Raw genomic sequence first — 115,343 nt, 5'->3', positions numbered from 1 at the left:
AATATCTTTTGATATAATACTAAGAAAAATATCATAGTAAATAATTATTTTTACCTTATAATTCCACCGAAACCTTCCAATACATTTTTAACAGATTTAAAAGTAGATTTATCAAATGCAACAATCTCAAATGTAAAACTAATATTTCCTTCAGATATTTGATGCCCAGTATAAATATCCGTAACTTTTATACTAATTATGTCATCTACACAATTCTTTATGGTGTTTTTTATAACCTCTGCATTGGAATTTTTTGGAAATATACAGCTAATAGAGTTTGTTTTAGTAGTTTGGGTTTTAATTTTCCAATCTAGAAAATCATACTTATCTAAGATTTTAATATTAGCTATTTTAAGTTTTTTCTGATTTTTTCCAGTATCTAATATTATAAAATCAGGATTAACTTGATTTAGAACACCTATATGGACTTCTTCAGAATATATATGTTGCAGAGCTATCTCTTTACCAATTGAATTTTTAAGAATAGTTAGCTCATGATTTTGAGAATCAATAGCTTTATCACTTCTTCCAAGTGCAGATTGTATGTCATCTAAGTTTTTTGTAGCTTCGATTGCTATTTTTACAAAGTTATCTTTATCATGATTAGTAAGGACTTTTTTCAGCTCTAATACTGAATCAGCAAAGGTTTGCCTTACTTTTTCCCCATTTTGATTTTCTAATTGTATTGAATAAGTAAGAAATGGATTTTGTGAAACTATTCTTGATATCATATCAACCATAAGATTGTAAATAGGACTTGCAAACTTTCTTGTATCTTTTATATTAATTCCAAGTTTTTTAATTGCTGAAGCTGTTGAAATATATGAAAAATGAGTTAAAACTTGAACAACAGCCATCATATTATCGTGTTCTTCTGGGCTTGCTTCAATTATCCTAACTTTTCTATCCTTTAAAAACTTTAAAACTTTCGGATACCATTTTTCTTCTTTTTGTTTTTGAGATATAGGTGTTAAAACAACTACTTGTCCCTCTAAATTAGTTGTTCTCGGTCCAAAAACAGGATGTGTTGGTATGAATTCAACATCATTATTTAAAAGATTTTTCATTAAATTACTAGGTTCAACTTTAACAGAAGTCACATCAACAACTAAAGACCCAGGAGTAACTGATTTAGCTATTTCTTTAATCACTTTGCTCGTTGTTGATATTGGTACCGATATTATAATAATATCTGATGAAGATGCTACTTTTTTATTATCATTTGAGTATTCAACTTTTAGATCTTCACTAACTTGATTTCCAGTAACAGTATCTCGTCCTGTGATTGTTATATCAAACCCTTCTTTGCTTAATATACTTGCAAGGGTCTTTCCAAGACCTCTTGTTCCTCCAATAATTCCAATTTTCATTTTATCTAATATTCATAATTTTATTTAATATTAATAAATATTCATATTTTATTAACAAATAGATTTTCAGTATTCTTGATATTTTTCAATGTTTATTCTTTTATATGCTTTTTCTGCTATAAATCCTCCTAGGAATCCTAATATTCCTGCGAGGATACATGTTACTAAAAATCCTATTATAAAGTTTGGAAAATCAAATCCAATATTTTCAGCTATATAAGATGGGATATTTGGAACTAAGATTAATCCTCCAAAAAAATTCAATATTGCAAATATTAATGCAGCTATAACTCCTATAATATAACTTTTGCTTTCTTTTTTAACCATATATGTTGATATAAATCCTATAAAAGCTATTACGAATATATTGTCGAATAGTAATGTTAATATTCCTCCAAGAATTAAACTAATAATTATTGAGCTTGTTTCTCCAAATTCCATATATAATAGCTCCTTTATAAAGTATTATTTCTATATAAATTATTTTCTTATAATTTATTTTTATATAATTTATGAATTCATTGTAAGGTTAATATCTCTTTAAAATTTATTGATTATTAAACTATTGTTTTTATGTTATTTTAATTTTTATTAATTATTTTACTATACTTAAATCTTAATATAATAATATTATATATTATTTAAATAAGTAATGTTAATTTAAATAAGTAATATTATTAGTAATATTACAAATAATAACATTGGTAATAATAAAACTAATGATATTATAAATTAAAAATACTATAATTAAAATTTAAAGATTTTTATTAAAAATACTAAGATTATTAGCTAAAGACTGTTAGCATTACATATTTTTATTAATATTTAGACATATAATATAATTATTATAAATTATTAAATATTTTAATATTTATCAAGTATTTTAATATTATTTATTAGGTATTTTAACTATTATTTAGTTATTTTAAATATTTATTAAATATTTTAATATTATTGAATTATTAAGGGGCTAAAATGAGAATAACATACCAAGATACAAAAAAAGGAGTTATTGACTTAGTTCCAGAAACTCTTGATGATCTTTGGCATATTTCACATATAATAGAAGTTGGAGATATTGTTTCTTCTAAAACAACTCGTAGAATACAAGATACTACTGGAGATAAATTGAGAAGTGATAGAGGAATCAAAAAAACATTTTTCATTGGAATTGAGGTAGAATCAGTTAGTTTTCACTTATTCACTGGCAAATTAAGAACTACTGGTTCTATAGTTATGGGGCCAGAGGATTTTGTTCCTCTTGGTTCTCATCATACTATAGAAGTTAAACTAAATCATCCAATTAAGATAAAAAAAGATCATTGGTCTAAATATATTTTGAATAGGATAAAACAATCTATTGAAGCATCTAAAAAACTTTCAGCAATAATAATTTCTATTGAAGATGACACAGCTGATTTTGGTTTAGTTCGTCAATTTGGAATTGAATATTATGGTCCTATTATAGGAAACATTTCTGGAAAGAGAGTCATTGATAAGAATAGGGGTAAAAATCTTGATGATTTTTATAAAAGAATATGTGACTCTTTATTAAAATTTGATAATATTCAAAATATAATTATTTCAGGTCCTGGTTTTACAAAAAATAGTTTTTATGATTTTTTAGAAAATAAATATCCTGATTTAGCTAAAATTTCGATTGTTGAGAATACTGGTTCAGGTGGAAGAGTAGGAATCCATGAAATCTTGAAAAAAGGTTTGGTTGAAAAATTAAATTCTGAAAATAGAGTTGCTAAAGAAATTGCTGCTATAAACAGTTTATTGGAGGAAATAGCTAAATCTAGAGGTAATGTTGCTTATGGTAAGCGAGAAACTATTGATGCTGTTAATGCTGGAGCTGTTAAAGATTTGTTAGTTCTAGATAAATTTGTTAGGATTGAAGAGTTAGAAAGAGTAATGGAATTAGTTGAAAATATGGGAGGTAATGTTATGGTAGTAAGTAGTGAACATGACGGTGGAAAACAGCTAGAATCACTAGGTGGAATTGCTGCATTATTAAGATACCCTATAAAATGACCTTATTTTTAATTCTTTTTGCTATATTTATTATTCTATCTCATATTATTTTTATTCTTATTTTTTATTCTTATTCTTGAATCATTTTTCTATTATTAGTTTTATTATTAGTTTTATTCTTATTTTTTATTATTTTCCTATTTTTTCATTCTTAGACTTATTATTAATTTTTAATATATTATTAATATTAGTCTTAATATTTGATTTATTAAATTTAATAAATTCAATATATTAATTATTAATTAAAAAAAGTTATATATTAGTAAAATCTTATTTAAATCTGGATTATAAGTTATAACTATTATACTTATTTCGATGGTATATCTATTTGGATTGATAAGCCTATAAATCTATAATTTATTGAGAAATTAATAAAAAGTTGGATAATATTATTTTTTTCTTATAAAATTAGGCTTTTTCATGTATAAAAATTATAAGGATTAATAAAATGAATTATCAATATATTTTAATACCATTTTTACTGTCTTTAATCTTAACTTTTGTTTTAACAATTGTTTTTAGATTTGTAGGTAAGAGAGGTTATTTGGGAAATCTTTATGTGAATAATGTTCGCGGAGGAACTCCTCGTGCTTTAGGAATAGTACCATTTATAATACTTAGCTTTTATTTTCCTTCTGGATTCAATAATTTAATTCTTATAATAGGTATATTCGCTTTTCTAGATGATTTAATCGGAAGAAGGAAAATAGGAAATTTTAACATAGAATGGGGACAATTATCTCGAGGCATTGGGATGTTGGCTGTTATGATTGTTGGTTTTCCTCTTGTAGGATTTTCATCTATTTTAATCGCATTGATGGTTCAACCAATTAATATTTCAGATATGCAACCAGGTTCTACTTCTATTGTTGTAATTATAATGAGCATATTTACAATTTTAGCCATGGTGCTATTAGATATTGGTTCAATAGTTTCAATACCAGGATATTATGCTTTTTATGCTCCATTACTATTACTTGTTGTATGTATTGGTTACTCACCATTAGATTTCGCTGGAAAAATAATGTTAGGAGAAGTTGGAAATCATTCTTTTGCTGTAGCTCTTGGAATATGTTTTTATATGTTAGGAGGCTTTATATGGACTCTTATATTATTTATTGCTACTACAATCTTAATTGCATTAATCAGGAAAAATAATCTAAAGAAATTCTTTGCAAGAAAGTTGAATATTAAAAATCCAACTTTTGGAGATTATTTTATGGATGTTTTAACTGGAGGAGGATTGGGAGATTCTTTAAGAAGGTTAATTTTAGGTAAAAAACAATATAACATCAAAAATCCTTTTTTCATAATGCTAGGATTTAGAAGACTTTTTTACAATCCATCTGCCCATAAAACTCTTGATAGCTATAATAAATACTATTCTCCTAGTGATTTAGAAAGAAAATAACCTTAAAAACATATTTTTAATATTTTTATCAATATTCTATATTGTATCAATAAATTTATTAGTTTTTATTTATAAACATCATATATAAAAATGATTTTAAAATAAAATGATTTTAAAAGGTTCTATACAATATATTTCCATATATAGTAAAAAATCATATAAAAATTAAGAAAAATTATTTTATAATAACCTATCGTTAGCTATTAACTAAATATTTATATTTATTATTCATATGAAGGTGAATTTCATGAAGGATGTTTTTGATGTAATTAATGGTCGTAGAAGTGTAAGATCTTATAAAAAAGAGCAATTAAAAGATGAAGAAATTGAAAAAATAATTAATGCAGGACTTATGGCTCCTACTGCAAGAGGTGAAGAACCTTGGCATTTTACAGTTATTCAAGATCAGAAACTCCTTAAAGAGATGAATGATATTGGGATTAAGAATATGGCTTCGTCTGGTGACAAGTTTTTAGAATCAATAGCTAATAGCGGAAAAAATATACTTCATAATGCTCCCACAGTTATCATAATCTCAGGAAACGAATCTGCTAGTGATATTAAGGCAGATTGTAGTGCAGCTATTGAAAATATTCTTCTTGCAGCTGAAGGATTAGATATTGGATCTTGCTGGATAGGTTTAATTAAAGCATATTTCCAAGACCCAGAAAGTTCAACTAAACTTAAAATTCCTAATGGATATGTTCCATTGTATGGTGTTACTTTAGGATATAAAAATGCAGAAAAACAAGGAAATCCAAATAGAAATGAAAATGTTGTAAATTGGATTAGATAATAAATACTTCTTATTTAATAAAAAGAAAATTAATTGGAATATACTGCCTAATTAAATTTATGTTAGTTTAATGATTTAATAGTTTAATTTTTTAGTTTTTAATATTTTGAGTGAATGATACTATGAAAGCTTTATTGGTTATAACTGGTAGAGGAATGGGAGGGGATGCAGTTAATGCATTAAATATCGCTCGTTCTTTAGAAAAAAAAGGTATTCAATGTGAACTTGCACTTGATAAAAATGCTCCAGGTTTACTTTTTAAAAATAATGGTTATACTTGGCATAAAGTTAGTGTTCCACAGGCTGGAGGTCATGCTGCTACAAAGATGGCTACAACTAAGGCGGGTTTTAGAACAATAAAAGCAGCTTTTGAAACAAGAAATTTAATAAAAAAACTTAAAGTCGATGTAGTGGTAGGTATTATTGGTGGAGGAGCTGTTGTGGGATGTATAGCAGCTAAATTAGCTAATATTCCTGCAGTTGGTATTATTGATACTCCAACTGATACGAAAGTTTGTACAAAATTAAATACTTGTATAGTTCTTCCTGAAGCCCAATTATTTAGGTCAAATAATATTCCTGAAAATGTATTTAAATCATTTTTTCCATTAACCCCTGGTTTAACAAAGGGAGATAAGGATAAAGCATTAGATGAAATAAAAAAATCTATAAGAAAATCTATTGAAGGAAAAAATCTGAAATTAGAAGATCTTTTTGATGAAAATAAGCCTAGTATACTATTTTCTTCTGGATCTTCTTTATTTGAAATGATGGCTAAAGCAGTAGCTAATGCAAGTAATTTAGAATTATCTGATTTATCTGAAAGATATAATTTATTATTAGTTGGAATTCCTTTAAAAGAAGATTATTTAGATTTAATCAACAATAAAAAGGTTATTAATTTAGGTTATATTAATTGGATAAGAGATCTTTATGAGTTAATTGATTTGGCTGTTTTAACAGATGATGGTGTCATGATTCAAGAAGCTATGGCTTGTGAACTTCCTGCAATAGCTTTAACAAGGGTTAAATATGGAAGATACCATAATATGGCAGGGATTTTCCCTGGAGCTGTAATTGAAGCTGATGTTGATAATTTAAATAATAAAATCGAAGAAGCCTTGCTTGATTTAGATGAAATTAAGTCTAAATCAAAAAAATATAGTAAGGAAGTACTTTCATCTGGTGAAAAAATAGCCGAAATAGTTATTAATGAAGCTAATAAATAATAATAAATGAATTAAAAAAGAACTAACAAAAAAAAAATAATAAAAGAACTGATAATGAATAAAATAAATTGAATAAGAGTGATTATAAATAATTTTTATAAATAAACTTTTAAATAATCCTTTAAAATAATTTTTTAATAATTTCTTAATTTTTCCTATCTTTTTAAATTTTTATAACAAGGGATACATAAATTTTTTTTATCATAATCTTTTATTCTATGTCTACTAGTCATCTCTCCACATTCATCACAGGCTAATGTTTCATAAATATTAGCTTTTTCAGGAATATCTATCTCAACTTCCTCTATAGAAAATATATCTTCATCAGGCATATTTATTATATAATCACATATTTCAGATGTCAATTTTTGGAGTAAATTCTTTTCTTCATTTGTTATATTTTGATTTCTTTCCTTTTCTTTTAATTCTGTAAATTTGGGATTTAGTTTCATTGGATTAAATGATTTTTTCATTGATAATCTAATAGATTTATTTGTTTTTCTATCAATTATAGTGTAAACTCCTTTACCATAATCTTTAAATATTAAATTTCCCTTACCAAAGGTACAACTTAAAACTACTTGAATTGAGTCTACAGCACAACTATCATTTTCGACAATAGCTAATATTTCTTCATCTTTGGATAAACCAATATTCAACTTTTCAGCAGCTATTTTTGCAGCTTTATATCCAATAGCTGACCCCGGACATATATGTCCATGAAAATCTGTAACATCTTCAAATTTTTTTATCATTATAACATCTCTTTTATTCTAAAATCTTTTATAATTTATATAATATTCCATAATTTGAAAAATATTTACATATATTTCATGATTTGGAAAAATACATCAGTCGAAGGATGTATTTCAATAAATTCATCAAAATTTTCTATGTTTTCATTTATTCTCATTAAATAGGATAAATATGCTATATCATTTACAGATGAGGGAGAAATTGCAGTAATTGATTCTAATAATTCTTTTGAATTAAAAGAAGCTTTTGTCATTCCAGTTTCGTTTGTTAAAACTTTCCAAAATGCTCTAGGGCCCGCTGAACCTGGAACTGAAACCTCATTGAGTTTTTCATTGTTATTAACATTAACATTATCCGTACTATTATTAATATCATTTTTATCGTTATTAATATTGTTAGTATTATTATAATTAATATTATCAATATTATCAGTATTATTTTTTGTGTTGATTGCACTGTTTTTATGTTCTATGTTTTTTACAAAACTAACATCCATTTCTAAACGTATAGATTGGGGAATACATTTATATTCTATTTTGTTAAAATAACCAGCCATATTTCTGGCTGCTAAAATTCCCTGCATTCTAGCTACTGGTGTTAAATTAAGTCCTCCGATAACATCCCCTGCTGCATAAATATTTTTTACATTGGTTTGCATCATTTCATTAACTTTTATCGCTCCTTTTTTGTCAAATTGATTTGGTTCTAGAATATTTTCCAATATTTTTGAATTTGGGGATCTTCCAGTAGCTGAAAATGTCAAACCTTCCATTTCTATTACTTTTTCATCTTTATTTTTTACAATAGTTTTATTTTTTTGAATTTCTAGAGGTTCTGTTTTTTCATGAATTTTAACATTTTTAAGTAATTTTTTAACTATATATTCTTTTATTTCTGGATCTAATTCTTTTAAAAATTCAGATCGAGCTATTACATTAACTTCACTTCCCAATGAAGAATAAATATTTGAAATTTCAGCAGCTATTATGCTTCCACCTATAATATTTAATTTTTCAGGAACTTTTTTGAGTTTAAGTATATCCTTATTATTAATACTATATTCAACCCCTTTAATATTAGGAGTATGAGGATTTGCACCAGTTGCAATTAGTAAATTTTTATAATTAAAACTCTCTCCATTTACTTTAACTTCATTATCATTAATTTTAGCTTCTCCATATATGATTTTGTTATTGTTTGAAGTGTTTTCAGCATGATCAATTTTATGGATTATCTCTTGAGTTTTCTTAATTTTTTTTACAATTTCTTCATATGAGAACTCAATATCTCCTTTCATTAAATTTAAACTTTTATAATGGGATGCATCGTTTAAAAATCTAGCTATATCTGTTAATGCACAAACAACCATGCATCCTTCATTTAAACATGTTCCTCCTAATTTTTCCTTTTCAATAAGAATAACTTCTTCACCTAATCTTCCTAATTCTAATCCTGCTAGTCTTCCTGCAGGTCCCGCTCCGATTATAATATTTTTCATTATATTCAGCTCTTATATTGTTTTTTGGTTTATTATTTTTAGTTTATTACTTTATTTTATTATTTTATTTTATTATTTTAGTTTTTTATTTTAGTTTATTATTCTAATTTTTTTTATTTTAAATTATTTTAAATTATTTTTAACTTTATTTTGTTTTTATACCTTTGATTTAAATATTATATATTTTATATCCTATATTTTTTATAAAGAATTATATAAAGTAATTTATATGCTATTTATGAGTTTTTGTAACTAATTTTTTTATAAATAAATATAATTTTAATAATATAAGTCTTTTTTATATAATTATTTTTTTATATTTTATTAATAATAATTTATTTATAGTAAATTACATAATTTTATATAACTTGAAATTCAAATTTTTATTAAAATATTTATAATTCTTATTTCTAATACTATACTTGTAATATGTTACTAAGTATTATTTACTAAGACTAAGTATTATCTACTAAGTATTTTTTATTAAGTTACTTTAATTTATGAATATTTATTTTTAAGTTTTTGCATGTTATTATTTAATCATTAAAAGAGAGGGATACTATGTGTATTGCAGCACCAGCACAAATTGTTGAGATTAATCAAGAAGAAAAAATAGGATTTGTTGATTTTGGTGGAGTTAAACAACAAGTAAAGTTGGATCTTGTTGATGAAATTGAAGAAGGAAAATATGTTCTTGTTCATGCAGGTTATGCTATTGAAGTTTTGGATGATCAAGCAGCTAAAGAATCTTTAGAAGCGTGGGATGAACTTTTAGAAATTCTTGATGAAGAAGATAAGGAACTTCAAGCCTTAACAGATAAATAGAATATCTTATCTTCTTTTTTATTTTTATATATTTTATTTTTCATTATTTTATTTTAGTTCATTATTTTAATTTTTTATTTTAAATTATTTTGCTTTATTTTTAACTTTATTTTGTTTTTAGATTTTTGATTTAAATATTATATATTTTATATCCTATATTTTTTATCTTATTTTTATTATTTTCACTATTTTTATAATTTTTTTACATTATTTTCATTATTTTTATAATAATTTTTATTATTTTTACAGTATTTTATATTTCTTATTTAATAATTGTATTTTAAAAGAATTTAAATAAAATAAAATACATATTATTATAAAGTTATAGGTTAATAGATGGGAAAATACTTTTTAAAGAAGGGATAAGATGTTTAAGTATCGATGTAAAGTATGTAACTATTTTTTCGATGAATTAAAAGAAAATATAGCATTTGAAAAACTTCCTCAATCTTGGAAATGTCCTGTTTGCAATGCTAGTAAAGATATGTTTATTGAAATAAAAGAAAAGGATATTAAAAACAAGAACGTGGATTTTGATAAAAATAATAAAATTGTTGAAAATGATATGACTGATGAAGATTCATTTAAAACGGCTCCAGATTTGATGATTGAACAGATGGCAGCATGGGGAATTAAATACGTTTTTGGAATTCCTGGAACTTCTTCTCTTGGTGTTGTTGAGTCAGTTCGTAAAAATAAAGATATTGAATATTTTCAAGTTCGTCATGAACAGACTGCTGCTATGATGGCTTCAGCTTATGGAAAATTAACTGGTAACATTGCAGCTTGTCTTACAATCGCTGGCCCTGGTGCAACTAACTTAGCTACTGGACTTTATGATGCAACTCTTGATAAGTCTCCTGTACTTGTAATTACTGGGCATGTTCAAAGAAAACTTATTGGTACAAAGGCATTTCAGGAAATCAATCAGCATGAATTTTTTGAAACCTTTGCTGTTTTTAATAAGACTATAAATCATTCTGATGAGGTCACTCGTTTAACTACTCTAGCTATTCGTCATGCATTAATAGAAAAAGGAGTTTCTCATCTTTCAATTTCTGTTGATATTCAAAAAGAAAAGTGTGATGATGATATTATTCCTATTGAAGGTAAAATAGCTACTATATCAGCCACTGCCACCGAAAATATAATTGATCAGGCAGTTAGTATGATAAATAATTCAAAACGTCCAGTTATTGTTGCAGGTGCTGGTGCTCTTGAAAATAAGGAAGACATTAAAGAACTTTCTCAAAAGATATCTGCACCAATTGTAACTTCATTTAGAGGTAAAGGAATTGTTGATGATGATTATTTTCTTCATGTTGGAGGCCATGGGGGAATTGGATCTTTAACAGCTGGAAAACTTACTGATAGCTCTGATTTACTTATAATAATTGGCTGTTCATGTTCAAATAATACAAATCTTCCAAATAGACCAGCCATACAAATTGATATTGATCCTCTTGTAATTGGTAAAAAACATCCTATTGATTTAAATATTATGGGTAATAGTGGGGAAGTTGTCCCAAAAATATTAAAAAAAGTTAAAAAATCAAATAAAGAAGAATATTTAGATGAAATTGCTAAATTAAAGAAACAATGGAATGAAATATTGGAAAATGAAGAAGATCCTACTAAAGTTCCTCTTAAATTCCCATTTATATTGAAAGAGTTGTCTAATTATGTTGCTGATGATGCTATAATAGCTATTGATGTTGGAGAGAATGGTTGGAGAGTTGGAAGAAACTTTCCAATGAAAAATACTCAAAAAATTGTCATGTCTGGGTATTTAGCTACCATGGGATTCGGACTCCCTGCAGCCCTTGTTAGTCAGATAATTAACCCTGGAAAAGAGGTTATATGTATATCTGGAGATGGTGGTTTTGCAATGGTTATGGGTGATTTTTTAACAGCTGTTAAATATAAATTACCTATAAAAGTATTTATTTTTAATAATCATGAGCTTGGAATGATAATGGCTGAGCAAGAAAATGAAGATTATCCTAATTGGAATACTAATTTACATAATTGTGATTTTGCAGAATTTGCAGAGAGCTGTGGAGGTATTGGTCTTAAAGCAAACACTTCTCAAGAACTTAAAATGGCTATAGAAACTGCATTTGCTGTTGATGAACCGGTCATTGTTGATATTGAAACAGATCCTAATACTTATGATTGATTTAAAATATATTTTTCAAAATATAGTATTTTTTAATTCTAATTATAACTAACTCAAAAAATTAAAAATTAGTCAAAAATTTATTCAAAAACTTTATCAAAAACTTTATCAAAAATTTAATTAAAAATTTAATTAAAAATAACCAAAAATTACCCAAAAAACTTAATATTAAGCTAATGGAATTAATATTATGAAAGTGATATGTTCTAGTGAAGAATCTTTATATCGCCCAGAAGTTTATAGATGGCGAGAAAGAATGGAATTAATGAATCCTATTGGTGAGGTAGTTGTCATTCTTCCTTGTAGTATGAAAAAACCTTATTCAAACTCTAAATCTCATCAAAAATTTAGAAGAGCTACAAAAGGATATCAGGAAGTTATTTTAACATCTCCATTCGGTATTTGTCCTCGTGAGATGGAAAATACATTCCCTATAAATTCTTATGATGTTACAGTTTCTGGAGATTGGAGTTTTGAAGAGAAAAAATTAGCTGGTGAGCTTCTTAAAGATTATGTTAAGGATAAAAATGTAATTGCTAATGTTTCTGGAGGTTATGAAGAAGTATGTATTGAATATTTAGATGATGTTATTTATACTGCAAAAGAAGGTAGACCAACTTCCAATGATTCGATTTACAATTTAAGAACTGAATTAAAAAATTATAAAAAAGTTAAAGGTCGTGATAGGCTTATTAATGAGCTTCGTTCAATAGCTATTTATCAATTTGGAGTTGATGGGAAAAATTTTATTTCTGATAATACTATAGCTAAGGGGATGTACCATAGGAGAATTTTCACTGAAAGTAAACAAATAGCTCTTCTAAATAAGGACACTGGATTTTATTCTTTAAGACTTCCTGGAGGAGAACTATTGTATGATTTAGGTATTAATATTATAGAAATCGACTTTGAATTAAAAACAAACACTTTATTTTCTCCAGGCATTGAAAAAGCAGATAATAATATTATTCCTAATGATGAAGTTGTAATTGTTAGGGATGATGAAGTTGTTGGTGTTGGAAAGGCTGTTTTAACTGGTAAAGAAATGGAAAAATCTGGTAATGGTGTTGCTGTTAAAGTTAAAGATAGAAAAAAATAATTTTATTTATTACTAATAATTTTTATTAATAATTTTGGTATTTGTTATTATTTTTTTCGGTTACTTTTTCAATTACCTTTTTACTTATTATTTTATAATTTATTTTTATTATTTATTTTTTATTAGTTATTTTATATTTATTTCAAATTATTTTAATTTAACAGTTGATCGTGTTATTTTATTCTTTTAATATCTTCCATTTTTTGTTTTAGATATAAATCAATATTTATGTATTATTGGGATTTATATGATTATTTTTCCTTTTTTATATTATTTTAATGGATTTTATATTTTATTAAATTTAGTTTTATATTAGAATAAAATAGCTATCTATAAATATAACTAAAACAAAAAGTTGATATGATTATTTTTGTATAAAATTTAAAAACAAAAATAACTTAAATATAAAAATAACTAAAATTATTATAATTAATTCAATTAAATTAAAATGGATTATTATAAACTCATTAGTGAGTATAATACTTAAATATATAAGAGTGAGGAATAATATGTCAGAAGATTTAACAAATAAAGTAAGAGAGGCTGTTTCTAAAGTAAATGATCCACATATGGGAGTAAGTATTGTAGAAATGGGCATTGTACAAAACATTGATATTGATGGTTCAACTGCTAAAATTACAATAAAACCTACTAATCCTGGATGCATGAGTGTAGCTCGTATGGCTGCAGATGCAAAAGCTCAAGCTTTATCTGTTGATGGAATTGATGATACTGAAATTATTGTCGAAGGCCATGCTATGGCTGATTCCATTAATGAAATGATAAATAAGAAAAAAGATAGCTAATTTTTTATTTCCTAAATCTGTTTGATTGTTTACTTTATTTTTATGCAATTTTACTTTTTTAGGTTTAAATTTATTTTTTATTAGGTATTTTTTATAATATTATTTTTATAATATCAGTTTTTAGACTTTTCATAATATATTTAGATTAATAAATTAGATATAATATTTAGTATTTTATATAATAGTTAGTATTTTAAAAATTTAATAATTATAATATTTCTAATTACTTATAATATTTTTAACATTTTTCTAAATTGAAATCGAAAATATTATATATGATGAAATCTAAATGTTGTGTCTAGCTCTAATTTTATTACATAATTTATTATGATTATATAGGTTTATGTATAATTAGAGTATATTGATATAAGAAATATAGGCCAGTGGCTCAGCTTGGTTAGAGCGCACGGCTGATAACCGTGAGGTCCTGGGTTCGAATCCCAGCTGGCCTATTTTTTATTTTTAACTATTAAAATTTTTATCTTTATTTTTAATCTTCACTAAATTTTATATTTATTTTATAATAGATATCTATTTTTTTATTTAGTATATACTCTTTAAATTTAGTATATAATCTCTAAATTTTATTTTAAATTATTTTAAATTTTATTTTTCTCTAAATTATATTTTAGTTTTTGAAAGAGGTGTTTCTATTAGAATTATAATCCTATAATTTTCTAATTTCATAGTTTTTTAATTAAAAATATTTATTTTTAAGTTGTTATATTCTTACTAATTAATGTGCTTTTAAATATGATTATTTTAAATAATTATATTATTTAATGAATTATTATAGTATCCAATGATTAATCATCATAATATATTAAGATGTTTTTCCAAATATTATTATAATATTTGAAACATATTATATAATTGAAAATGTAATTAAAAGCAAGGTATATCTAAATATAACAACTTAAAAATAAATATTTTTAATTTAACTAATCTGTGGTTTATAAAATGTGGGAATCATTGAAGTATAAATTTGAGAAGTATCCTGCACGTATGAATGTTGCAAGTAAGATGATAGAATTAGGTCTTAGAGTAGGTAAAGATCATAAGATCTATTGTGGAGATCTTAAGATAAGCGACGTAGCTTTAGCTAAAGTGGCAAATGTAGATAGAAAAGCTATAAAATTAACTGTCGATTTTATTTTAAATGATGAAAAACTTTCAAATATTTTTGAAAATATTCTTCCTGCTGGAACACTACTTAAGAACATAGCTAAAAATCTTGGACTAGGGGTCATAGAAATAGAAGTTGGTGAGGAAAATATAGGAATACTTGCTAATGCTAGCAAGATAATATCAGAAGAAGGTATAAGTATAAGACAAGCTTATGCTTCGGATACCCAACTAGAAGAAATTCCAAGATTAACAATCATTACTGAAGAAAATGTATCTGGAGAAATTATAAAAAAATTTTTAAAAATTAATGGTGTAATAAGGGTTTCAATTTATTAATATTTGTTTTTAAGTTATTATTAATTTAATTATTTTTATATTGTATTGATAATTGGTATTATTTTTATGTCTATACTTTAATTGAGTTTATTTTTAAATTATTATTAATTTATATTATTTTGTAATATTATTAATATTATTATAATTATTATTAGTATTATTATTTTTCAAAACGAGTTATTAGTTCTTCATGAACTTTTTTTAATCTATCGATTGATTCTTCTAAATTATTTATTTGATAATTTTTCCATTTATTAACTATAAACTCAATATCTACTTCTTCAATACCATGGATAAGATTATCTGCATGTGAAATTATCTTTTCTTCAACAGTACTAGGAATATAATCTTTTTCTGGAAGACCCAATTCAATAGCTTCTTTTTTTGATATTCCTGAACCAACATGTTTTTCAATTATAGAAGCTACTTCATTAGAAAATCCTTTTTCAATAGCTAAGTTGGCCCCAATGATTGCATGATCAATATCATTTGTTTTGGATCTACCAATATCATGAAGTAAAGCTGCTTCTTCTATTAACTCTTGGCTAACGTCAAAATTTTTGGATATCTCTTTAGCTTTATTACAGACTGCTAAAGAATGTTCAATAACCCAATCTGGACATCCTTCCTCTTTTAAAAGTTTTATTACCATAACAACACTCCACTATTGATAATAATAAAATATAATAAAATACTTTTAATATTAAAAGAAAAATTCAATATGTTTAGTATTGCTTTTAATATTAAAAATAATAACGATAAATTATATATGAATAATATAAAAAATAATATAAATTAATAATAATTTAAAAATAAACTCAATTAAAATATAAATAGAAAAATTTCGCTAATTGTGTTTATTAGCAATTTTTCATTAATTATTTTGCATTTTCTGTTATACCAATGGAGTATGCTTTTTCATAATTTGCAATTTCTTCTTTTATTCTACTAATTATCCCATCATTTTCTTGGAAACTGATATCATTTCCACATTCTGGGCATATGAATCCCATTTCTGAAGCTTGATCAAATGCAAATCTTGAATGTCCTTCTGGACAGACAAAAAACATATTGTTCTCTTCAATCTCTAGGATTTCTCTTAAATTATTTATTTCATCAGCTGATTTTTCTTGAATTTGCGTATTTACTCCATTGGAATCAAATTTCCATGAATATGTATACCATTGTGTTTCAGGATCTTTACTTCTTTTGTAACTAGCTAATCCTGAATCATATAACTTATATAGAACTTTTCGCACGATATTTAATTTAATTTCAGTTTTTTCAGCTATTTCTTCATCAGTATTAGTTCCATCTATTAAACATTCAACAATGGATATATTTTCTTCATCCTGTACAACTTCATTTAATAATTCTTGGACCAATGGATCATTTAACATTTACTCAACCCTCTCCACAAAAACAATTGTATATATTACTTTATCATAGTAAATAAAGCTTATAAAATTATTTGATAAAATGCATCAGCACTATATGGCGTTCAAAGGAGATTAAACACCTTAAAAAATAATTAGATATTTATTAATACCAGTAACATATATGTAGTGCATACAATATAAAATTAATTATCGTAATATTTTTCTAAAAATATTGTCTTTAAAGTATTGTTAAAAAATATATTATTGTGTTTTAAAACTGATTCTATAATAATTAAAATTCTTCATTCTTATTATTTATAAAAATATGATATTTTTTATGAGTAAAAACACGTAAATAACATTCTTATACCTAGAAACAGTATGTATCTATTTTATTATATAAAGAACATATATTTTATAAATTATTACTCTATCTTATCAAACTATTTTAATACTATTAATTATATAATACTTGTATTAATTGTTATACTGTGCATAAACTATTATCTTAATAGCATTATATATTATGTTATAAGTTATATTTATTCTTTTCTCTTACTATAACTGCTGGGGTATGAACAATAGAATCAAGGGATTCAACAGTAGTACCATCTATATTGCTGCCTAAAATATTTTTAACACTATGTATAGTTTCCATATTTGTTGAAAGAGTTTTTTGATAGTTTTCAGCTATATTGGCCATTTTTATTCCTTCTTTGACAGTGATATTTTTTGAACTTCCAAGAGGGGTAGAGCCAACATTTTCAGATAATTGTCCTAAAACATATCCAAAAACACCTTTATTGGAATTAATTCCATTTATAGCTATTGGAAGCCCTGTAAAATATTTTTTACCTCTTTTATAGGTAGCATCAGTATCTATTATTAAGACATGTGCTGTTTTAGTTGTTTTTTCTTCTATTTTTTTTGCTATGTCTTTAGCTACCTTTTCAGGATTTTCCGGCAGTAATGATACAAAAGTTCCAGGAGCATTACTTAAATCTATTCCTGCTTCTGATGCAGGTTTTAAAGCGTGTTTCCATCCATATAACTGTAAAACCACTTCTTTATGCCTTTTTGATTCTGGAGGTAATCTTCTCAAGTTTTTAATCGTTCTATCTTTTATTCCAAAAATTGGTCCAAGTAAATATCCCCAAATATATTTGCTCCAAATGATAGCTAAGAATTTAGCTGATATTCCTGGTTCATATTTCATTTCATCAACTAATCTTCCTTGTGATATAGCAACAGGAGTTTCAGCTATTATTAAATAATCATCATTCTCTATTAGTTTAATTACAGGATCAATGATCTTATTTAAGTTTTCATTTGCATTTATATAACTTGTTTCAATGGGGATAATGATAAAGTCATCATCTTCGACATATTTATAGTTTATTCCTTTTTTTGTTTTTCCTTGTATGTAATTTGGTTTTATAGTCTTTTTTTTCATGTAATCATGCTTTTTTACATTTTTTAAGGATTAAATTCTTCTAATATTAAATTCCATTAATTATTTATATTAGTTTGCATTTTATATCATTTTATATTATCCTATATCATTTTTTTATATTTCTTATAATTTTATATAGATTTATTTTATTTTATTTATTGTATCTCCTCTAAGCCCTCTTCTAATAGTTTCAAGAGAAGTTATATCATCTGTTGAGATATTTCCAAGATTTGTTTCTTTGCCAAGCTTAAGTATGAAGTAAACTTGTTGATCTTTATTTGGAGCTTCCCATATAATTTTTTCTCCAGGAATATGTTTTAGAAGATAGTCAACTTCTTCTTCTTTCGCGTTTCCTTTTTCATCATATATTCCAATGTTTTTTCCACCTTCTCGTGCTTCTATGATTACCATATCTGATCCTGCTTTCAATTCTGCATTTACTAATTCTATTCTTTTTTCCATAGTAATGGATGCATCTGCTTCAGGATCTTTTTTACCTACTTCAGATAAAACATAAAAACCTTTTTCTTTGGCTTCTGATATGAAATTAAGCTTTTCACTTTCTGTCATATCAGTTGATCCATCAGATATTTCGATAGCTTCAAAACCTAATTTTCTCGCTTCTTTAAAAAATTCAGGAACTTTATTGTTTATATAAGCTATTTCAAAAAGTGTTCCTCCAGTGTAAGGAGTTATTTCAAATGATTTATACATTTCTATTTTTCTTTTAATTATTTCCTTATCATGAACAATTATTGTTCCCCATCCAAATTTTAAAAAATCAATGTATTCTCCGGATATCTCCATTAAACTTTTTGCAGTTTTTAAACCAAGTCCTTTATCTAAGACCATTGTAAATCCTTTTTTTCTAGGTTTTTTTTCTCTTGATGGAAGTAAAAATTCAAAACATTTCATATAATCACTTTTTACAAATTTATAATATCCTATTTTTGTTCTTTATAATTTTTATTTTTTTTGGAATCATCTAGTTTCATATATTATATTAATTTAAAATTATATTAATTTAAAATTTATATTATTAAATAGGTTATTAATTTAAATATATTATTAAATATAAATTAATATAATCAATATTATAGTTAACATAATAATCACTATGGTAATGCAATTTTATAATCAATAGTATAATCAATAATTATTTAAAAATGAATTTATTTAATAGTTTATTTAGTTATTTAAAAATTTTTTGAAAAATTTTGATAAAATAGCTTGGAATGGATTTTTATGGATAAATTAATAAGATATTTTGAAAAACCAGGTAATGAGAATACAGATGATTTAATTCAGCTTGTTAAAGAAAGGTTGCTAGATTCAGATATTAAATATGTTGCTATAGCTTCTGTTTCTGGTGAAACTGCACTTAAACTTTTTAAAGCTCTTGAAGATGCAGGAATCAATGATAAAATTACTATTGTTAATGTAACTCATCATGCAGGTTTTAAAGAGAAGAATAAATTAGAAATAAGTTTTAAAACTAGGAAAAAATTGGAAGAAAAAGGAATAATTACATTTGCAGGGTCTCATGCTTTTAGTGGTGTTGGAAGAGGAATTTCAAATAAATTTGGCGGAGTAACTCCTGTTGAAATCATAGCTGAAACATTTAGAATGTTTTCACAAGGAATAAAAGTTTGTGGAGAGATAAGTATCATGTTAGCTGATGCTGGTCTTATCCCAGTTGAAGAAAAAATATTAGCTATTGGTGGAAGAGCTATTGGCGCAGATTCTGCTGCTATTATTACTCCTGCTAATATGACCAATGTTTTTGATATGAGAATCCATGAAATAATAGCTATGCCAATAGATTAATTCATTTAGAATGTTTTTATATAATATATTTGGATTATATATTCTTTTTAAGAACATATTTCCTTTTTTAATTCTTTTAATATTGATTATATATTATTTTTATTTTTGACTTATTTTTATATTTACAATTCTTATCTTATAATTTATTTGTCTTTTTGTTTCTATTATTTTTATTATTTTTATAACTTTTATTCTTATATTTTTATTATATTTTTATTTATTTTTATTAATTTTAGTCTTATAAATTTAATATGATTATTAATTAGTTTAATAAAAGTTTTTTATAGATATTTTTTATTACTAAACATATACTTACTAATAGTAATAATTTCATTTTGATTTCTCATTTGATTTTATGATTAAATTACAATTAAAATTTTTATCTAATTATAGTCTTATAAATATTTGAATTTTAGATTTTTATGTTAAATTACTATCTAATTTTCAGATTTCTGAGATTTTTACCGTTGCATTTAAATATAACTTATTACAAATCAATTAACATAAAATAAATTAAAATTATAATTTATAAATTATATGTTTTAATTTTTGTTAATGTGGGGTTAGTAAGTGAAATTTTTAAATGATGCAATCAAAGATTCTGAAAAGAGAATGGAAAAACAGATTCCAACAAGAATTTCAGCAGACCTAGACGATGAATTACTTGACATGATTGATAAAAGTCGTGCTAGAATTTTCGTAATTGGTGCAGGTGGTGCTGGTAATAATACTGTATCTAGATTAAATGAAATCGGTATTGATGGAGCAGAGACAGTAACTGTTAATACTGATGCTCAAGATCTATTTTATAGTCAATCTACCAAAAAACTCCTTTTAGGTAAGAAAACTTGTCATGGTTTAGGTGCTGGTGGAGATCCTGATGTTGGAGAAGAATGTGCTGAAGAAAGCGAAGATGAAATAAGAGATGAACTCGAAGGATCTGACATGGTTTTTGTTACATGTGGTCTTGGTGGAGGAACTGGTACTGGTTCTGCTCCAGTTATCTCAAAATTAGCTAAAAAAGCAGGTGCTTTAACTGTTGCTGTAGCTACTATGCCATTTTCAGCAGAAGGTATTAAAAGAAGAGAAAATGCTGAAAAAGGTTTAGAAAAACTTAAAAATAATGCAGATACTGTTATAATAATTCCTAATGATAAATTATTAGAAGTAGCTCCTAATCTTCCTCTAAACAAAGCATTTATGGTTTCTGATGAAATTTTAGGTCGAGCTGTAAAAGGTATTACTGAGTTAATTACTAAGAAAAGTTTGGTTAACCTTGATTTTGCTGATATTAGAAGTATTATGCAAGGTTCTGGTATGGCTATGATTGGCATGGGTGAATCTGAATCTGGAGATAGAGCATTAGAATCTGTCCATGAAGCTTTAAATAGTCCTTTACTTGATTTAGATATTTCAGATGCTAAAGGTGCATTAATTAATATATCTGGTAGTTCAGACTTAACTTTACATGAATCTGAGAAGATTGTTCAAATTGTTGCTGATAAATTAGATCCAGAAGCAAATGTTATTTGGGGTGTTCAGATTGATGAAGACCTACAAAATATGGTTAGAACAACAATTGTTGTTTCTGGAGTCAAAACTCAAGATGAATATAGTGAAAGAGCTATCGAAAAAATTGATGTAGCTGATATGGAGAATATGTCTTCTGAAGTTGAATCTGATCCTTTAGATGATTTTATTGATGGAACTTTCTAAATATCAATTTTCATTTTGAGACTTAATATTTATTTATCTCAAACTATTCAATCTTTATTTATCAAATTATTTAATCTTTATTTATATTAAATTAAAATTTTTAGATAGTTTTTTCAATTATATAGCTAATCCCATCGTTTATTTTCTTTGATGAATTATCTTTATGAATTTTGATGAATTCTGATGATTTATGATGAATATTTTTACTTCATCAGAATCTATTTATATTTTTATTAGTGCATTTAATTTTTTAGGCTATTCTATTATTTTTATTTTATATTATATTTTAGATTATAATTTAATATTGTAATTAATCTAATATTGTAACACAAACTTAATATCAAAATTTTTATACATTCATACCAAAAGTTTATAAATATAGAATTATAATTATAATATTATTATAAATACTTAACAATTAAGTATTGATTAATACAATAACTGATATTAATTGTAATATTAATTATAATATTAGTTATAATATTAGTTATCATAATATTTATCGTATCATAGCTTTTATCATATATACTATTATTTAAATAGTTAATTAATAATATTTTATCTAATACTACTCATAATCATGTTTATTCTATGATTAAAGTATAATTATAAATTATTTATTATAAATTATTTTTAATTATCAATTGGATAAAATAATATGAATAAGATATTAAGAATGAATAGTTATATTATCAATTAAATTATCAGTAAATTGATCATTAACATAACAATTTTAAAAATATTAAGCTTATTTAAGTTTATTATAAGGTTTTTATATTTATTAGTATTAAGTCATAACCTTATTTAAAGAATAGGGGATTTCAATGAGTTTTCAAGGATCAGTGAATCGTTTTTTCAAAGAATGTAAAAGAGTATTGAAGGTATCTAAAAAACCAACTAAAGAGGAATATATCAATTTCTCAAAAGTAACAGCTATAGGTATACTTATTATTGGAGTTATTGGTTTTATAATAGTCTTAATTTTCCAATTAATAGGAATATAAGATTATATGGACTGGTAATTATTCAATGTTTATCTGTAATTTTTATTTAATAATCTTTATTTAATGATTCTTATTTAATAATTCTTATTCTTAATTGATAATTTAATGCAATTTAATTAATTATTTATAATATTAAATTATTGATATTATAATTAGTTATATTATTAATACTGATTTTATATTAACATTATTAACATTATTAACATTATTAACGTTATTAATATTATTAATATTATTAGTATTATTAACTTTATTAATTTATCAATTAATTTTAATCAAGTGAATTAATCTTAATACATAATTTTAATAATAATTTTCAAATATTTGTTTTAATTTTGAAAACTTTAAATACTTGAATAATATAAATATAGAATTAATATGAATAATATAATCTAATTTTAATATTATTATAGAATTTTAAAAAATTTGTTTATATGTTATTATAAATCATTATATAATTGATTAAATGTTTTTTAACTTTAATTAGATAATATTAATATTGTATTATTTATATTAATTTTATCTTTAATCTTAATAGATAAATAGACGAAATTTTAATTTGTATAGGTGTATTTTAAAATGGAAGATCATAAAAATTCCATATATGCTCTTAAGACAGCAACAGGTCAAGAGAGAAATGTGGCTAGGATGTTAGCTAGAAAATCAAAAGACAGTGGTATTGGTTTAGGAGCTATTCTCGTACCTGAATCTTTGAAAGGTTATATATTAGTAGAATCTTCGACTAAGATTGATATGCAAAATCCTGCATTTAAAATACCTCATTTAAGAGGTATTGTTGAAAGCAGCTCAAGAAGTGCAGCTAATGCTAATATGGTATCTTTTGAAGAAGTTAAAAAATTCCTAAATCCTGAGCCTATTATATCTTCTATTCAAAAAGGAAGTATTGTAGAGCTTATATCTGGTCCTTTCAAAGGAGAAAGGGCTAAAGTGGTTCGTATTGATGAATCTCGTGAAGAAGTTGTTCTTGAGCTAATCGAAGCTGCGGTTCCAATTCCTGTAACTGTTAAAGGAGATCAAATTAGAATTATACAAAAGGAGGCTGACTAATGGCTAAAGATACTGTTGAAATTCTTATAGAAGGGGGAAGTGCAACTCCAGGACCACCTCTTGGTCCAGCTATAGGTCCTTTCGGAATTAATATGATGCAAGTTGTTGAGGAAATTAACAAAAAAAGTGCTGATTTTGAAGGGATGAAAGTACCAGTTAAAGTAATCATTGATAGTGATACTAAAGATTTTGAAATAGAAATTGGTACTCCGCCAACTACAGCCCTTATTATGGATGAGTTAAAACTTGAAAAAGCTTCTCAAGACCCAGGTTTAGACAAAGTTGCTGATTTATCAGTTGAACAAGCTTTAAAAATAGCTAGAATGAAGTTCGATACAATTTTAGCTAATGATTATAAACATGGTGCTAAAGAAGTAATGGGGACTTGTGTAAGTATGGGAATTACTGTAGATGGTAAAGACCCAAGAGAAGCACAAAAAGCTGTTGATGCTGGGGAATATGATAGTATTCTTGCAGAATAATCAATTAGTTTTTTAATTTATTAAGCTTTTAAATTAGGTTTTAAATTAGCTTTTAAATTATATTTTTAAAATTATTAAATGTAGATGATATTACTATATAATTTTAATTTTTAATATTTTTAGTGATTGATACATTAAGTTCATACAATTGATTAAATCAATATATGATGTATTTAATTATATTTAGGTTAATTACTAGAATTTTATTGATTTTCAGTTGATCATGAAGCCAAAAAATATCCAATAATGGACTTAAGTTCATGGAGGATTTATATGACACAAGAGATTATGGAAGCGGTGAAGAAGGCAAAAGATGAGTCTAAGCCGAGAAACTTCACACAATCTATTGATGTTATTATTAACATCAAAGATTTGGATGTCAAAAAACCAGAAAATCGGTTTGATGAAGAAGTTGCTCTCCCTAATGGACGTGGTAAAGATGTTAAAATAGGCTTTATCGCAGATGGGGAATTAGCAGTTCAAGCTAAAAATGCTGGTATCGATCTTGTTGTGACTAAAGCAGATTTAGAAGAGTATGGAAAAGACAGAAAACAAGCTAAAAAAGTAGCTAATGCACATGACTTTTTCGTAGCTCAAGCTGATATGATGCCACTTGTTGGTAGATTCTTAGGACCAGTTTTAGGTCCGAGGAAAAAAATGCCTAAACCAGTTCCTGCTAATGCTAAAGCAGAACCTTTAATTCAAAGGTTACAAAGTACTGTTAAAATAGGTGTTAAAGACCAACCAAGTATTCAAACTTTAGTCGGAACTCAAGATATGAGTGACGAGCAAATAGCTGAAAATATCGAGGCAATTCTCACAGTCTTAGACCGCAATTTAGAGAAAGGAAGAAACCAAGTTAAATCCATGTTTGTTAAAACAACAATGGGTTCAGTAGTGAGGGTGATTTAAGATGGCTCACGTTGCTGAATGGAAAAAAGAAGAGGTTAAAGAACTTAAGGGTTTGATTGATTCTTATGAAGTAATAGGTATAGTTAATTTGCTTAATATACCTGCAAGACAGCTTCAAAAGATGAGACAATCTTTAAAAGGCAAAGCTATTATCAGAATGTCTAAAAAGAATTTAATTGATTTAGCCTTTAAAGACTGTAATGACAAAAAAGAAAATATTATTGGTCTTTCTAATTACATGGATGGTCAACCTGCAATTGTATTCACTGATATGAACCCTTTCAAGCTGTTCAAAATATTAGAAGATAGTAAAACTTCTGCTCCTGCTAAGGAAGGAAATATTCCTGATTCTGATATTGTTGTACCTGAAGGGGATACTGGATTTGAACCAGGCCCATTACTCGGTGAATTGCAACAAGTGGGAATACCTGCTAAGATTGATAAAGGTAAAATTATAGTTTCTAAAGATCATGTTGTTGTTGAAGCTGGTGAAGTTGTTTCTAAACAAGTTGCTAGTATGTTAACAAGACTTGATATTCAACCTATGGAAGTAGGAATCGATTTACAAGCAGCTTATGAAGAAGAGTCTGTTTATACTTCTGATTTGTTAACTATTGATGAAGAGAAAACTTTGGCCGATGTTCAAAGTGCGTTCTCACAAGCATTTAACCTTTCTGTTAATGCTGGAATACCTACTAAAGAAACTATTGTTGCTATTATCCAAAATGCAAATAGCAAGTCAGTTAACTTAGCTATGAATGCATCAATACTTACATCTGAAACAACCGAACCTTTAATTGCTCTTGCAAATGCTAAAATGTTGTCTTTAGCTAGTGCAATAGCTGATGAAGAAGGTGCGCTTGATGAGGAACTCATTGAAAAGTTATCTAATGTTTCTGTTGCTGCAGCTGTAGTTGAAGAAACTAACCAAGCAGATGATGAAGATGAGGATGAAGAAGAAGAGAAAGAGGAAGAAGCTGAAGAAGAAGAAGCAGCTGCTGGCCTTGGAGCTCTCTTTGGTTAATAGATGATAATTTTCAAATCAAAATTTTATAGTTTTTAATTAATTCAACCAATTTGTTAGATTTAATCTACTAAAAATTTAAATAAAAAATTTAAATTAAAATTTAAATATAATTAAATATAAGGTGAAAACATGGAATATATATACGCAGCAATGATTTTGCACAGCGCAGATAAAGATATTAATGAAGAAAATGTTAAAAGTATTATTGAAGCAGCAGGAATTGAAGCAGACGATGCTAGAGTCAAAGCATTAATTGCAGCTTTAGAAGATGTGGATATTGAAGAAGCTATTGCAACTACTGCTATGGCAGCAGCTCCTGCAGCAGCTACCGAAGCAGCTCCTGCAGCTGAAGAAGAAGCTGAAGAAGAGGAAGAAGAAGAGGAAGAAGAAGCTGCTGAAGAAGAAGCAGCCGCTGGATTAGGTGCTTTATTCGGATAATAAGATAAGCATTTATCCTTATTTTTTCTTTTTTACTTTATTTTTTATTTTATTTTTTTTATAGCTTATTTTACTCTATTATTTTAATTTAGCAATGTTCATTTTTTATGTTTTAAATAGATTTATATAATATTAATTTTATAATTAGTAATATAATAATTTGAAATATAATATTCGTATAAAATGTCAATTAATTATCTATAAAAAATATATGATTATATGAACACTAAAAAACAAAGAAATGATAAAAAAGGAGTATTATTTTTTACTTTACTAAGTTTCTTCTTATTATTTTTAATGTTTTCTTTTTCTATAGACAATGTATATGGATTTAGTAATGATATTATTACAAATAGCGATAATATTTCTTTTTCTAATGATTTAAATCAAAGCAATATTTCTTTGAAGAATAATTTAAATTTTTCTAATGATTCTATCCAAAATTCGAATGAAACTAACAATTCTGAAAGTTCTAATGATACAAGTGATGTAATAAATTTAGCAGATAGTTCTAACATTAATCAGTTAAATCATAATAAAGCTAAAAGTTCAGCTTCAAATGCTACACTTGCTGGTTATTTAAATGATGAATCTGATTATTACGCAGATAATCATCTCAATAACAATTATAAAAATAAAAACAATCATGATCTGTTGAATAAGTCAGAAAATATAGATAATATAGATAAAACAGACGAATTAAAGGGTTCTACTAATTTGAGTAATATTGATTTTAATAATTCTTATTTTATTTTTCAAAATTATGATCCTAATTTTAATTATTATGATTATTTTAATGCTATCATAAATAATGTAAGTTATAATGATGTATTTTTAATTTCAAGCTCACATTTCAATGGAAATGGTTTTAATAGTTTTAATAATATTATAAAAGAATTATCCAATATTAATTTCATTAAGATTGATAATAATGATAATTCAGTTATTTTTGATTTTCAGTCGGACGAAAGACCAACTTTAACTATTCTATTCTTCATAAAAATTTTCATGAAAAATCATGATAATTGCAAAGAACACTTAAACTCTTTTTAAAACAGTGTGTTAATAGCTAAATATTATTACTTAGTGTGAACTTTGTATTAATTAGCTATTTACTTCTTTTATTATTTTATGGTTCTATTTATTAATTTTGAACTATTTATTATATTATAAATAAAAGAAAGTGTAAATAATGCGGATTTTTTCAAATCAAAAAAATTACACTTTCATTTAAAAATGAGGGATTTTAAGTGTTTAAAAATAAATTAATGAAAATAGTTGGAGCATCTATTCTTCTATTTATATTAACCTTTGGCTTAATGAGTGGGGTATGTGCTAATAATTCAACAGATAGTAATGATAGTATTAAAGATTTAACTTTAACTAAATTTTTATATTTTGAAGAAGATATTGAACATGATTTAGATGATTCAGATAATTTAGATGATTTTGAGGATTGGGATGATTCTGATTATTTGGATGATTTTGAGGATTGGGATGATTCTGATTATTTGGATGATTTTGAGGATTGGGATGATTCTGATTATTTGGATGATTTTGAGGATTGGGATGATTCTGATTATTTGGATGATTTTGAGGATTGGGATGATTCTGATTATTTGGATGATTTTGAGGATTGGGATGATTCTGATTATTTGGATGATTTTGAGGATTGGGATGATTCTGATTATTTGGATGATTTTGAGGATTGGGATGATTCTGATTATTTGGATGATTTTGAGGATTGGGATGATTATTCCAATTATTATGAGTGGGAATGGAATGGAGTTACATATTTTATAGATTTAGATCAATTTAACTTAACTGATGAAGAGCTAACAGAACTATTTACAAAACGCGATGCTTTAATGGAAGAAATAGATAATCTTGATATATTGATTCAAGAAATGGAATTATCAAGAAACAACAATACATTATTATCTATATCCACTCTTTATGACGCTATAAATAATATTACTAATAAAACGGAATTCAATAAATTGTTATTGAGTTTAAATGATGTTAATATTAATAATGTTAATGTAACTTTAATTGAATTGAAGAAATTATTAGAATCTATTAAATCAGAATATCCTTCTGAGAATTTCACTGATGTAGATTATTTTATATCTCTTCTTGAAGATAATTTATTTATAGAATTAGAAAAATACATGAATTTAACTTCAGAAAGAGATACTAGGCTAGCTGAATTAGCTGACCTTTTTGATAACTATCCATTTTTAATGCAAAATACAAAATATGCCTCTTATTTAGCTGCTACTTCTAAAATGGGTATTACTTCTTTTAGTGATTCTAAAAATGATTCTAAAAATCATTCTAAAAGTGTTAGTGATAGTTTAAATCAAGTGAAAACTACAAGTTTTGCTGAAATGAAAACTACTGGAATTCCTTACTTTCCATTGGTTACTTTAATAGTATTACTTGGATTGTTTGGATTTAATATTAAAAGGAAATTTTAATTTTTTAATTTTTCTTTAAAAACTTAATTTTTTTGATTTTATTTAAAATTATTATTTAGTTAATTCTATTATATTTTAGATAAATTTTATTAACTCAATTGAACATAATATTTTATTATTATAGAATTAGCTAAATTATTTATTATTTTATTGTATAATTTATTTATTATTTTATTAAAAATTTTTTTAACTGATATTTATGACTGAAATATTTAAAGAATTAGGATTTACTAAACAAAAGTGTGAAACATGTGGAAATGAGTTTTGGTCTATTCCAGAACGTTCTACTTGTGGAGATGCTCCTTGTGATGAGTATGAGTTTATTGGAAACCCTGCAACTGAAAAGGGTTATGATCTTTTTGAAATTCAAAAATCTTTTAGAGAATTTTTTGAAAAAAATGGACACACTCAAGTTTCCCGCTATCCAGTTTTAGCTAAAAGATGGAGGGATGATGTATTCTTAGTTGGAGCTTCTATTTATGACTTCCAACCATGGGTAACTTCAGGTTTAGTTGAACCTCCAGCCAATCCGCTTGTAATTGCTCAACCATCTATTCGTTTAAATGATGTTGATAATGTTGGAAGAACTGGTAGGCATATGACTTGTTTTACAATGGGAGCTCATCATGCGTTTAATAGTTTGGATAATAAAATTTATTGGAAAGATAATACTGTTAAACTTTGTCATGATTTTATAGCAAGTATTGGAATCGATCCAGCTGAAATTACATTCATTGAATCTTGGTGGGAAGGCGGTGGAAATGCTGGACCTTGTTATGAGGTGTGTGTTCGTGGTGTAGAGTTAGCTACTCTTGTTTTCATGCAATATAAAATTCTTCCAAATGGGGATAAAGAAGAAATTCCTATTAAAACAGTTGATACTGGTTATGGATTAGAACGTTTTGCATGGATTAGCCAAGGAACTCCTACTGCTTATGATGCTTGTTTTACTCCTGTTATAGATAAACTTAAAAGTATTACTAATATTGATGTTGACGAGAATATTTTAGCTGAAAATGCTCAAATAGCTGGTATGATGGATATAGAAACTTTTGCTGATATCCGTTCACTTCGTGAAAAAGTAGCTAATAAGCTTAATATATCTATTGATGAGCTTCTTAAATCTACTGAACCTATGGAAGCCATTTATGTCATAGCTGATCATACTAGATGCCTTGCTTTTATGTTGGCTGATGGAATTATTCCTTCTAATGTTAAAGAAGGTTATCTTGCAAGACTTGTGTTGCGTCGAACAATTAGATTTATGAAAGAGCTTGAAATGAAAGAATCTCTTTCTTATATTATGGAAATTCAGCTTGACTTTTTATCAAAGTTTTATCCTGAAATTAAGGATAGTCATGATCATATTATGAATATTATTTCTCTTGAAGAAGAGAGATATGCTAAAACTATTGATAAAGGTAATAGGATAGTCAAAAGAACAATTAAAAATTTAAAGAAGCAAAATAAGGATTTAATGCCTGTTGAAACTTTAATTGATCTTTATGATGCTCATGGAATGCCTCCTGAAACTGTTAAAGAAATAGCAGAGAGTATTTATGATGAAAATGAATTTAAAGTAAATATTCCTGATAACTTCTTTACTTTAGTAGCTAATCAACACAGTGAGGAAGGAATTATTAGTGGTTCAGAATTAAAACTTGATTATCCTCCAACAGACCTATTGTTCTATGATGATTTTCATATTTCTAATTTTGAAGCTGAAATATTGGATATCGTCGAAAAAAATTATAATAAGAATTATAATAATGAAGACAAGAAAGAAAATAACCAAGAAGATAACCAAGAAGATAACAAAGAAGATAATAGTTCAAATATTGATAAAAAAAATCAATTTTCTATTATATTGGATCAAACTGCATTTTATCCTGAAGGAGGAGGTCAACCTTCTGATATTGGCTATTTAACAATTAAAGGAAAAAAAATTGAAGTAATACATGCTGAAAAAATTGGAGATGTGGTTTTACATAATGTTCTTGTAGATGAAGACATAGATTACTTTAAAAATGATTTAGATATTATTGGGGAAAAGATAAATGGCAAAATTGATTGGGAAAGGAGAATATCTCTTGCAAGGAACCATACAGCTACTCATTTGATAATAGCTGCTGCTAAAAAAGTTTTAGGCAATCATATATGGCAAGCTGGTGCTCAAAAAGGTTTGAAAAGATCCAGACTTGATTTATCTCATTATAAACGTATCACTCAAGATGAAATCAATGAAATTGAAAAAATAGCTAATGATTTAGTTATGGATAATATAATCTTAGATATTAATTGGATGAATAGAGATGAAGCTGAAAAAAAATATGGTTTTACTCTTTATCAAGGGGGAGTAGTACCAGGTTCTCTAATAAGAGTTATTAATATTCCTAATGTTGATGTTCAGGCTTGTGCAGGGACTCATGTTCCTCAAACTGGTGAAATTGGCTTAATAAAAATTAATAAAACAGAAAGAGTTCAAGATGGAGTTGAAAGAATCGATTTTTCAGCAGGAATGGCTGCAGTTGAATCTATGCAATCTAATGATGAATTTTTAAGAAACAGTAGTGATGTTTTTAAAGTTACTTCTAAACAGCTTCCTAAAACTTGTGAAAGGTTCTTTACTGAGTGGAAGTCTTATAAAAATGAATTGAACAAATTAAAATCAGAAATTGCTAACCTTAAAATTAATAGTTTAGAAGATAATTTAGAAGAATTTAATGGTTTAAGAATTTTGAAGCAAGTAATTGATGGGGATATTAAGGAACTTCAAAAAATTTCCACTGACTTTACTGATAATAATAAAGCAGATGTTGTTATCATTGGAAATAATAATGGTAAAATTGTTGGAGCAGCATCTAAAATAGCAATTGATAAAAATATAAATATCAATGAGATAATTAAAGAATCTGCAGTTATTCTTGGTGGTGGTGGTGGTGGAAGACCTACACTTGCTCAAGGTGCTGGTCCAAAAACTGATAAAATCACAGAAGCTGTTGATTTTGCTATTGAAATTATAAAAAATATTTAAAAAACATTTAAATAATATTTAGAAGTTAGTTAAGGAATATTAAAAGAAAACATTTAAAAAAACATTTAAAAGAAAATTTAAAGGTTATTTAAAGGTTATTTAAAGAATGTTTAAAGTATATTTGATCAAATATGTTATTCTAGAGATGATATTTTGAAATCAAGAACTCTTGATGAGATTAATGATAAAATTGAAAATAGAACAGCTAATGTTTTTACAGCTCAAGAACTGAAAGATTTAATTAGAAATGAAAATGCTCCTAAATTTGAGGATGTTGATGTTGTAACAACTGGTACATGTGGAATTATGTCTGGAACTGCAGCCATATTTCATTTAGATATTTTTGAACCTGGAATTTTTAAAAGAGCTAAAAATATTTATTTAAATGGTGTTCCAGGTTTTACAGGGCCTTGTCCTAATGAATGGTTAGGATCTATTGATACAATTGTTTATGGAACTAGCCATAGTAAGCTTAATCCAGATTATGGTGGAGGTTTTTTATTTAAGGATATTATAGAAGGTAATGAAATTGATGTTGAAGTAGAATCTAATGATGGTAAAAAATTCTCTTCTCATATCACTATTGATAATATTCCTCGAGCTGAAATGATTGGAACAAGAATGGCGTTTAAAAATTATACTGCCTTTATTAATCCTTCAAATAATCAAGTTTCATCAATTTTTAATGCAATTCCTATGGAAGGAAATTTCAAATCTTTTTCTTTTTCTGGATGTGGTGATATTAATCCTCTTCAAAATGATCCTAATATGAATGTTATAAAAAAAGGATCAAAAGTTTTACTTAATGGATCTGAAGGACTTGTTATTGGAAATGGAACAAGAAGCAGTATTAATAAGCCTAATTTGATGTTATCTGCAGATATGCGTCAGATGAGTACTGATTACTTTGGAGGTTTTAAAACTGCTGAAGGTCCTGAAATATTTGATTCAGTAGCATTAGCTATTCCAGTTCTTAATGAAAATATATTGAATAATTTAATGGTTATAAATAAAGATATCAATCTACCTATTGCTGATATTCAAGGTAGACATTTGCCTCTTTCTGAAACAAATTATTCTAATGTATGGGATGGTTATGATGAGAGACCACAATTTAATGAAAATAAATGTGTTAATTGTAATGATTGTTTAGTTGAAGAACGTTGTCCTACATTTGCTTATAGTAATGAGAAAGGAAATAAAAAGTTAGATACTGAAAAGTGTTTTGGTTGTGGGATGTGTTCTTATTCTTGTATTAGTGGTGCATTTGAAATGAATACTGGTTTGGTATCTATTCGTATTGATGAAAATGATCATGATATTCCAATTGCATGTAGACAATCGGATATAAGAAGAGCAAAATCATTAACTAATAAACTGAAAAAAATGATTGAAAATAGAGAATTTAAAATTTAATTAATATTGATTAAAATTCACATGATAAATATATTGATAATTTTAAATATACTTAAATTCTAAATATATAAATTCATTAATTTTTAATAATAAATAGGTATTTTAAAGAGGTATTTAATGGAACATAGTTTAATAATCGCAAGGTATGGTGAATTAGGACTTAAAAGTCCTAAAGTTAGGGGTCGATTTGAAAGAAAACTTTCTTCTAATATTAAAGCTGCTTTTAATTGTGAAATAGATATAAATCAGGCACGTATATTTATATTTCCTGAAAATTTTGATGAGGCATTATCTAAACTCCATAAAATATTTGGTATTGTATCTTTTTCTCCAGCAATATCTACTTATAGTAATTTTGATGATATCGAAAAAACAATGTCTAAATATCTTGATAAATTAATCGATGAAGGATTGATATGTTCAGATACTCCTTTTGCAATTAGATGTAGAAGAGTAGGAAAACATGATTTTTCTTCTCAGGAATTAGCTGCTTTTGCTGGATCTGTTGTTGTTAAAAAGCTTGGATGTCCTGTTGATTTAACTAACCCTAGATTTGAAATTTTTATTGAAGTTCGTGATAATGAAACTTATATATTTCATGAAAAAATTAAAGGTCCGGGAGGTTTGCCTCTTGGAACTCAAGGGAAATTAATTTCACTTGTATCTAGTGGTATTGATTCTCCTGTAGCAACTTATCTTATGATGAAAAGAGGTTGTGAGATAATAGCTCTTCATTTTGATAATGATCCTTATACAAAACCAAAATCTGAAGAAAAATTTGAATCTATTGTTGAACAACTAAAGTCTTATTCAAGTGGTGTTTCTTTCAGATCTAGAGTTGTTAAATATGGAGATTATCTTAAAAAATGTAAGGAAGATGCTCCAGAAAAGATGGCTTGTATTCTTTGTAAGTCTGGAATGTATAAAATAGCTGGAATGTTAGCTGAGGATATGAATGCACTTGGTGTTGTTGATGGTAGTAGTGTAGGTCAAGTAGCTTCCCAAACTCTTCCAAATATTCTTGCTACTCGTGATGATGTCGAAGTTCCTATTTTAAGCCCTTTGATTGGTTTGGATAAGGTTGAAATCGAAAAAATAGCTAAAAAAATTGGGACTTATGATATTTCAAAAGAATATGATGGGGGTTGTAGTGCTGTACCTAGATATCCTGAAACAAAAGCAGATGTTGAAAGAGTTAGAAATGCTAAAGAAGATATTAATCAAGAAGAATTGGTTAATAAGGCTTTTGGGTCAATAATTTTTAAAAATTCTATTTAATAAGTTGATAATGAGAAAATAAATTGTGAATGTGAAATAAATTCAGAAATTAAGAAGGTTTATAATAATGAAAATTACATTTGTTAATCCACCACAAACAGCTTCTAAATACAAGTTTATGGGAGTTATTGCACCACCATTAGGGCTTGCTTATATGGCTGCTGTTTTAGAAGAAAATCATTTTTCAGTTAATATAATTGATGCTTCTGCATCTGACATGACTTGGGACGAATTTGAAGAGAGCTTGAAAAATTCTAATCCTGATATTATTGCTATTACAGCATTAACACCAACTATTGAAAAAGCTTTAAAAACTGCTAAAAAATCCAAGAATCTTTTCCCAGATAGTATAATTGTAATGGGAGGATATCATCCTACCTTTAATTTTGAAGAATTATTAAATTATGAGTTTATTGATATTGTTATTCGTGGAGAAGGTGAATACACTATTTTAGACTTGGTTCAAACTATTGAAAATCATGGTGATCTTAGTAAAGTCAAAGGAATAGCTTTTAATGATATTGTGACTCCTGAAAGAGAATTGATCATGGATTTAGATTCATTACCTTTCCCTGCTAGGCATTTACTCCCTATGGATGATTATAAACTTCTTAATATGGACACAAAGATGTCTACTATGATTACTAGTAGGGGTTGTCCTATGCAATGCTCTTTTTGTTCTTCTGCTTCTTTACATGGGTCTAAACTTCGTTTAAGGTCTGTTAAAGACATTGTTGATGAAATGGAAGATCTGATTGAAAATTTCAATATAGAAACTATTGCTTTTATGGATGATACTTTTACAATAAATAAAAAAAGAGTTATTGAAATCTGTGATGAAATAATAAAAAGAAATATTAAAGTTTTATGGGGATGTACTGCAAGAGTTGATACTTTAAATGCAGATGTATTGAAAAAAATGAGGGAAGCAGGATGTATTACTCTTTTTATGGGTGTCGAATCAGCTGAACAACAAATTTTAGATGATGTAAATAAAAAAACTACCATTGAAAAAATTCAAGAGGCATTTAAAGTTTGTAGAGAAGAAAAAATCAGAACTATTGCTTCTGTTGTACTTGGAATGCCTGGAGATACTCATGAAAGTATAAAAAAGACTGTTGATTTTGTGAAGGACTTAAAACCATCTTATGCTATTTTTTCTCTAGCAACACCTTACCCTGGAACTAAATTTTATCAACAAGTTTTTGAAAAAAACATGATAAAGGTTAAAGATTGGTCAAAATACACACTCATTTCTCCTATAATTGACACAATAGAATGTTCTTTAGATGATTTGAGAAAATATCAGACTATAGCTTTTTGTAAATTTTATTTAAGACCAAGTTATTTGCTTCGTCAGTTAATTACTGATGGACCAATCTTGCTTAAGACAATTTGGGGTGTTTTTAGACATGTTTTAAGTTAATTATTTGTAAGTTAATTATTAGTGACTGATTCTTAATAATTTTATTATTAATAAACTAATCATTGGTAATTTTATTTTTTAGTAAATTAATTATGTAATTTTATTATTAAAAGCTAATTATTAGTAATTTTATTTTTATATTTTAATTTATAATAAGAACTATATAATTAAAAATAAGATAATAGAAACTGTTTTAATTTAAATTTACATAAACGGAAATCAGAATAATAAAAATTAGAATAATAAATATATATAATAGGTATGTTAAATAAATAATATATCTATAGATTTATAGATAAATTATAGTACAATTAAATGGTTTATTAATCATTTATTAATCATTAGATAATTATTGTTAAAATTATCTAGAATATCATATTCTTGTATTAAATTAATTAAAATCAATTTTTGAGGTAATATAATGAAAACAACTATTAGTGTAATTAAAGCAGATGTTGGAAGTATTTCTGGTCATTTAGTAGCTCACCCAGCTTTACTTGAAACTTGTGATGAAGTTTTAGGAAAAGCTCTTGAAGATGGCTTATTAGAAGATTATTATATAACTCGTTGTGGAGACGATATTGATATGATAATGACTCACAGAAATGGTGAAGAAAATGAAGAAGTTCATGAAACTGCTTTCAATGCTTTTATGAAAGCTACTGAGTTAGCTAGAGAATTAAAATTATATGGTGCTGGTCAAGATTTATTATCCGATACTTTTTCAGGTAACATTAAAGGTATGGGTCCTGGTGTAGCTGAAATGGAATTTAAAGAAAGACCAAGTGATCCTGTTATTGTTTTCTGTTGTGATAAAACTGAGCCTGGTGCATTTAACTTACCTTTGTATAGATTGTTTGCTGACCCATTTAATACAGCTGGACTTACTATTGATCCTAGTATGCATGATGGATTTAAATTTGAAGTATTCGATGTTATAGAACATAGAAAAGTAATGCTTAGTTGTCCTGAAGAATCATACGATTTACTTGCTCTTTTAGGTTCCACTGGAAGGTATGTTATTAAAAGAATCTTTAAAAAGAATGGTGAAATTGCAGCTAGTATGAGTACTGAAAGATTGAACTTAATGGCGGGTTCTTATGTTGGTAAAGATGATCCTGCAGCTATTGTAAGAGCACAATCTGGTTTTCCATCAGCTGGTGAAGTTGTTGAACCATTTGCATTCCCTCACTTAGTTAGTGGATGGATGAGAGGTTCTCATAATGGTCCTTTAATGCCAACTGCTCAATATGACGCTAATCCTATTAGATTTGACGGACCTCCAAGAGTTATTGGTTTAGGTTTCTCTATAGCTGATGCAAAATTAGGATTACCTGTAGATTTATTTGACGACCCTGCATTTGATAGAACCAGACAACAAGCTTCTGATATAGCTGATTATATGAGAAGACATGGTCCTTTCGAACCACATAGATTACCAAGTGAAGAAATGGAATATACTTCTTTACCTGGTGTTTTAGAAAAATTAGAATCAAGATTTGAAAAGATGGAATAATTTAATCAATAATTCCATTGATTTTTCTTGTTTTATTACTTTATTTTTTTTTCATTGATGTTTTATTAATATTTTATTAATAATTTATTGATGTTTTATTATATTTTATTTAAGTAAATAATATAAAACAAGATTTTTTTATAGATAATTAACATAGAGAATGCTCTTTATAATTTTTATTAAACAAATTTAAAAAATCTTTTAAGAAGGTATTTTTATGGATATAGGGATTTATAAAAATTTAAGACCAAAATATTTGATATTTGTTATTATTAATGGGATGAGAAGATACTTCACTAATATCCAATTTAGAAGAGGGGGGGGGGTAATTAGTGGAATTTTATTTATCCTTGGCTTAAAAAAAGAAATTAAAATTGATATTAAAAGATTAGGAGAAGTAAATTTTTGTAATACTAATAATCAAAGAAAACTTTGCAGTTTTATTTTTAATAAACCTCTAAAAAATATATCATCACAGGGTATTGAAAATATTAAACAATTGATTGAATGTATTGATGAAGATATAATTACAATTAATGGTGTTAGTTTTAATAACTCAGGAGGAGTGTTTATACAGCTTCTTTTTGAAGTATTTATCTGGGAAGAATATTATTTAGATGAATGCTTAGAAAGTGAAAAAACTGTCATTGATGTTGGTGCAAACATTGGTGATTCTTCACTATATTTCGCAAATAAAGGTTATACTGTTTTTGGATTCGAACCAATTTCAGAAGTTTATAGTATAGCTACTGAAAATATTAATCTAAATCCTGAATTAAAAGATAATGTAACATTAATAAATAAAGCTGTTTCATGTAAAAAAGGAAAAATTAAAATATATAAAAATCCTGAAAATTCCGGAGGACATTCAGGTTATGGATCTAATAATGAGTATAATTATGATGAGTTTGATCTTGTAGAAACAACTACATTAGGAAATATAATTAATGAGTATAATATTGATCCATATGCACTTAAAATTGATTGTGAAGGATGTGAAGTTGATATTATAATGAATTCTGATCTTTCAGATTTTAAAATAATTTATTTTGAACACCATAATTTTTTAACTGGCATTAACCATGAAATTTTGGTAAATAAGTTAAAATCTGAAGGATTTATGATAGTTGGTGAAAATAAGTTTAATAAACAAGTTGATACTATTTTAATGAGAAATAACTTTAAATAAAAATTATTATCATTCTTATTATCATTTTTATTAATATTCTATTTCTATTTTTATTATTTTGATTTATATTAATTTTTATTAATATTTTATTAATTATTTATATTATAGTATTACTATATATAATAATGTTTAATATATTATGTATAATTGAAATTATTAAAAATAGTAAATTTGGCAAAAGTCATGGAGGTAACACTTCATGAGCATATATCTAAAATTTTTCTTAATTAGGATTTAATAAGGATTTTGTTCTTTAAAAAATAATAAAAAATCTTTATCATCTAAAATTAAGCTCATAAGAGTTTACAATCCGATGAATCATAAAAATAAATTAGTCCTAATTAACTACTTTCAAATATATAAACATGAATTAGTATTTAAAGTTTTTTCATGAATATTTATTATAAACTTCACAAATCCTTAATTTAAATGTTTAAGAATTTATTTGAAAATTAAATAGGTTTTATAGCTTTATAGTTAAATAAATTCATGAATAATTCTTAAAGTATCAATTAAACCATGACTGTAGCTAATACATTCAAAGGAAGTTATTTCATCTCCTTTTTCAAGGTAATATTTGCAATCTTCTCTATAATCTTTTGCTCTTGAAATTGCTTCTTTTTCTTTTTTAGAAAAATTAATACCTTCAATTTCTTTAAGATTAGCTTCTAATTTATCAATATCCTTTAATATTTTTTCTTTCCATTCAAGATGGTCTATCATTTATACACTCCTTTTTTACTATTGCCTATTTTTCTCTAGTTTTTCAATTTTTCCTAATTTTTATATATTTTTATAAATTTCACAGATTTTTTACTTTTCATATCTTTTATTCAATTTTTTTTTACTTTTCAATGACTTTGTAAGAGTATTCTTATTAATTTATATGGTGATTGAGAAGTATTGCATCAACTAGTCCATGTGCATAGGTTATACATCCAAATGATGTTAGTTCATCTCCTTTTTCAAGGTAATATTTGCAATCTTCTTTATAGTTTTCTGCCCTTCTTATTATCTCTTTTTCCTCTTGGCTTAATTTTATGGATTCTACTTTTTCAAAACTTTCATCAAGTTTTTCAATATCAATTAAAATTCTCTCATTACAATCCATTATTCAACCTTCTATCCTTGATTATATATCTATTTCTTATTACAGTCCTATTCTCTCATAACTTGTTTTTTTCCAAACATGATGTATTCTTTGAGCTACAGTTATATATGAGAGTATGATAAGTATTATAATAGTCCAGTTCATAAAGATACTTCCGAATAGCCATGCAATAAATGCACCTACCATTAGGATAATGAGTCTAGTAGCTCTTTCAGCTATTCCTACATTACACTCAATTCCCTTTGCTTCAGCTCTTGCTCTAACATAGCTAACTGTAATTGCTGAATGAATAGCTAAAATTCCAAGCAACCATGAAGTATAACCTCCCCAAATTATCCCGATGATTATTATAGCATCTGAGAATCTATCCATTGTAGAATCAAGAAAAGCTCCGAAATCAGATGTTTTATTATGATATCTAGCTATTGCTCCATCAAAAACATCAAAAACTCCGCTTATAAGGATAAAAATCCCTCCTAATAATAAATTCCCAGTTCCAAAGAATATTGCAGATATAATGGCAATTAAAGGGGAGATTAGTGTTAATATATTTGGATTTATATTTATTCTTTTGGCAAAAGGTTCAAGGATTTTTTTTAATAGTGGTCTAAATCTTTCTAACATTGCTATAATATATGAAAACAAATATTTATATAAGTTTTTATATATGAATACTCATATATCAGACTCATTTATAATGAATATTTTTTATAATGAATATTTTTTTATAATAAATGTTTTTTAATCAATATGTATTTTAATTTTATAAGTTATGTGATTTAGATGAAAATAGTTCAAATGGATCAAAATAATCCTGATTTAGATTTAATTGATGAAGCTACCGAAGTTTTAACCTCTGGAGGAGTTGTACTTTATCCTACTGATACTGTTTATGGATTGGGTGCTAATGTTTTCAATGAAAAAGCTGTTGAAAAGGTTTATAATATTAAAAATAGAGATTATTTTAAACCATTATCTGTTTGTGTTTCTTCAATTGATGAAATATTGTTAATAGCTGATGTAGGTAATAATAAAACTCATCAAATTCTTAAAAACAATTTACCAGGCCCCTTTACTTTTATTTTTTATAAAAAAGAACCAATTCATAACTATGCTACTAAAAATCATAAAGTAGGAATTAGAATTCCTGAAAACATTATTTCTAGAAAATTAACACAAAGTTTCCCTATCACTACTACTAGTGCAAATTTATCTGGAAAAAAAACATTGAATAATCCAGATGAGATCATTAATCAGCTAAATGAAGGCATTGATTTTGTAATTGATGTAGGTCGTTTAAAGCAATCTGAACCTTCAACCATTGTGGATTTGACTAGAAAAGAACCAAAGATATTAAGAAAAGGTTCAGGTATTCTTAAATCCTTTTAATAATGTTTCATTGTAATCCTAATGATATTTTTATAGTAATTTAATAATAAGTTTAATAATAATTTTAATTATAATTTTAATTTTAATTATAGTATTATGTATTATTGGTATAGTATTAATAATAGTATTAACAATATTAATATAATAAATTCACATATTTTTAGTTTTATTTATAATAAATTTAACTTATATATAATATATAACTTATATATAATACAAAAATTATGCTTTAAAAAGTTAAAATTTATAAGAAATATTATTTATAGAAAAATTTATAGAAAACTTCTAAACATTTAGTTAAAATATTATTAAAAGATATTCAAATATAGTTTAAATATAGTTTAAATATAATTTAAAGATAGATTAGAAATAATTTAAATTGTTTAAATAGCTTTAGATAGTTTCAAAGCTTTTAAATAGTTTAAAATAGTTCAAAAAATAATTTAAAGATAATTTAAGGGAGATAATATGAAATCATTAGCAAATATTAGTAATCCTTCAAAAATTCAGACCAATTCTTCTTTGGATCTTATATTGGGTGGAGGGATTGAAAAAAGAAATATAACTCAATTTTATGGACCTCCTGGATCTGGTAAAACCAACATATCTCTTGATTTAGCTGTACAAGTAGCAAAAAATGGGAAAAAAGTAGCTTATATAGATACTGAAGGTGGAATATCGATTGATAGGGTTAAACAATTAGCTAAAAATGATTTTGAGGTTATATCTAATAATATAATTGTATTTGAACCAAATTCTTTTCAGGAACAATCGAATAATTTAAAAACAATTGAATCATGGATCAATTCTAATGAAGATGATATCGATTTAATTATTATAGATTCTGCAGTTGCATTATATAGATTAAAAGAAGGTAAAAAATCTAATCTTTTAAATAGGGAATTAGGAACTCAAATGGGTTCATTATCTCGGATGGCTCGTAAATATGATATTGCAGTTGTAATAACTAATCAGATTTATTCTACATTTGAAGATGAAAGGTCAAGTACTATTATACCTGTTGGTGGAACTATACTTAGGTATTGGAGTAAAATAATTGTTGAATTATCTAAATCTGGTATAAATGGTCAACGTATAGCTACTCTTAAAAGACATAAATCAATAGCTGAAGGCACAAGTATTAAATTTTCTATTACTAATAATGGTATTGAATAAATATTATGATATCTATTATGTGTTTTATTTCTATTTTTTATTCTTTTATTTACTTTTTTCTTATATATTAAATTTTAACCATTAGTTTTATAAATCATTTCAAACATAAATATTTTTGTTATAAAATTAGTTTAAAATTATTATAATACACATAAATTAGTTTAAAATTACTATATTATTTTAAAATTTTTATTCTTATTAAAAATTTCTTAAATATTAACATTTTATTAAATAACATTTTGTGATAATATGATCCAACCAAAAAAATATGCAAAAGCTGCCAAAACACCTCCAAAAGGATTCAAATCAGCTAATGAATTTTTTGAACATGTTTTTAATGATAAAGATATTATATGGATGGGTCAAAATACTAATCATCTTCATAATAAGAATTATATAATGGATGCAATGGTTAATTGTGTTGAAAGTAAGGAATATTGTAAATATCCTCCTCCTGAAGGATTTCCTGAGTTAAAAAAATTGATTTTAAAAGATCTTAATTTAGAAGATATGGATATCTTAGTAACTGCTGGGGGAACTGAGTCCTTATATCTCTGTATGAATGATATTTTGGAACCAGAAGATAATGTTATAACTTGTGACCCAGGCTATTTAATTATTGACAATTTTGCAAGTAGATTTTCTAATAAAGTCATATCTGTTCCTATTTATAGTGGTGATAATGATTATAAATTAACTCCTGAAATTGTAAAAGAATATATGGATGATAACACAAAAATTATCGTTCTTATAGATCCTTTGAATCCTTTAGGTAGTTGTTATACAGAAGAAGAGATTAAAGAGTTTGCTAAAATTGCTGAAGAAAATGATTTATACTTATTACATGATATCACTTATAGGGATTTTGCTCGTGAACATTTTTTAGCTGCTCATTATGCACCAAATCATACTATAACTATTTATAGCTTTTCAAAAATTTTTGGAATGGCAGGTCTTAGGATTGGTTCAATTATAGGAATAAAAGAAACAATAAATTCGGTTAGAACTATTCTTATCAATGATTTAGGTACTAATTTGATTGCACAAGCAGGAGCTATTGCAGCTTTAAAGTCAAAAGATAGTTGGATTGATGAGATTACGAATATTACTCGAAATAATCAAATTTTAATTAAAGAATGTGTTGATGAAATAAAAGGAGTTTTTATTCCAGTTTATCCCTCAGATGGTAATATGTTAGCTATTGATCTGAAAGCTACTGGAATTAGTCCTAAAGAAATGGCAAACTATCTTTTGGATAAAAAAATATTTACAAGAGAAGGTAATTATACAAGTAAATTATTTGGAGATAATTATCTTAGAGTTAGTTTTTCAATTCCTGAAGAAAAAGTTAAAATATTTGTTAGAGAATTTAAAATTGCTGTTGAAGAATTAAGAAAATGATTCAAAAAAGAATCATTCCTAACATCTTTTGTAAAATTTTTTAGTTTATATGATCTATAATTATATAATTTTTATTATTATAAAATATTTTTATTATATTTTTATTATTAGATTTTTTTATTATTATAAGATTAAGATTTGTAATATTAAGAAATCTTTAATTTTTTAATAATTTTAAAAACGTTTTTATATTTTTTCTACTATTTCTTTGAGAATATTGTCGTTTATTATATTTCCATTTTCACTAGTTTCTTTTACTATTTTAAGGATTTCTGGGATTTTATTTTCTTTTATCTTAATTCCAAATTGATTTAATTTTGATTTAATTGCTTTTGATCCAGAATGCTTTCCCAATACTAAGTTTCTTTCTTGTCCTACTATTTTTGGTGAAAATGGTTCATATGTAAAAGGATTTTTTATTACTCCATCTACATGTATTCCAGATTCATGCTTGAAGATATTTTTTCCAACTATTGGCTTGTTAAAAGGTATTTCTATTTTTGTATACATTTCAACTGTTTTTGATATTTTTTTTATTAGTTCTGTGTTAAATTCAAGATCTATTCCATATAAAACTTTTAAAGACATGATTAATTCTTCAAGAGGAGTATTACCTGCTCTTTCACCAATCCCATTTATTGTTGTTTCAACAATATTTGCTCCAGCTAATAATCCAGAAATAGCATTTTGCTGAGCCATACCAAAATCATTATGGCAATGGAGATTTATGTCAATTTTTATGTCTTTTCTCAATTCTTTTACTAGATATTCCATTCCTTGTGGTGTTATAGCTCCAACTGTATCTGCAATATGAACTCTATCTACTTTTCTTTCTTGTGCTTCACTGTAAATCTTTTTTAAGAAATTTAAATCAGTTCTAGTTGCATCTTCAGCTGAAAATCCTACATATAAACCATGTTCTTTTGCATAATCTATAATATCCATACTTTTAATTATAACTTCTTCTTGGCTTAATTTTTTACATCCTAATTGAATTTCTGAAGTACCAATAAATATTATTGTTCCATCAACTCCACATTCCAAACTTGCGTCTATATCCTCCTTTTTTGCACGAGATAAAGTAATAGTTTTTGAGTTTAGACCTTCATTAACAATATTTTTAATAGATTTTTTTTCTTTTTCTGAAACTGGTGGAAATCCTGCTTCAATTTGAGGTATTTTTAATTTATCAAGTAAGATAGCTATATCTAACTTTTCATTTTCACTTAAACTAACTCCCGGGGTCTGCTCTCCATCTCGAAGTGTTGTATCACATATTGTTATATTTTTTGGAAAGTTGCACTTTGCTTTCTTATTGTATGGACTTATATAATCTTCCAAGTTTTCACCTTTTTTTATTATTAAATTTTTAACTATTTTTGAACAGTTGAACAATATATTTGTTCAAATATTAAACTTTATTATAATATATTTTGATTTATCTTTGCATTGTTAGCACAATATTTATATATGATGAACTACAATATAAAGTTGTCGGAATACGGAAACCGTTTTCCTACTGTTAGGTAATTAAAATATTAAATTTAAAATTCTAAATTTAAAATTCTAAAAATCTAAAATTTGAAATGTTAAAGTATTAAAATATTAAAAATTTTTAAAAAGTAATAGTATTAAAAATAGTATTATAAATCATACTAGAATTAAGGAAAATTAAGATGCTAAAAATTAAGATGGTAAGATAAGATGGTAAGAAAAATTGCAATCTATGGAAAAGGTGGAATTGGAAAATCAACTACAACTCAAAATACTGCAGCTGCAATGGCTCATTTTCATGATGAAAAAGTAATGATTCATGGCTGTGATCCAAAAGCAGATAGTACTCGTATGATTCTTAGAGGTAAAATGCAAAAAACTCTTATGGATACTCTTAGAGATGAAGGTGAGGAAGCATGTATGGATCTTGATAATGTTATGAGTGTAGGTTTTGGTGATATTAAATGTGTTGAATCTGGTGGTCCCGAACCTGGTGTAGGTTGTGCTGGTAGAGGTGTTATTACAGCTATAAACATGATGGAAATGCTTAAAGTTTATGAAGATAATTTAGACTTTGTTTTCTATGATGTTCTTGGAGATGTTGTTTGTGGTGGTTTTGCAATGCCTATTCGTGATGGTAAAGCCGAAGAAATTTATGTTGTTGCTTCTGGTGAAATGATGGCATTGTATGCAGCTAACAACCTTTGTAAAGGTATGGTTAAATATGCTAATCAGAGTGGTGTTCGTTTAGGTGGAATTATATGTAATAGTCGTAATGTTGATGGTGAAAAAGAGCTTATTGAAGAATTTTGTAAAAGAATTGGAACTCAGATGATTCATTTTGTACCAAGAGATAATATTGTCCAAAAGGCAGAATTCAATAAAAAAACTGTTACAGATTTTGACCCTGAGTGTAATCAAGCTTCTGAATATAAAGCTTTAGCAGATAAAATTATTCATAATGATAATTTTGTAATTCCTGAACCTTTAAAAATGGAGGAATTAGAAGAATTAGTTGTAGAATTTGGAATTTTAGATTAATAAAACTATTAATAAACTAAATAATATTAATAAGATTAATTAAATCTTAAAAAATTAAATAAATTAAAATAAATTAGATAAACAGATGAATTGATTAAATAATTAAATATTAAATTATTAAAATTAATTTAAGGTTGGAATTGTTAAAAGGTTTATTATAAGAAATTATCTTTAAAATAAGATTATTTCTAAGGTAGGATTGTCTTTAAAGTAGGATTATTTTTTAGATTATTTTAAAAATAGGTTATTTTAAAGTAGAATATTTATTTTTTTTTAATTTAGAATTGGGAGAGTATTAAATGAAAATGATTCGAGCCATTATAAGGCCTGAAAGAATTGAGCACACAGTAGATGATTTAGATGAGGCAGGATTTTTTGCTCTTACAAAAATTGATGTCATAGGTAGAGGTAAGCAAAAAGGAATTCATCAAGATAATATTAGCTATGATGAGCTACCTAAGAGACTAATAATGTTGGTTGTAGAAGATGAATCTGTAGATCAAGCTATAGATGTAATAACAGAATCTGCATTCACTGGAAATTTTGGGGATGGTAAAATCTTTGTAAGTCCTGTTGAAAAAACTTATACAGTAAGAACCAGATCTGAAGGCATATAGATCAAATTTCATTAATTTTACTTTATTAAATTTTTCTTGATTAGAAATTATTAATTCAAGAATTTAATTCATTATTGAAGTTATGCCATAAAGTCATATTATTTTTATAAATTATTATTAAAAAATTGTTGAATTCATAAATTATTAAATTAACATTATTAAATTCATATTAATTGTAAGGTTATTCATATGAAAGAAATATTAGCTATTATTAGGCCAGGAATGATTTCTAAGACAAAACAAGTCTTAGATGCATTAGGTTATCCCTCTATAACAGCTACAAGTGTTGTTGGCAGAGGAAAACAAAAATCATTTATTGATGAGGTTAAAGTTATTAAAAACAATGAAGAATTGTATTCCTACAATGATCAGATGAGATATGTTCCAAAAAGATTGGTAATGCTTGTAGTTCCAGATGAAGACGTAAATTTAGTCGTAGAAGCACTAATGAAAGTTAATCATACTGGAAACTACGGAGACGGTAAAATCTTTATTTGTCCAATTGAAAATTCTGTAAGAGTAAGAAACAAGGAGGAAGGATTAGAAGCAATACTCTAATCACCAAAACTTATCTATACGAAAATATTTGGATATAGCTATATGAATATTAGGAAATAAATATTGGAAAAATGAGCATTGGGAGTTTATAAAAGATATTAGGAGATTATTAATGCCACATAAGCTATTTGAAATAGATAAAGAGATACCTGAAAGAGAAAAACATATTTACATAAAACATTGCTCTGATGAGGATAATGAGATAGATTGTAATAAAAGCACAATACCAGGTTGTATGACTGAACGTGGGTGTGCTCTTGCTGGAGGTAGGGGAGTTATTACTGGAGCTATAAAAGATGTAATAGGTCTTGTACACAGTCCAGTAGGTTGTCAATACTACACTACAGGAGTAAAAAGGTATCCATCAAAACCACAACTTCCAAATGGGAAAACATTCCCAATTGATAACTTTAATTTAAAATATAGTTTTGGAACAGATTTGAAAGAGGCGAATGTTGTTTTTGGAGGAACAAAAAAATTAAAAGAAGCTATTATTGAGTCTAATAAAGAATATCCTTTTGCTTCAGCTATTTATGTTAATAGTACATGTACTACAGGATTAATTGGTGATGATGTTGATGCTGTTTGTAAAGAAATGACTGAAGAATTAGGTAAAGATGTTGTAGCTTTCAACACACCTGGTTTTTCTGGTGTTTCTCAATCAAAAGGCCATCACATAACAAATGATGCTGTTTTTGATCGTTTAGTTGGTACAAAAGAACCACCTAAGACTACAGGCTATGATATTTGTTTAATTGGAGAATATAATATAGATGGTGACTTATGGGTTCTTGAGAAGTATCTAACTGAAATGGGATTAAATATTTTGTCACGATTTAGTGGTGATGCAAGTCATGATGAATTATGCTGGATGCATAGATCTAAATTGAATCTTGTTAGATGTCAGAGATCTGCAACTTATATAGCTGATTTAATAGAGGAAAAATATGGAGTTCCTTATAAAAAAGTTGATTTCTTTAGTACTGAGTATTGTGATGATAATTTGCGTATGTTAGGTAGATATTTCGGTTTAGAAGAAGAAGCAGAAGTTGTTATTGAAAAATATCATGGAGAAGTTAAAGAAGAATTAAAATGGTATAAGGAACAGTTATCTGGTAAAAAAGTTTATATTTTTTCAGGAGGACCAAAAAGCTGGCATTTATCTATTCCTTTAGAAAAAGAATTAGGTTTGGATATTATTGCTGTTGCATCACAGTTTGAACATTTAGATGGGTATGATAAAATGAAAGCAAGAGTTAAAGAGGGAACAACTATTTTAGATGATCCTAACAGTTTAGAGTTAGAAGAATTAATTTTAACTAATAAACCTGATTTGATTCTTGCGGGTATTAAAGAGAAATATTTGGCTTATAAACATGGAATACCTGCAATACAAATACATAGTTATGAAAATGGACCTTATATCGGTTATGAAGGATTTCTTAATTTAGCTAAAGATATATATAATAATATTAATGCTCCAGTATGGGAATTAATGGATTTTGAAAGTGAGTGAATTGGAAATGAATAAATGTATTTGGAAGTGAATAAAAATGAGTGTTAATGTATACAAAAGGGATAGACAAGTAACAATAGACCCACTTGTAACATGCATGCCCTTAGGGGCAATGTGGGCTGTTCTTGGAATAAATCATGGAGTGCCACTAGTACAAGGATCCCAAGGTTGTAGTACTTTTGCAAGGTATCACCTTGCAAGACATTTTCGTGAACCAATTGAAATAGCTGTTAGTAGCTTTCATGAATCAACAGCTGTCTTTGGAGGTAAGAAAAACTTAAATATAAGTCTTAAAACTCTTATACAAAGACAAAATCCTGAACTTATAGGAGTTATAACAACATGTAGTTCAGAGATTATTGGGGATGATGTTTATGGATTTGTAGATTCAAACAAACAAGAATTAAAAGAGTTAGGATATGATAACACTGAAATTATACCTATAAATACTCCTTCTTTTGCAGGAAGTCATTTTGCTGGTTATGATAATGCTATTGATGCATTAATTAAAAATTTAGCTACTCCTAATGAGAATATTGAAGATGACAACAATATTAACATTATACCTGGTTTATTGAATCCTGGTGATGTTAATGAAATAAAACATATGTTGGATTCAATGTTTGTTCCTTACACAATGTTAACTGACATTTCAGAAACATTTGATTCTCCTTTAAATCCAAAAAAACAAGGAACTCCATATTTTGGAAAAGGAGGAACTACAGTTAATGACATAAAGAATATATCAGCAAGCAAAGGAACTATAAGTATAGCTAAGTATGCTAAAACAGGAGCTGAAACATTAAAACAAACACATAAAGTCCCTGCTGTAACAGATAATTTACCTCCAATTGGTATTAAAGGAACTGATGAATTTCTTAAGACTGTGAATAAATTATCTGGATATGATATTATTGATACTTTAATGACAGAAAGGGGTTTAACATTAGATTTAATGGCTGATGTAAGTGCAAGATATTTAGCAGGAAGAAAAGTAGTAATATTCGGTGATCCTACACTTGTAACTGGATTAACATCTCTTGTAATAGAGTTAGGAATGGAAGTTGTAATGGTAACCACAGGATCAGAGGAAAAAACATTCCCTACAGATATTGAAAGTATAAGTAAAAATCAAAGCATAGATGTATTCTCAGAAGGAGATTTGAAAGTAGTAGAAGATTATGTAAAAGATAAGGATAATGGGGTAGAATTAATATTAGGTTCAAGTGAAGCTAGATTCATAAATTATGATACAGGAATTCCATTAGTACGTTTTGGATTTCCAGTTTATGATAGGGTGGGATACCATTCACAACCAATTGTAGGATATCGTGGTGCTAAACGTGTTGTTGAAATGGTAACTAATGAAGTTTTAGCAAAATATTATGAAGAAAAACACTGGAAGTTACAACAATAATAAGATAAAAATTGTAAATTAATATAAAAATTACAAATTATAAAAATTAAAATAATAATGGAGATTTTGTATTTATGGAAAGACATGATAGTGTGAAACCTATAATTGAAACATTTGAGGAACGTCAAAGCCATATGTGTATTAAAGGTGGAGGACTTTCTCTTCCTGAATGTGATAAGCCAGGAATTCCTGGAACAGTTACACAAAGAACTTGTGTATTTGGAGGAGCAAGAATTGTGCTCATGCCAATCACAGATTCAATACATCTTGTACATGGTCCAATAGGATGTGCATCATGTACTTGGGATATTAGAGGAAGTAAATCTTCAGATTCAAAATTATATAAGAAAGGATGTTCAACTGATTTAAAAGAAAAAGATATTGTTTTTGGAGGTGAAAGAAAGTTATATGACTCAATAATTGAACTTAATAAATTACATAATCCTGGAGCTATTTTTGTATATGCAACTTGTGTTTCTGGTGTTATTGGAGATGATATAAATAGTGTATGTAAAGAAGCTCAAAAAATTACTGGATGTAGAGTCATTCCTGTACAATCTGAAGGTTTTAAAGATCATAATAAAACAAAAGGGCATTGGATTGGATGTGATTCATTAATTGATAATGTTATAGGAACATCAGAACCTGATCAAGATTCAATTACTCCATTTGATATTAATATAATTGGAGAATTTAATGTAGCTGGTGATTTATGGGGTATTAAACCACTATTAGAATATTTAGGCTTAAATATTATAAGTACTGTCACTGGAGACTCAAAAATTGAGGATATAGCTAAATCCCATAGAGCAAAATTAAATATAGTGCAATGCCAAAAATCTTCAAATTATTTAGCTAAGAAAATGAAGAAAAAATATGGAATTCCATCAATTAAAGTTAATTTTTTTGGAATTGAAAGTACTATAACTTCTATAACTGAAATTGCTGAATTTTTTGATGATGAAGAAATGAAAAATAGGGCAAATAACTTAATTGAAAATGGACTAAAACATTTAGATAATAAATTAGAAGAATATAGAAAAAGATTAAATGGAAAAACTGTTGCTTTATATGTTGGAGGAAATAAAGCTTGGTCTTTAGTTAGGGCATTTGAAGAATTGGGAATGGAAGTTATAATGTCTGGAACAAAGAATGGAATAAAAGAGGATTATGAAAATATCAAGAATATAGTTAAAGAGGGAACATTAATCGTCGATGATGCTAATTCTAATGAGTTAAGAAAGCTATTAAAGAAATTAAAACCAGATTTGCTTATTTCAGGAGCTAAAGAGAAATATATAGCTTTAAAATTAGGTGTTGGATTTTGTGATTTTAATCATGATAGAATTTCTGCTTTTGCAGGATTTAAAGGCTTTTTAGAGTTTGCAAAAGAAGTTGATGGTGCTGTTTCAACATCTGTTTGGAATGTTGTATCTAAAAGTATATATGATGAATAATCTTATGTCAAAGACCTATATTTTGTGAAGAGTTATACTTTATGAAAAATTGTATTTTATGAATTATAATTATTAAGAATTATATTTGAGGAAAGATTATAGAATTGATAATAATTAGTATGATAATATTAATTTTAATAAATAAAATAGTTTTAAGATATAGGCTAGTTTTAAAAGTGAAATTATGGAGATATTGGAGTTATATTAATGGAAAAAAATCAAGATTGTTGTGAATTTGAAGAAAATAGATATATTAGTGATAAAAAGTTTGCAGTGGAAAATCCTGCAAGAATGTGTCAACCTATGGGTGCTTTACAGGCAATAATGGGATTGAAAAATGCCATGCCTCTTATACATGGTTCTCAGGGTTGTGCTACATACATGAGATTTCAGTTGATTAGACACTTCAGAGAACCTATAGAAGTATCATCATCAGCACTTAATGAGAAAACAGTTATTTATGGTGGAGAAAACAATTTATTGAATGCACTTAAAAATGTTTCTGAGAAGCAGAATCCTGATATTGTTTGTGTAATGAGTAGTTGTTTAACAGAAACTATCGGTGATGATATTGAAGGTATTATAAGTAAATTTGAGGATGCAAATATTGGTATGAAATTGCCTAAAATGGTTTCTGTTTCAACTCCCAGCTTTTCTGGATCTCATATTGAAGGTTATGATAAGGCAGTTCTTGAACTTGTTAAAGATTTAGGTAGATTAAATATTCCAAATGATAAAATCAATCTTATAATGGGGAATTTATCTCCTGGAGATATTAATGAGGTTAAAAAATTAATAAATGACTTAAATGTTTCCAGTATAATTTTAACTGATACCTCTTTAAATCTTGATGCTCCATTAGATGAAGATACATTAGAACTGCATAAATATGGAACCTCATTAAATGAAATTGAAGATACTCCTAATTCTAAAGGAACAATATCATTATCTAAACATGTTGATTCAGCTGGAAAATATCTTGAAAAAAATTTTGATGTTAAATGTTTTTCAGAGAATTTACCATTAGGTATCAAAAATACTGATAGATTTGTAAAAAATGTATGTGAATTAATGAATATTAAAATTCCAAAAAAAGTAGAAAGAGATAGAGGAAGACTTTGTGATATTTTAGTTGATTCTCATGCTTATAATTACAGAAAAAAGGTAGCTATTTTCGGTGACCCTGATATGGTTATTGGAATAGCTAATATAGTTAGTGAAATGGGAATGATTCCTGAAGTTTTATGTATTGGTATGGAAAGTGAAAGATTTATTAATGATGTTGGCAATATTAAAGAATTTTCAAATGAAATTGATTATAATCCTATTATTTTAGAAAATAGTGATTTATTTGATTTAGAAAATATTTTAGATAATCATGATGTTGATATTTTATTTGGAAATGCTTATGGTGCATCAATAGCTGATAAAAACAATATTCCTTTATACAGGATAGGATTTCCTATTTTTGATAGAGTTGGTGCTCAAAGAATTTCCTGCCTTGGATATACTGGTGGAATAAAATTTGTTGATGAAGTAACTAATATGATAATTGATTATTATTATGATTTTGAAGGTTACAAGTTAGATGAAGAAGAAGAGATTGTTTTTGGTGATATTGCTACTGAAGAAAAACACATTGAGGAGAAATTTTAGTTTTAAGGTGTTTAATTTTATGATATGTATTTTTATATAATAGTTATATTGATTGTGAATTGTGATTTATGAATTAGTAATTATGATTATGTATTAAAAAAATAGTATTATTGTAGGTATATGGTGATATTATGATGGTAGCAGTTGCTTCTACTGATGGGAAAAATATTGATCTTCATTTTGGAGATGCTGAACAATTTTTCATCTTTGATGTTAAGAATAGTGAATTTTTAGAACTAAGAAAAAAATCAAACATTCGATTAGAGGATCATACAGACAGGTGGAAAGAATCAACAGACCTTATAAATGATTGTAAAGTAGTATTATGCAAAAAAATAGGCAAAGAACCTCATATTGAACTTAGAAAGATGGGAATTAAGGTTATAATGCTTGATTGTAATGTAGATGATGCATTAAAAGAATGTCATAATCATTTAAACCTTTCTTAAGTCTAATATCTATTTAACGATTAAATATTTTTATTTATTATTACTATTTATTGTTAATATAATATTTTTTAAAACATTTGAATTGATTTTATTTTGATTATCTAGTTTTATTCTTTTAAACATTATTTAAAAAGATTAAAATATTTTAAATTTAACTATAATTCGTATTATTTATCTTTTAAATAGTAATATTCCCCATTTTCTTTTTGTTCTCTATCAAGATAGCTGTCTAGCTTGTTTACTCTTGGCCTTTTTGTTTCTTTGTCTCTTCTGAATGTGATTTTTAGGTCTTTTAAGAATTTATTCATTGATGTTCTTAGATCCATTGGTTTGCTCGCTTTTCCTTTGATTCCTGGATCTCCTTGGAAAACCATTGCCCGATCACTTATATAGTCTATAAATACAATATCATGGTCTACAATAAGTGAAGCTGCATTTTTACTTTCTATAATTTTTCTAATAGCTTTTCCAGCTACTAATCTTTGTTCTACATCAAGAAAAGCTGTTGGTTCATCAAAAAGATATATGTCTGCCTCTTTTGATAAAGTAGTAGCTACAGCAAGTCTTTGCAGTTCTCCACCACTTAATTCATTTACTTGTTTATCTAAAATATCTTCAAGTGAAAATGGCTTCATAATTTCTGTTTTAAAAATATTTGAACCATAGCTTGGAGCATTCATATATAAAAAATCTTCTACTCTGCCTTCAAAGTCAGAAACAATATATTGTGGTTTATAAGCTATTTTTATATCTTCTTCAACTTTTCCCTCATCTGGTTTTACTTCATTAGCTAATATTTTTGCAAAAGTTGTTTTTCCAATACCATTTGAACCAAATGCAGTTACTATTTCATCATGAAATATCTCTCCTGATTCTGCAGTTAATGAAAATCCCTCATATGATTTTTTTAAGTTAGTATATGATACTATGGATTCTCCTTCATCTTCAGGTGTTGGAGGTCTAATACTAAATTCGATTGGCTGTTTTCGGATTCTTACATTTTCTTCTTTTAAAAAACCATTAATATATGCATTTATTCCGACTCTAACTCCTTTCATCTGAGAAACTACTCCATATGCTCCAGTTTGACCATATAAAATATTAACATAGTCAGATATAGCATCTAAAGTAGCTAAATCATGTTCAATTACCATAACTGATTTTCCATCTTCTGCAAGGGATCTTATGACTTTAACAGCATTTAAACGTTGACGAACATCTAACCAGGAGGTGGGTTCATCGAAATAGTAAAAGTCTCCTTCTCTTACATATGATGCAGCTATTGCAACTCTTTGGAGTTCTCCTCCACTTAAATTAGCTATTTCTCGATTAAGAACATTTTTAAGGTCTAATGTTTCTATAACTTCTTCAAATTTATTCCTTTCATCTGCATTTGATAAAAGTTCTGAAACATTTCCTTTTACAAATTTAGGAAGTTGATCAACCATTTGTGGTTTGTGTATAACTTTTATTTTCCCTTCTGATAGGTTTTTAAAGTAACTTTGAAGTTGTGAACCTTTATAATGATCTATTATTTCATCCCAATTGTTTGCAGGATTTTCCCAATTTCCAAGGTTTGGAATCATTTCTCCTGAGAGAATTCTCATTATTGTTGATTTTCCAATTCCATTTGGTCCAAGGATACCGATAACTGATCCTTCACTAAGAGTAGGAAGTCCAAACAATTCAAACATATTTTGCCCAAACCTGTGAATAGGATTATCAAGAGCCTCAGGAAGATTAATAACACTTATAGCATTAAATGGACAACGGTTTGTACATATACCGCACCCAGAACATAATTCTTCTGATATTAATGGTTTTTTTGTTTTTTCATCAATTATTATTGTGTCTTCTTCCATACGGACTCCAGGACAGTATTCAATACATGTGTAATTACATTTTTTTGGTTGGCATCGATCATGGTCTAATATGGAAATTCTACTCAATTTATCACCTATAAATAAAAAATATATTAAAAATTATTAGAAATTATATTATATAATGTATTATTAAATATACTGTTAGATAATTTATTAAATAATCCTTAGATTTATTAAATATATTATTAAAATAACTTTATTTTTAAATAAACCATATAAATAAACCTTATAAATAAATCTTATAAGTAAAACTTATAAATCTTATAATCTATTATAATAATTATAATTAAAAATAATTTTATTAACTAAAAATAATCATTCTTAAACTAACTATTATATATTTATTGCAAATATTTATTATTCTTAGTATTATTCTTATTATTTTTATTATTATATTTTCACTATAATAAATTTCACTAATATAAGTTATTATTGATATAAATCTTTATTTATAAATTATCATAAATTATATTATTATAAAATATATCATTATAATTTATATTATTATAAATTTATATTGTTAGTTTAATAAATATACTTTAATAAATATATTATTCGTAATTTATCATGATTTTAATTTAACAATTAAAATATAGATATTAAATTTATATTGATTCTAGACTTATTAAAAAAGATTTTTATTAAAAATAGATTTATTAAAAACGTTTATCAAAAATATACATTAAAAATATACATTAAAAATATATATTAAAAATAATATTATAGGTGTAATTTAATGAAACAGGTTATTGTAGTAAGGAATGATTTGAAGATGTCTAAAGGTAAAACTGCTGCTCAAGCTTGTCATGCTTGTTTAGGAGCATATAAAAAAGCAGACTCTGATAAAATTAGATTTTGGGAACAAGAAGGTCAAAAAAAGGTTATAGTAAAAGTAAATAGCTTAGAAGAGCTATTTGAAATAAAAGAAATAGCTAAAAAAAATAATGTTCCTAATTTTATTGTAAAAGATGCTGGTAGAACTGAGTTACCTACATCCACTATAACTTGTTTAGGTGTTGGTCCTGATACTGATGAAATAATTGATAAAGTGACTCAAGATTTGAAATTGTTAAGTTGAATATATAATTTAATTTATTGGATCTTTAATTTAAATTGTATTAAATTTAGTATAGTATTCATAATGTTTATTGTATTCATAGTACTTTATTATAAATATTTTATTATATTCAATTAGTATTTATATTCTGTTTAGTATTTATATTCAGTTTAGTCTTTATATTAAATTTAATCTTTATATTTAGCCTTAGTATTTAGATTTATCTTCTTAGATTATTAGTTTACATATTAGAGGTGTAATAATCATTGAATGGGTAATTAAAATTGGAGGAAGTCTTTTTCCAAAAAAAGCTATAAAATTAGTAGAATCATTAAAAGAAACAAATTGTATAATAATAGCTGGTGGAGGAGAATTTGCAAACCTTATTCGTAAGTATGATTTTGAAACTGAATTTTCCAATGATATAACTCATGAAACAGCTATTAATGCTATGGATATAATAGCTAAACTCCTAAATGATAAATTAAATTTTACAAAACTTGTTTATTCTCTTGAAGAAGCTGAAAAAGTTGTTGATTCTGGAAAAATTCCCATATTATTATGTTCAGATTTTTTAAAGGATAATAATTCTATTCCTCATTCTTGGAATATAACCTCAGATTCAATTTCTGCCTATGTTTCAAATATCTTAAAATCGAAACTTTTAATAGCTACAAATGTAGATGGTATATATAGCCGAGAACCAAATAGTGTTGGGTCAAAATTTTTTGATGAAATTGATGCTAAAAAACTACTAACTTTTAATGAAACATCAGTTGACTTAATGCTTGGTGAGTTATTACTTGAATTCGGTACTAATTGTTTTGTTGTTAATGGAAATTTCCCTGAGAGAGTTTTATCTCTTATTGAAGTTGAAAATAGTGACAGAATAAGTGATAATAATTATAAAGATAATTATAATTTTAAATATACATTAATTAGAGGTGAATAAAATGAAAAAAGTAGAATGTAAATCTTGTAAACAAGAAATTCCATTGATTGATACTTATGTTGAATTTCCATGTCCTGAATGTGGTGAATTAATAGCAAGATGTGATAAATGTCGTACTTTTGGTCACACTTATGTCTGTGATTGTGGTTTTGAAGGACCATAAAAATATTTACTTCAATATTTCTTATTCTAATATTTTCTGGTATTTTTTCTTTTTATCTTAATACCTGAGAGTATATACTAATTAATAATTATATTATTGGTTATATTAAATTTAATAATATATAATAAATATGATCATAGATTTATAAATTGATTTTTGTATGTAAAACTGTTTTTGATCATTATTATTTATTTAAAACGGTTAAAATTATCTTTTTAAGATAATAATCGATTTATTAGTAATATTTACTTAATATAAACCAAAATAATTAAATATTAATAGAGATATATTTTAGCTTGCATTTATTTAAGTATTATATTCAAATAATCTATAAATGTGGCCTAAAAAGTTAGCTATATTTTTATTATATAAATCAATAGATTATGCACCACATAATTTTATATGGGTTTTAAATAAATTAGTTTATTATTGTTTAATTTTTTAAAATTTGAATAAATTAAAAGACTAATGACTCAAGATATAGATATATATACTAAAATAATAAAATCATATTATATATACTAAAATGATAAAATTATATTATATATGCTAAAATGATAAAATTATATCATGTATTTATAATATAAATTTCAAAATTTCTAAAATAATTTTATTCGGAGGATTTAAAAATGGGAGAAGTAGTAGCAACTGTAAAATTAATGCCTGAAAGCCCTGATGTTGACCTAGAACAAATGAAAATTGATGCTCAAAATGTTGTTAGTGAAGATGCTGAGTTACATAAAATAGATGAAGAACCTATTGCTTTTGGTTTAGTAGCTTTAAATGTGATGTTTATCATTGATGATGGGGAAGGTGGAACCGAAATAGTAGAGGAAAAATTAGCAAAACTTCCTAATGTCAATAGTGTAGAGGTTCTTGATGTTAGAAGACTGATGTAGTTTTCATTTTAATTTTAACTTACTAAATTAGTACTATTAATTAATTTAACTTTATTTAATATTATCAATTTAGTTTTAATTTAATACTATTAAATTAATTTTAGTTTATTATTAATTTAACTTTAATTTAATACTATTAATTGTTTTATTTTTCATTTTATTTTATTTTTTTCAATTGATAGGTATAGAATTATTAATATAATTATTACTAATTCATTTATAAATATTAAAATGCAGGTGTGATAGGATGTTTGATCTTATTTTCGCTTGCTTTTTAGGTGTTATATGTGGTGCAATTACTGGATTAATTCCAGGAATTCATGTTAATACAGCAGGAGCTATAATTTTCACATCTTCTGCTTTTTTATTGGGAATTTTTTCACCAGAATTTTTATGTGTATTTTTGGTAGCTATGTCAATTGCACATGCGCTGATAGAATTTATACCTTCTATCTTTTTGGGAGTACCTGATGAAGCAACTGCAGTATCTGTACTGCCTGGTCATCGAATGGTTTTAGAAGGAAGATCTAAAGAAGCTATTAGAATAGTTGCTATTGGAGGGTTTGGAGCAATAATTGTTATTATATTAATACTTCCAATACTTATAATTTTTTTACCTACTATACAAGGAGTTATAAAGCCTTATACATTTTTAATACTTCTTTTAGTTTCATTATATATGATTTGGAGATTAAGTAATGGTAAAAGAGCCTTTTTTTGGTCATTAATATTATTTATTTTTTCAGGTTTTTTAGGTTGGACTATCTTTCAAACACCTATATCATCAGGACTCTCTATGATGTGTATATTTTCAGGTCTCTTTGGAATAAGTACTATTTTATTTAGTTTAAATGATAAATCTTTTATGCCCCATCAAAACAAATTTTATGACCTTGAATTGAATAGTAATATGCTAAGGGGAATTTTTGCAGGTGGTGTATCTGGAGCTATTCTTGGGTTTTTACCAGGATTTGGTCCTGCTCAGGGAAGTATAATAGCTCAAACAGTAGCGGGTGGAGATGGTGAGGACAATACTGAGAATTTTTTAACATCAATTAGTGGTTTAAATACTTCAGATACTTTATTTTCTCTTATATGTATTTATCTGATTGGAAATCCTCGAAGTGGAATAGCTGTTTATATGAGTTACTTAATAAGCACATTTAGTATTTCGCATTTGTTAATATTCATATTTACTGCACTTGTAGCAGTATCTGTATCATTAATGTTATGTTTAAAATTAGGAGATAGTTTTTCTAAGATAATGCAAAACATAAATTATAAAAAGTTGTCTTTTATAGTTATAATTTTAATGGTGTTAATTTTATATATATTTACAATAATTTATAAAGCCAACATTATCTATATTACCCTTGCTCTTATTACTTCAACTGCTATGGGGTTGCTTCCACATTATTTAGGTGTTTCTAAATCTCATTTAATGGGGGTTTTAATAATTCCTGCAATGATAATCTATTTTGAAATGTTTATATAGTGTATTTAGCTTTATATATTGTTTTGGTTTTATTATCATTCTTTTTTTAGATATATATTGTTCTTTTTTAGATATTATTTTTTCTTTTTTATTTTTCATTTTTTTATAAAAATTTTCTATTTTTATAAAGCTAAAAATGAAGCTTTTATTATTTATTGATTATATAATTTCAAAAAATTATTTTAACTATGTTTTATATATTATATATATCATTATTTGATTAATTAGTTACCAAATTTTTAACTTTTAAAATTTTTATAATTTTTATTATTATTTTTGGTTTCTAAACTATTAAAGATAAAGGTGATAATATGACTGATAACTCTATTAAAACTACAGTAGATGAATTAAAAAAGCTTTTAAATGTTAGAAATTTTGTTGGAGATCCAATAGAAACTGAAGATAAGATATTGATTCCTTTTATGAAATGGGGATTTGGTTTTGGTGCTGGACAAGTAAATAGTTCTGATTCTGATAATGGATTTGGCTCAGGTGCTGGTGCTGGGATAGAACCTATTTCCATAGTGGTTGTTGATAAAAAATTAGAGGGTATGGATGGTGTTAGAGTATTAAATCTAACAAAGGCTACTGAAACTAGTAAAGCAATATCTGAATTAGGCATAGTTGCAACTGATTTAATAAAAGAAATTATTTCTAATTATAATGAACAAACAGATAAATCCAATTCTGAATTTGCAAATAATCTTAATGAAGATTATACTGAAGTAAAAGATTCTGAATAGACTTTAGCTATATATTATAAATTAACTTGCTTGAATCTTTGGAATAAGCCATTGTATTTTAATATCTATCTAATGATTTAATATTTATTTAATAATTTATTTAATTTTAATATCTATTTAATAGTTTAATACCTATTTAATATTTTAGTATCTAAATCTAATATAGTAATATCTATTTAATACTTAATATTTATTTAATATTTTAATGTCTATCTAACTAAAGGGGATAATTTGGGCCTATTAACTTTAATTTTAGAAATAATTTTATTTTTAATTATTTTTATCATAATAATACTATTGATTTTTTTATATGTTGGGTTAGATATAAATATATTTCTAAATAAAAAGGAAAATGATTTTAAAGGGCATATTGAGGTTAAATGGTCTTTTATTAAAATTTTTTCTAAAAATTTTCCAGATACTGAAGAAAATAATAAAAATTCTAAAAATAATAAGGATTCTAAAAATAATAAGGTTAACAATAAAATTAATACTAAAGATACTGATTATGAATCTTCAAATGATGAAAAGAAAGAAAAGAATGATAAAAAAAGTAAAAAAGATAAAAAATCTAAAGATAAATGGAATGAATTTAAAACATTATTTCCTCTTATCAAAATCAATTTTTGGGATATAGTAGATTTGATTAAATCTATTTTATCTTCTATAAAATTAAAAAGTTTTAAAACTCATTTGATATTGGGATTTTCGAGTCCTGTGGATACTGCAACTATTTTAGGCTATATATGGGCCTTTTCATCGACTCCTAATATGCATAAATCTTTCAATCTCTCAGCAGAACCAGTTTTCAATAGAGAGGCTATAAATTTTAAAAGTGAAATTTCATTTAAAATAAATCTTTTAAAGCCAGCATTAAAAATTTTTAAACTTTTAACTAAAAAAAGCATGATTAAACTTATATTAAAATCAAGGAAGCTGCTTAAAAATGATTAAAGAATATTTGGCAGAGATTTTAAAGCTTAAACTTCATAAAGAAAGTTTTTTCACAAAAGCTTTTAGTTTAGGCAAATTTAAGATTTATCCGTTCTATGATTTATCTATTATGATTTCAAATTCAGATGAATCTGGAGTTTGTTCTATAAGTCCCATAGCTATAGTTGTTTTAGAATTTAAAAGTAATGATGAAGTTGAATATTATTTATATTATTTTGATGAGTCTAAAAAAAGTGAAGAATATAATAAGATTATAATAGAAAAATTCTGTGAGGATGTATTGGATTTAAACAATTAAAACATCTATGGCTATTTTTTCAGCTATTTTTTGGATTGGTCTTGTGTTTGTTTCAGGAAAACAATCTAATATGCATATATCGAATTCTTTATCTTTATTTTCTTTATTAAATTCGTAATTTTTTAGTTTTGAGTATAATTTTTCTATAGATAGGTTATATATTCTGAAATTTTCACCAAATGACATTTCAAAGTTTTCATAGTTATATCCTTCTATTTTTCTAGTTTTTTCTTTTGTTATTTTTGTCTTTGGTAGTAGTCTTTCATCACTTTTAAGTTCAAATATATTTTTATTAAATCTTTCTTTGATCATCTTAAACCCATTAGCTTCAAGATTTACTAATGTCATTATTGTTGCAGGTTTCCATATATCATTAAAAACTACTTCTTTAACACCTAATTTTAATAAAAATATACCTAGAGTTCCATTACCACAGGTTCCATCTAAAACTTTTAATTTGGAAATTTCTTCTCTGGAATAATTCTTTGATTTTAGATAATTACATAAATTAATTATTTTGTTTTCTGAAGAGTTTGGAAACTCTATGTAACTTAGATGTTGAACTTTATTTATAGCTATTTTTCCAAGTGGACTTTGAATTATATCACATCTTATGTCATTTCCCTTTAAAATTTTGTATGATGTCTCTTCACAATTTGAATCAATTTTTCCAACTGTTTCTCTTGAATTTCCTTTCAACACTCCTTTAATTTCACTAACTTCATCTAATATTATCTCTGCAATATGTTTTGTTAAATCTGTATGTAAAATTATCAAAGAATTTTTTTTTAGATATATGTGGGGATGGTTTGTTAGAGGAGTTATGAGTGGAACTGGTCCATTTCGGAGATTGTAGTTTCTTAATTTAATTTTTTCATCTTTCATTATTTTTAAAACATGTGTCATTATTATATCTAGATGTCTTTTTCCACAGCTACATCTACCAAATTCATTATCAATATCACATAAATTTACTTGCTCATCTATATTTTTAAATTTTTTAATCTTAATTGGAAGATTAATTTCACATTCTGGACATTGTTGTGTTTTTTTTAAAGAATTATGGATATTTTCAGTATTAATTATTTCTTTTGATAGATTATAGCTTATTCTATCAAGATTAAGCCGACTATAATTTTTTGAAAATATTTTTTTTCCCATGTTATCATTTTTGTTTTAGTTATCTTTATATCTTACTTTTAATAATAATATTATTATAGTAATAATAAATAATATTATTTTATTATTAATTATAATGATTATTATTTTAATTTATATTGTATATTTATTAGTATATATCTATTATTATGTATTTATTATTTATTGTTACTAATCTGATCAAAGGTGAAAATATGCCTATTAATAAAGAAAATGAAGATTTAAATTATAATTTTAGAGACAGTGGTAATAGTACAATACCAAAATATGAGTTATTAAAAACAGATTTTTCAGAAACAGAAAAATTTTTATTAGAAGATTTAAGAGATAATCTTGTTGATAAAGCCGTATCTTCAGGTAAAAATTTTAGGATTAATGAAAAAGAATTATTAAATCATATTAAAGATTTTTTAACAGGTAGCATTATTAAAAATAAAGAGAATGTAGATGATTACTTAAGTTATGATATCTCATCTAATCAGATGAATCACAATGATATTAAATTAAATTCTAAAAATAATATTTTTAAAAATGTTTCAGATAAAAGCTTTTCCAACGAAGGAATTGATAAATTAGCTAATAAGTTTTTTAAAGAAATTATTGGATATGGTGAACTTGATTCATTAATAAGTGATGATGAACTCGAAGAGATAATGATAATAGGTATTAATAAGCCTGTTTTTGTTTATCATAGGGATTATGGTATGATGGAGTCAAATCTAATATATAAAACAGATGAAGAAATTCTTTCAGTAATCGACTCGATAGCTCGTCAAGTTAATCGAAGAATAGATCAAGAATCTCCAATAATGGATGCAAGACTTGAAAATGGTTCAAGAGTTAATGCAACAATTCCTCCAATTTCTGCTGATGGTCCTTCCCTTACTATTAGAAAGTTTAAAAAAGATCCTTTAACTATTATAGATATCATTAATGAAAATACACTGAGTTCTGATTTAGCTGCATTTTTATGGTTATGTGTAGATGGTTTAGGAGTAAAACCTGCTAATACTATTATTTCTGGTGGAACAAGCTCGGGGAAAACAACAACTTTAAATTCTCTAACTGCATTTATAAATCCTAGGGAACGGATAATAACTATTGAAGACACACTTGAACTTCAAATACCTCATCAACATGTTTTAAGAATGGAAACAAGAAATTCTAACATTGAAAATAGGGGTGAGCTAACAATGGATGATTTAGTTAAAAATTCTTTAAGACAAAGGCCTGACAGAATAATAGTAGGTGAGGTTAGAGGAAAAGAAGCAGTAACTCTATTTACAGCACTTAATACTGGGCATTCTGGATTTGGAACACTTCATTCTAACAGTTCACGTGAAACCATAACTAGACTTACGAATGCTCCTATGAATGTTCCAAAAGTAATGATTTCAGCTATTGACTTTATTATAATGCAAAATAGAATATATCGCTCTGATGGTGTTTCTGTTCGAAGAGTAACTGAGGTTGTTGAAGTTGTTGGTATTGAGGAAGGTACTATTCAATTGAATAAAATTTTCAATTGGAATTCAAAAAGTGATGAAATAGAAAATGTTTCTATCTCCTGTAATACATTACAGACAATTGCAAATATTAAAGGAATCAAAGTTAAAGATCTTTTTGATGAAATAGATAAAAGAAAACGAGTTTTAAATTTTTTATCTGATAATAACATTAGAAATATTCATGAATTAAATAAATTTATAGGTAATTACTATTTAAACCCTTTCAATGTCCTTGATTACATATCAAATGCTTAAATTATGAAGCTTAGATTATGGGTTTACTAATGTTATAATTCAAGATTAGGAGTAGATATTATTTTAAAAAGCTTTTTCATTTCTTTAACAGGCAAATGTATAATATTATTTAATTTAACTTTTAAAATTTTTATAATTTTTAGAAATATTCTTTTTTTATTTTTTACATTTACAAAAAGAATTTGTGATGAAATTAATAAAAAAGTTCTTAATCGTAATTCAAAGAATAAAAACTTTAATAATAGCTATTTAAATAATGAGGATGGTGATGGATTAAACAATAATTTAACTGATATAAATAGACATAATAACATAGATAAATATTCTAAAATAAATAAATATAATAATGAATATTTAGATGAAAAAAACTTAGATAAAGAAGATTTAGATAAAGAAAACTTAAATAAAAAATATTTAGATAAAAAATATTTAGTTAAAGAAGACTTAAATAAAAAATATTTAAATAAAAAAGATTCATATAAAAAAAATATTAATAACACTCTCTTTGAAAATATTAGAAATTCTATAATAAAAAGAAACTCAAGAACTGAAAATATAAAACTTAATTTTATAGATGGAAATTTAAATAAATTCTTTTATAATAAAAAAATTGGTTTTATCTCTATACCATTTATTAATATAAAACTATTTTTATTGATTCTAGTCTCAATTTCATTGGTTTGTATAATTTTTAGTTATATGTTTTTGGGTTTTGAGGTAGCTTTAGCTATCTTGATTTTATTAATTATAGTAATATTTTGGATTATTAGTTTTCCAAAGAGGAATAAAGATAAAAATAAGGCTGAAATATCTAATGAATTACCTTATGCAGTTCGACAGATGGTTACTGAGTTAAGATCAGGTAAAGGTTTACATGATGTCATAAATTCAATAGCTAACTCTAATTATGGGTTGTTATCTCATGAATTTTCAATAGTTATTGAAGAAATCAAGTATGGGGAAACTACTGAAAGAGCATTGACTAATTTAGCTGATAGAACTTCTTCTGATGGTCTAAATAGAATAATTCAACAGATTATTGGAACTATGAATACTGGGGGAAATCTTTCTTCAAATCTTAATATAATTGCTGAAGATATTTCCTATGATATTAGAATAAAATTAAAAGATTATTCTCAAAAACTGAATGCTTTTATAATGATATACACATTCATAGCTATATTAGGTCCTGTAATCCTTTTGATAATGCTAATGGCAGCTTCTACTGTAATGGGGGATCTAGTTCCAGTTAACATTATTCTTATTATTTATATTTTCTTTTTCCCTATATTAGTCATATTTATGGGTTTATTGATGAAAAAAATGGAACCTGTATTATGAATATTGGGATTAAGATGAGTATTAAGTTAAATGTTTTTATTTTTAAATATTATTTTGATTTTTTAATATTTTGATTATTATCTTTATTTATTGATTATTATTTTGAATTTAAAATTTTTTTGATCTTAAATATTGTTTTGATTTTTAATCTTTGCTTTTAGTATTTCATCACAAGCATCTTTTGTTGTTAGCTTCATATCAACATTTAAACCTTTTTTTTTCAATCTATGTAATATTTCTGATGATTTTGGAGGTCTTAAATGAGCTTCTATTAAAAGTTTGTGATTTGCAAAGACTTCTTCAGTACTTCCTTGATTTATAATTTTTCCATGATGTAATACAAATATTTTATCTGCAAATTCCGTTATCATTTCTACATCATGTGAAGATATAACAATACTCATTCCATTTTTATTTAGATCATTTAAAATCTTTAAAACTTGTTCTACACCTTGTGGGTCAAGACCTGCTGTCGGTTCGTCAAGTATCATAATTTCAGGACGCATTGCTATTACTCCTGCTATGGATACTCTTTTTTGTTGTCCGCCACTTAAATGGTGGGGAGGTTTATTTTCAAAACCTGTCATTCCAACCATTTCTAAAGATTCTTTAACTCTCTTATCCACTTCTTCTAAAGATAATCCTAAGTTCATTGGTCCAAAAGCCACATCTTCTATAACACTAGGTGCAAAAAGTTGATCATCAGGTTTTTGAAAAACGACTCCTACTTTTTGTCTAACTTTCATCAATTCTTTCTTTTTATAAACAATTGGCTGTTCGTTAATTTTTATTATACCTTCTGTAGGCTCACTAAGTCCATTAAAGTGTGAAAATAATGTTGATTTTCCAGCTCCATTAGATCCAATAACTGCTACTTTATCTCCTTTTTCAATTGAGATATTAATGTTTTTTATTGCTTCTGTACCATCGGGATATGTGAATCCTAAATTTTCAGTTGATAAAACTGTTTCTTTCATTTTATAATCTTCCTTCTTTATCTATCTGTACAAAACAACACCTAAATATCCTAAATAGTCTGGATAAAAAGTTACTAAAATTTGTAAAATAATTATAATACTAATGATTATTGATATATAAATATAATCTGATTTATTTATTTTTTTTCTTACGTGATACAAATCAGAACTATCAGAAAAACATCTACTGACCATACTTGAGTATGTTGTTTCTCCTTTTTCATATGCTTTTAAAAACATCATTGCTATTGAATATCCTACCTGCTTTACTCTCCATTTATATGGTGTTAGTTTACTATGAATATCAAAATTTCTTGATTTTTGAGCTTTACGAATGGATTGAAGTTCATCAACAAAAATAAATAAGAATCTAACCATAATACTTAAAATCATAGCTAAATCTCTAGGCATACCTAACTTTCTAAGAGATTGAACAATTTCTTGCATAGGGCTTGTTGAAGATAGTAATACAATACTAGTTAAGCACACAATTAATCTAGAAGCTAGGAGTATAGCCCAATTCAGTCCTGATTGGGTAATATGAATCCATGAAATAGGACTTTGCCATATTATATCTCCAGGGTGGATAAATGGTTGAAATAATATAATAAATCCACCAAATGGTAAAAGTAGAGCTATTCTCATAAATGAATTCTTAAAAGATAGTTTAGCTAGAAATATCATTATTAATAAAAATATTTCTAGAACTAATGGAACTAATAATTGAGTAGAAAAAACTGTGTATACAATAATAATTAAAACTGCAATAAGCTTTATTCTACCTTCTAAATCATGGACAATAGAATGTTGAGATGATAAAGACTCTAAATCTAAAGTTTCATTAATATTCATTAAATTTTCTCCGGATAATCAAAATAAAATATTTTTTTCTGTAAAAAAAGTTATCTCAACTTAAAATTGTCTTATAAAATTTATTTTTATAAAGCTTCTTTTCTCTTTGATATATTTAAAATTTTTCTATTTTTAATAGTATTAAAAAATTTTAATTGTACTTTTAATAAACTTTTAGTTAAATTTTTAATTAAAATTTCTTTTAAATATTTAAAAAATTATTATATAAAAAATCTATAAAAAATCTAATAAAAAGTTTAACTAAAAATCTAGAATTTAAGTTTTTTAAAATAAAAAATAAGTTAGTATAAAACTAACTTGATCTATGTTTTGTTTTTTCTAACGATATATGCCACTCCAAATGCTAATAGTAGTGTTATTACAATACCCAGGACTAAAGCAAATATTTCACCAGTAACACTATCTCCCATGGTATAATCAGGGAATGGTGATTCTACAAAAGCATATGCAACATCTTCACCAACGTTTGCATCTTCTGCAGATTTTTCAAGTCCATCAGGGTCTCCAGATGCAATAAATGGTGATAAACCAGCAACTACAATACATATAATAATTCCGACTATAATTAGATATTTATCTTTTTTTTCCATCTAATCAGCTCCACCATTTGAATAATCTCTTTTATTCCATGCTAATAAGTCTGGTCTGAATTTTTCAAGTGCCATTATTACAATAATTGTTAAAACAGCTTCAATTATGCCAATAAATGCGTGATATATTCCCATTGATGTTAAACCTAAAACAAGTGGGAATGTTCCAGCAAGCGCCATTTCAACAGCACATGCTAATGCAGATATAAATGTTGCAAGCCATGCTGCAACTCCAATTGCAGGATATTTTCCAATGTAATTTTTTAACCCTTTAAATGTGAATAATCCTACTGAACCCCCGATTACTCCCATATTTAAAACATTTGCACCAAGAGTTGTAATTCCTCCATCTCCAAAGAGTAATGCCTGAAGAATTAGTACAACTGTAAATACAAGTACAGCTGCTTCTGGTGCCATAAATACTATCGCTACTAAAGCACCTCCAACCATATGCCCACTAGTACCAAATGGAATTGGCATGTTCATAGACATTATAGCGAAGATACCTGCTGCTAAAACTGCCATCAATGGAATACGCTTTTCATCAAGGTTATTTTTCGCCCATTTACTAGCGAAATATAATGCTATAATTAAGATCACATAATATATAGCACACTGCCACAATGGTATAAAACCGTCAGGTATATGCATACTTTCATTTCCTCCTAAGTAATACTTTTACTCTAATTTTCCCATGTAAAGTATTACTTCATATTCCTCTAAACTATTTTTTTTAAAATTTCAAGTTTCATATAGCATTCTTTGCTTTTTATATTAACTTGATAACAATGTTTATATGATATTTCTAATATAAAGCTTTTGATAGTAATATTTTTTTTGAAATTTCAATATTAAAGGTATTACTTTTTAAATATATTTTAGAGAATAATGATTATAATTTTAAAGTTTGTTTTAATAAAAATCAAAAATATTTTAATTAATTTTAATTAGTTAAATATATTTTAAAGTAATCTTCAATAAATTAAAGATATTTTAAGCTAATTTTAATTAATCAAAGATATTTTGAGTTAATCTCAATTTATCTTACTTTAATTTTTAATATTAATAAAATTACTAATAAAATTTAAAAAATAGGTTAGATTTAAATAGTTTTTTAATTATCAATTATTTAATTTTCAATTTAAAAATTAGATCTTCATAATTTTTTCATAATTTTATAATACCATTTTTTCTCCATTTTTTTATTTTTTAAATTTTCTGCTTTTTTGAAAGATTCTTCTGCTTCTTTTTCTTTTCCTAATTTTTTTAAGAGATCACCTTTCATTTCCCAAGGAATATTATTATTTGGATTTTTAGAAATAGCAGAATCATAAAGTTGGAGTGCTTCTTTTGGCTTTTCCATTGCTTCAAATATTTCAGCTTTTTTAATAATAGCATAAATATAATTGGGATCTTTTCTTAGAACCTTTTTACAATATTTTAAAGCTTTTTCATATTTTCCTTTCTTAATCATTCTATCTGCAAGTGTTATATTTATTTCTTTTGAGAAAAATGAAATTATGATTGCTATTAAAAGCAAACAAGCGATGCTCATGATAATGTCTTTTAAAATAATGATGCATATTAAAAATGCGATTAATAATATAGCTATGAGTATTGTATCATACCATTTCCATCCTTGATATCTTTCCATTAATTACACTTCCATTTTCATTTTTAATATTTAATAACTATTAATATTAATAATACTGTATCTATTAAAAATATTGTTCTTATTAACATTAGTAATAATAATATGTGCATTAATAAGATCATTTCTGTTATTATATTATTAGTAATATAAATATTTCTGTTTTTATTACTATTCCTATTAGTATTACTCTTACTATTACTAATAATATTATTACCAATATTATTAATACTAATAATACTAATATTAATACTTATGGTAATGTAATAATAAATATAAATAAAATTAGCTATGAAGAAAATTTGTTATCTTAGCAACATTATAGAAAATTACTTATATTATTAATGATATATATTTAATTAACATTATATTTGTATAATATTTTATTTAAAGAATTTATTCAAATTACAGTATATTATGTTAGTATCTTAGTTAATGATTGTATTTTATCTGGAAGACAATTATTTAAATTTTATCTTACTTAAAATAATATTATATTGATTATATCTTATTTTAAGTTGTTTAAAATAATTTTAATCGGTTAATTCCCTTGGTTAATTTTTTTACAATTTCTATTTTTTTATATTGAAATCAAAAAGCATATAAAACTTTAAAACTTACACTTTATAACTTATATTTTATTATTTTATAAAAATATACATATTCAAAGCTTTTTATACATCATTGAATTATTTTTAGTATAAAATTTATATATTGTGTAAAAAAATATAATTCTCAAATTTGATTTAATCAATTGAAAAAATAATAATTCTCTTTAAAAAATGAATACTTTCTTTATTTATAATATTATTAAACCAGAGGATTTTATTTTTAATTTATATTAATTTTATTATAGTAGGAATTATTTGCGATTTGTTAATACAAAAAATATATATACTTTAAATTTAAAATAAAATATCATTATAAATCATTATTAATTGCAACTGTAAAATCAATATAATAAAATTTTAATATTCTAAAACTTCAATATTATAAAATTTTAATACTGTAAGATTTCAGTATTGTAACATTTTATATAAAATTTTGATTATATTTGGAATTATTAAAAATAAAAATTATCATGTTTTTAAATTATGTTTTTGATAATGTGCTTATGTAATACAAGTTATAGCAAGAATAATAAATATAGTAATAAAAACTATACTAAATATAATAAACTAACTATAAACTAAATATAATAAAAAATATAATAAAAATAATACTAAATATAGTATAAAAAATAATATTAAGGGCTGTGATAATTTGACACCTAATTCAACTAAACCTAAAGAGTTTAAAGATGATTTTTGGAAAGCTAAAGATATAAAATTTTCTTTTGGTGAAATTATAGAAGATGATTCTCCTGTTTCTGAAGATAAAGAAACTTTTGTTGGTCCAACTTTAAAACCATCAGCTACGGATTTAAGATCATGGGATATGAAACTATTAGAAAGATATCCTCCTTTTTATGCTCCGTTTTGTGATATGTGTTGTTTATGTACTTATGGAAAATGTGATCTTACTGGTAAAAAAGGTGCTTGTGGTATTGATATTGAGGCTCAGCAGGGAAGATTTGCACTTTTAACATGTTGTATAGGTGCTGCTGCCCATTCTGCTCATAGTAGGCACTTACTTGAATATTTAATTCACAAGGTAGGCCCAGATCATCCAGTAGATTTTGGAAATAATATTGATATTGAAGCACCAATTATAAGAACTTTAATTGGTAAAGCTCCTAGAACATTAGGTGATATTAGAGAAGCAATGTCCTACATGGAAGAAGAAAACCTTCATTTACTTTCTGCTTGTCATACTGGCCAAGAGGGTAACCATCTTGATTTTGAATCTAAAGCTTTGCACGCTGGTTTAATGGATCATATTGGAATGGAAATAGGAGATATTTCACAAATAACTGCTTTGAATTTACCAAAAGGTGATCCAGATACTTCTCTTATAGAGCTAGGTATTGGATCAATTGATAGGGATAAACCAGTCATACTTTGTATAGGTCATAATGTTGCCCCTGGTTCTGGAATTGTTGATTATTTAGAAGATAATGATCTTGAAGATGATGTTGAGATTTGTGGTATATGTTGTGCTGCTATTGATATAACTAGATATAATAATAGGGCTAAAGTTGTTGGACCTATTTCTAAACAGTTAAAATTCCTTAGAAGCGGTGTTGCTGATGTTGTTGTTGTTGATGAACAATGTATAAGATCTGATGTTCTTGAAGAAGCTCAAAAAACTGGAACTGCATTAATAGCTACAACCGATAAAATGTGTTTAGGATTACCTGATAGAACAAATGATGAGGTTGACTCAATTTTAGCAGATATATTAAATAAACAAATTGAAGGAGCCCTTATTCTTGATCCTGAAAAGGTCGGTGAAGTAGCAACTAAACTTTCATTAAGTTTATCTAAATCCAGAAAATCTCTTAAAACTTTACCTGACATGGATGAAATTCAAGAAGAAGCTAGTAATTGTACACAATGTGAATGGTGTGTAAGAGTTTGTCCTAATAATCTTCCTATAATGGATGCAGTATCTTCTGCAGGTAAAGGGGATTTTGATGTAGTAGAATCATTATATAATAATGATATTTGTTATACTTGTGGTCGTTGTGAACAAGAATGTCCTGAAGATATAAAAATTATGGATTTAATGTCTAAAGTTGGTGAAAACAACCTTAAAAATCAAAAATTCAATATTCGTGCAGGAAGAGGTCCAATACAAGATGTTGAAGTTAGACGTGTAGGTGCCCCAATTGTTTTAGGTGATATACCTGGTGTTATAGCATTTGTAGGATGTACTAATTATCCTAATGGTGGGGAAGAAGTTGCTAAAATGGCTGAAGAATTCTTAAAGAGGAATTATATTGTGGTTACTAGTGGATGTGGAGCAATGTCTATTGGTGAGTATAAAGATGAAGAAGGAAAAACTCTATATGAAAAATATAGTGGGGAATTTGATGCAAGAGGTCTTGTTAATGTAGGTTCCTGTGTATCTAATTCTCATATATCTGGAGTTGCTATTAAGATAGCTAACATCTTTGCTAAAAAACCCCTTGAAGGAAATTTTGAAGTTATAGCTGATTATATATTGAACAGAGTAGGTGCTTGTGGAGTTGCATGGGGACCTTATTCACAAAAAGCAGCAGCTATTGCATCTGGTGTTAATAGGTGGGGCATTCCTGTAGTTTTAGGTCCTCATGGTTCTAAATATAGAAGGCTCTATTTAGGTAGACCTGATAAAGAAGATGTTTGGAATTTAAATGATATGAGAACTGGAAAAGTTATTAAAGGCGAACCTGCTCCAGAACATCTATTATTCGCTGCTGAAAATAGAGAAGAAGCTACAGTAGCTATTGCTAAAAATTGTCTTAGACCTACTGATACTAATAAAGGAAGACAAATTAAATTGAACCATTATATAGACTTAAACAAAAAATATTTTGGTGTGATTCCTGAAGATGTTTATAAATATGTTCGTACTGATAAAGATATTCCAATAACTTATAAAAATGATGTTAAAGAAATTTTAGAAAGAAATAATTGGGAACCTCGTGAATTAGTTATGGAACCATCAATTCTTGATTTTCCTGAAGAAGAATGAATGGAATATAGAATAATTGACCAATTATGAGCAATTATAATTATGATTAATTATTAAAATATAGGAATAAAATAAGAATGTGGGAATAAATGGTGATTAAATGAATGACAGAGTTATTCCATGGCAACCAACAGTTATTGCTGGACCAAAACAAGCTTTACTTGCAACTCCTGAAACTGCAAAGTTAATGCTTCGTAAATCTAAACGTCCTCTGTTTGTTGTTGGGCCTTATGCAAAGAATGAACCTTTAATGGGTTTTATTAAAGATATAGCTGAAACTTGGGATTTACCTATTGTTACAACAGCTGATACTTTTAAATCTTTTAATGAAAATGGAATTGAAAGTAATTATTATGGTATTGTTGAAATAACTAATTTACTTAAAGATCCTGAGTGGAAAGGTATTAGGGGTGAAGGACCTCATGATTTAGTGATGTTTGTAGGGTGTATTTATTATATAGCCTCTCAGGGGCTTTCTACTTTAAAACATTTTGCACCTCACCTTAAAACTTTGACAATATGTAAATATTTCCATTCAAATGCTGATGCATCTTTTCCTAATATGAAAGATGAAGAATGGGAGAAGTATTTAGAAAAAATGAGTGAAAAATAGAATACTATTAAATATTGATAATTTCCAGTTGGAATATTATTAAAATTGGAATATTATTAATAATATTTATAATATTTGTTTAGTAATGTTTGCTAATAATAATTATAATACAATTTATTTTTAATATTAATATTATATTGAATATCATTTTATTGAATATCATTTTAATATTATTGATATTAATGTTATTACTATTAGTTTTAATATTTAATAAAATGATTAAATATAATTCTTAGTATACTGCTCTTAATAAATGCTAATAAAGTGTTTAAATATTTAAAAATCATAAATAAAACTTAATATACATATCATAAATAAAAATTAATATAGTAATCATAAAATCATACATAAAATATAAACTCAAATTATTATTAATCATAAAATCATATAATATTAAAATCATATATTAATGTTTAATTGATAGAGGAGGAATTAAATGTTTAGTGATATCCCTGTTGATGTAAGTCCTATGCATGAAGGTGAAAGAATACGTGCAGCTAATATGTTTGTAGAATTAGCAGGCCCCAAATCTATTGGTGCAGAACTTGTTCAAGTCGATGATTCTATAAAGGATGGTAAATTTGAAGTCATTGGTCCAGAACTTTCTGAAATGACCAAAGGTGAAGTTTACCCATTTGGTATAAAAATAGATATTAAAGGTGAAAAGCTTGAAAAAGAGCTTGAAGGTGTTATTGAAAGAAGAACTCATGATTTATGTAACTATGTTCAAGGGTTCATGCATCTGAACCAGAGAGATCAGATTTGGTGTAGAGTGAGTATTGAAGCTTTAGATTCTGGATTTAAACTTTTAGACTTAGCTAAAGCTCTTGGAATATTATTTAAAGAAGAATTTCCAATTATTGAAGAAATTTCAGTTACAATTTTAACTAATGAAGAAGATGTTAAAGAATTTGTAGATGGTGCTCATGATATTTACGCTGCAAGAGATGAAAGAGCAAGAGAATTATCTGATGAAGATGTTGATGTGTTTTATGGGTGTTTAATGTGTCAATCGTTTGCTCCTACTCATATGTGTGTTGTGACTCCTGATAGAACTGCTTTATGTGGGGCTATTAATTGGTTTGATTGTAGAGCTTCTGCTAAAATGGACCCAGATGGATCAATTTTTGAAATAGAAAAGGGTGAAGTTTTAGACGATGTTAAAGGCGAATATTCTAATGTTAATGAAGTGATAGCTCAAAAAACACAGGGTGAAACTGATAAAGTATATCTTCACAGTGTTTTTGAATATCCTCATACTTCTTGTGGTTGTTTTGAAGCTGTAGCTTTTTATATTCCTGAATTGGATGGTATTGGTATTGTTGATAGGGATTTTTCTGGTGAAACTCCTTTAGGAATTCCATTTTCATCAATGGCGGGACAATGTTCTGGTGGAAAGCAAGTTGAAGGGTTCACTGGATTGAGTTTAGAATATATGAGATCACCTAAATTTTTACAAGCTGATGGAGCATATGAAAGAATTGTTTGGATGCCTAATTCAATTAAAAATTCTTTAGAAGGTTTTATTCCAGATGATATGTTTGATAAAATAGCTACTGATGAAGATGCTACATCTGTTAATGATATAAAAGAATTTTTAAAGGATAAAGATCATCCTATTCTTGAAAGGATTGCTAACTTAGGTGCTGATGATGTTGATGAAGATGATGAATATTCTGAAGATGAAAATTTAGTATCTCAAGATGAAACTATGGGTCAAGAATTTGTACCTGTAGCTACTGCTCCTGAAATGGCTATGCCTATGTCTGGGGGAGTTAAGGTCATTTTCAAAAATGCAAAAATATATGCTGAAAAAGTTATAATCAAAAAAAGTAAAAAATAATAATTAATTGATTAGATTGATATTTTAATAATTTAGATATTATTTTAATAATATAGATATAAATTAAATTTCTATAAATTAAATTTCTGTAAACTAAATCTCTGTGTGATAAATTGATAATTGCTGTTAGTGGAAAAGGTGGAACTGGTAAAACTTTGGTTTCATCCATCTTAGTTAAATTATTATCTAAAACAGGAAAAGATCTTCTTGTTATTGATGCTGATCCTGACTCAAATATTCCTGAATCTTTAGGAATTGATGTTGATAAGAGTGTTGGTGATGTAAGGGAGGATCTTAAGAAGGATATCAACAAAGGAAAAATTCCTTCTGGAATGAATAAATGGGATATTTTAGACTATAAAATCATGGAATCGATTGTGGAAACACCTGATTTTGATTTACTTATGATGGGTAGACCTGAAGGTAGTGGATGTTACTGTGCTGTCAATAATATGCTTAGAAAGATTATAGAAAATATTTCGTCTAATTATGATTTTATCGTGATTGATACTGAAGCAGGACTTGAGCATTTAAGTCGCAGAACAACACAAAGTGTTGATACCATGTTAGTAGTTTCTGATTCATCAAAAAGAGGATTGCACACGGCTTCAAGAGTTGGAAATTTATCTAAAGAATTAGAAATATCATTTGATCAAATTTATTTAATATTAAATAGGGTGAAACCTAGTAATGAAAAAGAGATATGTGAAAAATCAAAAGAAACAGGTTTAGACACAATTGGATTGATACATGATGATGATATTGTATCTAAGTTTGATATTGAGGGAAAACCTTTAATAGATCTTCCAGATGATTGTGAACCTGTTGAAATTATTAAAGAAGTTATTGATAAGATAATTTAGAATTAATTTAATCAAAAATAATCTAATCAAACCAAAATTATCTAAATCAAAACTAATTTAAATCAATAAGATTAATTAAAAATCATATTAGTTTATAATAATTATATTAAGGATGTGAATTTATGGATCAGATCAATCAGCTATTAAAGCTATTGGAAAATACGGAATCTATTGAGATTGATGAGTTTAGAATGGATTTCGAAGAGTTAGAAATAAATTTAGCTCCAGCTATTGCAAGAACAGTTCAACAAACTGTAGCTAGGCAGAATGCTATTGAAAAAAGTATTGAAAAGACTATGCTTAAAGCAGCAGAGTTTAAACCACCTATCAAAGAGTATCCTGGTAAAATTGCACAGGTTCAATTAGGAGCTGGATCAAGAAAACCAGTATATCTTGGAGGGCAAACATCACTTTATAGATTTGAGGAACCTCAACCAAATCCTCCAATTGTAACATTTGATGTTTTTGATATTCCTATGCCAGGATTACCTCGTCCAATAAGAGAACACTTTTCCGATGTTATGGAATCTCCTGGTGAATGGGCTAAAAAAGCAGTTAAAGATTATGGGGCTAATATGGTTACAATGCATTTGATTGGTACTGGTCCAAAAGTTATGGATAAGTCTCCAAGAGAAGGTGCTCAGGCTGTTGAAGAGGTTCTTCAGGCTGTTGATGTTCCTCTTGTAATAGGAGGTTCTGGTGATCCAGTTAAAGATCCCCTTGTTCTTGAAGCAGCTGCAGCTGCAGCTGATGGGGAAAGATGTTTACTTGCATCTGCAAATATGGATTTAGACTATCATAAAGTAGCTAAATCTGCTGTTGATTATGGTCATGCGGTTCTTTCATGGGCTATTACTGATGTTAATATGCAAAAATCCTTGAATAAATATTTAATGAAAGATGGATTAAAACAAGAAGATATTGTTATGGATCCTACAACTTGTGCTCTTGGTTATGGTATTGAATTTTCAATTGATGTTATTACAAGAACTCGTTTAGGAGGACTTAAAGGAGATCCTGATTTACAGATGCCAATGTCTTCTGGAACCACTAATGCTTGGGGCTCAAGGGAAGCATGGATGAAAAAAGATGAATGGGGGCCAACAGATTATAGGGGTCCTTTATGGGAGATTTTCACTGGTCTTACATTGATGCTAAATGGAGTAGATATATTCATGATGCTTCACCCAGAATCAGTAAGAATACTTAGAGAAATCGGTGAAACCTTTACTAAAGAATATTTAACCAGCCCAAGTCCAAATATAAATAATTGGATTATTGAGCTAGAATGATTAGGACATGATGGAGGTTTTATTATGGCTAAGGTTACTGCAATGGATGTTTATAAATTATTGCCTCAAACTAATTGTGAAGATTGTGGGGAAGCAAGTTGTATGGCTTTTGCAACTAAATTATCTGAAAAAGAAGCTGATTTAACTTTATGTACTGAATTGTCAGATAAAAAATTTAAAAAGCTTGATGATTTACTTGCTCCTGCTGTTAAAGAAATTATAATTGGAAAAGACGAAAAAGCTAGGATAATTGGTGGAGATGAAGTTCTTTATAGATATGAAGAATCTTATTATAATCAGACTGTTTTAGCTGTTGATGTTCCAGATGATTTGGATGATTCTGATTTTGAGAATAGGGTTAAAGAAATTGAAGATCTTGAATTTGAAAGAACTGGGGAGTTACTCAAACTTGATGCAATTGCTTTAAGAAACAAATCTGGTGATCCTGAAAAATTTGCAAACTGTGCTAAAAAACTCAAATCTTCTAAATATCCTGTATTTTTAGTTACTTTTGATCCAGTAGCTATGGAAAAAGCACTTGAATTTATTGGAACTGATCGTCCTCTAATTTACGCTGCAACAAAGGATAATATTTTTGATATGGCTGATTTAGCTACTAAATATCAATGTCCTATTACTGTATTTTCACCAGGGGATATTGAAAAGATGAAAGATTTAGTTTTCACTCTTAGGTCTAATGGGGTTGAAGATATTGTTCTTGATCCTGGTACTCTTACTGGTGATGCTATTGGTGATACTTTAGATAATTTTGTTATGAGTAGAAGGTTAGCTGTTGAAGATAAAGATGAAGACTTTAGATATCCTTTACTTGGTGTTCCAGCGTTAGTTAGATTAAATAATGAAGATGATGATATTAAAAAAGGAACTATGGAAGCAACAATTGCATCTACTTTAATGAATAAATATGCTGATGTTCTTATCCTTAAAGGTAGTGAAATTTGGGAGCTTATTCCTATACTTACTCTAAGACAAAGTTTATATACTGATCCAAGAAAACCTCAAGCAGTTGATCCAGGAATATATGAATTTGGTGATGTTGATGAGAATTCTGCTGTTTTACTTACTACAAATTTCTCTTTAACATACTATACTGTTGAGGGAGATTTAAAATCTGGAGATGCAAATTGTTATCTACTTGTTCTTGATACTGTAGGTAAAGCTGTAGATGTAGCTATAGCTGGAGGACAATTTGATGGGGAATCTGTAGCTGATTTAGTTAAGGATACTGGAATAGAAGACATGGTTAAAACAAGGAAATTAATAATTCCAGGTTTAGCTGCTCCTTTAAGTGGTGAAATTGAGGATGAAACTGGTTGGAATGTTATGGTTGGTCCAAGAGATTCATCTGCTGTCCCTGATTTTATAGATGAAAAATTTTAACAATCTATTAATTTGATCGTTGTTTAATTTTTTATTTATTTTTAATTATTTTTAATTATTTTTTAATTATTTAGATTTACTTTGGTGATTAAATGAAAACACTTATGGTCACAGACCCTCAAATGTGTACTGAATGTGAAGCATGTATTAATGCATGTAAAAAAACTTATGGAACTGCTAGAGCAAGAAAAACCGATTCAATTCCTATATTTTGTATGCATTGTCATCCTGATAAAGCTCCTTGTCGTAGAATTTGTCCTCATGATGCTATTGAGGTCATTGATGGTGAAGATGGGGAAACTTTAATTGTTAATGAAGAAAATTGTATACTATGTAAATTATGTGCAATTGCATGCCCTATAGGAATTATAGCATTCGATAAAGAGAAAAAATCAGCTGAAAAATGTACACTTTGCTTAGAATCTGATAATATAATTCCTGCATGTGTTGAAGCTTGTAAAGATAATGTTTTAAATGTATTTTCTATTGAAGATCTTCAAGAACTTAAAAATGATGAGAACTTGACTGAAGAACTTCAAGAAGCCATTAAAACTTTTAAATCTAAGTCTAGTTAATTTTCATTTTTTATTTTTAAATTTTTTAATTAGATTCTTTAATTCATTATAATATAACTTTATCATTTTTTACTTTTATCCCTTCATTAATGAGTATTTCTTTTTTAAGATTTATCCCTCCATTGAAACCAGTTAATTTCATATTAGAACCAATTACTCTATGACAAGGTATTATTATTGGTATTGGATTTTTGTTTAATGCATTTCCAACGGCTCTATATCCTTTACTTCCTATATTGTCCCCTATCTCTTTATATGTTTTTACTTCTCCTCTTTGTATTTTCATTGTTTCAATATACACTTTTTTCTCAAATTCAGTTGATTTAAGGCTGTTTAAGTCGATATATTCTGAAAAATCTATATTTTCATGTATTGATTTTTTTATCAAATTTTCTAAATCTTTACATTCTGTTAATTCTTCTTCTATTATTTCTTTTTCAGTTTTATAATCCATCAAGTCCCCATTCAAGGATACTTTCATCACTTTCCCATTTTTACAATATGCTTTAATATTTTCCATTTTAACACTTTTGATAGTTACTTTAGAAATTTCTATAATACTTATTTTATTTTTATTTTTCTTATTTTTTTTTTTTTTTTTTTAAAAAAAAAATTGAATTTAAGTTATATAATTTCGAAATTAGTTATATTAACTACTTTGTTAATATATTATTATTTATTAAATTATTTATATTTTTGAATTATTTATATTATTTCAAAACTTTAATAATTTTCAATAATATTAGTGTATATAATTAGAATATTTAATTAGAATATAAATACTCTAATAAATATAATTAGATTATTTATAATTAGATTATTTATATTGTATTGTGTGATATTATGAGTGATGATGATAATAAAAAATGTGTTGTTGATAGTGAAATAGAGATTAAAAGATTTGAAAATGATAAAATTGCTTTTAATTATCCTTCTAATTGGTATGAATTTGAAAATAAGAATAAAAATCCTGCAGAAGTGATAGCTATGAAGACTGATAAAGGGAAAGGCGGCACTTTTTCATTTTCAGTAGCTAATTCTGGAGGAAAAACAACTGAATATTGGAAAGATTTCATGGAGAATTTTCTTAAAGATATTGGAGCTAAAATTTTAGATTCTAAAATAAGAAACATTGAGGGTGTAAATATATTTGATTTTAGAAGTGAAATATCTAAATCTAATGTTTCTTCTTCTCAAAGACACATTGGATTTGTAAAAGAAAAAGCTTTTTTTTATTCTTTTTTTACTAGTTTAGATTTAGATTCATTAAAAGAAGATATTAATATTATGATTGGTTTTAAATAGTTTTATTCAATATTCTTATTATTTTTATTTATTATTTTTATTATTTTTAATTTTTACACTAGTTGTATGCTGTTTTTTTAAAATGTTAGCTAAATATATAAAAAAACCCAAGAAAAAGTAAATAATAACTTGAATATCAAGTATTCCAGTTTCAACTCCTAATATTGTATAGGTTAGAAGTAATCCATATAATGCTATGTAAAATGCGTCATTGGTTTTTTGTAATATTTTATATCCAATTCCTAATATAAACCCTAAAAGCCCCATTCCAATAGCAACTCCAAATTTACCAAAATCAACTAGCATTGGACCTATAAGGGTAGGAGTCACTGTTACTTCAGTTCTCCAGGCTATTAATTGACCAATCATCATCCTAGGTCCTAAATCACTACTACTAGGAATTGCACTAAGTGTTAATGCTCCATGTTTAATTCCAAAATTTCCAGAGATATAATTCAATAGATTTAACACATTCAGTGTAAAGTCAGCTCTACTTTGCAAAGTGTAAAATGGGCTAGTATAACTGGTTATTGTTAATTCTTCCATTGAACGGAAGTATCCAATTCCAATAATTAGTATAACTCCTGCCAATGCTCCTATGACTACTTCCCATACAGCTAATATTTTACCATAATATCCTATGATTATCATCATCAACAAAGAAGCTATTATTGGGGTTCTATATCCTAAAGAAAATAAAAAAAACCCACTGAAAGCTACAAGAACTAAAAATCTAAATCTCACTTGGCTTCTACTTAAAATCCCCCTTTTAAATTTATCTAAATAAACAGATCCTATAAGCCCTATTCCAGGTATCATTAAAAACACTGGCATAGTTAGTATTGGCTTTAAACCATAACGTAAGGAAGGTTTAAGGAGTGGAACTCCTCCAACTGATGCAATACTAAGAAAGAAAAATAGAACTCCTATTAAAATCAGACAAAAGCCTATTGAATATACATCTTTTGGATTAAACTTTATAAATGAGTCTTTAGTGTAATTCTTAAAAAAATATTTTGGTATAATAACCGAACCAACAATAAATGAAATAAAAGCAATAGCTATACTAATCTGTAAATCAAAAGATATTGGGCTAAGAGATAATATTAAAAATATTGAAAAGGTTAGAACGATTATGATAGGGTGGAAAATATGATTTTTAACTATATTGTTCTTTTTAAAGAAGCTTAAAAATTTTTCATTGGGGTATAAACTTTTAAAATAGCTATTTACCCATTGATTTTCTATAAATCTTGCAAATGAAAAGATAATAGTAAATAAAAGTGATTTTCTAAATATTTTTTCAATTTTTCTACTTAAATATGTAGCTATTGAATATAATCCACTCATTATATCACTTTTTAAGTTATTTGCTTAATTAATTATATATTAAACTATTTTAGTACTAAAAGTTTCATTACTATATTTTTAGTGCTAATAACTAACAATAGTCTTAATTATAATAACTAATAACACTTTCGTTATTAATAATTTTAGTACTAATAACTAATAATAGTTGTATTACTAATAAAAATAGTTTTAATAGCTTATGTTCTAAGTTACCTTTCTAATGTTTAAAACATTAAAATTGTTTTCTATTGTTTTAATGTCTTCAGGTGTTGAATTGTATATTCTAATCGTTATTAATCCTGTTTCTCCATTTATTGTTCCAAAAATATTTGAAGCCATATTTATTTCATTAGGGCTTGCCATTATAATTTTGATTTGGTCATAAATATTTTCTGATACTGAAGTTACTGATTCTTTTCTTCCATTTAGGAACATTTTATTGTATAAATCTTGATAAGTTTTACTATCTTTTTCATCAGTTGCTATTTTAGTTGTAACTGTGTAATTAGTTTCATTTCCTATTTCCCTTGCTAATTCACTTAATGTACTAATGTTTTTAGGAGCTACTTCAATTTCAGTAACATTTTTATATTTTGCACCACTAGTTTCTAGTGTTATATGTTCAGTATATATATCTGCAGGTTTTTCATCTTTATAAAGCCTTGCAAGTATTGGTTTCCCACTTTGATCTCCATCAACATCTATTAATATCTGTACATTAGCCCCATAGTCATCATCTACCCATACTACAGTTCCATACAATTCCTGATATTCTCCAGATGTAGCATTATATCCTCCAATGTGTGTTTTTACTATTTGTCCATCTTGATAAAATGATAAATATTTTTCAGCAAATTTGTTCATTGAAGAAGAATCAAAAGAAATTGATTCTGTTTTATCTTCATTTCCCCCTGTATACATAAAAGCAAAAACAACAGCTCCTATAATACATATTATTATTAAAGCATCAATTATTGTTATTTTTTTTAGGATACTTTTGAAATTAGGTTTTTTCATATTTAACCCTACCTTATGTTATAAATGATTAGTGACTTGTTATTATCAAATTTTTAATTAATTATTTTTAATTGATTATTTTATATTTTATTAGTAATTTTTTTAAAATAATTTAATATGATAATAAATGATAATAGAATTTTTATATATTATAAATAAAATTATATATCTTATAAATAAAATTATAACTAATATTTAATTTTTATACTAATAAATTTTTTTATAATAAATTTTTATACTTTTTTTGTTTATAGGATAGGTATATTTTTAATTTTTTATTTTTAAGAGATTTATTAATTAATATTATAATAATTAAAAATTATAATTAAAAAATAGATTAGTAGTATAATTTAGTAGTATATAATTTAGTAGTATAGTTTGTAATGTTTTAATAATATTATAAAATTAATCTATTTTTTAATTATACTATTTTTAATAATAAAACTTCTCTTAATTTGATACTTATAATAATTAAAATTCATATCATTAATTTATTAGTCTGTCTAAAATTATTTTTTTAATTGAAGATTATTATAAAATAATTAAACCAATGTTAATCTATAACTTCTTCATCTTCAATGATACATCCCATAGGACATACTTGTTGACATTCTCCACAATTTTCGCATCCTTCTTGGATAATCATTTTAAACCCTTTCTTTTTTATTAATCCTAGGGGGCATGATTCAATGCATATTTCACATACTCCACATTCTGACATGTTAATTTTCATTATACCACCATACATTTTTAGGGTAAAGTTTATATACTAAAATATTCAAATATTTGAATGCTGTAATATCAATTGCAGATACTTATTTAAAATTATTATTATAAATAATTTATATTTCAAAATATAAATGTTTATCAGTTTTTAGATTCTTACGATATGATTGTATATCTTATTTAATATGATAATATTATTTATTATATAATTGTTTTATAATCTGAAATAGTATGATTTAAATTTAGAGCCATAATCTAAATTTAGATAATATAATTTAAAATAATTAATTTAAAATAAAAAATTTAGAATAAAAACATTAATTTTATATATTATGATGAACAACTAATGTTGTTGTATATTTATATGCAGGGGTGCCCGAGCGGCCAAAGGGGGAGGACTTAAGATCCTCTGGCGCAGGCCTTCGAGGGTTCGAATCCCTTCCCCTGCACTTTAAACTAATATAAATCAAAATTGCCTTAGTGGCTCAGCCGGTAGAGCGATACCTTGGTAAGGTATAGGCCGGGGGTTCGAATCCCCCCTAAGGCTTTTTTGAATGATTGTTTTTAATAATATCATTAGTTACATTAATTATTAGATTTAAGTAATAATCTAATCAAATAATAAGTTAAGTAACGTTATTTCATTAAATAAAAATATTTTTTTTTAAATATATGAATTTTAGCTATTTTCATGATATGTTATTTTTATCATCTTTGATTGACTAAGATATTAACTTTATTATTATACTATCTATGATGATAAAATTTATTATATTATTAGTAATAAATATAAAAATCAATAATATAAAAACTAGAAATATAAAAGATAGTAATATAAAGATTTTTAATAAAGATAATAATTAGTGTAAATATAAATATTCATGTTTTAACTATCATTTTAATTGATTGATATTACTTTATTAAAATATTAGTAATACTTTAAATTATTTAATACTATTTTCTTAAAATAATATATTATTAAAATAGTTTATTATTAAAATATTGTATTATTAAAATAGTGTATCTTAGAATATTGGTTTATTAAATTATTTTATAGTATTTAAATGAAGGAATAATATGTCTAAATCTTTTGATATAATAATGGCAGGATTAATATCTGGTATAGTTGCTTTAACAACCTCTTTTTTAGGTCTTGCTGGAACTGTTATAGGGGCAGTTTTAGGAGCTATATTATATCAAGTGCTCTCTATATTCATAAAAGAACCTCTTGAAAATTCTACTATACGTAAAGTTGAAAATGGGCTGGTATTTATCATACCATTAGTGTTAATAGCTATTTTTTTAGTAATTTTTATAATAGCTTTGCTCCATTCCTATTTAATATACTACCCTGACTTTTTAAATTTTTTTATTCAATTAGAACAGCTTACTAATAATAATCTTGTTAGATTTATGGGTATTGGCTTAATTTTAATGGGTATTTATCCGCTAATTCAACCTAAAGTGATTAAAAGAGAATATGGTTTTATAATTCTTATTTTAGGAATTGTTTTATTGATTAGGGGTCTTTTAGATCTTGATTCAGAACTATTTTACTTGTACACTAATTTATTAAACTTTTTTGATGTGTTTTTAGTCATAGTTATCTTTTTAATCTTAATATTTGTAATAATTAAGATATTCTTAGAATCAGTGTTGTTGTATATGAGAAGGAATAGTAGTTTGAATATATTTAATTCTAAATCAGGAAATATAAATAATACTAATGATCAGGATGATGATGGAACTATTGATTATAGAAGTATAGAATATAAATATATGAATTATGATAATATGGATTATGATGATTTAAACAATATAACTAATGATTTGGATAATAATTTGGATAAAGATCTGAATAATAATTTAAATAAGAATCCAAATAAATATCTGGATAAAAATCTAAATAAAGATTTGAATAAGGATTTGAATAAGGATTTGAATAAGGATTTGAATAAGGATTTGAATAAGGATTTGAATAAGGATTTTGATAGTAAAATTAATCAACCTAATAATAAAGGAAAAATTGATAAAAAAGATTCTACTCAATCAAATAAAGATCAATACAATAATAATGTAAATAACAAAATTATATCTTCTAATGAAGTTATAAAATCTAATAAAGTTAAAAATTCTAATAAAACTATTAAATCTGATAAAACTAGTACTATGTCTAAAAATAGAAAATATTTCAAGCATTGATTCTTTAGATTATTTTTTTTGTAAGTTATAGGAAAAAACTTTATGATAATGGTTTATAAAATGAAAAAAAATAATAAAACTCTTAAAGATATATTGGATATTATTTTATATGATAATCCTGCTACTCAGGATGAAATTGCTCAAAAGCTAGGTGTAAGTAGGCGTTATGTCACTCAATTACTTAAACCTTTAATAGATAAAAAAATTGTAAAAAGAGCATATATTCTTGATTTAAAGAAATATGAAGAATTTGCTGAACCGATTGGGGAAGATTTTTCATCAAAAGACCATTCTGCGACATTTTTAATTAAAGGAATGTTACAAACTATGGAAGAACATGTTTTAAAACAATTAAAAACAGCTTTCACTGCTTTAATAGAAAATAATATTGATAAAGCAGAATTAGCAATGGAAATGGATTATACAACTAATAATATGTTTGAAAAAATACGATCTTCAGTTGATACTGTTGTCAGTATTGATCCTTCTACTCAATTTTCAAAAACACTTATTTTTAATGAGATTGCTTATGATTTAGAACGTATTGGTGATTATTCTGATCATTTTTCAAAGTTTACTATAAATGAAAATACTGAGGAAGTTAATGAGGCTATTTTAGATTTATTAAAATCTATGTATAAATCTATAAATAAAATGATACAAAATTCTATGAAAGCTTTTTTAAATGGAGAATTATCTCTTAAAGGAGATATTATGGATCTTGAAGAGAAAATTCATAGTTTACAGAAAAAAGCTCTTAATTGTATAGCTATTGAGATGGCTGAAACCTCATTTGAAGATAAAACTGAGTCTACTTATTATATTTATCTATCTCGGCTTGTTAAATCCTTTGAAAGGATTGGAGATATTTGTGTTGAAATATTAGATGCTGCAACTGAATTCCACAAGAATATTCCTCGTCCTACTGTTCCAAGGAGCTTTAGAAAATAATATTATTAAAAAATAAAAAATTTAGACAAATCTTAAATATAAAATATTCTAAATAAAAGATTTTTATAAAAAACTTTTAATAAAAAATTTTTAATAGTTTTCATGAAAAATAGTTAAGAAGTTGATCTGATAAAAATAGAATACTGTTTCATTGTTTTTTATCCTTATCCATATATTCTTTTATCTTTTTATCTTCCCAATCTTCTCCAAATATTTTATTTTTAAAAACAAATATTCTTAAAAATTGTAATACTATGAATATTCCCCATATAACAACTACAAATAAAAACCACCAAAATCCTGGTGAAAAAATTAAATTTATTATGAATAAAAAGATATTTATTATAATATATGAAATTAAGCTTCTATAGAAAATTTTAACTTCTTTTACTCTTTTTTTAGCATTATAATAGCTTTTTTTATCATAATTTTCCATACAATCTCCTCTTCTATATCATCACCTAAAAATATAGGCTTATATGATAGAATTGCATATTTAATACATTTATCTATTTAATACATATTTATATGCTTAATATATATTTAATGCATATTGGTATACTTATATATATTATTAATTTTATATAAATTTTTTATATTCAATTTCTTATTCAATATTTTCATATTCACTTTTTTATATTCATTATTTTTTTTATAAATATGTTTATGCTTTGATTTTATTGTTTATTTTCTATTTTAAGCTCTTTAATTAAGATTTTATTAATCTTTTATAGATATGTTTTTTATAAATTGCATTTTTAGAGTTTTTTTTTATTTATGAGTATTAATTCTTTTTTGGCTTTTTAGTGATATTGTAGTTAGATAATAATTTGATGAATTTTATTTCACTTTTTATGAACTATGTTTTTTCTTTTTTTATTTTTTTAATAATTTTTTCATACTTTTTTATTTTTTTTATATGATTGTTCCTATTATGTGTACTATTGTTCACATAGTAGTAAATTTTATATACTAAAAATTGTAACTTATTTTTGAGGTGTAAAAAATATGAAAAAAAATAATATAATCCTAATAATAGTCGTTGTTGCTATAATAGCTGTAGTTGCGATGATATTTGCAAGTGGTGGTAGTGCTACTACTATTGATGTTGTTGGATCAACATCTGTCCAGCCTGTTGCAGAAAAACTTGCTGAAACTTATCAATCATCTCACGCTGATGTTAAAATCAATGTTCAAGGTGGAGGTTCAAGTGTAGGTATTAAAAGTGCTCAAGATGGAACTGCTGATATTGGTACAAGTTCTAAAGAGTTAAAAGCTGATGAAAAGAAAGGTTTAACTGAATATACTCTTGGTCAAGATGGTATTGTTATAGCTGTAAATAATAATAATTCTGTTTCTGGTCTTACAACTGAACAACTTAAAGATATTTATTCTGGTAAAATAACCAATTGGAATGAAGTTGGAGGTTCAGATGCTCCGATTCATTTAATAACTCGTGAAGATGGTTCTGGCACATTAGATGCATTTGAAGCTATTGTAATGGGTAAAGATACAAAGATAAAATCTGATGCAATTGTTCAAAGTTCTACTGAAGCTGTTAAACAATCTGTTAAACAAGATCCTGATGCTATTGGTTTTGTATCATATGCACATATGAGTGATGATGTTAAAGCATTAACTATTGGTGGTGTTGCTCCTAGTGATGTTACAATAGGTGATGGTTCTTATGAATTACAAAGACCATTCATTTTTCTTGTTAAAGGAACTCCTACTGGTGATGTAAAAGAGTTTATCGATTGGGTAATGAGTTCTGAAGGAACAAAAGTTTTAAATGATGAAAAGATTGTAAAATCTTCTAATCAATCCTATTCCAGTTAAATCTTTATTTAAAACTTTAAAGTCTTTTAATTAAAAGTATTAGATTCATTAGAACTTTTTAAATTTGTTTAAATAAATTCTAATGACTAATAAATTTTAATTAAATTCTAATGCTTTTAATAAATTTTAATAATTAAAATAACTAATAATAATTTCTATATTTCAATTAAAATCTTAAATTATTATTTTATAATCAGATTAGTGCTGATTATTACTTATAAAATATAAATAAATCTATGAATCATTATATTTTCTCAAAATGAACATTAATTATTGATAAATTTGCTTAATAATAATAGTAAGGATTTTTATCTTTTCATTTATATTTTTCGATTATAGCTGAACCTTAATTTTTAAATAGTTCCAAGTTGAACTAAAAATTAAGGTGATGTTATGAACTCAAAATATAAGGGAATAATCATTCTTGCCATAATTGTTATCTTGGCTTTTTTATTGATTAATCCTGGCACAGACTACGAAAGAATTGATATTGTAGGTTCTACTTCTGTACAACCTTTAGCAGAAAAATTAGCAGAAAACTATATGAAATCTCATGAGGGAGTAAGAATTTACGTTCAAGGTGGTGGCTCTGGAATGGGTATAAGAAGTACAGACCAAGATCTTGCAGATATTGGTATGAGTTCAAAAGAACTTTCCCTTGAAGAAAAAAAGAACATTACTGAAGTCCCAATTGGAAAAGAAGGTATTGTAATAGCTGTAAGTAATCAGAATAATATTTCAAAACTGTCTATAGAACAAATAAGAGATATTTTCAATGGAAAAATAACTAATTGGAAAGAATTAGGTGGAAAACCAGGAGAAATTAATGTTATAACTCGTGAAGAGGGATCTGGTACAAGATCTGCCTTTGAATCTATTGTCATGGATGATACAAAGATAAAAAATTCTGCTGTTGTTCAAAGTTCTACTGAATCTGTAAAACAATCTGTTGCAAGTGATCCTAATGCCATTGGGTTTGTTTCTTTTGCACATATGAGTGATGATGTTAAAGCAATCTCTGTAAATGGTACTTCACCTTCTGAAGAAACAATTTATAATGGGGATTATCCTTTACAAAGGCCTTTCTTGTTTCTTATTAAAGGAACTCCTACTGGTGAAGTAAAAAATTTTATTGAATGGATTAAATCTCCAGCTGGAATTGAAATTATTAAGGAAGATAAGATAATTCCTATTTGATGTGATATGTTCACGAATTATGAATATTTGTTAATTTCAAAAATTATTTAAATCAAAAAGTAATAATTAAAGAATTATTATTATTAAGATTATTATTAAGATTATCTATTAAGACTATTATTAAAATTATTATTAAAAGTTATTATCAATGATCATTATTAAAATATTACTAAAAATTATTAACTAAAAACTATTATTAATACTATTAAAGATGTTAAAAATGATATTAAAATACTATTGAACATTATTATTAAAATATTATCAAATATTATTATTAAAAATCAAAATAATACTTAAGGGATTATTATGGAAAGAAATAGATTTTCTGAATTCTTAATAGAAAAGGGGTTATTTATAACAGCTATTTTTTCTATTATTATAATTCTTCTAATTGTTTCATTTATATTAATTGAAGGACTTCCAGCTTTTGAAGATTATGGTTTCTTTCGTTTTTTATTTGGAATGACGTGGGCTCCGAATGATGGTGATTTCGGAGTTTTTGCTATGATTATAGGATCAATTTATGTGACAATGTTGTCTTTATTAATGGCTGTGCCATTATCACTTCTTTGTGCTATATTCATGGCTGAAGTAGCTCCAAACAATGTTAGACGTATTTTAAAACCAGTTATTGAAACTTTATCAGGAATTCCTTCAGTTGTTTATGGATTTTTTGGTTTAATTGTTTTAGTTCCACTCATAAGGACTTACTTTGGAGGTACTGGTTTCAGCATGTTTACTGCTGCTATTATTCTAACAGTCATGGTTTTACCTACAATTATAACAATATCTCAAGATTCATTAAGAGCAGTTCCTCAAGAATATAGGGAAGCATCTTTTGGGCTTGGAGCAACTAACTGGCAGACAATACGACACATCATATTTCCCGCAGCACTTCCAGGAATTATAACTGCAATAATTTTAGGAATGGGTAGAGCAATTGGAGAGACATTAGCTGTTATTATGATTGCAGGTAATGTTGTTCAAATACCAGGATCTATATTTGATCCTGTAAGAACTTTAACTGCTAATATTGCTTTAGAAATGGGTTATGCAACAGGTCTTCATTATAATGCATTATTTGGAACAGCAATAGTTCTTTTCTTAATAATCATGATACTACTATTAATTGCAAACTATATACAACATAAATATAAGGTTGATGTTGGAGGAGGATATTTATGAGTGGATTAAATTTTCAAAAAATATTATCTCCAAAGACTTCTCAAAAAATAATGAATTCAATCTTTGTAATTTCAGGACTCGTAACAATATTAATCTTAATAATTATATTAGGTTATATTCTGATAAGAGGACTTCCAGTTGTAAATCTTGGATTTATATTTTCAAATCCAATTGATTCAGGAGCATCTGGTGGAATCTTTCCAATGATTGTTTCTAGTTTATATGTTACTCTTATTGCAGGTATAGTTGCAACACCTCTTGGTGTTGGTGCCGCAGTATACCTTGTTGAATTTGCTGGTGAAAGTAAAATCACTAAACTTATTAGATTTGGTGCAGAAACTCTTGCTTCAATCCCTTCTATTGTTTATGGTTTATTTGGTTTAGCATTTTTTGTTATTGCCGTGGGGCTAGGATGGTCAATCATATCTGGTGGATTAGTATTAGCTATAATGGCACTTCCAACAATATTTCAGGTTTCAGAAGTTACAATTTCTTCAATACCTAGTTCTTATCGTGAGGGTAGCTACGGTTTGGGTGCAACAAAATGGCAAACAATTTATAGAGTAGTGCTTCCAGCTGCAATACCTGGTATTGTAACTGGTGTAATTCTTGGAATGACTAGGGCTATTTCAGAAGCAGCTGCAGTAATGTTTGCAGTTGGAGCTTCTCTTTCAATGCCTTTATCAATATTTGACCCTGGAAGACCATTACCACTTCATTTGTATATATTAGCTACTGAAGGTATTTCTCTTGAAAATGCTTTTGGAACAGCTGCAGTTCTTGTTATAATCGTATTGGCATTAACTATAACTACAAACTATTTAGTGGATAGATATCAAAGGAAAATTATGGGGAGATAATTAGCTATAAAGATAATTATTTTAAATATATTTTACATATATTTAGATATATTTAAAGATATATTAAATAAATTTTAGATAAATTTTAGATAGATTCTGGGAATGTATCAAAGAACTTGAAATTAAATTTACATTATATAATATTTAATTTATTACATAAATTTATATTAAACATATAATTACACTATAATTAATTTATACATATAATTAACTTAACAAAGGGGTTAATAATGAATAGAATTGAAGTAGAAAACTTAAATGTATATTTTGGGGATGCTCATATTCTTAAAGATATTAATACAGGTATTCCAAAAAATACTGTTACTGCACTTATAGGTCCTTCTGGTTGTGGTAAATCTACATTTATTAGGACTATTAATAGAATGAATGATTTAATTCCTAGCTTTTCACATACTGGTAATGTATATCTTGATGGTAAAGATGTTTATGATCCTAAAATGGATGTTGTAGACCTTAGAAAAAAAGTAGGAATGGTTTTTCAGAAACCAAACCCATTTCCTAAGTCAATATTTGAAAATGTTGCTTATGGTCTTAGAATTCATGGAATAAGTGATGATGATGCTATTTCTGCAAGAGTAGAAGAAAGTTTAAGAGCTGCTGCATTATGGGATGAAGTTGAAGATAAACTTGATAACTCTGCTATGGGATTATCTGGAGGTCAACAACAAAGATTATGTATTGCTAGAACAATAGCTAATAATCCTGAAGTTATACTAATGGATGAACCTTGTTCTGCTTTGGATCCCATTTCAACCACTAAAGTGGAGGATTTGATTCATAAACTTAAGAGAGACTATACAATTCTTATTGTAACTCATAATATGCAACAAGCTACAAGAGTTTCTAAATATACATCATTCTTTTTAAATGGAGAGATTATTGAAAGTAACTTAACTGATAAACTTTTTGTTGATCCTAAAAATAAGAAGACTGAGGATTATATTACTGGTAGATTTGGTTAATACAATCTTTGTAAACAAAAAGACATGAAAATTTTATAAAATTATTAAAATAAATTATTGAAATATTTCTATTAAAATAATATATTAAAATAAAACTATTAAAATAAAAATATTAAAATAGAGCTATTAAATTAAAACTATTAATTTAATAAATTATATAATGATTGAAATTCATTTTTTAATCAGTTATTTAGCTATCTATTGATTCGATAACTATTTATTGTAAAATAAAGATAATTTATAATAATTAGATTATTTGGAATTAAGATTTAATTTAAAAATCCATTTTAAATCTTAATAATTTTTAATTTAAAAAAGTTGATAATTTGATACTTTAAACAAATTTAACAAGGGGATGTGCTTGATGGATAAAGAATATCCAAGAATATCATTTAAAAATAGAATAAACAATGTGAAAGATGAAGCAGAAAAGATGGGACAAATGGTAATGGAAACTCATCGTAGTGCTATTACCTTACTTAATGATTATGATGAAAAAATAGCTGATGAAGTAGTTGAGAAAAGTAAAGAAATTGATCAAGCTGCTTTTGACTTAGAGAGAAGATGTATTAAGTTTATAGCTGTTGAACAACCAGTTGCTGGAGATTTAATGTTTATTGAATCTACTATAAGAGTAAGTAGTCATATGAAAAGAATTGGTTATTTAGCTTCTAATATAGCTGATTTATCTGTTTTAATTAAGGATGTGTCTGTCCCAGATAAATTAATGGAAGATTTACAATATATGGCAGATTATGTCCAAATGATGTTAAGTAAAGGATTTTATGCTTTCTTAAATCAAAATTTAGATACTGCAAAAGAGCTTAGAAATGATGATGATAAAGTCGATGATTTATTTGATTCAATATTAGAACAAGTCACAGATAATATGTTTGAAGATAAAGAAAATATTAATCAAACTATTAATCTAATATTTATAGCTAGATTCCTTGAAAGGATTGCTGACAGGGCTGTAGATATTGGTAGGAGAACAATATTTATGATGACTTTTAAAAAACCTAAAAACTAATCATAAAACTAATAATTAGGCTAATAATTAGACTAAATATTAAATTAACTATTAAACTAATTATTAAACTAATTTTTAATTTTTTATATTCTAATATTATTAACATTCCTAATATTTTTAATATTCTCAATATTTTTATATATTTCTAATACTTTTAAATAAGATAATTAATATTTTTAATTAATATTTTTTATAATAACTTCTATAATAAATAATATTCTAATAAATATTCCATAATTTTTAATTAATTTATTTTAACCTTGCTGTAGCGTGTCTATGTGCCCAACATTGAATACATACTCCAATAGGAAGTCCTGCAGTATGTGTAGAAACTTTTTTGACTTTAACACCTAATGCAGTTGTTTTACCGCCCAATCCCATTGGACCAATTCCACTATTATTTATTTCTTTTAATATTGAATCTTCTAGTTTATTAAGTAGAGGGTCTGGATTTTTATCTCCTAATTTTTCAAGAAGTGCTTTTTTAGCGGTTTTCAAAGCAAGGTCTGAGGTTCCACCTATTCCAACTCCAACTACAATTGGGGGGCATGGTTTTCCGCCAGCTTTTAAAACAGTTTCGACTACAAAATTTTTTACTCCTTCTATACCTTCTCCTGGTAAAGCCATTTTCAAAGCATTATTATTCTCAGATCCAAATCCTTTGGGGAGTATTGTAAATTCAATATAATTTTCATTTATTAATTCTATGTCAATTTGAGGAATCATTGTTCCACTATTGTTACCACTATTTTCTCTTGTTATAGGATCCACTATATTTGGTCGAAGGGGTGTTTTTTTTGTTGCTTTTTGAACTCCTTTTATTATCCCATTGTATATTGTTTCATAAATATTGTTATCTTCAAATTCAACTTTCCCAATTTTTACAAAAATTATAGGCAATCCTGTATCTTGACACATTGGAATTGCTTTTTTTTCTGCAACTTCAATATTTTTTAAAATAGCTTCAATATTTAGCTGGGGTAATTCATCATTCTCTACTTTAAGAGCAGATTCTAACGATATTTTAACATCTTCTGGTAAACTTATTGCTGCTTTTTTGTAAAGTTGACAAATTGTATCTTCAACTTTTTTTTCTGTAATCATCTCTTATTCCCCTTTAATTGTTATATTGAATTTCTAAAAATAGTGAGTATCTATAAACTTTATTTGTAAAATTTAGTATATTAAATTTATCATATTTTAATATTGAATATGAGGTAATTATGAGATTATAATTAATAATTTTATAATATAAAAATTGAATCGATTATATTTTGTATAATTAATTTATAATAGTTTGTTTTAATTTATATAATATTTCAGTTTAGGATTAAATAGAAATATTAAAATATTATAAAATGATTTTTAAGTAAAATTAGTAAAATTAGTAAAATTAGTAAAATTAGTAAAATTAGTAAAATTAGTAAAATTAGTAAGAAGTTATTACTTCATAACTCCTTTTAATCTTTTAAGTTCATTAGCTATTTTATTTTGTTTTTTAGAAACCATATCTATGGAATTATTACTAAGTGCATTTGTTGGACAAGATTCTACACATTTTTGGGTTTCTTCATTTGTGCAAAGATCACATTTTTTTGCTAGACCAATCTCATCCATAGAAATTGCCCCAATTGGACAAACATCTCTACACATTCCACATCCAATACATTTATCACCATTAATAACTATTGCCCCACCAAGTTCTTCAATAGCTCCTTCAGGGCATATATTTAAACAAGGTGCTTTTTCTGGTGTACAATGCATGCAAAATAGAGGTACTCCTTCATTTACTCTGATTGCATTCATTGGACAATTTCTTTCACATTTTGCACAACTTACGCAGAGTTCTGGATTTGAAACTAATTCACTCATTTTTGTACCTTCTTATCAATCATTAATTAATTTTTTATTAAACTATTTAATCCTTAAAAGACCTACTAGATCTTGAATTACTAGTTAGTATACTTACAATGCCTTTAGCTTTAGGTTTTGATGTTCCAGCTAATTTTGATAAATGTTCTTTTTGTTTTTGAAGTTTAATTTTATCAATATCGATTAGTGAAATAGCTCTTTTAGAACATGCTTTAATACAAGCAGGACCACCATCTCTATCTTCGCATTGATTACATTTTTGAGCTTTCTTATCTTCTACACTTACAGCTCCAAATGGACAAACCATCATACAAAGTCCACAAGCTATACACTTATCTTCTTCAACTCCTTTTCCTATAATAGCTTCTGTTGGACATATTGCTTTACAAGGAGCATCTTCACACTGTTGACATATTATTGGATAGTATGTCCCTTCAATTTCTCTAATGTTTATTCTGGAAGTTCCATAAAGTCCGCAACAAGCACTTTCACAGTCTAAACAACCATTACATAAATCTGGTTGTACTAATATTTTTTCCAACTTCAGCCCTCCAGTATATATTTATTTTATTCCTAATTCTGCACATTGATTATCAACATAATCTTGTATTCTTTCTTTTTCTTCATCTGAAAGATGTTTAAACCTTTTTTGAGCATTTAAAAATTCATTTACAGGTTTTCTATCCTGTGGTTTATATGTTAACTTGAAGTCACCATTTTCAATTTCGTATAATGCCCAAGAACCTGTTTCAACAGCTAACCTTCCAAGTTCAATAGTTTTTGAAGGACTATATCCCCAACCAGTGGTACATGGTTGATTTAAATGTATGTAAGCCGGACCATCAACTTCAGATGCTTTTTTAACCTTTCTCATAAAATCTTCAGGGTATGCAATTGAAGCTGTAGCTACATATGGTACGCCATGTGCTGCCATAATAAGAGGAACATTTTTTTTAGGTTTATCTTCTCCAAAACTATCTTTTCCATGTGGGGAAGTTGTAGTAGATGCACCATAAGGTGTAGAAGCACTTCTTTGAATTCCAGTATTCATATAAGCTTCATTATCATAACAGATATATATCATGTTATGTCCTCTCTCCATGGCTCCTGATAATGATTGCATACCTATGTCTGCAGTTCCTCCATCACCACCAAAAGCTACTACATTAACATCTGTTTTTCCTTGAGCTTTAAGTGCACTTTCAACACCAGATGCAACAGCACCAGCATTTTCAAAAGCTACATGTATCCAAGGTATTTCCCATGCAGTTTCAGGGAAAGGAGTTGTAATAACTTCTAAACAACCAGTAGCTGAAATAGCTACAGTATTCCTACCTAATGCTTTTAATGCTAACCTTACTCCTATGGTAGCTCCACAACCAGCACAACCTCTGTGTCCTGGTGCTAAAAGTTCTTCTTCAGGTAATTTCATATAATTTCTCTCCTATGTTAATTTTATATAGTCTGCTTTTATTCTTTTAAACCAATCCAAGTAACATCTTTTTCAGGGTTTTTAGTTTTTTCAACTACTTCTTCAATATAATTCGGTGTTATATCTCTTCCTCCAAGCCCTATGATGAAATCATATGCTTCAATATCAATTTTTGCTTTGATATCATTGTACAATGCTCCACCAACACCGAAAGAAATATTTTTATCAAGTACTGCAACTTTTTTAGCATTTTGCACTGCTTTTTGTATTTGTTCTTGTGGGAATGGTCTATAAACTCTTATTTTTAAAAGTCCAACTTTTTCGCCACGATCCCTCATTTCATCAACACAAACTCTTACTGTACTACAAATTGATCCCATAGCAACTATAATGATTTCAGCATCTTCACATTTGTATTCTTCAACAAGATCATATTTTCTTCCAAATATTTCTTCAAACTCTTGGTTTGTTTTTTCAATTACTTTTAAAGAGTTTTCCATGGCTTCTTCAATTTGATATCTTGCTTCCATATAATAATCTGGATCTGTTAATGTTCCAAGTGACATTGGTGCTTCTGGATTTAAAAATGCATGTTCTGGTTTATATTCTGGAAGGAATTTATCTACTTGTTCTTGGCTAGGGATTTCTACAGGTTCTACTGTATGGGTTAATATAAACCCATCTAAGCATACCATAGATGGTAATAATACTTTATTATTTTCTGATGTTTTATATGCCATAAGTATAGAGTCAAGAGCATCTTGTCCATTTTCAACATAGATTTGCATCCATCCAGAATCTCTTTGTGCTATGGAATCTTGTTGGTCATTCCAAATACTTAATGGTGCAGATATTGCTCTGTTTGCATCAGCCATCACTATTGGCATCCTCATTCCTGCAGCAGCAAACAATATTTCATGCATTAACATTAATCCTTGGGATGAAGTGGCTGTAAAGACTCTTACTCCTGCTCCACATGCTCCAACAGCAGCACTTATAGCACTATGTTCTGATTCAACTCTAATATATTCTGCATCAATATCTCCATCAGCTACAAATTGTGCAAGATATTCTGAAATTGATGTTTGTGGAGTGATAGGATAAACAGGAATAACTTTTGGTTTAGCTAATTTTACAGCTTCAGAAACTGCTCTGTTAGCTGTCATAACTTTTTTTGTCATTTATAATTCTCCTATGTTTTTTAATTTTTAAATCTTAAATTTTTCATTTGATGTTTTCCATTTAAATTAATGCTTTCTAATTAGTATGATTGATTATTTTCTTTGATTGATTATTCTCTTTCCATCTTGATCGCTTTCACTGGGCATTCTACTTCACATATCCCGCAACCTTTACAATAATCATAATCTATATCATGATCTTTATTTATACATCCTTCTGGACAGAACATAATACAGTTATCACAATCAATACACTTTTCTTTATCAAGAATAGGTTTAAATGTTCTCCAACTTCCTGTTTTATTATTTCTAGTACTTCCAGGGGTTTTTACAGCTCCTCCAACAGAATCCATTTAATCACCTTATGTTTAAAATTAAATCTTTATTATAAAATTATTTTATTATAGAATTATTTATATTATAAAATTAATTATAAAATTATTCTATTATTGAATTATTCTTTTATTATAGAGTTATATTTTGTATTAAAAGTTATACTATAACTTTAAGATTATTAGCATAACTTTAAAAATTTATTATAAATTTAAAAATATTTTAAAATATTTTAGAATATTATAAAAATATTTGAAATCTTCAAAAATTAATTTAGTCTATTAAATTTGATTATAAGCAATTTCAGCGGCCTTTGAATTTTTATCTCCAAGTTTTCCAGGAAAAGTTTCTTTTATAACTTTAATAATAGACTCAAGAGACACTTCGCCACTTTTTTTTGCAAATGATCCTAACATAATAGTATTTACAATAGGAACTCCTAGATTTTCTAAAGCAATTCCTGTTGCATCAATATTATAAATTTCTTTGTCCTTATTTTTTTCTAGGTTTTCTTCTTTATTTGTGTTTATAATTATAGAACTGTCATTTTTTATTCCAGAAAAGACATTTACAACATCTAACAATCCATCGTCAAGGACAACCACATAATCAGGATTTTGAACTTGATATCTTATTTGTATAGGTTTATCATCAATTCTTGTGAAAGCCATAACAGGAGCGCCCCGTCTTTCTACTCCAAAGAACGGAAATGCTTGTGAAAATTTCCCATCTTCGAATGCAGCCTTTGCTAATATCTCTGCTGCGGTAACGGCACCTTGTCCTCCACGGCCGTGAAAACGAATTTCAATCATTCAAATTTCCTCCATTCATCATGTATAATCATTATAAATTACAAGATATATAAACTTTTACAATGTTATAAAATTATTCATTATTATTAAAAAATAAATATTACTATTATTATCACTATTATTACTATTATTATTTATTATTAATTAAAAATATGAATTTAGAGATATAATTTAATAAATTAATTTAATAAATTAACTTAATAAAATATAAATTTTAATAAAATCAATTTAATGAATTAATTATAATTAACAATATAATAAAACAACATAATGAAACAGTTTATTTAATAAAATAATTTATCAATTATTAAATATATATTATCCATTATTAAATATATAATTATAAAAATAATCCTATATAATCATAATAATCTATAAAAGATAATTATTATAAAAAAGAATTATAAAAAATAAAAACAATTATAAAAAATTATAAGAATAATTATGAAAATAAAAGTTGAGATTTTATGACAATACTTATTGTAACTGGAAATTTAGCATATTCTTCAGTTGAAAAAGTTGCTTCAGAGTCTGATAGGGAAGTTATTGTCCATTTAGCCGATTCACAAATAGCTGCGTTTTTGACTCCAAGAATGATAATTAAAGAATTGAAAAATAACTATGAAGAAGAGTTAAATAATGGTTCTATTGATCTTATTATCACTCCAGGACTTATGAGGAAATCTACTGATGAAATATCTGAATCTTTAAACATTCCAACATTTAAAGGACCAACCGATGGGGCAGATATTGGGATGGTATTAGATCTGATTGACGACTTAAAACTTTCAACTTCTAAACCTGCAGATAAATTAATTGAAGAAGAAAAAAGAAAAAAAGCTATTAAATTAATAAATGAATTTGAATCAGATATTCAAAACAGAAAAAAGTTGCTTGAAAAGCCTAATAATATATTAGTTGGAAATTTAACGGTTGGCGAAGATTTTCCAATGAGAATTTTAGCTGAAATAGCTAATGCACCTATTTTAACTAAAGAAGAACTTATCAGAAAATGTGAGTACTTTTTGATAAATGGTGCAGACATGATTGATATTGGGATGGTAGCTGGAGAAGATTTTTCAGATAAGATCCCTGATATGATAACCACACTACGCCCTATTGTTGGAAATAAAGCTCTTAGTATTGATACATTGAATCCAAAAGAAATTTCTGTGGCTATTGAAAATGGAATTGATTTGGTTCTTAGTATTGATTTAGGAAACTATAAAGAAGTTCTGCCTCTTTTAAAAAAATATAATGTTCCTGCTGTAGCATTACCAACTAACTTTAGTGAGGAAAAAGTTCCACACACAGTTGATGAAAGAGTAAATTCTATGATAGAGTTAGCTAAAATATGTATTGATGCAGATGTTCAAATAATAGCTGATTTGATTTTAGATCCTGTTAATAGTAGTAGTATTGTTGATTCAATTTTAGCTTGTAGGAAATATCATGAAAAAATGAAAGAACCAATGTTTTTTGGAGTTGGAAATGTTAATGAACTTGTGGACACTGATTCTGTTGGCGTAAATGCTCTACTTTCTGGAATAGCTATGGAACTTGGAGCTAGTATTCTTTTCACTCCTGAAGAAAGTGGAAAAACTCTTGGAAGCGTTTATGAATTAGCTATTTCTAGTAAAATGATGTTTTTAGCTAAGCAAAGAGGATCTATTCCTAAAGATCTTGGTATTAATCTTATTTTATATAAAGATAAAAAGAAAAGAAAAGATATTTATGAAGATTACGAGAATTCTGATTTTGATGTTCCATTAGAAAAAGCAACAGAATCTGTTCGGTTTATTCTTGATCCTGCAGGAAGTTTTAAGATTAGGGTTGAGCATGCTATCGACCCTAGAAACAGTAAAATTATTGTTACTCACTTTAAAAAAACAATCCCTGACTTGACTATCGAAGGAAGATATGTGAAAGAGATTTATGATGAGTTGGTAAGACAAGGAATTGTTACAAGATTGGAACATGCTGCTTATTTAGGTTCTGAGCTTCAAAAAGCAGAAATTGCTATGATTACAGGTAAAGAATATGTTCAAGACTTTGATCTATTTAAAAGATCGCTTGATTTAAACTGATTATTATATAAATATATGTATTACTATTTATTATAATTATATATTTTGTGATTACTTTAGGAATCTCTCTTCTAAATTTTTAAATATTGGGGATTATTATGTCTTATTTTTTATTATCAGTAATTTTTTTTGCTTTATTTTAATTTTATAGTTTTATTTTAGTTTAATTTATAGAAACCCTGAATTATATTATTAATATCTGGAGTAACTTCATTTCCTAACCACTCAATAAGGACTTTTTTACCATTCACTTCAAAGAAAGCTAATCTATAATCTCCTCTTGTATCTGAATGTTGAGTCACATAGAGTATTGTGTGGTTTGCTATTGTTATGTTTTCTCTTTTGGGATTGTTATCGTTATTAGCTATTCCATAAGCGAAATAATCTATATCTCCATGATAAACTTTCTCTCCTTGGGAAGAATCATCATAAACTGTAATATAAATACTATCATCATCATACTTTCCATAAGTTTCAATACCCGAACTAGCTTTAATAGTTCCATTAGAATATTTACTAGGGATCATAGTTATTAATCCATTAATAGTAGTTTTTTCACCTTTAAGCTCAAAAGATTCATCACTAATATTATTAATATTATTGTTAGTATTAATAATATCATTAGCATTATTGGAATTATTATTAGAATTGTTTTGATTATTTAAGCTACTAAAAATAAAATAAGCACCAATTATACAGATTATTATTATAATTCCTATAATGATTATATTTTTTTTATTCATTATACCACTTTTACTTGTTGATGTTTTTGTATAAATATACAATTTTTAATATCAATTTTTAAAAATATAATTTTAATAGATATATTCTTAATGAATATATTATTGATAGATTATTTTTGATAGATATATTTATTATAAATTTAATCTAAAATATAGTTTATAATAAGATATATTAGTAATATTTTAAATAATCTTATAAAAATTATAGTGGCATATTATGGAAAATTGTACAAAATGTGGAAATCCCAAGATAATAATAAAGAGAAAACAATCAGGACAGGTTTTATGTAAAGAATGCTTTATTGAAAGTATTCAGAAAAAAGTAATAAAGACTATAAAAAAAGAAGAACTTCTTGAAAAAGGAGACAAGGTTCTTGTAGCTCTTTCAGGAGGTAAAGATAGTGTAACTCTTCTTGATATTCTTGATACTTTTAGAAAGCGTAATATAATAGATATTTGTGCTGTAACTGTTGATGAAGGGATAAGTGGATATCGCCAAGATGGTGTTGAAATAGCTATTCGTCATGCAAAAAGACTTGGAATAGAACATAAAGTAGTTTCATTCAAAGACTCTTTCAATATTACTCTTGATGAGATGATGAAAATCCCTAATCATAGAGGGTCATGTACTTATTGTGGAGTATTTCGTCGTTGGATAATAAATCGAGCTGCAAGAGATTTTTCTGCTACTAAAATTGCTACTGGTCACAACCTTGATGATGAAACTCAAGCAATATTGATGAATTATCTTGAAGGAAATGTTGACAATTTAACTAAAATAGGTCCTAAAACAGATTCAAAAAGTCCACTTTTTACTCCAAAAATAAAACCTCTTAGAGAGATTCCTGAAAAAGAAATTGGATTATATGTTTTAGCAAAGGACTTAGAAGTCCATTTTGCAGGCTGTCCTTATTCAGAAGAATCTTTTAGAGGTGAAATTGGACAAATAATTAAAAATTTGTCTAAAGATCATCCTACTATTATGTATTCTACGCTTAGAGGTTTTGATAAAATCAAAAAAGCTTTAAATAAAGAATATAAAAGTGAATTTAATTTTGAGAGTTGTGCTATTTGTGGTGAACCCTCTTCAAATGAAATATGTAGGGCATGTACTTTTTTAAATGAGTTAAAATGATCTATTAATAGATAAATTGGTAAAAAGATTAGAATAAACAATAATAAATATAATTATCAATAAAATAATAAATAATAATATAAATAATAAGTAATAATATCTGATATTATCTAATATTATAACTAAAAACACGATTAAATTAGCCAATGACCAAAAATTGGCTATATAATACTAGATTAATTAATAATAATTATTTAATCCGTATATTATTAAGTTATAAGGAGATAAAATATGAATTTTAAACTTATATTCAACAATAAAAATGAAACTAAAACTATTAAAAATGATACTTCTATAAAAGATATTTTAAATGATATGGAACTCTCATCTGAAACAGTAGTAGCTAAAAAAAATGGAGATATTGTTATTGAAGATGAAATAATTGAAGAAGGAGATGAAATTCAACTAATAAAGATTATTTATGGTGGATAGTTTGAGAATGAAATTGAAATCTATATTTTTGGTGTTTAATAATGAAAATTTATTATAAAACTCAAAAAATCAAAAAAATCTATTTTAACTTAAAAGTGAGGAGTTTTAATATTTATTCATATTATTTAAAGACAATAACTATAAATAAATAATTTACCAACCTTATACTCTAAATAAACAATTAATGATTCTATATTCAAGAAATAAGACTAAATTATCAAATATTCAAAAACGAACTTGGTGGGATTTGAACTCGATCTATAAGATTAGGATATGTTCATGGATTAAGCTATTTGAGATGTTTTTTTTATTATTATATTGAATAAAATGTGTATTTACAATCTTTGATTTAGTTGAATAGATAATTATTAAAAATAGTAATATTTATATATAATGAACTACATAATTATAGTATCTATAAATAATTAATATTGGCATGAACTTATTTTTTTTTATTGATGATTTGGAAATCTCACTCTTTTTTATTATTTTTAGGATTATAATATTGGGAAGTATATTTGTTACTTATCTTTTGATATTGAAGAGTATTTAGAGGATAAGAATCTTTTGATCCTTTTTTTATAGGAGTGATAGAGATGAATGATAATATTTGCTATTTAATTATTATTTTTTTATTTTTTGCTTTAATGCATGGGTGTCAGAACAGCTGTCTTCTTGTCATGCATTAAATCAAAAAATAGGAGAATATGAATAATTGGATTTTAATTATTTTGATAAGTTATATATTAATTCACATGCGAAAGAATTATCTAAAGTTAATAATAGTGGAGGAGATTATATAGATAATGTTTATATGTGGCACAAATCACTTATAGACGATCCTCCATACATTAGCTTAGCTATATTCTTTAATTATTGCTCACTTAACTGTGTAACATGTTGTAATCGTTTATTATTATCTGGAAGCGGTGGTTGTACTCCTTTTCATTTAAGTGATATTGATAATCATAAAGACAATATCGATAGTACTACGATCGTAGGAGGGGAACCGTTTGCTCAGGATCTAACTAATATTCATAATATTTTACAACGTACTAAAGATCTTGGTTTAAGAACTAACGCTCTCACAAATGGTTTACATCTTTGGGAGCCGGAAGTACGTAAATTGTGGCCATTAATTGATCATATTAACCTTCACGTGACAGAAGAATTTTTGGGGCTTGGTTTATATGATAGAGTTGATGAGTTGCCTTTTGATGTGGATTATAATATTATTTGGCATCCTAATAATATTCCGTTTGTTTTGGACTGTATGGGCTTATTAGATGGTGATAAGTTTTTTATTAAGAAAGATTTTATGTTCGGTGGGGAAAAATTTATTCCAACTAAAATTTAATTTCTATTTTCTTAATTTTCCTTTTTTTTTTTATTTGAAATTGTTAGTCTTAGAGTTGCGAAACTGAATATTTTAAGTAATTTTTATTATAGTTTAATTTTTTATATTATAAAATTTATATATAATTAATATGATATTTAGTATTAATTTTAGTAATACATTTGTTGAAAAAGGTATGTCAAAATTAGTTTTAAGGTGAGCAACTTTTATGAAAGTTTATTATGAATGTGGTGCTTGTTTTCTTCGTCAATCTAAAGATGCAATGGATTTAGCAACTGATGATGATGCATTAAAACTTGAATTAATGGAAGAAATATTGGATTTTTTAGCTAAAAATTTTAATGAAGATGCATCTTCTAATAAATTAGGTTCAGCTGTACATAGAATCATAAAAGAGAAAACTAATTGTGATGATCCTTACTATAAAGAAAAAATCATTGGAAATAAAATAGCTCTTGAATTCCTTCCTAAAATTCAAAAACTTTTAGAAAAAGATAACACTCTTGAAAATTATATTAAAATAGGTATTGTAGGCAATATACTAGATTTTGGAGCTTTAGGGCTTGACTTTGACCCTCAAAATTTTATACTTTCTAATTTAAAAAAGAAACTAGCTATAAATGATATTGATAAACTCAAAGAATCTATTTCTAATCATAATCGCTTACTTTATCTTGCAGATAATACTGGCGAGATTGTTTTTGATAAACTCCTTATTGAGAAATTAAGAGATTTTGGATTAGAGATTACTGTTGCTCTTAAAGAAAAACCTATTATTAATGATGCTTGTTTAGAAGATGCCTTAGATATTGGTCTTAATGAAATTGCTAATTTAACAACTATTGGTACTGATTCTGTTGGTATAATATATGAAGAAGCTTCTGAAGAATTTAGGAAAATTTTTGATTCTCATGATTTTATAATATCTAAGGGACTAGGGAACTATGAAGGTTTAACTGAAATTGACCTTGAAAATAAAGATGTTTTTTGTCTTTTATGTGTAAAATGTAGTGCCATAGCTAAAGATATTGATCTTAAAGAGAAAGATAATGTGCTTTTAAAGTTATAATCTATAAAAATTAATAAATATGATCATAATTAAGTATAATTAAGTATAATTAAGCAGAATTAAGCATAAGCATAATTAATAAGAAATTAATATAGTTAAAAAATCAATATTATGGTGTTAATTTGAAAATAGGGTTCATTGGTTTTGGAGAAGTTGCTTCAACGATCTCAAAAAAACTTTTAGATAATAATGTTGATGTTTTAAGCTCTATAAATGGTCGAAGTGATAAAACAAAGAAATTGGCTAAAAGTTCTGGAATAGATTTGGTTAATAGCTTTGAAGATGTTGCTTTATCTTCTGATATTTTGATATCTACTGTTTCTCCTTTTGAAGCTTTAGAAATATCTAAAAAATATGGGATATTAACTAATGGAATTTTTTTAGATTTAAATAATATTTCTCCTAAAACAACTTTAGAAATATTTGACTTTTTTAAGGGTATAAATGAAAAAAAATCCTCAAATTTTATAAAAGGATCTATCATTGGGAAAATATCTTCTAAAAATCAGATTATTTATCTTTCTGGGGAAAATTCTAATGATTTAATTCTTTTAAAAGATTATGGGCTTAATATTAAAGTTATAGGAAGTAATATTACAGATGCTTCATATATAAAAATGATTAGAAGTATTTATTCAAAATCACTTACAGCTGTAACTTATGAGGCTTTTAAAATTTCAGAAAGTTTAAATATGGAGGATGAGTTTTTTGAAGTTTTATCTATTACTGAAGGTAAAGATTTTGAAATTCAAGCTAGATCAAGAATTAAAAGTTTAAAAAATTCACATGAAAGAAAATATGAAGAAATGATCGAAATTTTAAAATTTTTAGAAAGTATTCAATCTTCAAATGATTTTAGAGCTAATAATATGATTAAAGCCACAAAAAACAAGTTTAAAGATATAAAATAACTTTTTATGGTTAATAAGATAGTATTATTAATAAAATTATAATTAATAACTGTTATTGTTAATATAGGGCTAATAATTGTTATTGTTAATGAAATTATCTTCATTGACTATGTATTTCATTGGTTATGTATAAAAATCCTTATTCTAAACCCTTCTTTTTTCTTTATTATTTTAGTCGATACTGGTATAAATTGTGAATCAAGTATATACCTTATATAAGTAACATCTCTACTATGTAATCTTAAATTGGTTTTTATTTTTTTATTCTCAACTCTAATTTCACAAGAAAGTTTTCCATCTTTATTAATATAAATTTGAGGATTTAATTTATTTTCTGAAGTTTCTTCCTTTAAATCATTATTTAGATTTCTTTTCAATACTTTTGTTTCAAATTTTGTAAGGTATAATCCTGCATCAATAAATAATGGAACATTATCTATTTTAATATTGGGATTACTTCTAAATTCTCTATTAGCTACACTAGCAGATTCTCCTTTTTCACATTTATCTGCAACATAAAATGATCTTTCAATTACCTTATCAACACTTTGTTCTATTGGTATAACTCCTTTTTCTTCATAACTTTTCATTAGGTTTACTACTTCTTGTCTTGTTACTCCTTCTTCAATTGAACTAATAGCTAAACGAGTAAGGACTGGGCCATAACCTGCTCTTCTAAATGTTGCCCATATAGACTCTTCATCTCTATAAACTCTTCCTTTTATTATTTCATTAATAGCATTTCCATTTAGATAAGATATATTCATTAAATTAGGTCTAGAACAAGTATTCATTCTTTTTTTTATAATATCCCAATTTCTTCTTCCAGGTATTGTTCCTTTTTTTATCTCTTTTTGAAGAATTTTTATCGTTGTTTTTGGAAGTAATTCTTTTGTTTCTTCTGGTATTTCCATATCATTCTCAATAATGGATTTTCTAATTTCTCTTCCAGATATTTTACCAATAGATTCTTTACCATTAGCTTCTTTATCATTAATTTCTAATTCTGGAATGATATGAAAATCCATGTTTCTCCCATATTTCTCTTTTAGAAATTCATTAACAGCAAACCATCTTATAACGTTACGATTGGGAAGACTTCTAGGGATTCCTACAAATATTCCTTGTTTTACAAATTTTTGTGCATATTTAACAATTTCTGGAGTTGATACATTGGCAGCATCTACATAATCCACTACTCCATCTTCTATCATCATAGCTATTCTGATTGGTACACTATATGCTAAAGTTAGTCTATGGTGAAGTCCTTCAATACCTACTACTTTATCTGCTCCTGTAGCTAATGCCATGTCTCTTCTTGCTTCAAAAGGAGTGAAAAATGGTGCATGATTTGCACTATAGCCTTTATTTAGGTATATTACTACTTCATCTCCAGTTTTTTCAGCTATTTCTTTTCCCTTTTCTATTAGCTTTACATGTCCTAAATGTACTGGGTCAAAATCTGCACTTATTCCAATCATATTTTCACAGCGTTATTTTATTCAATAAGATTTATAATGTAAATATAAAAGAATTAAATATAAAAATGAATTAAGTATACAAGTATTTATTATTAGAGCTAAAAATTAATTTTAATTTAATAAAAATTTTAATAAAGTTTTTTAATAAAATTTTTAGTAAATAAACTACAAGATATTGAAATATTAAAAAATAGAAAATAAAATAATCAGTTAGATTAATCTGATTATAAATAATAAATTTATTTTAAAGTTATTTAAGTATAGCTTTAATTATCAAGAAGTCTAATTATTCCAGTTAATACTAACCAGATACCTATTAATGCTCCTAAAACCATAGGATCTCTAGCATAAGTTCCTAAAATTATGTATATAACACCTAATATTATTCCAAGAACTCCACTCCAAAATGAAAAACCACTATCTTTATTTCCAATTAATGTTACTAGTCCTGCAATAATAAGTAATATTCCAGCTAAGTATATTGTCAGAGCAGCTAAAAATGCAAAGGTATTTGGACTAAATAATAAGATTAAACCTAAAATTAATATTAAAATACCAATAATTACTGTAGCTATGCCTCTGCTAGGACTATAATCTACTTCTGAAATTCCACTAATTAATAAAAATACACCCATTAAAAGAACGGCCACACCAATAATAGCTTGAGCACCAATTAACCCTAACATTGGAAACGCTATTATAATTAAACCTAATACTATTGCTAAAATACTAAGCATTGATTTTTTCATATTTAAACCTCCATACTACAAACCATATTTCAATATATTATCATTAATTTATATTCTATAAATATAATTTCTGTAAATATAATTTATATTTTATAAATAATATATAATAATACATAAGAATACTAATAATACTTTATGTAATTTTATTTATATATTTTTTTGTATTTTTTGTACTTTTTAATTGGTTTAATTGCATACATTTTTAATTTAATTATATAAGGGGTAGATGTTTAATTTTTGTTTTAGATTTGTTAAAATTTTTAGAATTTATTTCAGCTAGCCATTCATTTTTACATTGGCATTCATAATCATCTATAATACTTTGTTTAATATTTGAATCAATAATTGCGTGTTTAAGATCTTTATTACATTTTTTACAATTATATGGTCCTCTACGAGATCCAAAACCTGATGTATCCATAAATGAAGGAATATTTAAATTTTTTCTAGCTTCATTTATGATCTTAATTACACTCCATATCCAAGGGGGTTGGTAAGATCCTTTTCTCCAAAATCTTTCTATTATTGTTCCTTTGTGTATTGTTGCTGGACAAAAAGAAACTCTACTTACTCCAACACTTTCTGCATAGTATGATGTTTGAATAGCTTCATCTATTGCTTCTTTTTCTGATGTTAAAATTGGTTTTATGAAAATATATGCTTTAGATTTAGCTTTATAATTATTATCTTCATCATTATCTATTTTTGCTATTATATTTACAGCTTTTTCAAAGTCTTCTTTTGAAAATCCTTTGTTAATCTTTTCTTCTCTTATAAAGTCATTTTGAGATTCTAATCCAATGCTTACTTCAAATAACCTATCTCCAATAATTGAAAATATTTCCTCAATATTTTCTTTTTTTACATATTCTGGACGAGATTCAACTATAACTTCTTTTATTTCATCTATTTTTGAAATAGTTTCAAGTATTTCATATCGAACTTCTTTAGAAATTTCTTGAAGATTTAGAAAGCTTCCTGAAACAAATATCTTAATAGCTATTGGCATAGTTTTACCATCAGCTTTTATATCATCTATATGTCTATCTAATTCTTTTTTAAATAATTGAATTATCAGTTCATCATCAATTGGTTCTAATGTACAGTCTGAAATATAACTACACATAGTACATCCTCCAGAATCTCCTAATGCCCATGAACAGCCTGGAGTTGGAACTATTACAAATAAACTTTTTCCAGATCCTCTATAAAGTAAATCATCTTGATACCAACTTGTAGATAACCTTTCTGGAGGTCTTGTTTTCATTCTTTCAAGGTAATTATCTCTTATTTCTTTATTAAGTTTTTGAATTTCCATTATTTTTAACTCTTACTTTATTTATTTGTTTTATATGAGATATTGTTTTATCTGTGATTACTTATATATGATTATATATAATATTATTCTAATATTCTTTTTTATATTTATATTTATTTTTAATTTTTAAATCTTTAAGATCTATAATATTATATAAAATCTTTAAGTTATAAATTATTAATTATTAATATTATTATTTTAATATAATAACATGTTTTATAGGATTAAGATTAAAAGTAAAATTAAGAAATAAAAAATATAAATAGATTAACAAATTAGTAAGTTTTAGGTATTATAAGTTATATAGAAGATTATAATTTATATGGAAGTGAAACAATCTCTGATATACCATTAGATTATTTTAATGATAAAGAAAAAAATCAAGATTCTTTGGAAAATAATGAAAATCATAATTCTAATAATTTTGACATTAATAATAGTATTATTAATAATTTTAATTTTTATGAATTAGCTAAAAAACATGGTTTTAAAGAAAAAAATGTTAAAACAATTCTTAATAAAAGTAAAGAAAATAGGGGAGTATTTTTAGGAGATTATTCTTTAAACCCTTACTTGGGCTGTTCTTTTGATTGTAAATATTGTTATATTAATGGAAGCAAATATGCTGGTTCTACTAAGTCTTTTTATATAAAATCTAATGCTTTAAATATTCTTAAAAATCAATTAAAAAGAAAATCAAAGATAGGTGAGCGAGGGATTATTCTATTTGGATCTGCCACTGATCCTTATATTGACATTGAAAAAGAGCTATTTCTTACTAGAGATTTACTAAAAATAACTAATAGATTTAGATTTCCTATACACTTAGTAACTAAATCTGATCTGGTTTTAAGAGATATTGATTTGTTTAAAAAAATTAATGAAAATGGAATATTGCCAAAAGATATAGAAAAACTTGATTCAAAAGTAATTATAACATTTTCATTTTCAACATTGGATGAAAAAGTAGCTAAAATTTTTGAACCAAATGCTCCAAATATAAATAGAAGGTTAAAGGCTATTAAAAAATTAAAAGATGAAGAATTTTTAGTAGGAGTATCATTAATGCCTCTTCTTCCTTTTATTTCAGATTCATATGAATCTATTGATAAAATTATTTCTATTTTCAGTGATATTGAAGTTGACTATGTTTTTGGAGGATCTCTTACATTATTTGGTGAGAGGGATAATGATTCTAAAACAAAGTATTATAAAATACTTAATGAAAACTTTCCTAAATTTGTTGAACCTACTAAAAATATTTTTAAAGAAAAAGAATATCCTAATATTAGCTATCAAAATAATATTTATAAAAATCTAGAGAATGTTTGTAGAAAATATAATATTAAAAATTCAATTATTTAGAATTCTATTTAGAATCTAATGTAATAAATTGCAAAAATAGAATGAATCACAGTAAAATAAACAATAAATGTATAATAAACTATAATGATTTGATATTATAAAAAATAGGAATAATGTATAAAAAATAAAAAAGAAATAAAAAGAAGTTATTCAGCTTAAAAGCTGCTTATAACGTCTCCTAATAATTTAATAGATTCTTCTTTATCTGGTCCGATTGGGGAACCTGCTACGTATTGTGTAACACCCATTTCTCCGAGAGCTTCGATTTTTGGTATAAATTCATCAGGTGTACCACATACAGAGAAAGCTTCCATTAAATCGTCACTTACTGCACTAATAGCTCCACCAAAGTCACCTTTACCAATTAATCCTCCGAGTTTTTCGTTGATTCCTTCAGGTAATCCATGTCTTTGTAATACAGGAGGTGGGGAACCGGCAGCAATGAAAGCTACAACAATTTTTGCAGCATTTACAGCAGCAGCAGAATCAGCAGCAATAGAACAGCAAGTGTATGCAGCTACGTCAACATCAGACATAGATTTTCCACCAGCTTTAGCTCCTTCTTCAATTAAAGGTACTGCAGCTTCAAAGTCTTTAGGATTTGATGCGTTAATTAAAGCACCGTCAGAGCATTCTCCTGCGGTTTTTAACATCATCGGTCCTTGTGCACCCATATAAATAGGGATTTTATCTTGGACTGCTTTTACTCCTCCGAGTTGAGCTCCAGACTCTGTTTTTCCACCGGACATTAAAGTTTCCATCATTTCTATAGCACTTTTGATGGTACTTACTGGTTTTGTCCATTCAATTCCGAGAGCATCGAAAGTAGCTTTGTCTCCAGGTCCAATACCTAAAGTAGCTCTACCATTGGATAATTCATCTAAAGTAGCAATTGCTGCAGCTGTTACAGCAGGACTTCTTACATAAGGATTGGTTACACCAGGTCCTAATTTAATAGTCTCTGTTGCTTCAGCTAATAAAGCTAATGCTTCATATACGTTCTTGTTGTTGTAATGGTCAGT

104 protein-coding genes, 3 tRNA genes and 1 pseudogene (1 of these 108 running past the window's edge) are annotated in these 115,343 nt (G+C 26.1%); 72 read left to right on the top strand and 36 right to left on the bottom strand.

What is annotated here, in order from left to right:
* Positions 1–50: 50 nt before the first annotated feature.
* Together MarbSA_RS04685 and MarbSA_RS04680 are read right to left on the bottom strand one after the other, a co-directional pair.
* Positions 51–1,370: a prephenate dehydrogenase gene (locus MarbSA_RS04685; protein ID WP_221061967.1), complete on the bottom strand. Its 1,320-nt coding sequence runs from the start codon at positions 1,368–1,370 to the stop codon at positions 51–53.
* Between the two features lie 66 nt (positions 1,371–1,436).
* Positions 1,437–1,811: a hypothetical protein gene (locus tag MarbSA_RS04680; protein ID WP_042702176.1), complete on the bottom strand. Its 375-nt coding sequence runs from the start codon at positions 1,809–1,811 to the stop codon at positions 1,437–1,439.
* 534 nt (positions 1,812–2,345) lie between these two features.
* Here MarbSA_RS04680 and MarbSA_RS04675 point away from each other — a divergent pair.
* From MarbSA_RS04675 to MarbSA_RS04660, 4 genes are all read left to right on the top strand, one after another.
* Positions 2,346–3,407 (top strand): mRNA surveillance protein pelota, encoded by a 1,062-nt coding sequence (locus MarbSA_RS04675; RefSeq protein ID WP_221061966.1) that lies wholly within the window; start codon positions 2,346–2,348, stop codon positions 3,405–3,407.
* 448 nt (positions 3,408–3,855) lie between these two features.
* Positions 3,856–4,818: a hypothetical protein gene (locus MarbSA_RS04670; protein WP_042702171.1), complete on the top strand. Its 963-nt coding sequence runs from the start codon at positions 3,856–3,858 to the stop codon at positions 4,816–4,818.
* A 247-nt stretch (positions 4,819–5,065) separates the two neighbouring features.
* A complete protein-coding gene (locus MarbSA_RS04665; protein ID WP_042702169.1) occupies positions 5,066–5,614 on the top strand; it encodes a nitroreductase family protein in 549 nt (182 codons plus the stop codon).
* A gap of 122 nt (positions 5,615–5,736) precedes the next feature.
* The gene (locus tag MarbSA_RS04660; protein WP_221061965.1) at positions 5,737–6,843 is read left to right on the top strand and encodes a glycosyltransferase; all 1,107 of its coding nucleotides are present in this window, start codon (positions 5,737–5,739) and stop codon (positions 6,841–6,843) included.
* 155 nt (positions 6,844–6,998) lie between these two features.
* Here MarbSA_RS04660 and MarbSA_RS04655 read toward each other — a convergent pair whose 3' ends face one another.
* A complete protein-coding gene (locus MarbSA_RS04655; protein WP_221061964.1) occupies positions 6,999–7,598 on the bottom strand; it encodes an FmdE family protein in 600 nt (199 codons plus the stop codon).
* A gap of 65 nt (positions 7,599–7,663) precedes the next feature.
* Positions 7,664–9,097 carry an FAD-dependent oxidoreductase gene (locus MarbSA_RS04650; RefSeq protein WP_221061963.1) on the bottom strand — a complete coding sequence of 478 codons (1,434 nt, stop codon included), beginning with the start codon at positions 9,095–9,097 and terminating at the stop codon, positions 7,664–7,666.
* A 561-nt stretch (positions 9,098–9,658) separates the two neighbouring features.
* On the opposite strand from MarbSA_RS04650, the gene MarbSA_RS04645 reads away from it, so the two are divergent.
* From MarbSA_RS04645 to trpY, 6 genes are all read left to right on the top strand, one after another.
* On the top strand, positions 9,659–9,922 hold the full coding sequence (locus tag MarbSA_RS04645; protein WP_042702158.1) for a HypC/HybG/HupF family hydrogenase formation chaperone: 264 nt from the start codon (positions 9,659–9,661) through the stop codon (positions 9,920–9,922).
* Between the two features lie 367 nt (positions 9,923–10,289).
* A complete protein-coding gene (locus MarbSA_RS04640; protein ID WP_221061962.1) occupies positions 10,290–12,101 on the top strand; it encodes a thiamine pyrophosphate-dependent enzyme in 1,812 nt (603 codons plus the stop codon).
* Between the two features lie 190 nt (positions 12,102–12,291).
* Positions 12,292–13,200 (top strand): DUF5591 domain-containing protein, encoded by a 909-nt coding sequence (locus tag MarbSA_RS04635; protein WP_221061961.1) that lies wholly within the window; start codon positions 12,292–12,294, stop codon positions 13,198–13,200.
* Between the two features lie 509 nt (positions 13,201–13,709).
* The gene (locus MarbSA_RS04630) at positions 13,710–14,006 is read left to right on the top strand and encodes an iron-sulfur cluster assembly protein (RefSeq protein WP_042702152.1); all 297 of its coding nucleotides are present in this window, start codon (positions 13,710–13,712) and stop codon (positions 14,004–14,006) included.
* A gap of 377 nt (positions 14,007–14,383) precedes the next feature.
* Positions 14,384–14,458: transfer RNA gene (locus tag MarbSA_RS04625), tRNA-Ile, on the top strand.
* Between the two features lie 496 nt (positions 14,459–14,954).
* Positions 14,955–15,470, top strand: a complete 516-nt coding sequence (gene trpY / locus MarbSA_RS04620) for a TrpY family transcription regulator (protein WP_221061960.1) — start codon at positions 14,955–14,957, stop codon at positions 15,468–15,470.
* Positions 15,471–15,630: 160 nt separating this feature from the next.
* Here trpY and MarbSA_RS04615 read toward each other — a convergent pair whose 3' ends face one another.
* The 4 genes from MarbSA_RS04615 to comA all read right to left on the bottom strand — a co-directional run bounded on the left by MarbSA_RS04615 (position 15,631) and on the right by comA (position 19,217).
* Positions 15,631–16,122 carry a TIGR00295 family protein gene (locus tag MarbSA_RS04615; RefSeq protein ID WP_221061959.1) on the bottom strand — a complete coding sequence of 164 codons (492 nt, stop codon included), beginning with the start codon at positions 16,120–16,122 and terminating at the stop codon, positions 15,631–15,633.
* 226 nt (positions 16,123–16,348) lie between these two features.
* Complete coding sequence (gene tfe, locus MarbSA_RS04610) at positions 16,349–16,870, bottom strand: transcription factor E (protein WP_042702147.1); 522 nt, start codon at positions 16,868–16,870, stop codon at positions 16,349–16,351.
* Between the two features lie 508 nt (positions 16,871–17,378).
* Positions 17,379–18,302 (bottom strand): coenzyme F420-0:L-glutamate ligase, encoded by a 924-nt coding sequence (locus tag MarbSA_RS04605; protein ID WP_221061958.1) that lies wholly within the window; start codon positions 18,300–18,302, stop codon positions 17,379–17,381.
* Between the two features lie 141 nt (positions 18,303–18,443).
* On the bottom strand, positions 18,444–19,217 hold the full coding sequence (comA, locus tag MarbSA_RS04600) for a phosphosulfolactate synthase (RefSeq protein ID WP_054835016.1): 774 nt from the start codon (positions 19,215–19,217) through the stop codon (positions 18,444–18,446).
* Positions 19,218–19,547: 330 nt separating this feature from the next.
* Here comA and MarbSA_RS04595 point away from each other — a divergent pair, with 330 nt between their 5' ends.
* From MarbSA_RS04595 to MarbSA_RS04520, 16 genes and pseudogenes are all read left to right on the top strand, one after another.
* The gene (locus tag MarbSA_RS04595; RefSeq protein WP_042702139.1) at positions 19,548–20,129 is read left to right on the top strand and encodes a pyruvate kinase alpha/beta domain-containing protein; all 582 of its coding nucleotides are present in this window, start codon (positions 19,548–19,550) and stop codon (positions 20,127–20,129) included.
* 570 nt (positions 20,130–20,699) lie between these two features.
* A pseudogene (gene ftsZ / locus MarbSA_RS04590) lies at positions 20,700–21,726 on the top strand (cell division protein FtsZ); the annotation flags it as partial.
* A gap of 943 nt (positions 21,727–22,669) precedes the next feature.
* Positions 22,670–22,849 (top strand): protein translocase SEC61 complex subunit gamma, encoded by a 180-nt coding sequence (locus MarbSA_RS04585; protein ID WP_042702132.1) that lies wholly within the window; start codon positions 22,670–22,672, stop codon positions 22,847–22,849.
* Between the two features lie 579 nt (positions 22,850–23,428).
* Positions 23,429–23,917, top strand: coding sequence for a transcription elongation factor Spt5 (locus MarbSA_RS04580; protein WP_042702130.1), 489 nt, complete (start codon positions 23,429–23,431; stop codon positions 23,915–23,917).
* Positions 23,917–24,399: a 50S ribosomal protein L11 gene (locus MarbSA_RS04575; protein WP_042702127.1), complete on the top strand. Its 483-nt coding sequence runs from the start codon at positions 23,917–23,919 to the stop codon at positions 24,397–24,399. The genes MarbSA_RS04580 and MarbSA_RS04575 overlap by 1 nt, the downstream gene beginning before the upstream one ends.
* A gap of 273 nt (positions 24,400–24,672) precedes the next feature.
* Positions 24,673–25,311 (top strand): 50S ribosomal protein L1, encoded by a 639-nt coding sequence (locus tag MarbSA_RS04570; protein WP_221061957.1) that lies wholly within the window; start codon positions 24,673–24,675, stop codon positions 25,309–25,311.
* 1 nt (position 25,312) lies between these two features.
* Entirely contained in the window at positions 25,313–26,335 is a 1,023-nt protein-coding gene (locus MarbSA_RS04565; RefSeq protein ID WP_054835364.1) for a 50S ribosomal protein L10, read from the top strand.
* 132 nt (positions 26,336–26,467) lie between these two features.
* Complete coding sequence (gene rpl12p, locus MarbSA_RS04560; RefSeq protein WP_042702119.1) at positions 26,468–26,776, top strand: 50S ribosomal protein P1; 309 nt, start codon at positions 26,468–26,470, stop codon at positions 26,774–26,776.
* A 219-nt stretch (positions 26,777–26,995) separates the two neighbouring features.
* Positions 26,996–27,829 carry a hypothetical protein gene (locus MarbSA_RS04555; RefSeq protein WP_054835363.1) on the top strand — a complete coding sequence of 278 codons (834 nt, stop codon included), beginning with the start codon at positions 26,996–26,998 and terminating at the stop codon, positions 27,827–27,829.
* A gap of 197 nt (positions 27,830–28,026) precedes the next feature.
* On the top strand, positions 28,027–29,256 hold the full coding sequence (locus MarbSA_RS04550) for a hypothetical protein (protein WP_221061956.1): 1,230 nt from the start codon (positions 28,027–28,029) through the stop codon (positions 29,254–29,256).
* Between the two features lie 199 nt (positions 29,257–29,455).
* Positions 29,456–32,290, top strand: coding sequence for an alanine--tRNA ligase (alaS, locus tag MarbSA_RS04545; protein WP_221061955.1), 2,835 nt, complete (start codon positions 29,456–29,458; stop codon positions 32,288–32,290).
* Positions 32,291–32,443: 153 nt separating this feature from the next.
* Complete coding sequence (locus tag MarbSA_RS04540; RefSeq protein ID WP_221061954.1) at positions 32,444–33,706, top strand: methanogenesis marker 16 metalloprotein; 1,263 nt, start codon at positions 32,444–32,446, stop codon at positions 33,704–33,706.
* Between the two features lie 117 nt (positions 33,707–33,823).
* Positions 33,824–34,984 carry a tRNA uracil 4-sulfurtransferase ThiI gene (gene thiI, locus MarbSA_RS04535; protein WP_054835068.1) on the top strand — a complete coding sequence of 387 codons (1,161 nt, stop codon included), beginning with the start codon at positions 33,824–33,826 and terminating at the stop codon, positions 34,982–34,984.
* Between the two features lie 67 nt (positions 34,985–35,051).
* Positions 35,052–36,410, top strand: coding sequence for a B12-binding domain-containing radical SAM protein (locus MarbSA_RS04530; RefSeq protein WP_221061953.1), 1,359 nt, complete (start codon positions 35,052–35,054; stop codon positions 36,408–36,410).
* Between the two features lie 421 nt (positions 36,411–36,831).
* A complete protein-coding gene (gene fbp / locus MarbSA_RS04525) occupies positions 36,832–37,926 on the top strand; it encodes a fructose-1,6-bisphosphate aldolase/phosphatase (RefSeq protein ID WP_042702108.1) in 1,095 nt (364 codons plus the stop codon).
* 217 nt (positions 37,927–38,143) lie between these two features.
* Positions 38,144–39,115, top strand: a complete 972-nt coding sequence (locus tag MarbSA_RS04520; protein ID WP_221061952.1) for an FkbM family methyltransferase — start codon at positions 38,144–38,146, stop codon at positions 39,113–39,115.
* Between the two features lie 477 nt (positions 39,116–39,592).
* Here the strand turns inward: MarbSA_RS04520 and MarbSA_RS04515 are convergent, their stop codons facing one another.
* The 3 genes from MarbSA_RS04515 to pgsA all read right to left on the bottom strand — a co-directional run bounded on the left by MarbSA_RS04515 (position 39,593) and on the right by pgsA (position 40,850).
* On the bottom strand, positions 39,593–39,838 hold the full coding sequence (locus tag MarbSA_RS04515) for a DUF357 domain-containing protein (protein WP_231624266.1): 246 nt from the start codon (positions 39,836–39,838) through the stop codon (positions 39,593–39,595).
* A gap of 154 nt (positions 39,839–39,992) precedes the next feature.
* Complete coding sequence (locus tag MarbSA_RS04510) at positions 39,993–40,226, bottom strand: DUF357 domain-containing protein (protein WP_054835731.1); 234 nt, start codon at positions 40,224–40,226, stop codon at positions 39,993–39,995.
* 39 nt (positions 40,227–40,265) lie between these two features.
* Complete coding sequence (gene pgsA / locus MarbSA_RS04505; RefSeq protein ID WP_042704420.1) at positions 40,266–40,850, bottom strand: archaetidylinositol phosphate synthase; 585 nt, start codon at positions 40,848–40,850, stop codon at positions 40,266–40,268.
* A 159-nt stretch (positions 40,851–41,009) separates the two neighbouring features.
* Here pgsA and MarbSA_RS04500 point away from each other — a divergent pair, with 159 nt between their 5' ends.
* The 3 genes from MarbSA_RS04500 (at position 41,010) to MarbSA_RS04490 (ending at position 44,192) form a co-directional block, all read left to right on the top strand.
* Complete coding sequence (locus MarbSA_RS04500) at positions 41,010–41,615, top strand: L-threonylcarbamoyladenylate synthase (protein WP_221061951.1); 606 nt, start codon at positions 41,010–41,012, stop codon at positions 41,613–41,615.
* Positions 41,616–42,083: 468 nt separating this feature from the next.
* On the top strand, positions 42,084–42,791 hold the full coding sequence (radB, locus tag MarbSA_RS04495; protein WP_054835738.1) for a DNA repair and recombination protein RadB: 708 nt from the start codon (positions 42,084–42,086) through the stop codon (positions 42,789–42,791).
* A gap of 249 nt (positions 42,792–43,040) precedes the next feature.
* Positions 43,041–44,192 (top strand): pyridoxal phosphate-dependent aminotransferase, encoded by a 1,152-nt coding sequence (locus tag MarbSA_RS04490; protein ID WP_221061950.1) that lies wholly within the window; start codon positions 43,041–43,043, stop codon positions 44,190–44,192.
* 186 nt (positions 44,193–44,378) lie between these two features.
* On the opposite strand, the gene MarbSA_RS04485 is transcribed toward MarbSA_RS04490, so the two are convergent.
* Positions 44,379–45,533, bottom strand: a complete 1,155-nt coding sequence (locus MarbSA_RS04485; protein WP_221061949.1) for a homocitrate synthase family protein — start codon at positions 45,531–45,533, stop codon at positions 44,379–44,381.
* A 363-nt stretch (positions 45,534–45,896) separates the two neighbouring features.
* On the opposite strand from MarbSA_RS04485, the gene nifH reads away from it, so the two are divergent.
* The 8 genes from nifH to MarbSA_RS04445 all read left to right on the top strand — a co-directional run bounded on the left by nifH (position 45,897) and on the right by MarbSA_RS04445 (position 54,397).
* Positions 45,897–46,727, top strand: coding sequence for a nitrogenase iron protein (gene nifH, locus MarbSA_RS04480; protein WP_042702093.1), 831 nt, complete (start codon positions 45,897–45,899; stop codon positions 46,725–46,727).
* Between the two features lie 299 nt (positions 46,728–47,026).
* Positions 47,027–47,344: a P-II family nitrogen regulator gene (locus tag MarbSA_RS04475; protein WP_221061948.1), complete on the top strand. Its 318-nt coding sequence runs from the start codon at positions 47,027–47,029 to the stop codon at positions 47,342–47,344.
* 189 nt (positions 47,345–47,533) lie between these two features.
* Positions 47,534–47,902: a P-II family nitrogen regulator gene (locus MarbSA_RS04470; RefSeq protein ID WP_042702089.1), complete on the top strand. Its 369-nt coding sequence runs from the start codon at positions 47,534–47,536 to the stop codon at positions 47,900–47,902.
* Positions 47,903–48,014: 112 nt separating this feature from the next.
* The gene (locus tag MarbSA_RS04465) at positions 48,015–49,418 is read left to right on the top strand and encodes a nitrogenase subunit alpha (RefSeq protein ID WP_221061947.1); all 1,404 of its coding nucleotides are present in this window, start codon (positions 48,015–48,017) and stop codon (positions 49,416–49,418) included.
* A gap of 37 nt (positions 49,419–49,455) precedes the next feature.
* On the top strand, positions 49,456–50,835 hold the full coding sequence (locus tag MarbSA_RS04460) for a nitrogenase component 1 (protein ID WP_221061946.1): 1,380 nt from the start codon (positions 49,456–49,458) through the stop codon (positions 50,833–50,835).
* 74 nt (positions 50,836–50,909) lie between these two features.
* On the top strand, positions 50,910–52,292 hold the full coding sequence (gene nifE / locus MarbSA_RS04455; protein WP_244987892.1) for a nitrogenase iron-molybdenum cofactor biosynthesis protein NifE: 1,383 nt from the start codon (positions 50,910–50,912) through the stop codon (positions 52,290–52,292).
* A 207-nt stretch (positions 52,293–52,499) separates the two neighbouring features.
* Positions 52,500–53,948 carry a nitrogenase component 1 gene (locus tag MarbSA_RS04450; RefSeq protein WP_221061945.1) on the top strand — a complete coding sequence of 483 codons (1,449 nt, stop codon included), beginning with the start codon at positions 52,500–52,502 and terminating at the stop codon, positions 53,946–53,948.
* Between the two features lie 131 nt (positions 53,949–54,079).
* Positions 54,080–54,397 (top strand): NifB/NifX family molybdenum-iron cluster-binding protein, encoded by a 318-nt coding sequence (locus tag MarbSA_RS04445; RefSeq protein WP_042702078.1) that lies wholly within the window; start codon positions 54,080–54,082, stop codon positions 54,395–54,397.
* Positions 54,398–54,564: 167 nt separating this feature from the next.
* On the opposite strand, the gene MarbSA_RS04440 is transcribed toward MarbSA_RS04445, so the two are convergent.
* Positions 54,565–56,346 carry a ribosome biogenesis/translation initiation ATPase RLI gene (locus MarbSA_RS04440; RefSeq protein WP_221061944.1) on the bottom strand — a complete coding sequence of 594 codons (1,782 nt, stop codon included), beginning with the start codon at positions 56,344–56,346 and terminating at the stop codon, positions 54,565–54,567.
* Positions 56,347–57,016: 670 nt separating this feature from the next.
* On the opposite strand from MarbSA_RS04440, the gene pth2 reads away from it, so the two are divergent.
* The 8 genes from pth2 to MarbSA_RS04400 all read left to right on the top strand — a co-directional run bounded on the left by pth2 (position 57,017) and on the right by MarbSA_RS04400 (position 62,841).
* The gene (gene pth2, locus MarbSA_RS04435; RefSeq protein ID WP_221061943.1) at positions 57,017–57,358 is read left to right on the top strand and encodes a peptidyl-tRNA hydrolase Pth2; all 342 of its coding nucleotides are present in this window, start codon (positions 57,017–57,019) and stop codon (positions 57,356–57,358) included.
* 292 nt (positions 57,359–57,650) lie between these two features.
* On the top strand, positions 57,651–58,289 hold the full coding sequence (locus tag MarbSA_RS04430; RefSeq protein WP_244987894.1) for an amino acid kinase family protein: 639 nt from the start codon (positions 57,651–57,653) through the stop codon (positions 58,287–58,289).
* 1 nt (position 58,290) lies between these two features.
* The gene (locus MarbSA_RS04425; protein ID WP_042702070.1) at positions 58,291–58,452 is read left to right on the top strand and encodes a zinc finger domain-containing protein; all 162 of its coding nucleotides are present in this window, start codon (positions 58,291–58,293) and stop codon (positions 58,450–58,452) included.
* Positions 58,453–59,081: 629 nt separating this feature from the next.
* On the top strand, positions 59,082–59,351 hold the full coding sequence (locus MarbSA_RS04420; protein WP_042702067.1) for an elongation factor 1-beta: 270 nt from the start codon (positions 59,082–59,084) through the stop codon (positions 59,349–59,351).
* A 247-nt stretch (positions 59,352–59,598) separates the two neighbouring features.
* Positions 59,599–60,846 carry a tripartite tricarboxylate transporter permease gene (locus tag MarbSA_RS04415; protein ID WP_221061942.1) on the top strand — a complete coding sequence of 416 codons (1,248 nt, stop codon included), beginning with the start codon at positions 59,599–59,601 and terminating at the stop codon, positions 60,844–60,846.
* Between the two features lie 311 nt (positions 60,847–61,157).
* Positions 61,158–61,589 carry a GerW family sporulation protein gene (locus MarbSA_RS04410; protein WP_042702062.1) on the top strand — a complete coding sequence of 144 codons (432 nt, stop codon included), beginning with the start codon at positions 61,158–61,160 and terminating at the stop codon, positions 61,587–61,589.
* Between the two features lie 231 nt (positions 61,590–61,820).
* Positions 61,821–62,543, top strand: a complete 723-nt coding sequence (locus MarbSA_RS04405; RefSeq protein ID WP_221061941.1) for a DUF2953 domain-containing protein — start codon at positions 61,821–61,823, stop codon at positions 62,541–62,543.
* Positions 62,536–62,841, top strand: a complete 306-nt coding sequence (locus MarbSA_RS04400; RefSeq protein WP_054835448.1) for a hypothetical protein — start codon at positions 62,536–62,538, stop codon at positions 62,839–62,841. The genes MarbSA_RS04405 and MarbSA_RS04400 overlap by 8 nt, the downstream gene beginning before the upstream one ends.
* Here the strand turns inward: MarbSA_RS04400 and MarbSA_RS04395 are convergent.
* Positions 62,830–64,002, bottom strand: coding sequence for a hypothetical protein (locus tag MarbSA_RS04395; protein ID WP_221061940.1), 1,173 nt, complete (start codon positions 64,000–64,002; stop codon positions 62,830–62,832). The genes MarbSA_RS04400 and MarbSA_RS04395 overlap by 12 nt on opposite strands.
* A 191-nt stretch (positions 64,003–64,193) precedes the next feature.
* Here MarbSA_RS04395 and MarbSA_RS04390 point away from each other — a divergent pair, with 191 nt between their 5' ends.
* Together MarbSA_RS04390 and MarbSA_RS04385 are read left to right on the top strand one after the other, a co-directional pair.
* Positions 64,194–65,762, top strand: coding sequence for a TadA family conjugal transfer-associated ATPase (locus MarbSA_RS04390; RefSeq protein WP_221061939.1), 1,569 nt, complete (start codon positions 64,194–64,196; stop codon positions 65,760–65,762).
* Between the two features lie 705 nt (positions 65,763–66,467).
* A complete protein-coding gene (locus MarbSA_RS04385) occupies positions 66,468–67,103 on the top strand; it encodes a type II secretion system F family protein (protein ID WP_244987891.1) in 636 nt (211 codons plus the stop codon).
* Between the two features lie 125 nt (positions 67,104–67,228).
* Here MarbSA_RS04385 and MarbSA_RS04380 read toward each other — a convergent pair whose 3' ends face one another.
* From MarbSA_RS04380 to MarbSA_RS04360, 5 genes are all read right to left on the bottom strand, one after another.
* On the bottom strand, positions 67,229–68,080 hold the full coding sequence (locus MarbSA_RS04380) for an energy-coupling factor ABC transporter ATP-binding protein (RefSeq protein WP_221061937.1): 852 nt from the start codon (positions 68,078–68,080) through the stop codon (positions 67,229–67,231).
* Positions 68,081–68,101: 21 nt separating this feature from the next.
* Entirely contained in the window at positions 68,102–68,932 is an 831-nt protein-coding gene (gene cbiQ, locus MarbSA_RS04375; protein WP_042702054.1) for a cobalt ECF transporter T component CbiQ, read from the bottom strand.
* A 323-nt stretch (positions 68,933–69,255) separates the two neighbouring features.
* The gene (locus MarbSA_RS04370; protein WP_042702051.1) at positions 69,256–69,543 is read right to left on the bottom strand and encodes a PDGLE domain-containing protein; all 288 of its coding nucleotides are present in this window, start codon (positions 69,541–69,543) and stop codon (positions 69,256–69,258) included.
* Positions 69,544–70,194 (bottom strand): cobalt transporter CbiM, encoded by a 651-nt coding sequence (cbiM, locus tag MarbSA_RS04365; protein ID WP_042702049.1) that lies wholly within the window; start codon positions 70,192–70,194, stop codon positions 69,544–69,546.
* 505 nt (positions 70,195–70,699) lie between these two features.
* Positions 70,700–71,197 carry a tetratricopeptide repeat protein gene (locus MarbSA_RS04360; RefSeq protein ID WP_054835089.1) on the bottom strand — a complete coding sequence of 166 codons (498 nt, stop codon included), beginning with the start codon at positions 71,195–71,197 and terminating at the stop codon, positions 70,700–70,702.
* A 1,260-nt stretch (positions 71,198–72,457) separates the two neighbouring features.
* Between MarbSA_RS04360 and cdhA the strand changes: the two genes are divergently transcribed.
* The 7 genes from cdhA to MarbSA_RS04325 all read left to right on the top strand — a co-directional run bounded on the left by cdhA (position 72,458) and on the right by MarbSA_RS04325 (position 81,399).
* The gene (cdhA, locus tag MarbSA_RS04355) at positions 72,458–74,812 is read left to right on the top strand and encodes a CO dehydrogenase/acetyl-CoA synthase complex subunit alpha (protein WP_244987890.1); all 2,355 of its coding nucleotides are present in this window, start codon (positions 72,458–72,460) and stop codon (positions 74,810–74,812) included.
* 100 nt (positions 74,813–74,912) lie between these two features.
* A complete protein-coding gene (gene cdhB, locus MarbSA_RS04350; protein WP_042702040.1) occupies positions 74,913–75,425 on the top strand; it encodes a CO dehydrogenase/acetyl-CoA synthase complex subunit epsilon in 513 nt (170 codons plus the stop codon).
* 436 nt (positions 75,426–75,861) lie between these two features.
* Entirely contained in the window at positions 75,862–77,268 is a 1,407-nt protein-coding gene (gene cdhC / locus MarbSA_RS04345; RefSeq protein WP_221061936.1) for a CO dehydrogenase/CO-methylating acetyl-CoA synthase complex subunit beta, read from the top strand.
* 113 nt (positions 77,269–77,381) lie between these two features.
* A complete protein-coding gene (locus tag MarbSA_RS04340; protein ID WP_221061935.1) occupies positions 77,382–78,131 on the top strand; it encodes an ATP-binding protein in 750 nt (249 codons plus the stop codon).
* 122 nt (positions 78,132–78,253) lie between these two features.
* On the top strand, positions 78,254–79,423 hold the full coding sequence (gene cdhD, locus MarbSA_RS04335) for a CO dehydrogenase/acetyl-CoA synthase subunit delta (protein ID WP_221061934.1): 1,170 nt from the start codon (positions 78,254–78,256) through the stop codon (positions 79,421–79,423).
* Positions 79,424–79,447: 24 nt separating this feature from the next.
* Positions 79,448–80,824 carry an acetyl-CoA decarbonylase/synthase complex subunit gamma gene (acsC, locus tag MarbSA_RS04330; RefSeq protein WP_221061933.1) on the top strand — a complete coding sequence of 459 codons (1,377 nt, stop codon included), beginning with the start codon at positions 79,448–79,450 and terminating at the stop codon, positions 80,822–80,824.
* Positions 80,825–80,916: 92 nt separating this feature from the next.
* Positions 80,917–81,399 carry a 4Fe-4S dicluster domain-containing protein gene (locus tag MarbSA_RS04325; protein WP_042702028.1) on the top strand — a complete coding sequence of 161 codons (483 nt, stop codon included), beginning with the start codon at positions 80,917–80,919 and terminating at the stop codon, positions 81,397–81,399.
* 46 nt (positions 81,400–81,445) lie between these two features.
* Here the strand turns inward: MarbSA_RS04325 and MarbSA_RS04320 are convergent, their stop codons facing one another.
* Positions 81,446–81,919, bottom strand: a complete 474-nt coding sequence (locus MarbSA_RS04320; protein ID WP_221061932.1) for a methylated-DNA--[protein]-cysteine S-methyltransferase — start codon at positions 81,917–81,919, stop codon at positions 81,446–81,448.
* Positions 81,920–82,242: 323 nt separating this feature from the next.
* On the opposite strand from MarbSA_RS04320, the gene MarbSA_RS04315 reads away from it, so the two are divergent.
* The gene (locus tag MarbSA_RS04315; protein ID WP_221061931.1) at positions 82,243–82,704 is read left to right on the top strand and encodes a hypothetical protein; all 462 of its coding nucleotides are present in this window, start codon (positions 82,243–82,245) and stop codon (positions 82,702–82,704) included.
* A 24-nt stretch (positions 82,705–82,728) separates the two neighbouring features.
* Here MarbSA_RS04315 and MarbSA_RS04310 read toward each other — a convergent pair whose 3' ends face one another.
* The 3 genes from MarbSA_RS04310 to MarbSA_RS04300 form a co-directional block, all read right to left on the bottom strand.
* The gene (locus MarbSA_RS04310) at positions 82,729–84,054 is read right to left on the bottom strand and encodes an oligosaccharide repeat unit polymerase family protein (RefSeq protein ID WP_221061930.1); all 1,326 of its coding nucleotides are present in this window, start codon (positions 84,052–84,054) and stop codon (positions 82,729–82,731) included.
* A 204-nt stretch (positions 84,055–84,258) separates the two neighbouring features.
* Complete coding sequence (locus MarbSA_RS04305) at positions 84,259–85,071, bottom strand: adhesin (protein ID WP_221061929.1); 813 nt, start codon at positions 85,069–85,071, stop codon at positions 84,259–84,261.
* Positions 85,072–85,624: 553 nt separating this feature from the next.
* Positions 85,625–85,804, bottom strand: a complete 180-nt coding sequence (locus MarbSA_RS04300; RefSeq protein WP_042702012.1) for a 4Fe-4S binding protein — start codon at positions 85,802–85,804, stop codon at positions 85,625–85,627.
* Positions 85,805–86,163: 359 nt separating this feature from the next.
* Here MarbSA_RS04300 and MarbSA_RS04295 point away from each other — a divergent pair.
* The 4 genes from MarbSA_RS04295 to MarbSA_RS04280 all read left to right on the top strand — a co-directional run bounded on the left by MarbSA_RS04295 (position 86,164) and on the right by MarbSA_RS04280 (position 88,950).
* Positions 86,164–86,246 (top strand) — tRNA-Leu (locus MarbSA_RS04295).
* Between the two features lie 25 nt (positions 86,247–86,271).
* Positions 86,272–86,344 (top strand) — tRNA-Thr (locus tag MarbSA_RS04290).
* Between the two features lie 530 nt (positions 86,345–86,874).
* Positions 86,875–87,999, top strand: a complete 1,125-nt coding sequence (locus tag MarbSA_RS04285; RefSeq protein WP_221061928.1) for a CvpA family protein — start codon at positions 86,875–86,877, stop codon at positions 87,997–87,999.
* 60 nt (positions 88,000–88,059) lie between these two features.
* The gene (locus MarbSA_RS04280) at positions 88,060–88,950 is read left to right on the top strand and encodes a phosphate signaling complex PhoU family protein (RefSeq protein ID WP_042704414.1); all 891 of its coding nucleotides are present in this window, start codon (positions 88,060–88,062) and stop codon (positions 88,948–88,950) included.
* 148 nt (positions 88,951–89,098) lie between these two features.
* Here the strand turns inward: MarbSA_RS04280 and MarbSA_RS04275 are convergent, their stop codons facing one another.
* The gene (locus tag MarbSA_RS04275) at positions 89,099–89,386 is read right to left on the bottom strand and encodes a 2TM domain-containing protein (RefSeq protein ID WP_221061927.1); all 288 of its coding nucleotides are present in this window, start codon (positions 89,384–89,386) and stop codon (positions 89,099–89,101) included.
* A 572-nt stretch (positions 89,387–89,958) separates the two neighbouring features.
* On the opposite strand from MarbSA_RS04275, the gene MarbSA_RS04270 reads away from it, so the two are divergent.
* The 6 genes from MarbSA_RS04270 to phoU all read left to right on the top strand — a co-directional run bounded on the left by MarbSA_RS04270 (position 89,959) and on the right by phoU (position 96,044).
* Complete coding sequence (locus tag MarbSA_RS04270; protein ID WP_221061926.1) at positions 89,959–90,789, top strand: phosphate ABC transporter substrate-binding protein; 831 nt, start codon at positions 89,959–89,961, stop codon at positions 90,787–90,789.
* A gap of 393 nt (positions 90,790–91,182) precedes the next feature.
* Complete coding sequence (locus MarbSA_RS04265) at positions 91,183–91,986, top strand: phosphate ABC transporter substrate-binding protein (RefSeq protein WP_042702004.1); 804 nt, start codon at positions 91,183–91,185, stop codon at positions 91,984–91,986.
* 306 nt (positions 91,987–92,292) lie between these two features.
* On the top strand, positions 92,293–93,171 hold the full coding sequence (pstC, locus tag MarbSA_RS04260; protein WP_221061925.1) for a phosphate ABC transporter permease subunit PstC: 879 nt from the start codon (positions 92,293–92,295) through the stop codon (positions 93,169–93,171).
* On the top strand, positions 93,168–94,031 hold the full coding sequence (gene pstA / locus MarbSA_RS04255; RefSeq protein ID WP_042702002.1) for a phosphate ABC transporter permease PstA: 864 nt from the start codon (positions 93,168–93,170) through the stop codon (positions 94,029–94,031). Before pstC ends, pstA begins: the two co-directional genes overlap by 4 nt.
* Before the next feature lie 230 nt (positions 94,032–94,261).
* Positions 94,262–95,014 carry a phosphate ABC transporter ATP-binding protein PstB gene (gene pstB, locus MarbSA_RS04250; protein WP_221061924.1) on the top strand — a complete coding sequence of 251 codons (753 nt, stop codon included), beginning with the start codon at positions 94,262–94,264 and terminating at the stop codon, positions 95,012–95,014.
* A 364-nt stretch (positions 95,015–95,378) separates the two neighbouring features.
* Positions 95,379–96,044, top strand: coding sequence for a phosphate signaling complex protein PhoU (phoU, locus tag MarbSA_RS04245; protein WP_054835164.1), 666 nt, complete (start codon positions 95,379–95,381; stop codon positions 96,042–96,044).
* A gap of 249 nt (positions 96,045–96,293) precedes the next feature.
* Here phoU and MarbSA_RS04240 read toward each other — a convergent pair whose 3' ends face one another.
* The 7 genes from MarbSA_RS04240 to porC all read right to left on the bottom strand — a co-directional run bounded on the left by MarbSA_RS04240 (position 96,294) and on the right by porC (position 101,674).
* Positions 96,294–97,148, bottom strand: coding sequence for a fumarate hydratase (locus MarbSA_RS04240; RefSeq protein WP_221061923.1), 855 nt, complete (start codon positions 97,146–97,148; stop codon positions 96,294–96,296).
* A 339-nt stretch (positions 97,149–97,487) separates the two neighbouring features.
* Complete coding sequence (locus MarbSA_RS04235; RefSeq protein ID WP_054835163.1) at positions 97,488–97,916, bottom strand: 4Fe-4S dicluster domain-containing protein; 429 nt, start codon at positions 97,914–97,916, stop codon at positions 97,488–97,490.
* A 46-nt stretch (positions 97,917–97,962) separates the two neighbouring features.
* Positions 97,963–98,457, bottom strand: coding sequence for a 4Fe-4S dicluster domain-containing protein (locus MarbSA_RS04230; protein ID WP_042701993.1), 495 nt, complete (start codon positions 98,455–98,457; stop codon positions 97,963–97,965).
* A gap of 21 nt (positions 98,458–98,478) precedes the next feature.
* The gene (gene porB, locus MarbSA_RS04225; protein WP_042701990.1) at positions 98,479–99,348 is read right to left on the bottom strand and encodes a pyruvate synthase subunit PorB; all 870 of its coding nucleotides are present in this window, start codon (positions 99,346–99,348) and stop codon (positions 98,479–98,481) included.
* 38 nt (positions 99,349–99,386) lie between these two features.
* A complete protein-coding gene (gene porA, locus MarbSA_RS04220) occupies positions 99,387–100,529 on the bottom strand; it encodes a pyruvate synthase subunit PorA (RefSeq protein WP_042701982.1) in 1,143 nt (380 codons plus the stop codon).
* A gap of 110 nt (positions 100,530–100,639) precedes the next feature.
* A complete protein-coding gene (gene porD / locus MarbSA_RS04215; RefSeq protein ID WP_042701981.1) occupies positions 100,640–100,882 on the bottom strand; it encodes a pyruvate synthase subunit PorD in 243 nt (80 codons plus the stop codon).
* 261 nt (positions 100,883–101,143) lie between these two features.
* Positions 101,144–101,674, bottom strand: coding sequence for a pyruvate synthase subunit PorC (gene porC / locus MarbSA_RS04210; RefSeq protein WP_042701978.1), 531 nt, complete (start codon positions 101,672–101,674; stop codon positions 101,144–101,146).
* A gap of 467 nt (positions 101,675–102,141) precedes the next feature.
* Here porC and MarbSA_RS04205 point away from each other — a divergent pair, with 467 nt between their 5' ends.
* Complete coding sequence (locus MarbSA_RS04205) at positions 102,142–103,761, top strand: dihydropteroate synthase-like protein (protein WP_221061922.1); 1,620 nt, start codon at positions 102,142–102,144, stop codon at positions 103,759–103,761.
* 158 nt (positions 103,762–103,919) lie between these two features.
* Here MarbSA_RS04205 and MarbSA_RS04200 read toward each other — a convergent pair whose 3' ends face one another.
* Entirely contained in the window at positions 103,920–104,504 is a 585-nt protein-coding gene (locus MarbSA_RS04200; protein ID WP_054835695.1) for a hypothetical protein, read from the bottom strand.
* Between the two features lie 217 nt (positions 104,505–104,721).
* On the opposite strand from MarbSA_RS04200, the gene MarbSA_RS04195 reads away from it, so the two are divergent.
* The 5 genes from MarbSA_RS04195 (at position 104,722) to MarbSA_RS04175 (ending at position 109,408) form a co-directional block, all read left to right on the top strand.
* Positions 104,722–105,639, top strand: a complete 918-nt coding sequence (locus tag MarbSA_RS04195) for a TIGR00269 family protein (RefSeq protein WP_042701965.1) — start codon at positions 104,722–104,724, stop codon at positions 105,637–105,639.
* 231 nt (positions 105,640–105,870) lie between these two features.
* Positions 105,871–106,071, top strand: coding sequence for a MoaD/ThiS family protein (locus MarbSA_RS04190; protein WP_042701962.1), 201 nt, complete (start codon positions 105,871–105,873; stop codon positions 106,069–106,071).
* Positions 106,072–106,786: 715 nt separating this feature from the next.
* Entirely contained in the window at positions 106,787–107,428 is a 642-nt protein-coding gene (locus tag MarbSA_RS04185; protein WP_221061921.1) for a 4Fe-4S cluster-binding domain-containing protein, read from the top strand.
* Between the two features lie 208 nt (positions 107,429–107,636).
* The gene (locus tag MarbSA_RS04180; RefSeq protein ID WP_221061920.1) at positions 107,637–108,497 is read left to right on the top strand and encodes a damage-control phosphatase ARMT1 family protein; all 861 of its coding nucleotides are present in this window, start codon (positions 107,637–107,639) and stop codon (positions 108,495–108,497) included.
* Between the two features lie 122 nt (positions 108,498–108,619).
* Positions 108,620–109,408, top strand: coding sequence for an NAD(P)-binding domain-containing protein (locus MarbSA_RS04175; RefSeq protein ID WP_221061919.1), 789 nt, complete (start codon positions 108,620–108,622; stop codon positions 109,406–109,408).
* Between the two features lie 116 nt (positions 109,409–109,524).
* Here the strand turns inward: MarbSA_RS04175 and MarbSA_RS04170 are convergent, their stop codons facing one another.
* The 3 genes from MarbSA_RS04170 to MarbSA_RS04160 form a co-directional block, all read right to left on the bottom strand.
* Positions 109,525–110,889 carry an adenylyltransferase/cytidyltransferase family protein gene (locus tag MarbSA_RS04170; protein WP_054835108.1) on the bottom strand — a complete coding sequence of 455 codons (1,365 nt, stop codon included), beginning with the start codon at positions 110,887–110,889 and terminating at the stop codon, positions 109,525–109,527.
* Between the two features lie 266 nt (positions 110,890–111,155).
* A complete protein-coding gene (locus MarbSA_RS04165; protein WP_042701951.1) occupies positions 111,156–111,638 on the bottom strand; it encodes a DUF308 domain-containing protein in 483 nt (160 codons plus the stop codon).
* A gap of 211 nt (positions 111,639–111,849) precedes the next feature.
* The gene (locus tag MarbSA_RS04160) at positions 111,850–112,956 is read right to left on the bottom strand and encodes an archaeosine biosynthesis radical SAM protein RaSEA (protein ID WP_221061918.1); all 1,107 of its coding nucleotides are present in this window, start codon (positions 112,954–112,956) and stop codon (positions 111,850–111,852) included.
* Between the two features lie 390 nt (positions 112,957–113,346).
* Between MarbSA_RS04160 and MarbSA_RS04155 the strand changes: the two genes are divergently transcribed.
* Positions 113,347–114,321, top strand: a complete 975-nt coding sequence (locus tag MarbSA_RS04155) for an SPL family radical SAM protein (protein ID WP_244987889.1) — start codon at positions 113,347–113,349, stop codon at positions 114,319–114,321.
* Between the two features lie 155 nt (positions 114,322–114,476).
* On the opposite strand, the gene mer is transcribed toward MarbSA_RS04155, so the two are convergent.
* On the bottom strand, positions 114,477–115,343 hold the 3' portion of the coding sequence (gene mer / locus MarbSA_RS04150; protein ID WP_221061917.1) for a 5,10-methylenetetrahydromethanopterin reductase. Its footprint extends 99 nt past the window's final position; the window shows 867 of its 966 coding nt (coding positions 100–966); its start codon lies off the right edge, out of view; it ends in the stop codon at positions 114,477–114,479.

Source organism: Methanobrevibacter arboriphilus (genome assembly GCF_019669925.1).
Taxonomy (GTDB): domain Archaea; phylum Methanobacteriota; class Methanobacteria; order Methanobacteriales; family Methanobacteriaceae; genus Methanobinarius; species Methanobinarius arboriphilus_A.
Note: the sequence above shows the minus strand (reverse complement) of the source record. Positions and strands in the feature narration are given on the sequence as shown.

What these genes read in the sequence shown, in the direction of transcription:
- MarbSA_RS04585 (WP_042702132.1), top strand. Translation starts at nt 22,670, where the DNA reads ATGAGTTTTCAAGGATCAGTGAATCGTTTTTTCAAAGAATGTAAAAGA.
- MarbSA_RS04640 (WP_221061962.1), top strand. Translation starts at nt 10,290, where the DNA reads ATGTTTAAGTATCGATGTAAAGTATGTAACTATTTTTTCGATGAATTA.
- pgsA (WP_042704420.1), bottom strand. Translation starts at nt 40,850, where the DNA reads ATGTTAGAAAGATTTAGACCACTATTAAAAAAAATCCTTGAACCTTTT.
- MarbSA_RS04310 (WP_221061930.1), bottom strand. Translation starts at nt 84,054, where the DNA reads ATGAGTGGATTATATTCAATAGCTACATATTTAAGTAGAAAAATTGAA.
- tfe (WP_042702147.1), bottom strand. Translation starts at nt 16,870, where the DNA reads ATGTTAAATGATCCATTGGTCCAAGAATTATTAAATGAAGTTGTACAG.
- porB (WP_042701990.1), bottom strand. Translation starts at nt 99,348, where the DNA reads ATGAAATTACCTGAAGAAGAACTTTTAGCACCAGGACACAGAGGTTGT.
- MarbSA_RS04180 (WP_221061920.1), top strand. Translation starts at nt 107,637, where the DNA reads ATGAAAGTTTATTATGAATGTGGTGCTTGTTTTCTTCGTCAATCTAAA.
- MarbSA_RS04670 (WP_042702171.1), top strand. Translation starts at nt 3,856, where the DNA reads ATGAATTATCAATATATTTTAATACCATTTTTACTGTCTTTAATCTTA.
- MarbSA_RS04665 (WP_042702169.1), top strand. Translation starts at nt 5,066, where the DNA reads ATGAAGGATGTTTTTGATGTAATTAATGGTCGTAGAAGTGTAAGATCT.
- alaS (WP_221061955.1), top strand. Translation starts at nt 29,456, where the DNA reads ATGACTGAAATATTTAAAGAATTAGGATTTACTAAACAAAAGTGTGAA.
- MarbSA_RS04240 (WP_221061923.1), bottom strand. Translation starts at nt 97,148, where the DNA reads ATGATTACAGAAAAAAAAGTTGAAGATACAATTTGTCAACTTTACAAA.
- MarbSA_RS04510 (WP_054835731.1), bottom strand. Translation starts at nt 40,226, where the DNA reads ATGGATTGTAATGAGAGAATTTTAATTGATATTGAAAAACTTGATGAA.
- MarbSA_RS04170 (WP_054835108.1), bottom strand. Translation starts at nt 110,889, where the DNA reads ATGATTGGAATAAGTGCAGATTTTGACCCAGTACATTTAGGACATGTA.
- MarbSA_RS04630 (WP_042702152.1), top strand. Translation starts at nt 13,710, where the DNA reads ATGTCAGAAGATTTAACAAATAAAGTAAGAGAGGCTGTTTCTAAAGTA.
- MarbSA_RS04320 (WP_221061932.1), bottom strand. Translation starts at nt 81,919, where the DNA reads ATGGAAAATATTAAAGCATATTGTAAAAATGGGAAAGTGATGAAAGTA.
- pstA (WP_042702002.1), top strand. Translation starts at nt 93,168, where the DNA reads ATGAGTGGATTAAATTTTCAAAAAATATTATCTCCAAAGACTTCTCAA.
- MarbSA_RS04460 (WP_221061946.1), top strand. Translation starts at nt 49,456, where the DNA reads ATGAGTGTTAATGTATACAAAAGGGATAGACAAGTAACAATAGACCCA.
- MarbSA_RS04685 (WP_221061967.1), bottom strand. Translation starts at nt 1,370, where the DNA reads ATGAAAATTGGAATTATTGGAGGAACAAGAGGTCTTGGAAAGACCCTT.
- pth2 (WP_221061943.1), top strand. Translation starts at nt 57,017, where the DNA reads ATGAAACAGGTTATTGTAGTAAGGAATGATTTGAAGATGTCTAAAGGT.
- MarbSA_RS04515 (WP_231624266.1), bottom strand. Translation starts at nt 39,838, where the DNA reads ATGATAGACCATCTTGAATGGAAAGAAAAAATATTAAAGGATATTGAT.
- porD (WP_042701981.1), bottom strand. Translation starts at nt 100,882, where the DNA reads ATGGATTCTGTTGGAGGAGCTGTAAAAACCCCTGGAAGTACTAGAAAT.
- MarbSA_RS04300 (WP_042702012.1), bottom strand. Translation starts at nt 85,804, where the DNA reads ATGAAAATTAACATGTCAGAATGTGGAGTATGTGAAATATGCATTGAA.
- acsC (WP_221061933.1), top strand. Translation starts at nt 79,448, where the DNA reads ATGGCTAAGGTTACTGCAATGGATGTTTATAAATTATTGCCTCAAACT.
- MarbSA_RS04660 (WP_221061965.1), top strand. Translation starts at nt 5,737, where the DNA reads ATGAAAGCTTTATTGGTTATAACTGGTAGAGGAATGGGAGGGGATGCA.
- MarbSA_RS04360 (WP_054835089.1), bottom strand. Translation starts at nt 71,197, where the DNA reads ATGGAAAGATATCAAGGATGGAAATGGTATGATACAATACTCATAGCT.
- MarbSA_RS04605 (WP_221061958.1), bottom strand. Translation starts at nt 18,302, where the DNA reads ATGAAAAAAAAGACTATAAAACCAAATTACATACAAGGAAAAACAAAA.
- MarbSA_RS04235 (WP_054835163.1), bottom strand. Translation starts at nt 97,916, where the DNA reads ATGAGTGAATTAGTTTCAAATCCAGAACTCTGCGTAAGTTGTGCAAAA.
- MarbSA_RS04325 (WP_042702028.1), top strand. Translation starts at nt 80,917, where the DNA reads ATGAAAACACTTATGGTCACAGACCCTCAAATGTGTACTGAATGTGAA.
- MarbSA_RS04265 (WP_042702004.1), top strand. Translation starts at nt 91,183, where the DNA reads ATGAACTCAAAATATAAGGGAATAATCATTCTTGCCATAATTGTTATC.
- MarbSA_RS04285 (WP_221061928.1), top strand. Translation starts at nt 86,875, where the DNA reads ATGTCTAAATCTTTTGATATAATAATGGCAGGATTAATATCTGGTATA.
- MarbSA_RS04195 (WP_042701965.1), top strand. Translation starts at nt 104,722, where the DNA reads ATGGAAAATTGTACAAAATGTGGAAATCCCAAGATAATAATAAAGAGA.
- MarbSA_RS04650 (WP_221061963.1), bottom strand. Translation starts at nt 9,097, where the DNA reads ATGAAAAATATTATAATCGGAGCGGGACCTGCAGGAAGACTAGCAGGA.
- MarbSA_RS04680 (WP_042702176.1), bottom strand. Translation starts at nt 1,811, where the DNA reads ATGGAATTTGGAGAAACAAGCTCAATAATTATTAGTTTAATTCTTGGA.
- cdhC (WP_221061936.1), top strand. Translation starts at nt 75,862, where the DNA reads ATGTTTAGTGATATCCCTGTTGATGTAAGTCCTATGCATGAAGGTGAA.
- MarbSA_RS04200 (WP_054835695.1), bottom strand. Translation starts at nt 104,504, where the DNA reads ATGAATAAAAAAAATATAATCATTATAGGAATTATAATAATAATCTGT.
- MarbSA_RS04420 (WP_042702067.1), top strand. Translation starts at nt 59,082, where the DNA reads ATGGGAGAAGTAGTAGCAACTGTAAAATTAATGCCTGAAAGCCCTGAT.
- MarbSA_RS04380 (WP_221061937.1), bottom strand. Translation starts at nt 68,080, where the DNA reads ATGAAAGAAACAGTTTTATCAACTGAAAATTTAGGATTCACATATCCC.
- cdhB (WP_042702040.1), top strand. Translation starts at nt 74,913, where the DNA reads ATGAATGACAGAGTTATTCCATGGCAACCAACAGTTATTGCTGGACCA.
- comA (WP_054835016.1), bottom strand. Translation starts at nt 19,217, where the DNA reads ATGAAATGTTTTGAATTTTTACTTCCATCAAGAGAAAAAAAACCTAGA.
- cdhD (WP_221061934.1), top strand. Translation starts at nt 78,254, where the DNA reads ATGGATCAGATCAATCAGCTATTAAAGCTATTGGAAAATACGGAATCT.
- MarbSA_RS04565 (WP_054835364.1), top strand. Translation starts at nt 25,313, where the DNA reads ATGGCTCACGTTGCTGAATGGAAAAAAGAAGAGGTTAAAGAACTTAAG.
- MarbSA_RS04450 (WP_221061945.1), top strand. Translation starts at nt 52,500, where the DNA reads ATGGAAAAAAATCAAGATTGTTGTGAATTTGAAGAAAATAGATATATT.
- MarbSA_RS04410 (WP_042702062.1), top strand. Translation starts at nt 61,158, where the DNA reads ATGACTGATAACTCTATTAAAACTACAGTAGATGAATTAAAAAAGCTT.
- MarbSA_RS04675 (WP_221061966.1), top strand. Translation starts at nt 2,346, where the DNA reads ATGAGAATAACATACCAAGATACAAAAAAAGGAGTTATTGACTTAGTT.
- MarbSA_RS04500 (WP_221061951.1), top strand. Translation starts at nt 41,010, where the DNA reads ATGAAAATAGTTCAAATGGATCAAAATAATCCTGATTTAGATTTAATT.
- MarbSA_RS04395 (WP_221061940.1), bottom strand. Translation starts at nt 64,002, where the DNA reads ATGGGAAAAAAAATATTTTCAAAAAATTATAGTCGGCTTAATCTTGAT.
- MarbSA_RS04370 (WP_042702051.1), bottom strand. Translation starts at nt 69,543, where the DNA reads ATGGAAAAAAAAGATAAATATCTAATTATAGTCGGAATTATTATATGT.
- MarbSA_RS04400 (WP_054835448.1), top strand. Translation starts at nt 62,536, where the DNA reads ATGATTAAAGAATATTTGGCAGAGATTTTAAAGCTTAAACTTCATAAA.
- cbiQ (WP_042702054.1), bottom strand. Translation starts at nt 68,932, where the DNA reads ATGAATATTAATGAAACTTTAGATTTAGAGTCTTTATCATCTCAACAT.
- MarbSA_RS04655 (WP_221061964.1), bottom strand. Translation starts at nt 7,598, where the DNA reads ATGATAAAAAAATTTGAAGATGTTACAGATTTTCATGGACATATATGT.
- fbp (WP_042702108.1), top strand. Translation starts at nt 36,832, where the DNA reads ATGAAAACAACTATTAGTGTAATTAAAGCAGATGTTGGAAGTATTTCT.
- MarbSA_RS04470 (WP_042702089.1), top strand. Translation starts at nt 47,534, where the DNA reads ATGAAAGAAATATTAGCTATTATTAGGCCAGGAATGATTTCTAAGACA.
- rpl12p (WP_042702119.1), top strand. Translation starts at nt 26,468, where the DNA reads ATGGAATATATATACGCAGCAATGATTTTGCACAGCGCAGATAAAGAT.
- phoU (WP_054835164.1), top strand. Translation starts at nt 95,379, where the DNA reads ATGGATAAAGAATATCCAAGAATATCATTTAAAAATAGAATAAACAAT.
- pstC (WP_221061925.1), top strand. Translation starts at nt 92,293, where the DNA reads ATGGAAAGAAATAGATTTTCTGAATTCTTAATAGAAAAGGGGTTATTT.
- pstB (WP_221061924.1), top strand. Translation starts at nt 94,262, where the DNA reads ATGAATAGAATTGAAGTAGAAAACTTAAATGTATATTTTGGGGATGCT.
- MarbSA_RS04205 (WP_221061922.1), top strand. Translation starts at nt 102,142, where the DNA reads ATGACAATACTTATTGTAACTGGAAATTTAGCATATTCTTCAGTTGAA.
- MarbSA_RS04520 (WP_221061952.1), top strand. Translation starts at nt 38,144, where the DNA reads ATGGATATAGGGATTTATAAAAATTTAAGACCAAAATATTTGATATTT.
- MarbSA_RS04475 (WP_221061948.1), top strand. Translation starts at nt 47,027, where the DNA reads ATGAAAATGATTCGAGCCATTATAAGGCCTGAAAGAATTGAGCACACA.
- MarbSA_RS04635 (WP_221061961.1), top strand. Translation starts at nt 12,292, where the DNA reads ATGAAAGTGATATGTTCTAGTGAAGAATCTTTATATCGCCCAGAAGTT.
- MarbSA_RS04390 (WP_221061939.1), top strand. Translation starts at nt 64,194, where the DNA reads ATGCCTATTAATAAAGAAAATGAAGATTTAAATTATAATTTTAGAGAC.
- nifE (WP_244987892.1), top strand. Translation starts at nt 50,910, where the DNA reads ATGGAAAGACATGATAGTGTGAAACCTATAATTGAAACATTTGAGGAA.
- nifH (WP_042702093.1), top strand. Translation starts at nt 45,897, where the DNA reads ATGGTAAGAAAAATTGCAATCTATGGAAAAGGTGGAATTGGAAAATCA.
- MarbSA_RS04615 (WP_221061959.1), bottom strand. Translation starts at nt 16,122, where the DNA reads ATGGTAATAAAACTTTTAAAAGAGGAAGGATGTCCAGATTGGGTTATT.
- MarbSA_RS04280 (WP_042704414.1), top strand. Translation starts at nt 88,060, where the DNA reads ATGAAAAAAAATAATAAAACTCTTAAAGATATATTGGATATTATTTTA.
- MarbSA_RS04275 (WP_221061927.1), bottom strand. Translation starts at nt 89,386, where the DNA reads ATGGAAAATTATGATAAAAAAAGCTATTATAATGCTAAAAAAAGAGTA.
- MarbSA_RS04555 (WP_054835363.1), top strand. Translation starts at nt 26,996, where the DNA reads ATGAACACTAAAAAACAAAGAAATGATAAAAAAGGAGTATTATTTTTT.
- MarbSA_RS04570 (WP_221061957.1), top strand. Translation starts at nt 24,673, where the DNA reads ATGACACAAGAGATTATGGAAGCGGTGAAGAAGGCAAAAGATGAGTCT.
- MarbSA_RS04490 (WP_221061950.1), top strand. Translation starts at nt 43,041, where the DNA reads ATGATCCAACCAAAAAAATATGCAAAAGCTGCCAAAACACCTCCAAAA.
- MarbSA_RS04645 (WP_042702158.1), top strand. Translation starts at nt 9,659, where the DNA reads ATGTGTATTGCAGCACCAGCACAAATTGTTGAGATTAATCAAGAAGAA.
- MarbSA_RS04465 (WP_221061947.1), top strand. Translation starts at nt 48,015, where the DNA reads ATGCCACATAAGCTATTTGAAATAGATAAAGAGATACCTGAAAGAGAA.
- porA (WP_042701982.1), bottom strand. Translation starts at nt 100,529, where the DNA reads ATGACAAAAAAAGTTATGACAGCTAACAGAGCAGTTTCTGAAGCTGTA.
- MarbSA_RS04160 (WP_221061918.1), bottom strand. Translation starts at nt 112,956, where the DNA reads ATGGAAATTCAAAAACTTAATAAAGAAATAAGAGATAATTACCTTGAA.
- MarbSA_RS04190 (WP_042701962.1), top strand. Translation starts at nt 105,871, where the DNA reads ATGAATTTTAAACTTATATTCAACAATAAAAATGAAACTAAAACTATT.
- MarbSA_RS04575 (WP_042702127.1), top strand. Translation starts at nt 23,917, where the DNA reads ATGGCTAAAGATACTGTTGAAATTCTTATAGAAGGGGGAAGTGCAACT.
- MarbSA_RS04270 (WP_221061926.1), top strand. Translation starts at nt 89,959, where the DNA reads ATGAAAAAAAATAATATAATCCTAATAATAGTCGTTGTTGCTATAATA.
- MarbSA_RS04580 (WP_042702130.1), top strand. Translation starts at nt 23,429, where the DNA reads ATGGAAGATCATAAAAATTCCATATATGCTCTTAAGACAGCAACAGGT.
- radB (WP_054835738.1), top strand. Translation starts at nt 42,084, where the DNA reads ATGAAATCATTAGCAAATATTAGTAATCCTTCAAAAATTCAGACCAAT.
- MarbSA_RS04530 (WP_221061953.1), top strand. Translation starts at nt 35,052, where the DNA reads ATGAAAATTACATTTGTTAATCCACCACAAACAGCTTCTAAATACAAG.
- MarbSA_RS04305 (WP_221061929.1), bottom strand. Translation starts at nt 85,071, where the DNA reads ATGAAAAAACCTAATTTCAAAAGTATCCTAAAAAAAATAACAATAATT.
- MarbSA_RS04165 (WP_042701951.1), bottom strand. Translation starts at nt 111,638, where the DNA reads ATGAAAAAATCAATGCTTAGTATTTTAGCAATAGTATTAGGTTTAATT.
- cbiM (WP_042702049.1), bottom strand. Translation starts at nt 70,194, where the DNA reads ATGCATATACCTGACGGTTTTATACCATTGTGGCAGTGTGCTATATAT.
- MarbSA_RS04595 (WP_042702139.1), top strand. Translation starts at nt 19,548, where the DNA reads ATGGATAAATTAATAAGATATTTTGAAAAACCAGGTAATGAGAATACA.
- MarbSA_RS04425 (WP_042702070.1), top strand. Translation starts at nt 58,291, where the DNA reads ATGAAAAAAGTAGAATGTAAATCTTGTAAACAAGAAATTCCATTGATT.
- MarbSA_RS04445 (WP_042702078.1), top strand. Translation starts at nt 54,080, where the DNA reads ATGATGGTAGCAGTTGCTTCTACTGATGGGAAAAATATTGATCTTCAT.
- MarbSA_RS04415 (WP_221061942.1), top strand. Translation starts at nt 59,599, where the DNA reads ATGTTTGATCTTATTTTCGCTTGCTTTTTAGGTGTTATATGTGGTGCA.
- porC (WP_042701978.1), bottom strand. Translation starts at nt 101,674, where the DNA reads ATGATTGAAATTCGTTTTCACGGCCGTGGAGGACAAGGTGCCGTTACC.
- thiI (WP_054835068.1), top strand. Translation starts at nt 33,824, where the DNA reads ATGGAACATAGTTTAATAATCGCAAGGTATGGTGAATTAGGACTTAAA.
- MarbSA_RS04315 (WP_221061931.1), top strand. Translation starts at nt 82,243, where the DNA reads ATGAGTGATGATGATAATAAAAAATGTGTTGTTGATAGTGAAATAGAG.